General features: G+C 66.5%; 83 protein-coding genes and 3 tRNA genes. 77 read left to right on the top strand and 9 right to left on the bottom strand.

What is annotated here, in order from left to right:
- From J7346_RS12235 to J7346_RS12175, 13 genes are all read left to right on the top strand, one after another.
- Positions 1-105 (top strand): hypothetical protein (locus tag J7346_RS12235; protein ID WP_209120257.1); only part of this gene is annotated, 105 nt, incomplete at its 5' end.
- A 106-nt stretch (positions 106-211) separates the two neighbouring features.
- Entirely contained in the window at positions 212-769 is a 558-nt protein-coding gene (locus J7346_RS12230; protein ID WP_209120247.1) for a hypothetical protein, read from the top strand.
- Positions 770-892: 123 nt separating this feature from the next.
- A complete protein-coding gene (locus tag J7346_RS12225; protein WP_209120246.1) occupies positions 893-1,564 on the top strand; it encodes a hypothetical protein in 672 nt (223 codons plus the stop codon).
- A 128-nt stretch (positions 1,565-1,692) separates the two neighbouring features.
- Positions 1,693-1,833 (top strand): hypothetical protein, encoded by a 141-nt coding sequence (locus tag J7346_RS12220; RefSeq protein WP_209120244.1) that lies wholly within the window; start codon positions 1,693-1,695, stop codon positions 1,831-1,833.
- Between the two features lie 48 nt (positions 1,834-1,881).
- Positions 1,882-3,207, top strand: coding sequence for a hemolysin family protein (locus J7346_RS12215; protein ID WP_209120242.1), 1,326 nt, complete (start codon positions 1,882-1,884; stop codon positions 3,205-3,207).
- Positions 3,208-3,351: 144 nt separating this feature from the next.
- Positions 3,352-3,427, top strand: a tRNA-Trp gene (locus J7346_RS12210).
- A 73-nt stretch (positions 3,428-3,500) separates the two neighbouring features.
- The gene (gene secE, locus J7346_RS12205; RefSeq protein WP_209120241.1) at positions 3,501-3,788 is read left to right on the top strand and encodes a preprotein translocase subunit SecE; all 288 of its coding nucleotides are present in this window, start codon (positions 3,501-3,503) and stop codon (positions 3,786-3,788) included.
- Between the two features lie 10 nt (positions 3,789-3,798).
- A complete protein-coding gene (nusG, locus tag J7346_RS12200) occupies positions 3,799-4,377 on the top strand; it encodes a transcription termination/antitermination protein NusG (RefSeq protein ID WP_209120239.1) in 579 nt (192 codons plus the stop codon).
- Between the two features lie 149 nt (positions 4,378-4,526).
- The gene (gene rplK / locus J7346_RS12195; RefSeq protein ID WP_209120237.1) at positions 4,527-4,958 is read left to right on the top strand and encodes a 50S ribosomal protein L11; all 432 of its coding nucleotides are present in this window, start codon (positions 4,527-4,529) and stop codon (positions 4,956-4,958) included.
- Between the two features lie 3 nt (positions 4,959-4,961).
- Positions 4,962-5,651 (top strand): 50S ribosomal protein L1, encoded by a 690-nt coding sequence (gene rplA / locus J7346_RS12190; protein ID WP_209120235.1) that lies wholly within the window; start codon positions 4,962-4,964, stop codon positions 5,649-5,651.
- A 390-nt stretch (positions 5,652-6,041) separates the two neighbouring features.
- Complete coding sequence (rplJ, locus tag J7346_RS12185) at positions 6,042-6,557, top strand: 50S ribosomal protein L10 (RefSeq protein ID WP_209120233.1); 516 nt, start codon at positions 6,042-6,044, stop codon at positions 6,555-6,557.
- 63 nt (positions 6,558-6,620) lie between these two features.
- A complete protein-coding gene (rplL, locus tag J7346_RS12180; RefSeq protein WP_209120231.1) occupies positions 6,621-7,010 on the top strand; it encodes a 50S ribosomal protein L7/L12 in 390 nt (129 codons plus the stop codon).
- A gap of 146 nt (positions 7,011-7,156) precedes the next feature.
- Positions 7,157-7,555 (top strand): hypothetical protein, encoded by a 399-nt coding sequence (locus J7346_RS12175; RefSeq protein WP_209120230.1) that lies wholly within the window; start codon positions 7,157-7,159, stop codon positions 7,553-7,555.
- Between the two features lie 22 nt (positions 7,556-7,577).
- On the opposite strand, the gene J7346_RS12170 is transcribed toward J7346_RS12175, so the two are convergent.
- Positions 7,578-9,524, bottom strand: coding sequence for a M61 family metallopeptidase (locus J7346_RS12170; RefSeq protein ID WP_209120228.1), 1,947 nt, complete (start codon positions 9,522-9,524; stop codon positions 7,578-7,580).
- 179 nt (positions 9,525-9,703) lie between these two features.
- On the opposite strand from J7346_RS12170, the gene J7346_RS12165 reads away from it, so the two are divergent.
- From J7346_RS12165 to egtB, 3 genes are all read left to right on the top strand, one after another.
- Positions 9,704-10,009 carry an SCP2 sterol-binding domain-containing protein gene (locus J7346_RS12165; protein ID WP_209120227.1) on the top strand — a complete coding sequence of 102 codons (306 nt, stop codon included), beginning with the start codon at positions 9,704-9,706 and terminating at the stop codon, positions 10,007-10,009.
- Positions 10,010-10,173: 164 nt separating this feature from the next.
- Positions 10,174-11,385 (top strand): acyl-CoA dehydrogenase family protein, encoded by a 1,212-nt coding sequence (locus tag J7346_RS12160; protein WP_209120225.1) that lies wholly within the window; start codon positions 10,174-10,176, stop codon positions 11,383-11,385.
- A 103-nt stretch (positions 11,386-11,488) separates the two neighbouring features.
- The gene (gene egtB, locus J7346_RS12155; protein WP_209120224.1) at positions 11,489-13,651 is read left to right on the top strand and encodes an ergothioneine biosynthesis protein EgtB; all 2,163 of its coding nucleotides are present in this window, start codon (positions 11,489-11,491) and stop codon (positions 13,649-13,651) included.
- Positions 13,652-13,667: 16 nt separating this feature from the next.
- On the opposite strand, the gene J7346_RS12150 is transcribed toward egtB, so the two are convergent.
- Together J7346_RS12150 and J7346_RS12145 are read right to left on the bottom strand one after the other, a co-directional pair.
- A complete protein-coding gene (locus J7346_RS12150; protein WP_209120219.1) occupies positions 13,668-13,901 on the bottom strand; it encodes a general stress protein in 234 nt (77 codons plus the stop codon).
- Positions 13,902-13,968: 67 nt separating this feature from the next.
- Positions 13,969-14,682: an MBL fold metallo-hydrolase gene (locus J7346_RS12145; protein ID WP_209120218.1), complete on the bottom strand. Its 714-nt coding sequence runs from the start codon at positions 14,680-14,682 to the stop codon at positions 13,969-13,971.
- 189 nt (positions 14,683-14,871) lie between these two features.
- Here J7346_RS12145 and tig point away from each other — a divergent pair, with 189 nt between their 5' ends.
- The 6 genes from tig (at position 14,872) to J7346_RS12120 (ending at position 20,946) form a co-directional block, all read left to right on the top strand.
- The gene (tig, locus tag J7346_RS12140; protein ID WP_209120216.1) at positions 14,872-16,215 is read left to right on the top strand and encodes a trigger factor; all 1,344 of its coding nucleotides are present in this window, start codon (positions 14,872-14,874) and stop codon (positions 16,213-16,215) included.
- Between the two features lie 130 nt (positions 16,216-16,345).
- Positions 16,346-17,302, top strand: a complete 957-nt coding sequence (locus tag J7346_RS12135) for a hypothetical protein (protein ID WP_209120212.1) — start codon at positions 16,346-16,348, stop codon at positions 17,300-17,302.
- Positions 17,303-17,382: 80 nt separating this feature from the next.
- Positions 17,383-17,508, top strand: a complete 126-nt coding sequence (locus tag J7346_RS15150) for a hypothetical protein (RefSeq protein ID WP_280636517.1) — start codon at positions 17,383-17,385, stop codon at positions 17,506-17,508.
- A gap of 748 nt (positions 17,509-18,256) precedes the next feature.
- A complete protein-coding gene (locus J7346_RS12130; RefSeq protein ID WP_209120209.1) occupies positions 18,257-19,204 on the top strand; it encodes a hypothetical protein in 948 nt (315 codons plus the stop codon).
- Positions 19,205-19,298: 94 nt separating this feature from the next.
- Entirely contained in the window at positions 19,299-19,940 is a 642-nt protein-coding gene (locus J7346_RS12125) for an ATP-dependent Clp protease proteolytic subunit (RefSeq protein WP_209120207.1), read from the top strand.
- A gap of 55 nt (positions 19,941-19,995) precedes the next feature.
- Positions 19,996-20,946, top strand: coding sequence for a hypothetical protein (locus tag J7346_RS12120; protein ID WP_209120205.1), 951 nt, complete (start codon positions 19,996-19,998; stop codon positions 20,944-20,946).
- 3 nt (positions 20,947-20,949) lie between these two features.
- On the opposite strand, the gene J7346_RS12115 is transcribed toward J7346_RS12120, so the two are convergent.
- Entirely contained in the window at positions 20,950-21,570 is a 621-nt protein-coding gene (locus tag J7346_RS12115; protein ID WP_209120256.1) for an HAD-IB family hydrolase, read from the bottom strand.
- A gap of 237 nt (positions 21,571-21,807) precedes the next feature.
- On the opposite strand from J7346_RS12115, the gene clpX reads away from it, so the two are divergent.
- From clpX to J7346_RS12090, 5 genes are all read left to right on the top strand, one after another.
- A complete protein-coding gene (gene clpX, locus J7346_RS12110; protein ID WP_209120197.1) occupies positions 21,808-23,073 on the top strand; it encodes an ATP-dependent Clp protease ATP-binding subunit ClpX in 1,266 nt (421 codons plus the stop codon).
- Between the two features lie 7 nt (positions 23,074-23,080).
- Complete coding sequence (locus J7346_RS12105; RefSeq protein ID WP_209120195.1) at positions 23,081-24,616, top strand: cryptochrome/photolyase family protein; 1,536 nt, start codon at positions 23,081-23,083, stop codon at positions 24,614-24,616.
- A gap of 159 nt (positions 24,617-24,775) precedes the next feature.
- Positions 24,776-27,175 (top strand): endopeptidase La, encoded by a 2,400-nt coding sequence (gene lon, locus J7346_RS12100; protein WP_209120194.1) that lies wholly within the window; start codon positions 24,776-24,778, stop codon positions 27,173-27,175.
- Positions 27,176-27,181: 6 nt separating this feature from the next.
- Positions 27,182-27,457, top strand: coding sequence for an HU family DNA-binding protein (locus J7346_RS12095; protein WP_209120191.1), 276 nt, complete (start codon positions 27,182-27,184; stop codon positions 27,455-27,457).
- A 32-nt stretch (positions 27,458-27,489) separates the two neighbouring features.
- A tRNA-Val gene (locus tag J7346_RS12090) sits at positions 27,490-27,566 on the top strand.
- A 59-nt stretch (positions 27,567-27,625) separates the two neighbouring features.
- On the opposite strand, the gene J7346_RS12085 is transcribed toward J7346_RS12090, so the two are convergent.
- On the bottom strand, positions 27,626-30,805 hold the full coding sequence (locus J7346_RS12085; protein WP_209120190.1) for an autotransporter outer membrane beta-barrel domain-containing protein: 3,180 nt from the start codon (positions 30,803-30,805) through the stop codon (positions 27,626-27,628).
- A 199-nt stretch (positions 30,806-31,004) separates the two neighbouring features.
- Between J7346_RS12085 and J7346_RS12080 the strand changes: the two genes are divergently transcribed.
- The 5 genes from J7346_RS12080 (at position 31,005) to J7346_RS12060 (ending at position 35,023) form a co-directional block, all read left to right on the top strand.
- Positions 31,005-31,910 (top strand): SPFH domain-containing protein, encoded by a 906-nt coding sequence (locus J7346_RS12080; RefSeq protein WP_245157834.1) that lies wholly within the window; start codon positions 31,005-31,007, stop codon positions 31,908-31,910.
- 56 nt (positions 31,911-31,966) lie between these two features.
- Complete coding sequence (locus tag J7346_RS15145; RefSeq protein WP_280636514.1) at positions 31,967-32,101, top strand: hypothetical protein; 135 nt, start codon at positions 31,967-31,969, stop codon at positions 32,099-32,101.
- Between the two features lie 30 nt (positions 32,102-32,131).
- Positions 32,132-33,451 carry a glycosyltransferase gene (locus J7346_RS12070; RefSeq protein WP_209120188.1) on the top strand — a complete coding sequence of 440 codons (1,320 nt, stop codon included), beginning with the start codon at positions 32,132-32,134 and terminating at the stop codon, positions 33,449-33,451.
- Positions 33,448-33,969: a phosphoglycerate mutase family protein gene (locus J7346_RS12065; protein WP_209120187.1), complete on the top strand. Its 522-nt coding sequence runs from the start codon at positions 33,448-33,450 to the stop codon at positions 33,967-33,969. Before J7346_RS12070 ends, J7346_RS12065 begins: the two co-directional genes overlap by 4 nt.
- A 67-nt stretch (positions 33,970-34,036) precedes the next feature.
- Complete coding sequence (locus J7346_RS12060; RefSeq protein WP_209120186.1) at positions 34,037-35,023, top strand: SDR family oxidoreductase; 987 nt, start codon at positions 34,037-34,039, stop codon at positions 35,021-35,023.
- A gap of 40 nt (positions 35,024-35,063) precedes the next feature.
- Here the strand turns inward: J7346_RS12060 and J7346_RS12055 are convergent.
- Positions 35,064-35,140: transfer RNA gene (locus J7346_RS12055), tRNA-Asp, on the bottom strand.
- 255 nt (positions 35,141-35,395) lie between these two features.
- On the opposite strand from J7346_RS12055, the gene J7346_RS12050 reads away from it, so the two are divergent.
- The 27 genes from J7346_RS12050 (at position 35,396) to J7346_RS11920 (ending at position 59,237) form a co-directional block, all read left to right on the top strand.
- Complete coding sequence (locus tag J7346_RS12050; protein WP_209120185.1) at positions 35,396-35,773, top strand: NADH-quinone oxidoreductase subunit A; 378 nt, start codon at positions 35,396-35,398, stop codon at positions 35,771-35,773.
- Positions 35,743-36,351, top strand: a complete 609-nt coding sequence (locus tag J7346_RS12045) for an NADH-quinone oxidoreductase subunit B (protein ID WP_209120184.1) — start codon at positions 35,743-35,745, stop codon at positions 36,349-36,351. The genes J7346_RS12050 and J7346_RS12045 overlap by 31 nt, the downstream gene beginning before the upstream one ends.
- Complete coding sequence (locus J7346_RS12040; RefSeq protein ID WP_209120183.1) at positions 36,348-36,977, top strand: NADH-quinone oxidoreductase subunit C; 630 nt, start codon at positions 36,348-36,350, stop codon at positions 36,975-36,977. The genes J7346_RS12045 and J7346_RS12040 overlap by 4 nt, the downstream gene beginning before the upstream one ends.
- On the top strand, positions 36,974-38,248 hold the full coding sequence (locus tag J7346_RS12035; RefSeq protein ID WP_209120182.1) for an NADH-quinone oxidoreductase subunit D: 1,275 nt from the start codon (positions 36,974-36,976) through the stop codon (positions 38,246-38,248). The genes J7346_RS12040 and J7346_RS12035 overlap by 4 nt, the downstream gene beginning before the upstream one ends.
- A complete protein-coding gene (locus J7346_RS12030; RefSeq protein WP_209120181.1) occupies positions 38,248-38,649 on the top strand; it encodes a hypothetical protein in 402 nt (133 codons plus the stop codon). The genes J7346_RS12035 and J7346_RS12030 overlap by 1 nt, the downstream gene beginning before the upstream one ends.
- The gene (locus J7346_RS12025) at positions 38,646-38,834 is read left to right on the top strand and encodes a hypothetical protein (RefSeq protein WP_209120180.1); all 189 of its coding nucleotides are present in this window, start codon (positions 38,646-38,648) and stop codon (positions 38,832-38,834) included. Before J7346_RS12030 ends, J7346_RS12025 begins: the two co-directional genes overlap by 4 nt.
- Entirely contained in the window at positions 38,834-39,502 is a 669-nt protein-coding gene (gene nuoE, locus J7346_RS12020) for an NADH-quinone oxidoreductase subunit NuoE (protein WP_209120179.1), read from the top strand. The genes J7346_RS12025 and nuoE overlap by 1 nt, the downstream gene beginning before the upstream one ends.
- Positions 39,499-39,786, top strand: a complete 288-nt coding sequence (locus J7346_RS12015; RefSeq protein ID WP_245157832.1) for a hypothetical protein — start codon at positions 39,499-39,501, stop codon at positions 39,784-39,786. Before nuoE ends, J7346_RS12015 begins: the two co-directional genes overlap by 4 nt.
- Entirely contained in the window at positions 39,786-41,099 is a 1,314-nt protein-coding gene (nuoF, locus tag J7346_RS12010) for an NADH-quinone oxidoreductase subunit NuoF (RefSeq protein ID WP_209120178.1), read from the top strand. The genes J7346_RS12015 and nuoF overlap by 1 nt, the downstream gene beginning before the upstream one ends.
- Before the next feature lie 3 nt (positions 41,100-41,102).
- Positions 41,103-41,960: a hypothetical protein gene (locus J7346_RS12005; protein ID WP_209120177.1), complete on the top strand. Its 858-nt coding sequence runs from the start codon at positions 41,103-41,105 to the stop codon at positions 41,958-41,960.
- Positions 41,960-44,005, top strand: coding sequence for an NADH-quinone oxidoreductase subunit NuoG (gene nuoG / locus J7346_RS12000; protein WP_209120176.1), 2,046 nt, complete (start codon positions 41,960-41,962; stop codon positions 44,003-44,005). The genes J7346_RS12005 and nuoG overlap by 1 nt, the downstream gene beginning before the upstream one ends.
- A gap of 3 nt (positions 44,006-44,008) precedes the next feature.
- Positions 44,009-45,088 (top strand): NADH-quinone oxidoreductase subunit NuoH, encoded by a 1,080-nt coding sequence (gene nuoH, locus J7346_RS11995; protein ID WP_209120175.1) that lies wholly within the window; start codon positions 44,009-44,011, stop codon positions 45,086-45,088.
- The gene (locus J7346_RS11990; protein WP_209120174.1) at positions 45,088-45,309 is read left to right on the top strand and encodes a hypothetical protein; all 222 of its coding nucleotides are present in this window, start codon (positions 45,088-45,090) and stop codon (positions 45,307-45,309) included. Before nuoH ends, J7346_RS11990 begins: the two co-directional genes overlap by 1 nt.
- A 26-nt stretch (positions 45,310-45,335) precedes the next feature.
- Positions 45,336-45,827 (top strand): NADH-quinone oxidoreductase subunit NuoI, encoded by a 492-nt coding sequence (gene nuoI / locus J7346_RS11985; protein WP_209120173.1) that lies wholly within the window; start codon positions 45,336-45,338, stop codon positions 45,825-45,827.
- Between the two features lie 142 nt (positions 45,828-45,969).
- A complete protein-coding gene (locus J7346_RS11980) occupies positions 45,970-46,596 on the top strand; it encodes an NADH-quinone oxidoreductase subunit J (protein ID WP_209120172.1) in 627 nt (208 codons plus the stop codon).
- A complete protein-coding gene (gene nuoK, locus J7346_RS11975) occupies positions 46,596-46,904 on the top strand; it encodes an NADH-quinone oxidoreductase subunit NuoK (protein WP_123286749.1) in 309 nt (102 codons plus the stop codon). Before J7346_RS11980 ends, nuoK begins: the two co-directional genes overlap by 1 nt.
- A gap of 5 nt (positions 46,905-46,909) precedes the next feature.
- The gene (nuoL, locus tag J7346_RS11970) at positions 46,910-48,991 is read left to right on the top strand and encodes an NADH-quinone oxidoreductase subunit L (RefSeq protein WP_209120171.1); all 2,082 of its coding nucleotides are present in this window, start codon (positions 46,910-46,912) and stop codon (positions 48,989-48,991) included.
- 16 nt (positions 48,992-49,007) lie between these two features.
- A complete protein-coding gene (locus tag J7346_RS11965) occupies positions 49,008-50,492 on the top strand; it encodes an NADH-quinone oxidoreductase subunit M (RefSeq protein WP_209120253.1) in 1,485 nt (494 codons plus the stop codon).
- An 8-nt stretch (positions 50,493-50,500) separates the two neighbouring features.
- Positions 50,501-51,955, top strand: coding sequence for an NADH-quinone oxidoreductase subunit NuoN (gene nuoN, locus J7346_RS11960; RefSeq protein WP_209120170.1), 1,455 nt, complete (start codon positions 50,501-50,503; stop codon positions 51,953-51,955).
- 4 nt (positions 51,956-51,959) lie between these two features.
- Positions 51,960-52,709 carry a biotin--[acetyl-CoA-carboxylase] ligase gene (locus J7346_RS11955; RefSeq protein ID WP_209120169.1) on the top strand — a complete coding sequence of 250 codons (750 nt, stop codon included), beginning with the start codon at positions 51,960-51,962 and terminating at the stop codon, positions 52,707-52,709.
- Positions 52,706-53,485 carry a type III pantothenate kinase gene (locus J7346_RS11950; protein ID WP_209120252.1) on the top strand — a complete coding sequence of 260 codons (780 nt, stop codon included), beginning with the start codon at positions 52,706-52,708 and terminating at the stop codon, positions 53,483-53,485. The genes J7346_RS11955 and J7346_RS11950 overlap by 4 nt, the downstream gene beginning before the upstream one ends.
- Positions 53,482-55,155: a ribonuclease J gene (locus J7346_RS11945; protein ID WP_209120168.1), complete on the top strand. Its 1,674-nt coding sequence runs from the start codon at positions 53,482-53,484 to the stop codon at positions 55,153-55,155. Before J7346_RS11950 ends, J7346_RS11945 begins: the two co-directional genes overlap by 4 nt.
- Positions 55,155-55,580 (top strand): methylmalonyl-CoA epimerase, encoded by a 426-nt coding sequence (gene mce, locus J7346_RS11940; protein WP_209120167.1) that lies wholly within the window; start codon positions 55,155-55,157, stop codon positions 55,578-55,580. Before J7346_RS11945 ends, mce begins: the two co-directional genes overlap by 1 nt.
- Positions 55,580-55,837, top strand: a complete 258-nt coding sequence (locus J7346_RS11935; RefSeq protein ID WP_209120166.1) for a DUF1467 family protein — start codon at positions 55,580-55,582, stop codon at positions 55,835-55,837. Before mce ends, J7346_RS11935 begins: the two co-directional genes overlap by 1 nt.
- A gap of 85 nt (positions 55,838-55,922) precedes the next feature.
- Positions 55,923-57,239, top strand: a complete 1,317-nt coding sequence (gene proS, locus J7346_RS11930; protein WP_209120165.1) for a proline--tRNA ligase — start codon at positions 55,923-55,925, stop codon at positions 57,237-57,239.
- Positions 57,236-58,534, top strand: a complete 1,299-nt coding sequence (locus tag J7346_RS11925; protein ID WP_209120164.1) for a lipoprotein-releasing ABC transporter permease subunit — start codon at positions 57,236-57,238, stop codon at positions 58,532-58,534. The genes proS and J7346_RS11925 overlap by 4 nt, the downstream gene beginning before the upstream one ends.
- The gene (locus J7346_RS11920; protein ID WP_209120163.1) at positions 58,527-59,237 is read left to right on the top strand and encodes an ABC transporter ATP-binding protein; all 711 of its coding nucleotides are present in this window, start codon (positions 58,527-58,529) and stop codon (positions 59,235-59,237) included. The genes J7346_RS11925 and J7346_RS11920 overlap by 8 nt, the downstream gene beginning before the upstream one ends.
- A 9-nt stretch (positions 59,238-59,246) precedes the next feature.
- Here the strand turns inward: J7346_RS11920 and J7346_RS11915 are convergent, their stop codons facing one another.
- On the bottom strand, positions 59,247-60,077 hold the full coding sequence (locus J7346_RS11915; protein WP_209120162.1) for an enoyl-CoA hydratase-related protein: 831 nt from the start codon (positions 60,075-60,077) through the stop codon (positions 59,247-59,249).
- A 73-nt stretch (positions 60,078-60,150) separates the two neighbouring features.
- Between J7346_RS11915 and J7346_RS11910 the strand changes: the two genes are divergently transcribed.
- The gene (locus tag J7346_RS11910; RefSeq protein ID WP_209120161.1) at positions 60,151-61,008 is read left to right on the top strand and encodes an NAD(P)-dependent oxidoreductase; all 858 of its coding nucleotides are present in this window, start codon (positions 60,151-60,153) and stop codon (positions 61,006-61,008) included.
- Positions 61,009-61,012: 4 nt separating this feature from the next.
- Here the strand turns inward: J7346_RS11910 and msrA are convergent, their stop codons facing one another.
- The gene (gene msrA / locus J7346_RS11905; RefSeq protein WP_209120160.1) at positions 61,013-61,621 is read right to left on the bottom strand and encodes a peptide-methionine (S)-S-oxide reductase MsrA; all 609 of its coding nucleotides are present in this window, start codon (positions 61,619-61,621) and stop codon (positions 61,013-61,015) included.
- 307 nt (positions 61,622-61,928) lie between these two features.
- On the opposite strand from msrA, the gene dnaE reads away from it, so the two are divergent.
- The 17 genes from dnaE (at position 61,929) to lpxB (ending at position 80,676) form a co-directional block, all read left to right on the top strand.
- A complete protein-coding gene (dnaE, locus tag J7346_RS11900; protein ID WP_209120159.1) occupies positions 61,929-65,390 on the top strand; it encodes a DNA polymerase III subunit alpha in 3,462 nt (1,153 codons plus the stop codon).
- Positions 65,390-65,752 (top strand): GFA family protein, encoded by a 363-nt coding sequence (locus tag J7346_RS11895; RefSeq protein WP_209120158.1) that lies wholly within the window; start codon positions 65,390-65,392, stop codon positions 65,750-65,752. The genes dnaE and J7346_RS11895 overlap by 1 nt, the downstream gene beginning before the upstream one ends.
- Positions 65,753-65,931: 179 nt before the next feature.
- Positions 65,932-66,789, top strand: coding sequence for a 30S ribosomal protein S2 (gene rpsB, locus J7346_RS11890; RefSeq protein ID WP_209120157.1), 858 nt, complete (start codon positions 65,932-65,934; stop codon positions 66,787-66,789).
- A gap of 92 nt (positions 66,790-66,881) precedes the next feature.
- Entirely contained in the window at positions 66,882-67,820 is a 939-nt protein-coding gene (tsf, locus tag J7346_RS11885) for a translation elongation factor Ts (RefSeq protein WP_209120156.1), read from the top strand.
- Between the two features lie 132 nt (positions 67,821-67,952).
- The gene (gene pyrH, locus J7346_RS11880; RefSeq protein ID WP_209120155.1) at positions 67,953-68,699 is read left to right on the top strand and encodes a UMP kinase; all 747 of its coding nucleotides are present in this window, start codon (positions 67,953-67,955) and stop codon (positions 68,697-68,699) included.
- 26 nt (positions 68,700-68,725) lie between these two features.
- The gene (gene frr / locus J7346_RS11875; RefSeq protein WP_209120154.1) at positions 68,726-69,283 is read left to right on the top strand and encodes a ribosome recycling factor; all 558 of its coding nucleotides are present in this window, start codon (positions 68,726-68,728) and stop codon (positions 69,281-69,283) included.
- Positions 69,280-70,062: a polyprenyl diphosphate synthase gene (uppS, locus tag J7346_RS11870; RefSeq protein ID WP_348521506.1), complete on the top strand. Its 783-nt coding sequence runs from the start codon at positions 69,280-69,282 to the stop codon at positions 70,060-70,062. Before frr ends, uppS begins: the two co-directional genes overlap by 4 nt.
- Positions 70,062-70,880 carry a phosphatidate cytidylyltransferase gene (locus J7346_RS11865; RefSeq protein ID WP_209120153.1) on the top strand — a complete coding sequence of 273 codons (819 nt, stop codon included), beginning with the start codon at positions 70,062-70,064 and terminating at the stop codon, positions 70,878-70,880. The genes uppS and J7346_RS11865 overlap by 1 nt, the downstream gene beginning before the upstream one ends.
- On the top strand, positions 70,877-72,073 hold the full coding sequence (gene dxr / locus J7346_RS11860; protein ID WP_209120152.1) for a 1-deoxy-D-xylulose-5-phosphate reductoisomerase: 1,197 nt from the start codon (positions 70,877-70,879) through the stop codon (positions 72,071-72,073). Before J7346_RS11865 ends, dxr begins: the two co-directional genes overlap by 4 nt.
- A 38-nt stretch (positions 72,074-72,111) precedes the next feature.
- The gene (gene rseP / locus J7346_RS11855) at positions 72,112-73,326 is read left to right on the top strand and encodes an RIP metalloprotease RseP (protein ID WP_209120151.1); all 1,215 of its coding nucleotides are present in this window, start codon (positions 72,112-72,114) and stop codon (positions 73,324-73,326) included.
- 32 nt (positions 73,327-73,358) lie between these two features.
- Positions 73,359-75,764, top strand: coding sequence for an outer membrane protein assembly factor BamA (bamA, locus tag J7346_RS11850; RefSeq protein ID WP_209120150.1), 2,406 nt, complete (start codon positions 73,359-73,361; stop codon positions 75,762-75,764).
- A 37-nt stretch (positions 75,765-75,801) separates the two neighbouring features.
- Positions 75,802-76,389 carry an OmpH family outer membrane protein gene (locus J7346_RS11845; protein WP_209120149.1) on the top strand — a complete coding sequence of 196 codons (588 nt, stop codon included), beginning with the start codon at positions 75,802-75,804 and terminating at the stop codon, positions 76,387-76,389.
- Positions 76,390-76,405: 16 nt separating this feature from the next.
- The gene (gene lpxD / locus J7346_RS11840) at positions 76,406-77,407 is read left to right on the top strand and encodes a UDP-3-O-(3-hydroxymyristoyl)glucosamine N-acyltransferase (protein ID WP_209120148.1); all 1,002 of its coding nucleotides are present in this window, start codon (positions 76,406-76,408) and stop codon (positions 77,405-77,407) included.
- Between the two features lie 12 nt (positions 77,408-77,419).
- Positions 77,420-77,881, top strand: coding sequence for a 3-hydroxyacyl-ACP dehydratase FabZ (fabZ, locus tag J7346_RS11835; protein ID WP_209120147.1), 462 nt, complete (start codon positions 77,420-77,422; stop codon positions 77,879-77,881).
- Entirely contained in the window at positions 77,881-78,669 is a 789-nt protein-coding gene (gene lpxA / locus J7346_RS11830; protein ID WP_209120146.1) for an acyl-ACP--UDP-N-acetylglucosamine O-acyltransferase, read from the top strand. Before fabZ ends, lpxA begins: the two co-directional genes overlap by 1 nt.
- A gap of 1 nt (position 78,670) precedes the next feature.
- Positions 78,671-79,510: a UDP-2,3-diacylglucosamine diphosphatase LpxI gene (gene lpxI / locus J7346_RS11825; RefSeq protein ID WP_348521505.1), complete on the top strand. Its 840-nt coding sequence runs from the start codon at positions 78,671-78,673 to the stop codon at positions 79,508-79,510.
- Positions 79,507-80,676: a lipid-A-disaccharide synthase gene (gene lpxB / locus J7346_RS11820; protein ID WP_209120144.1), complete on the top strand. Its 1,170-nt coding sequence runs from the start codon at positions 79,507-79,509 to the stop codon at positions 80,674-80,676. Before lpxI ends, lpxB begins: the two co-directional genes overlap by 4 nt.
- Here the strand turns inward: lpxB and J7346_RS11815 are convergent.
- Positions 80,673-81,424, bottom strand: a 752-nt coding sequence (locus tag J7346_RS11815) for a hypothetical protein (RefSeq protein WP_209120143.1), incomplete at its 5' end; no start/stop codon positions are given. The two genes, lpxB and J7346_RS11815, sit on opposite strands and share 4 nt — an antisense overlap.

Here is an 81,424-nt window from a genome sequence, read left to right as displayed (position 1 = left end):
GTCGAGCTGATCACCCCGATCGCCATGGAAGAGAAGCTCCGCTTCGCCATCCGCGAAGGCGGCCGCACGGTTGGTGCCGGCGTCGTGTCGAAGATCACCGAGTAATCAGCCCCCACGGCTGAAAGACAGAACGGCCCCCGGAGCAATCCGGGGGCCGTTTTTTTTATCTCTCCTCCTGCCGACACTCGCGGACCCAGGATAGGCTGGGCTGATGCGGGCCACAGGCAGGATCATATCTGGACTTGGAACGGCTCTGGGGGCGGCCTCTGTTGTCGTCTTGCTGCATCGCGGGCGGCAACTGGGGCTGGCCGCTCCCCTCCAACTGATGGTCAACTGGTATGAAAGGGCTGTCAATTTTGCGTTCAGTCCCATCACGCCATTCGTCGAGCGGATCGCGGAATCGCTCGGGCGCGATTTCCCGGCCTGGGTGAGCCTGGATCCCGCTTGGCAGCACTCGATTCTACTGGGAGGCATCATGGCCGGCGCGATCGCTCGCGGCTCCGTGAGTATTGAAGGAAGGGTCCTGAGCGCGAGCGTGTTCCTGTGTGGCTTCGGGCAGGCGGTTCTCGGCCCGAGGGGGCAGATCGCCATGTGGCTTGTGTGGGCCGCAGTGCTGGTCGTTCTGGCGCTGGCTGTCCCATCAAGCTGGCGCGGGGCGAGACCCACGTCACGTGAACTTGTTTCGCAGCTTGGTCAGATCGCCAGCATCCTGCTCGCCGTGATCGTCTTCGTCGCCCTGAATGCGGGCTTGGGGGCGGCAGGGCTTTGATGCCGGGTTATCCTCTGATTGACTTCGCAAGGCTGTCGGGTACCGTTGATATTGCGCAGGGTGAGTGGGCGTCACACGGCGGGCCCCGGTTCGACCGGCGCCACCATCACGGCGGGGGACTCGGTGAAGCACGAACTGCTCAAGGCCTTGAACGACGCGCTCCTCAAGGCGTTTGAATCGTTCGGTTCCGACATCGACGAAGTTCGTGAACTCAGTCAACACCAAACCATGGACGGCTGGAAAAAGTCGCGAATGGTCAAGGCTGGCAGCCTCGCCGCGCCAGCGGTGGTCGGGGGACCGGTCGGACTGGCCTTGCTGATCCCGGAACTGATCCTGCTGATGCGGTTCTTGCGAAACTCGGCTCTGGGCGTGGGTTATATTCAGAGGGGCGCGGCAGCGGTCGAGGACTTTCCCGCGATCATGTTGTGGGCATCAGAGCAGCCGGCGGACCGCAAGGCCCTGATCGGCTCTGCGAGCGCCTCTGCAAAGGTCATGGCGGCCAAGCTCGGCGCAGTCACCGTGGGTCCGGCTGCCAGCGCGAAGCTGCTGGCGTCTGCAGTCACCACCCAGATTGCGGCAATGTCGCACACGACGATCAACACGCTGGCGGCCAAGAAGGGGTCGGCTTGGCTGGCCAAGATCTTGCTGGGGCCGACCCTGGGCCGGTTCGTGCCTTTCATCGGGGCCGCAGTCGGTGCCGGAGCGAATGCCTTCATCACGCACAAGATGGTCGAGGCGGCGGCGGCCTACTACCAGTTCCTGGACGAGGTCGCCCGGGAGGCTGATCTGGGCTGATCGCGCTGCCTGCTCGCCGGATAGGTGACGCAAGGCGGTTAACACCGCGCCTGACGGGGGCGATAGCTTGCGCGGAAGGGGCAACCGGTGCCTACGTTCGGATCAGGAACGTTAGGGATTTGGTAACATTGCGCCGCTCGCTTCATATCGGGATCTTCATCGGCACCCTGCTGGGGGCGGCGGCCTGTGCCGTGATTCCGGCGGATGCGCCCCAATCGGCAGCGGTGGCCAACAACCCCATGGCGGGAATGGTCAAAGCACCGTATTAGGGAAATGCGGATGCCCCTTGTCGCGCCGCGACGCACTGTCTCCCCTGAATGTTAGCCCTCTCTATCGTCGTCGTTCTGCTCCTCGTGGTGCTCAACGGCCTGTTCGCCATGACCGAGCTCGCGGTCGTCTCCTCGCGGAAGGCCAAGCTCCAGAGCCGGGCGGAGCGGGGCGATCGCGGGGCAAAGGCCGCCCTGAAACTGGCCGAGGACCCGACCCACTTCCTGTCGGCCGTCCAGGTGGGCATCACCCTGATCGGCATTCTGGCGGGTGCCTATGGTCAGGCGGCCATTGCGGGCGAGCTGAACCAGCTGCTCGAGGCCTCGATCCCGTCGCTGGCGGCGTATTCCGAGGTCTTCTCGACGGCCCTCGTCGTCATCTTCATCACCTATATCTCGGTGATCGTCGGCGAACTGGTGCCCAAGCGGCTGGCGCTGATCTTCCCCGAATCGATCGCTGCCCTGACCGCCGGCCCGATCTCGTCGCTGGCCATTGTGCTCAAGCCCTTCGTCGTCGTGCTGACGGCCTCGACCTCGGGCATTCTCAAGCTGATCGGGGTCAAGGACCGCGACGGCACCGATGTCACCCAGGAAGAGGTCGAGACCATCCTGGCCGAGGGCACCTCGGCCGGCCTGATCGAGCCTGAGGAACAGGTGATGATCGAGGAGATCCTGCGCCTCGGCGACCGTCCCATCCGCGTGGCCATGACGGCCCGCCACGAGGTCTTCTGGATCGCGCTGGACGAGGAGGAGGGGGCCCTGCGCGAAGAGGTTCGCACCTGTCCCTATTCCCGGATCGTGGTGGCCCGCGACAGCGACGTCGATAATCCGCTGGGCGTGGTCCACAAGAAGGACCTGCTGGACAGCCTGCTCGACAATGGCGAGTTCAATGTCGAGAAGCTGGTCCAGGTGCCGGCCTTCATCCCCCAGTCGACCTCGGTGCTGAAGGCGCTGGAGATCATGAAGGGCTCGCGCGTCCACATGGCCTTCATCGTCGATGAGTACGGCGCCTTCGAAGGGGTGGTGACGGCCACCGACCTGCTGGAAATGATCGCGGGCGACTTCAACGAAAGCCACGACGAGCCCAATGCCTATGTGACCCAGCGCGCTGACGGCAGCTGGCTGGTCGACGGCCGCACCGACCTGGACGAGCTGTCGGACCATCTGGGCGAGATGTTCGGCGAGAACGAGAGCTTCCACACGGTGGCCGGTCTGGTCCTGCACGAGCTGTCGCGCGTGCCCTCCGAGGGCGAGGTGCTGCAGTTGGGTCGGTTTGAGGTCGAGATCGTCGACATGGACGACCGCCGTATCGACAAGCTCATATTCCGGGCCGTGATTGCTGCCGAACAGGCCGTCGACGACTCGGATACCGACTAGGGCCGCGGGACGGGCAGGGGCCTTGCCGTCCGGCACGGCGAATGCCCGCTTGAAATGCATGGCGCGCTGGGGCATACGCCCCTTCTGGTCAAGACCGCGCGCCGATGGGTCCGCCCACGGCGCGTTGTTCATTGTCCGGGCCACAGGAGTGTAGCTCAGCTGGTAGAGCATCGGTCTCCAAAACCGAGGGCCGGGGGTTCGAGTCCCTCCACTCCTGCCACTTCCCCCCTGTTACCGCCGCCTGGCAATGCCCATGTGGGGGTGACAGACCCAGAGTTTTGAAGAGACAGCAGATGGCCAAGGCGAAAACACCGGGTGGACGCCGCACGGCGGGGGCAACCCCGGCCGGTGCGCAGACCGTGTCGGTCGATACCCCGGCGCCGAAGAAGCGGACCTCGCCGGTCCAGTTCTTCTCCCAGGTGCAGGCCGAGGGCCGCAAGATCGTGTGGCCCAGCCGCAAGGAGACCTGGATCACCTCGGTGATGGTCTTCATCATGGTGCTGCTGGCTGCTGCCTTCTTCTTCGTGGTCGATTTCGGCCTGAGCGCGATCTCCCAGCGCATTCTCGCCATCGGCTCCTGAGGATATCGATATGACCGACGCCGCACCGGCCGCCGCGCCCGCCAATCCCCGCCACAAGTGGTACATCGTCCACGCCTATTCGAACTTCGAAAAGAAGGTGGCCCAGCACCTGGAAGACCAGGCGCGCCAGCAGGGACTGAGCGACTATTTCTCGGAAATCCTCGTGCCGGCCGAAGAGGTCGTCGAGGTCCGTCGCGGCCGCAAGGTCAATTCGGAACGCAAATTCATGCCCGGCTATGTGCTGGTGAAGATGGAGCTGACCGACGAGGCCTATCACCTGGTCAAGAACACGCCCAAGGTCACCGGCTTCCTCGGCGCCCAGGGCGGCACCAAGCCGCTGCCGGTCTCGGAGCGTGAGATCCAGAACATCATCGGCACCTCGGAAGAGGGCGTCGAGCGGCCCAAGCCCAAGATCCACTTCGACATCGGCGAGACCGTGAAGGTCGTCGACGGCCCGTTCGCCAGCTTCGACGGCCAGGTCGAGAGCATCGACGAGGACAACGCCCGCCTGCGCGTCGCCGTGTCCATCTTCGGCCGCCCGACCCCGGTCGACCTGGAATACAACCAGGTGGAAAAGGTCGCGGGCTAGGGCTCACTGCCGGTTTGCCAATCGGTGCGCCGTCCGCTATAGGCGCGCCTCCCTCCGGCTTCGGGCGGGGGGTAAATCCGTGGGAGGTTGCCATACCGCACCACGGCTCATCCGCCGGGATTGATTTCCCCGCTTCATAGGAGAGACCAATGGCCAAGAAGATTCTCGGCTATATCAAGCTGCAGGTGCCCGCGGGCTCCGCCACGCCGTCGCCCCCGATCGGGCCGGCGCTCGGTCAGCGCGGCGTGAACATCATGGGCTTCTGCAAGGAGTTCAACGCGCGCACCGAGAAGGAAGCCAAGGGCACCCCGCTTCCGACCGTCATCACCGTCTATCAGGACAAGAGCTTCACCTTCGTCACCAAGACGCCGCCGGCGACCTGGTATCTGAAGGAAGCGGCCAAGCTGAAGTCGGGCGCCAAGGCGACCGGCCGCGAGACCGTCGGCAAGATCACCCGCACCCAGCTGCGCGAGATCGCCGAAAAGAAGATGAAGGACCTGAACGCCAACGACATCGAGGCCGCGGCCAAGATCATCGAAGGTTCTGCCCGCGCCATGGGCCTCAACGTGGTGGAGGCCTAAGCCATGACCAAGCAAACCAAGCGCATCAAGGCCTGGACCGGCGACCGCACGAACGCCCTGCCGTTCGATGAAGCCATCAAGATGGTCAAGGACAACGCCAAGGCCAAGTTCGACGAGTCGATCGAGATCGCCGTCAACCTGGGTGTCGATCCGCGTCACGCTGACCAGCAGGTCCGCGGCGTGGTCAACCTGCCGTCGGGCACGGGCCGTGACGTCCGCGTCGCCGTCTTCGCCAAGGACGCCAAGGCCGAGGAAGCCAGGGCCGCCGGTGCCGAGCACGTCGGTGCCGAGGACCTGTACGAGAAGATCAACGGCGGCTTCATGGACTTTGACCGCGTGATCGCCTCGCCGGACATGATGGCCCTCGTCGGCCGTCTGGGTAAGGTGCTGGGCCCGCGCGGCCTGATGCCGAACCCCAAGGTCGGCACCGTGACCCCGAACGTCGCCCAGGCCGTCAAGGACGCCAAGGGCGGTGCGGTCGAGTTCCGCGTCGAGAAGGCGGGCATCGTCCACGCCGGCATCGGCAAGGCCTCGTTCGCCCAGGACGCTCTGGAAGCTAACGTCAAGGCGATGGTCGACGCGCTCGTCCGTGCCAGGCCGTCGGGCGCCAAGGGCACCTACGTCAAGCAGATCAGCCTGTCCTCGACCATGGGACCGGGCGTCAAGGTGGACCCGGCCTCGCTGGGCGCCTGATCCGCACGGATCGCTGACGACAGAAACGGGGGCAGTGGGCGACCACTGCCCCTTTTTCGTGCGGCGCGCCCTGTCACGCGCCCGGGGCATTGATTTTTCCGACCGGACCTGTATGAAGCGCGCCTTGATCGGGCCTTCGGGTCTGATCTGCCTGTCCGAGAACTTCGGGGCGAGGGGGTCACCTTCGCCATAAACGTCAGAGAGCCCTCTGGCACCGTGGGGAGATGGGGATGCAGACGTCGCCCTCCGGCCTGCGCTCGCGCGGCTGGCATGGCCTCGGAACTTCCTTCGGACAATACGACCGGCCCCCACGTCTCGCGGCGACGCGATCGTATGGGCCATCCGTCGTCGGGAATAAGCCCGGCGGCGAACGACTGACTGGAGACCGCAATGGACCGCGCACAAAAGGCCGAGTCGATCGAGACGCTGAAGGGCGTGTTCGCCGACGCCGGCGCCGTGGTCGTGACCCACAACCTGGGTCTGACCGTTGCGGACATGGAAGACCTGCGTGGCCGCCTCCGCAAGGAAGGCGGCGCGTTCAAGGTGATCAAGAACCGTCTGGCGCTCAAGGCCCTCGAGGCCGAGGAAGGCAGCGACTACCACGGCCTGTTCAAGGGTCCGGTGGGCATTGCCTATGCCGACGACGCCGTCACGGCGGCCAAGGTCACCGCTGAATTCGCCAAGGGCAACGACAAGTTCGTCGTTCTGGGCGGCTTCATGGGCGACAAGGTTCTGGACGCGAAGGGCGTGGAGACTCTCTCCAAGCTGCCGTCGCTGGATCAGATCCGTGGCTCGCTGCTGGGACTGCTCAACGCGCCTGCGACCAAGATCGCCGGTGTCGTCCAGGCCCCGGCCGGCCAGCTGGCTCGCGTGTTCAACGCGTACGCGACCAAGGACGCCGCCTGAGCGCCTGCTCTTTCATCTCTGCAACCTCTCTACTGAACCCCTATCCTCCGAAGGAAAATCCAAATGGCCGATCTCGCCAAAATCGTTGAAGACCTGTCCGCCCTGACCGTTCTGGAAGCCGCCGAGCTGTCCAAGATGCTCGAAGAGAAGTGGGGCGTCTCGGCTGCCGCTCCGGTCGCCATGGCCATGCCCGCCGGCGGTGGTGCCGGTGGTGACGCCGCTCCGGCCGGCGAAGAGCAAACCGAGTTCACCGTCGTCCTGACCGACGGCGGCGACAAGAAGATCAACGTCATCAAGGAAGTCCGTGGCGTGCGTTCGGACCTGGGTCTGAAGGAAGCCAAGGACCTGGTCGAAGGCGCTCCGCAGAACGTCGTCGAAAACGTCTCGAAGCAACAAGCCGAAGAGATCAAGAAGAAGCTGGAAGAAGCCGGCGCCAAGGTCCAGATCAAGTAATCTGGCGCGTCAGCGACCTCTTCTCGAACGGCCCCGGTGGATCTCCGCCGGGGCCGTTTCCTTTTTGGTTGCCCCCTCAGGGATGGTCTGGACAATCCCGGCGCGAGCCCGCCAAATCCTCCTCTGACAAACAGGGGGAATCCATCATGTCGATCCGGTCCATGGCGCAGGCCACTGTCCTGGCCTCACTGCTGCTGGCGAGCTGCTCCGGACAGGAGGAGGCCAGCGGGTCCGCTACGCCGGCGCCTGAACCCGCGCCTGCGGTCGAAACGCCCGCCCTGCACGAAGGGCCGCTGACCCAGGACGCGGCCGTGGGTCTGTTCGACGGCCTGCCGATGGACTGCAAGCCGATCGCCTCGCTCAAATATGAAATGCACCAGTGCGACGTGAAGCGCGGCGTGGCCGAGGGCGACGCACCGCTGGTCGAGTCCCTGCGCAGCATGCATGCGGAACTGGCCGCCCTGTCCCCGGCGGATGCCCAGGCCCGATGCGGGGTCCTCTATGCCGAGTTGCAGGCGACACCCAAGCCCCGGGCCTGCTGGTAGCACGCCCGGGCTCCGGCCCGCCTCAGTCGCGCAGTGGCGTCAGGATGTCGCCCATCCGGTCGCGCGTACCGGGCACCCGCTCCAGCCGCGGATAGCGCAGCCCGCCGTGGTAATCGATCTCCAGGGTGCGGCTGCCCTGGGCATTGCGGACCTCCAGCACGAGGGGGTCCGGCGACGACTTGGCGGCCGTGATCGCATCCGACAGCACCTGGGCACTGGCGCGCTCGCCATTGACCGATACCAGGGTCCAGCCGGCGCCGATACCGGCCTCGAAGATCGGGCTGCCCCATTGCACGCCGACGATCCGGTTGCCGCCCGCCAGATAGAAGCCCAGCGAATAGAGGTAGTCGCCGGGCCCGCTGCCGTTGATGCGGGTTTCAACCTCGGTCGGGCTGTCGGTGTAGACGAGGCGGTATCCGCTGCGCTCGATGCCGTCCAGCGGCGCCCGCGCGTCCGGTCCCACGGCGTCCAGACGGTTGCGCAGGAAGGTCGCCCAGTCATAGGGCGCCACGGTGTTCAGCGCCGTCACGATGTCGTCGAAGGTGTAGGGCGTCGCCGTCCACGAGCCGTCGTCGATCCCGAAGAACAGGGCGGCGAAGTCGTTCAGCGACTTCTGCTCGCCGGTCATCTCGCGGATCAGGGTGTCGACATCCAGCCAGATCAGCGCCGACTCCCGATAGTAGTCACCCGTGCCCCGCATCCACGACGGCCAGGGGCTGGACGCGCGATAGCCCAGCAGATTGTTGTTGGTCGTGTCCTGCAGCGCGCGCCACTCGCGCCCGGCCTGGTTCTCGTAGAAGGCCGCGATGCCGGCGAACGAGGCCAGCACCTCCTCCTTGGTGCCCAGGCCCGACCGGGCGGTCAGCACATCGCCCCAGTACTCCGTCTGGCCCTCATAGACCCACAGCAGGGTGTTCTGCACCGGCACGTTGAAGTTGGGGGTCAGCTGGTCGCTGGGGCGCCGGAACTTGCCGTTCCAGGAGTGGACGAACTCGTGCGGCAGCAGGGCGCGGGTGCCGTAGTTGTCGTCCCACCCGGCGCCGAAGAAGTTGGGCGGGGCGGTGTTCTCGCTCGACCGGTGGTGCTCCAGCCCGATGCCGCCCATCTCGCGGGTCATGCCCAGCAGGAACTCATAGCGATCAAAGTGGCGCGAGCCGAACAGCAGCTCGGCCTCATCGACCAGCGCCTCATAGGCCGCCAGCTGCTCGGGCGTCGGGGCGATGTTCTCGGGCCGGTCAGCCACGATGTGCAGGGTGACCGGCGAGCGGCCGCCCGGATCCAGGTCATAGGACTTGTAGTTGGCACCGGCGAACATCGGGCTATCGGCCAGGGTCTCCAGGCTGACAGGGGCAAAGGTGGCCACCCCGTCCTCGAACGACACCGTGTCCATGGCCACGCCATACTGCCAGCCCTCCGGCAGGCGGATCGACGGCGCAAAGGTGATGCGGCTGTGGCGATAGCCCGCTGGATACATGAGGGCCTTTTCCCACTGCAGGTTCAGCATCGACGAGGCCATCACCACCCGCCAGTTGCTGCTGTCCGGCTGGGTCAGCCACTGGAACTCGACCACGATCTCGTCGACGCCCTCCGGCACCTCGATGTGGAAGGCATAGGGGTCGATGGTGTCGCGCAGCCATTCGATGCGCTCGCCGTCGCCTTGGATCGTCACCCCGGCAATCAGCTGGATGGGTCCGGTCGGGGCATGATTGCCCGGCAGGAATTTCGGATACAGCAGCGTCATCGGTCCGGCGCTGACGGGAATCGTCTGGCGCACGCTGACGATCTTGCGGTCGATGTCGGTGGCGTCGACCTCGTAACGGATCACTCCCGGATAGGCCTGATCGACCGGTGCCGGGATTTCCGGCAGGGCGCGGGGCAGGGCAGGGGTGCCCACCTGGGCGAGGGCCGGGGCCGCCAGACCCAGGCTGAGGGCAAGGGCCAGGGCGGAGGCGGTCAGACGAAGGCGCATGGGTCACTCGCAGATCAGGAAAGGGTCGGGTGCAGTTCGGACCACCGCGCGCGCCGGGTCAACCCCGTCACCGTCAAGGTGCGGGCATTCGCCTCGCATCATCTTTACCCAGGGTGATCTTGGCAGGGCCGGACAGGCGGGCTAGGCCATCAGCCAACACCTCTCAGGGAGAAAACGACATGGCTGATCTGGCTTCCGTCACCGAACACATCCGCGCCGCCGTCGGCGAGAACTCCGGCCTGGGCAAGACCGTCAAGCTGGACCTGATGGACAAGGGGACCATCTTCATCGACGGGGCCTCGGTGCCGAACACGGTGACCAATGAAGACAAGCCCGCCGACGCCACCGTCACCATGGCGTGGGACGACTTCATGGCCCTTTCGGAAGGCAAGCTCGACCCCATGATGGCCTTCATGCAGGGCAAGCTGAAGATCACCGGCGACATGATGATCGCCCAGAAGCTGGCTCCGCTGCTGAAGCGCTGATTGTTTGCGTTCTCCCTCCCCTTGATGGGGAGGGATGTCGGCGCGAAGCGACGACAGGGTGGGGAAAACCGGTTCCGCACCGCCGGCGCCCGGCTTCAGCGTCCCCCACCCGGTCGCTTCGCGACCACCCTCCCCACAAGGGGGAGGGAGAAGGAGACCTCTCCATGGAATTCCAGCACAGCGAAAAGGCCCTTCACTGGCAGGAGCGCGTCCGCCGCTTTCTCGATGACAAGGTGCTGCCGCGCGAGGCGGAATACTGGGCCCAGGTGCACGAGGATTCGAACCGCCAGCCCCCGGTCATGGATGAGCTGAAGGCTGCCGCCCGCGAGGCCGGCCTCTGGAACATGTTCCTGCCCGGCGAGCACGGCTCGGGCCTGACCAATCTGGAATACGCCCCGCTGGCCGAGATGATGGGCCGCCATCTGTGGACGGCCGAGGTGTTCAACTGCAACGCCCCCGACACCGGCAATATGGAAGTGCTCCATATGTACGGCGATGCAGCCCAGCAGGAGCGGTGGCTCAAGCCCCTGATGGCCGGCGAGATCCGCTCGGCCTTCCTGATGACCGAGCCGGCGGTGGCCTCGTCCGACGCCACCAATATCGAGACCCGCATCGAGCGCGACGGCGACCACTATGTGATCAACGGCCGCAAATGGTGGTCGACCAATATGGGCCATCCGAACGTCGCCGTGACCATCGTCATGGGCAAGACCGACCCCGACGCCGCCATCCACGCCCAGCAATCGCAGATCCTCGTGCCCGTCGACACGCCCGGTTTCCGCGTCGAGCGCATGCTGTCGGTGTTCGGCTATGACGAAAAGCCGATCGGCCACGCCGAGGTGGTGCTCGAAAACGTTCGCGTGCCGGTCGAGAACCTGATCGCGGGCGAGGGGCGCGGCTTCGAGATCGCCCAGGGCCGTCTGGGGCCGGGCCGTATCCACCACTGTATGCGCGTCATCGGCATGGCCGAGCGGGCGCTGGAGCTGATGTGCGAGCGTCTGCTGGCGCGGACGGCCTTCCGCAAGGCCATCGGCGAACATTCGGTCTGGGAACAGCGCGTCGCCGAGGCGCGGACCAATATCGAGATGTGCCGCCTGCTGGTGCTGAAGGCCGCCTGGATGATGGACAATGCGGGCAACAAGGCCGCGCGTTCCGAGATTGCCCAGATCAAGGTCGCCGCGCCGCGCATGGCGCTCAAGGTCATCGACGACGCCATCCAGGCCTTCGGCGGCGCGGGCGTCTCGTCCGACATGCCGCTGGCCGAGATGTACGCCATGGTGCGCACGCTGCGGATCGCGGACGGCCCGGACGAGGTCCACAACCGCACCATCGCCCGTCTGGAATATGCCAAACACGGCGGTCGCCCGGTTCGCTGAGAACACGGCGTTTTTGCGGCAACGTCTGCGGGGCTGATACGTTAGGCCGACTCGTGTCGGGCTGGTGGGGCTCGATCCCGCCCGCCCGGACCCGGAGATGCCCATGAACGCGCCCGCCCCCGTTCAGGACCAGAGCGCCCGCGACGTCGCGGCCTATCTGGCCTCGCGCCGCGTCATGCCCGAGCTGGCCAGGGGGTTGTCGGCCGAGGACCTCCAGGCCCAGTCCATGCCGGACTGCAGCCCGGGCAAATGGCATCTGGCGCACACGACCTGGTTCTATGAGGCCATGATCCTCGGCCGCGACCCGGACTATCGGCCCTACGATCCCGTCTGGTTCACCCTGTTCAACTCCTACTATGACGGCGTGGGTGAGCGGATCACCCGCGACGCCCGCAGCCGCATGACCCGCCCGTCGCTCGACGACGTGATGGACTACCGACGCGAGATCGACCGGCGGATGGTCGACCGCCTGCGTGCGGGGCTGACGGACGGGGAGGGGCGCTACCTTCTCGTGCTGGGTCGCCATCACGAGCAGCAGCATCAGGAGCTGTTCCTGATGGACATCCTGAACCTGATGGCCTGCTCGCCGATTGACCCGGCGGCCTATGAGACCGAGCCGGGCTGGCGCACGGCCGCGCCCCCGCGCGGCGGGTGGGAAGCGTTCGAGGGCGGCCTTGTCACGCTCGGCCACGACGACGCCGGCTTCGCCTTCGACAACGAGGGCCCGGCGCACGAGGTGAACCTCCAGCCTTATGAGCTCGCCCGCGATCTGGTCACCAACGGCCAGTGGCTGGAGTTCATGGCCGACGGCGGCTACCGCCGCCCCGAACTGTGGCTGTCGGACGGCTGGGCCACGGTCGGGGAAGAGAACTGGCAGGCGCCCCTCTACTGGCGCGAGGAGGGCGATGGTCGCTGGTCGGTCATGACCCTGACCGGCCGCCGCCCGGTGGATCCCGAGGCCCCGGTCTGTCACATCAGCCAGTATGAGGCCGACGCCTTTGCCCGCTGGGCCGGCGCCCGCCTGCCGACCGAGGCGGAATGGGAGCACGCCGCCCGCACGCGCCCCGAGGCCTTCTCAGGCCTCGACGGTCAGGTCTGGCAGCATACCGCCAGCGCCTACGCCCCCTATCCCGGTTTCCGCGCCACCCCCGGCACCGCGGGCGAGTACAACGGCAAGTTCATGGCCAATCAGGGCGTGCTGCGCGGCTCGTGCTTCGCCACCCCGCCCGACCATCGCCGCCTGACCTACCGCAACTTCTATTATCCGCATCAGCGCTGGGCCTTCGCGGGCCTCAGGCTGGCGCGCGACCCTGACCCCCAGACCGGAGCCCGGATGCCCCTGACCGAAGAGACCGCACAATTCAGGGCCGATCTGATCGAAGGTCTCTCGAAACCGCAAAAGTCGCTGTCGCCGAAATGGCTGTACGACGCCGCCGGCTCGGACCTGTTCGAGGACATCACCCGCGTCACCGAATACTATCCGACCCGTCAGGAGACGGCCCTGCTGCGCGCCATGGCGCCGGACATCGCCCGCTTCATGGGGGACAATGCCGTGCTGGTCGAGTTCGGCTCCGGCGCCAGCGAGAAGACCCGCATCGTGCTCGACCAGGCCCCGGGCGTCGCCACCTATATGCCCATCGACATCAGCACCGATGCGCTCGATGCCGCCACCGACCGCATCCGCGAGGCTTATCCTGATCTAGAGGTCAGCCCCGTGGCCGGTGACTTTCTCGATCTGCCGCCCCTGCCGGAGCTGGGACGCGGCCCGCGCACCGGCTTCTTCCCCGGTTCGACCATCGGCAATCTGACGCAGGATCAGGCGGTCCATTTCCTGACCTCGGCGCACGAGCGTCTGGCGCCCGGCTCGCGCTTCATTCTCGGCGTGGATCTGGTGAAGTCGCCCGAGGTTCTGGTCGCCGCCTATGACGATGCCGAAGGGGTGACGGCTGCCTTCAATCTCAATCTGCTGGAGCGCGCCAATCGCGATCTGGACGCGGATTTCGACCTCGACGCCTTCGCGCACCGGGCGGTGTGGAACGCCGACCGCTCACGGATGGAGATGCATCTGGTGTCGCTGGCGGATCAGACGGTCACCATCGACGGCACGCGTCATCGCTTTCTGGAGGGGGAGACCCTTCACACCGAAAGCTCGCGGAAATTCACGCGCGAGGCGGTGGTCGAACTGGTGGAGCAGGCGGGGTGGAAACTGGTCGACTGGCGTCAGTCGGACGAGCCCGCGGTGGCCCTCGCCCTGTTGCAGGGCTGAGGGCAGGGGCCGGCGCCTATTTGGGCGTGGCGGTCGCGGTTTCTTCGGTCCGGCGGCTGCCGTGAGAGGCTTCACCGCCCTTGCGGCCGGCCTGGGCGGCCAGCGCCCGGTCCTGGGAAAAGCTGCGTTTTTCGCTCGGCACGCTGGCGCCGCCCTTGCGAGCGATGGCGCGCTGGCGTTCCGGGTCCATCGACGCAAAGCCGCGCTTGGACACTCCGGAGGCGCGAACGGGGGGCTTGGCCTCGGCCATGGCATTGACCTTTCTGACAAATCGAAAACTGTGCAGAAAGAACCCCGTGGCCCCCGTCCGGTTCCCCCTAGGGTGGCGTGCGACGATCCGACTCAGCGGGCCGCGCGAGCCCCTGTCCGGAGAGCGCCCGGTCCGAGACAAAGGGGTTGCTGCGCCGCTCGGCGCCGAAGGTCGAATGCGGTCCGTGCCCGGGCACAAAGGTTACGTCATCCCCCAGCGGCCACAGCTTGGTGACGATGCTGTTAACCAGCGCCTGCGGGTCGCTTTTCGGAAAGTCGGTGCGTCCGACCGAGCCCTGGAACAATACATCGCCGACCTGGGCGAAGCGCGCCTGCTCGCAATAGAAGATGACATGGCCCGGCGTATGGCCCGGCGTCCGGAACACCGCCCAGCGGGTCTCGCCCAGCGTCAGTTCGTCGCCCTCGTCCAGCCAGCGATCGGGGGTGAAGCTGCGGGCCTCGGGCAGGCCATAGATACGGCCCTGGTCGGGGATGCCGTCGATCCAGAACTGGTCGTCCGGGTGCGGGCCGATGATCGGCGCTCCCGACAGTTCGTGCAGCTCGGCCGCCCCGCCGGCATGGTCCAGATGGCCGTGGGTGATCCAGATCTGCTCCAGCGTCAGGCCGCGCCGACGGATTTCGTCCATGATGATCGGCCCGGAGGCGCCCGGATCGATCACCGCCGCGATCTTCGTCGCCGTACACCAGACGACGGTACAGTTCTGCTGCAGGGGCGTGACCGGACAGATGAACAGGCCGAGGGGGGAGGAGGGGGTGCTCATCGCTCTGACATAGGCTGCCGCCCGCCGCCTGTGAACCATCGCCGGGTCGCAGCGCGCGTTGACCTTTGGCGGCGTTCTCGACATAAGGGCGGGCTTCGAGGTGCCGCTCCACAAAGGGCGGCCCTATTTGCTTGTCCCACCATGCGCGCGATCTCCTGACGGTCGCGCCCCCAGAACGTCAGATCGTCCATGCAAGTCGTTGAAAAGTCCGCCGCCGGCCTCAGCCGCGTGATCGAGGTCACCGTTCCCGCCGCCGAGCTGAACGAAAAGCTGGACGCGCGTATCAAGGAAGTGGCGCCCCAGATGAAGCTGAAGGGCTTCCGCCCCGGCAAGGTGCCCGCCTCCCACGTGCGCAAGGCCTATGGCCGCGACCTCATGGGCGAGATCGTCAACACCACCCTCAATGAGTCGAGCCAGAAGGCGCTGGAAGAGGCCAAGGTCCGTCCGGCCGCCCCGGCCGAAATGAAGCTGACCAGCGACATGGACAAGGTCGTCGCCGGTGAAGCCGACCTCGCCTATGAAATGTCGCTCGAGGTGATGCCCGAGTTCACCCCCGTCGACCCCAAGACGCTCAAGCTGGAGCGCCCGGTCTATGAAGCGACCGACGCCGACATCGACGAAACCCTCAAGGAACTGGCCTCGCAATCCAAGTCGTACGAGGACAAGACCGGCAAGACGGTCAAGGCTGCCGACGGCGACCAGCTGACCATCGACTTCGTCGGCAAGATCGACGGCGAGGCCTTCGAGGGCGGCTCCGCCACCGACGCCGATCTGGTGATCGGTTCGGGCCGCTTCATCCCCGGCTTCGAAGAGCAGCTGAAGGGCGCCAAGGTCGGCGACGAAAAGGTCGTCGAGGTCACCTTCCCGGAGGACTATCAGGCCGCTCACCTGGCCGGTAAGGCCGCGACCTTCGACGTGACCGTCAAGGCCATCAAGGCCGAGGCCGAAACGAAGATCGACGACGACTTCGCCAAGCGCCTGGGTCTGGAAGACCTCGAGAAGCTGAAGAGCATCCTCAAGGACAACCTGAACCAGCAGTACACCAACGCCGCCCGCTTCAAGCTGAAACGCGCCCTTCTGGACCAGCTGGACGAGGGTCACAGCTTCGACCTGCCGCCCAAGATGGTCGAGGCCGAGTTCGACGGCATCTGGCGTCAGGTCGAGGCCGACAAGGAAGCCGGCCGCCTGCCGGAAGAAGACGCCAGGAAGTCCGACAAGAAGCTCAAGGAAGAGTACCGCAAGATCGCCGAGCGCCGCGTGCGCCTGGGTCTGGTGCTCGCCGAGATCGGCCGCGCCAACAATGTCGGCGTCACCGATCAGGAGCTGAACAACGCCCTGATGGCCGAGGCCCGCAACTATCCGGGTCAGGAGCGTCAGGTGCTGGACTTCTACCGCCAGAACCCCGAGGCCGCCGCCCAGATGCGCGCTCCCATCTACGAGGAGAAGGTCTGCGAACTGATCTTCAACCAGGCGGAAATGACCGACAAGCCCATCAGCAAGGACGAGCTGATGAAGGAAGACGAAGAGGCCTGATCGCCTCTTCCCGACCGACCCTCAACGCCCGGCCGCAACTCCTGCGCCGGGCGTTTTGCTGTCCGCTCCCCGGGATTGCCGTTATCCGGGTTTCGGCTACAGTCGTCCCGACATACGGGAGGGGCTGTCCATGTCTGCCATCGTGCTTGCGCTGAGCGTCGCCTTGATGGCCCAGGATCCTGCGCCACAGGATCCGGCAAGGCAGGATCCCGTACGCCCCGTCACCGTCGAAGGGGTCACCGTCGAGGGCCGGCAGCAGAGCGCCCGCGAGCGCGCCATCCCCTTTGTGCGCGAGATCATTGCTCCGGCCCGCCGCAGCGAGCCGGCCCGGTGGGCCGAACCTGTCTGCGTGCAGGTCCTGAACCTGGAGGGAGAGGCGGCCCGCTACATGGCCGACCGGGTCGCCACCGTGGCGTCAGACGTCGGACTGCGGGTCGAGGAGGGGGGCTGCGAGCCCAACATCCTGATCGCGCTCACGGACGATAGCGACCGGATGGCCCATGACCTTGTCGATGCCCGCAGACGACAATTCGTTCTGGGCTCGGCCGGCACCGACCGGGGGCGCGAGGCCCTCGCGGCCTTCCAGGCCTCCGACGCGCCCGTGCGCTGGTGGCACGTCAGCCTGCCGGTCGACATCTATACCGGCCGCGCCACGGTGCGGCTCCCGGGGCAGCCGCCTTTCTCCTTCCCTCCGCAAGGCATCACCAAACCGTCGGACCTCGGCGAATACGGCCAGGTCGTTGCAGGATCGCGCCTCCTCAACCACAGCCAGAACAACCTCCAGCAGGTCATCATCATCGTGGATGTGGCGCGGGCCGAGGGCACGGGCCTGATCGAACTGACCGATTACGTGGCCATGGTGGCGCTGGCCCAGATCGATCCCGATGCAGAGATTGGCGGCTACGACACCATCCTCAACCTGTTCACCGACGGTGCGGTCCATCCGCCCTATATGACGGACTGGGACTGGGCCTTCCTCACGGGCCTGTATACCGACGAGGTGCTCAGCTCCCGCGGCGTCGGCACCATCGCAGACGGTATGGCCCGCGAGGTCGTGACCCCCGCTGCGCCCTCCGAACCGGAGTGACACGCAACGACCCGTCTCCTCCCCATCCGGGATAGGGAGGGGGACCCTGCGACCCGAAGGGCAGCGCGTAGCCTGAGGCCTTGGCGAAGCAGGGTGGAGGGGGCAGCACCGTCGCCGGCCCCTACACCGGCACCGACACCGACTTCGACCAGACCTGGGCCGAGGTGACGGCGACGGCCGCGGGGCGGGTGCGGATGCTGACGTAAGTCTCCTCCCTATCGAAGATGGGGAGGGGGACCGCCGAAGGCGGTGGAGGGGTTCTTCACCGCGCACGCCGCCCAGAACCCCTCCGTCACGTCGGCTTCGCCGCCGCGCCACCTCCCCAACTTCGTCAGGGAGGAGACGGGTGTTGCGATGACCGCCCCCGAATTCCCCCGCCCTTTCAACACCCTCGCCCTTTCCCGACCCGACTTCCTCGCCTCAGCCCGGGGCCGTGCAAACCTCTCCCCGTCTCCGCCGCAGGAGAGGCGCCTCGGGACCCAGGCACTGAAGCGGCGGCGGGGGCCGGTCGAGCGGGACTGCCCGGGGCGAAACCCCGGGGTCCGGGGCGTTTCTGGACGCTCCGCCCGTCGCGGGCCGAGAGACTGGGGCCTGCTGTCGAACCGGGACAGGCGAGGTCGGGACCGCAAGCTTTTCGGCGCCCCGACTCCCGGCTGAAGAGACAGTCCCCCCAGGCGCTCGCGTGAACCGACCGGGGCGGCGCCAGGCTTGGGGCCGAAAATCACACACGCTCCCTGCGGCGAAAGCACGGGAGCACACGGTTCCGGGCCCCCGGCCCACGCGCCGCCCGCCTCTCCATCTCCTCTGCCCACCGGGCGAGAGGCGCTTTCGGCTGCCTTGCTACGCATCGGCGACATTACGGCGTTGTAATGCCCGTTCCGGTGGCGACGGGATTATGGGCAAGGGACGTTTGACGACAGGGCCTGCGAGGCCTGATCCCGTACGGAGTCTTCCATGCTGGCCGCTACCGCCCTTGCCGCCCTGCTGGCTACGGCCACCCCCCAGGATCCGCCGGTTCAGGACCCCGCCGGTCAGGACCCGACCGGCACCCGGGTCGAGGATATCGTCGTCCTCGGTCGACCGCTGGACGAAGCGGCGCGCGACTTCGTCTACAGCCTCACCGTGCCCGCGCGGGGCCGGGGCCTCGCCCGCTGGCGTGACACCGTCTGCGTCGGCGTTGTCAATCTGCGGGGCGAGGCAGCACAGTATCTGGCCGACGTCATCTCGACCCGGGCCGAGGACCTGGGGCTGGAGATCGGCGCGCCCGGTTGTTCGCCCAATGTCATCATCACCTTTGCCGACGACGGCGCCGGGATGGCCCGGGCCATGGTCGAGGCCGAGCCTGCCGCTTTCCGCGTCGGCGGATCGGGCATGGACCTCGGGCGGACCGCGCTGGGCCGCTTTCAGGAAGGCGACGCCCCCGTGCGCTGGTGGCACATGGCCCTGCCGATCCACGCCGAGTCCGGGCGGATCGCCGTGCGTATTCCGGGCGAGGTCGACAATGAGGGCAATCCCTCGGCGCCGACACTCAGCACCTTCGGTTCCATGCTGACCACCAGCATCCGGGACGATCTGAACAAGGTCGTTGTCATCGTCGATGTGGACGGCGTTGCCCACCTGACAGGTCCCCAGCTGGCGGATTATCTGTCGATGGTCGCGCTGGCCCAGATCGACCCGCGCGGCGAGATCGAGGGCTTCCCGACCATTCTGAATGTTCTGGACGATCCGGCTGTCGCCGACAGCATGACCGACTGGGATCTGGCCTTCCTCAGGGCCCTGTACCGGGACGACCGCGCCCTGCGCCGCAATCCGGCGGTTCTGGCCTCGGGCATCGCCTCGGATCTGGCGCGGACGCTCAAGGCCGAGCCTGTTAACGACGATGCGGAACCGGCCGGCGATTGACGCGCCTTGCGCCGGGCCGTCCGGGTCGCGATATTCCGGGTCTCAAACGGGCTGGACCGCCGAGTCGGGCCCCCTCGCATCCAAGAAGGCCTTCATGCGCGATCCCATCGATTACATCCAAAGCAACCTCGTCCCCATGGTGGTCGAGCAGTCCAGCCGGGGTGAGCGCGCGTTCGACATCTTCTCGCGTCTGCTGCGCGAGCGCATCATCTTCCTGACCGGCCCGTTCGAGGACGGCATGGCCAGCCTGATCTGCGCCCAGCTGCTGTATCTGGAATCGGAAAACCCGAAGAAGGAAATCAGCATGTACATCAACAGCCCCGGCGGTCAGGTGACCTCGGCGCTCGCGATCTACGACACCATGCAGTACATCAAGTCGCCGGTCTCGACGGTGGTCATGGGCATGGCCGCCTCGGCCGGTTCGCTGATCCTGACGGCCGGTGAAGCGGGCCACCGCATCGCCCTGCCGAACGCCCGCATCATGGTGCACCAGCCCTCGGGCGGCTTCCGCGGCACGGCTTCGGACATCGAGCGCCACGCCGAGGACATCATCAAGACCAAGCGCCGGCTGAACGAAATCTACGTCCACCACACCGGCCGCACCTATGAGGAAGTCGAAAAGACCCTCGACCGCGACCACTTCATGAGCGCGGACGAGGCCAAGTCCTGGGGCATCGTCGATCACGTCTACGACCGGCGCCAGCAGGCTGATGACGACGGGATCAAGACCGTCTAGAGTTGAGCATCACAACCGCCGGGGTCCGTAGGGGGCCACCGGCATGGAGGGCGGCATGATCGGTTCCCTGTTTGCGGCAAGTCTGGCGCTGACCGCCCTCCAGGATCCCGTGACGCCGCCCCCGTCTGCGGCCCAGGACCCGACCGTCTATCGTCTCGAGGAGATCGTGGTCGAGGGCACCCGGCTCGAGGAACGCACGGCGGAATACGTCCGCGAGGTGGCCGCGCCGGCCCGCGGTCGCGGCCCCGCCCGTTGGCGTCAGGGCGTCTGCGTCGGGGCGGCCAACTTCGACCCCGAAGTTGCGCAGTATCTGGTCGATCGCGTCTCCGACGTCGCGCGCGATCTGGGGCTGAGCGCCGGCCAGCCGGGCTGCCAGCCCAGCATCCTGATCATCGGCACGACCGACGGCGCCAGCTTCACCCGCGACTTCGTCGAGATGCGCCCGCGGCTGTTCGTCGTCGGCGGCGGGGGCATGGACCGGGGCCGAAATGCGCTCGAGGACTTCATGTCCTCGGATCGCCCCGTCCGCTGGTGGCACGTCAGCATGCCGACCGACTCCGAAACGGGCGAACGTGCGGTGCGCCTCCCGGGGGACCATGTCGGCAGCTACGATCGGGCGATCGACGTGCTCGGCTACGCCCCCCAGGTCAGCGTGACTGTCGCCTCTCGTATCCAGTCCTCGATCGAGGACACGATGAAGCGCTCCTTCGTCATCATCGATGTCGACAAACTGGGCGGCGTCTCGCTGGAGCAACTGGGCGACTACGTGGCCATGGTCGCCCTCGTCCAGGTCAATCCCGACGCCGACACCAGCCGCTATGAGACCATCCTCAATCTGTTCGAGGCCCCGGACAGCATTGCCGGCCTGTCCGGCTGGGACCGCGCCTATATGGACGGCATGTACGCGGTGCGCCCCGGTCGGGTCAGCACCATGGTCCAGGTCCAGACCATCACCCAGGCCATTGTCGCCGCCTATCGCAATCAGCCGGAGGGGGCGGAGGACTAGACCTCAGGGCTTCTGCCGGAACCGGCGAAAGCCGGGGTGGGCGGCGCGCGCCAGCATCTCGGCATCGCCCGAGGTATCGCCATAGGCCGCTTCCAGCTCGGCCTCCGGGCCATAGGCACGGATCAGGCGCTCGACCTTTTCCTGCCCGCGGCAGTTCTCGCCGACGAAGGCCCCGGTGACCCGGCCCTCCGCGTCCAGCGCCAGCTCGGTCCCGATCAGGGCTTCGGCGCCCAGCCGCCGGGCAAAGGGCGCGACCGTCAGGGCGGGCGAGGCCGTCACAATCACCCGGTGCGCGCCCTTCCGGCCCCAGTCTTCCCAGCAGGCCAGGGCATCGGGTCGCATGAAGCGGTCCCAGATCGCGTCCGCAAACCGCTCGGCCTCGACGGACAGCTGGTCGGCCGGAACACCCTTCAGGAACCGTTCGACGGCAGCTGCCTTGATCCGCCCCCTGTCCCGGTCGACCAGATAGCGCGCCGTGGCGGGGGCAAGGCTCGCCAGTCCGGTCCACCAGCCGACCGCTCCCTCCCGCCAGCGCAGGAAGGCGGTGAAGCTGTCGGCCACGGTCAGGGTGCCGTCAAAGTCGAAGGCGACGAGCGGTCCGGCGGAAGGGGGGGCTGGGGGCAGGGGTCTGGTCCGGGGCTGGCGATGGGGGCAGGCGATGCCTATGTCAGAACTTCGCCTTGATAAAGGATCAGGCTCAATTCCGTGATCGTCCCCAATCTGTCTGGTCGGATGGGGTTGTCGCTTCGCCCCGGATAGGGGATTGTCAATTTTTGAAGACCTTCGGACCTAGGCTTTCGGAATCAGGTTCGCAGGAAGCGCGGACTCCGGATTTCGGGTTCGTGGGAGTGAGAAGGGTCGATGACCAAAGCCGCCGGTACAGACGCTAAAAGCACGCTCTATTGCTCGTTTTGCGGCAAGAGCCAGCACGAGGTCCGCAAGCTGATTGCCGGGCCGACCGTGTTCATCTGCGATGAATGCGTCGAACTGTGCATGGATATCATCCGCGAAGAGCACAAGATCGGCTTCGTGAAGGCCAAGGACGGCGTGCCCACGCCACGCGAAATCCGCGAGGTTCTGGACGACTACGTCATCGGTCAGTCGCACGCCAAGAAGGTGCTCTCGGTCGCGGTGCACAACCACTACAAGCGCCTGAACCACGCGACGAAGAACAACGACGTCGAACTGGCCAAGTCCAACATCATGCTGATCGGGCCGACCGGCTCAGGCAAGACGCTGCTGGCCCAGACGCTGGCGCGTATCATCGACGTGCCCTTCACCATGGCCGACGCCACGACCCTGACCGAAGCCGGTTATGTGGGCGAGGACGTCGAGAACATCATCCTGAAACTGCTCCAGGCCTCGGACTACAACGTCGAGCGGGCCCAGCGCGGCATCGTCTACATCGACGAGATCGACAAGATTTCGCGCAAGTCGGACAATCCCTCGATCACCCGCGACGTCTCGGGTGAGGGCGTCCAGCAGGCCCTGCTGAAGATCATGGAAGGCACCGTCGCCTCTGTGCCGCCGCAGGGGGGCCGCAAGCATCCGCAGCAGGAGTTCCTGCAGGTCGACACCGCCAATATCCTGTTCATCGTCGGCGGCGCCTTCGCCGGCCTGGAAAAGGTCATCTCGGCGCGCGGCGAGGGGGCCTCGATCGGCTTCGGCGCCAAGGTCAAGGAAATCGACGAGCGCCGCACCGGTGACATCCTCAAGGGGGTCGAGCCCGACGACCTGATGCGCTTTGGCCTGATCCCCGAGTTCATCGGCCGTCTGCCGGTTCTGGCGACCCTGGAGGATCTGGACGAGGAAGCGCTGGTCACCATCCTGACCCAGCCCAAGAACGCCCTGGTCAAGCAGTACAAGCGCCTGTTCGAGATGGAAAATGTCGAACTGACCTTCACCGATGACGCGCTCACCGCCGTCGCCGGCAAGGCCATCAAGCGCAAGACCGGCGCCCGGGGCCTGCGCTCCATCCTCGAAGGCATCCTGCTGGAGACCATGTTCGAACTGCCCACCTTCGAGGGCGTCGAGGAAGTGGTCGTCAACGCCGAGGTCATCGAGGGCAAGGCCCAGCCGCTGCTGATCTACGCCGACAAGAAGAAAAAGGCCGAGGGCGCCGCCTGACGCCGGCATGGGGGCGCTCCGTCTCGTTCTGGGCGACCAGCTCAGCGACGGCCTGAGCGCCCTTTCGGATATCCGGGACGGTGACGTCATCCTGATGGCCGAGGTTGCCGAAGAGGCGACCTATGTGCGGCATCACAAGCAGAAGATCGTGCTGGTGCTGGCGGCCATGCGGGCCTTTGCCGAGTGCCTGCGGACGTCCGGCCATACGGTGCGCTATGTCACCCTGGACGACGCGGCCAACAGCGGCTCGATCGCCGGTGAAGTCCGCCGGGCCGTCAAGGATCTTGAATCTGACCGCCTGATCCGCACCCGATGCGGCGAGTGGCGCCTCGAGGAAGCGCTCAACGCCCTCGCGAACACCCTGGACGTGCCCGTCGAGACCCGGGAGGACGACCGCTTCATCTGTTCAGCCGACCGCTTCCGGGACTGGGCCAGCGACCGTCGGCAGCTCCGCATGGAATATTTCTATCGCGAGATGCGTCGCGACACCGGCCTGCTCATGGACGGCGACCAGCCCGAGGGCGGCGCGTGGAACTATGACGTCGAGAACCGCAAGAAGCTGCCCGCCGAACAGGCCATTCCGCCGCGCAAACGCTTCCCGCCAGACGCCTCGACCAAGGAGGTGATGGCTCTGGTGGGCGACCGTTTCGCTGATCACTTCGGCGATCTGGACGGCTTCGACTGGCCGGTCACCCGGGAGCAGGCCGGGGAGGCCCTGGACCACTTCATCGACGACATCCTGCCCGGCTTCGGCGACTGGCAGGACGCCATGGCCAACGGCGAAGCCTTCCTCTGGCACAGCCTGGTCTCGACCTCGCTGAACCTTGGCCTGCTGGACCCGCTGGAAATCTGTCAGAGGGCCGAGCAGGCCTATCGCAACGGATCCGCGCCGCTGAACGCGGTGGAAGGCTTCATCCGCCAGATCCTGGGCTGGCGCGAGTTCGTGCGCGGCGTCTACTGGCTCAAGGTGCCGGAATATCGCAAGCGGAACGCCCTGGACGCCGATCGGAGCCTGCCGTGGTTCTACTGGTCCGGCGAGACCGACATGGCCTGTGTGGCCGATGTCGTCGAACAGACCCGGACGCATGCCTATGCCCACCATATCCAGCGGCTGATGGTCACCGGCAATCTGGCCATGCTGCTGGGCGTGCACCCGGACGAGGTGGACGACTGGTACATGGTGGTGTTCGCCGATGCCTATGAATGGGTCGAGATGCCGAACACGCGCGGCATGGCGACCTATGCCGACGGCGGGATCGTGGGGTCCAAGCCCTATGCCGCGTCCGGAGCCTACATCGACCGGATGAGCGACTATTGCGCCGGCTGTGCATATGACGTGAAGGAAAAGACGGGGGAAAAGGCCTGTCCGTTCAATCGCCTCTACTGGGGCTTTCTGGAACGGAACCGCAAGGTCCTGCGCGACAATCCGCGGCTCGCCATGCCCTATCGCACCCTGGACAAATGGCCGGAGGAGCGTCGGGCGGCCCTGGTCGACGAGGCCGAAGCCTGTCGTAAGGCCCTGGGCGCCACCGTCAGGGCCTGACGCGGGCTGTGGGTGGATGGCAATCGCGTCTTGAACAGGACGCGCGAAGCGCCACATAGTTTCTGCAATGTCCGCCGAATGTCGGGGACAAGGGAGTATTTTGCCGATTGCGGGAAATGCTCCGCAGGCCGGGCCCTGTTGGCCGGCCAGGAGAGTAGAATGTCCGAGACCAGAACCCTTCCCGTCCTGCCGCTGCGGGACATCGTTGTCTTTCCGCACATGGTCGTGCCGCTGTTCGTCGGGCGCGAAAAGTCCGTGCGTGCGCTGGACGAGATCATGAAGGGCGAGAAGCAGATCCTGCTGGCGACCCAGAAGAACTCCGTCGATGACGATCCGGGGCCTGACGCCATCTATCCGATCGGCGTGATCGCCAATGTGCTGCAACTGCTCAAACTGCCGGACGGCACCGTCAAGGTGCTGGTCGAGGGCAAGAGCCGCGCACGCCTGACGCGCTTCACCGACCAGACCGAATATTTCGAAGCCGAGGCCGAGGACATCGCGGATGAGTCAACCGACGCCTCGCGCGCCGAGGCCCTGTCGCGCGCGGTGGTCGAGCAGTTCGAAAGCTATGTGAAGCTCAACAAGAAGGTGCCGCCCGAGGCCCTGACCTCCATCCCGCAGATCACCGATGCGTCGAAGCTGGCCGACTCGGTCGCCGCCCATCTGTCGGTGAAGATCGCCGACAAGCAGGCGCTGCTGGAGACCGTCGATGTCGCCGCGCGCCTGGAGGGGGTCTATGCCCTGATGGAGGGCGAGATCAGCGTCCTGCAGGTGGAGAAGAAGATCCGCAGCCGCGTGAAGCGGCAGATGGAGAAGACCCAGCGCGAGTACTATCTGAACGAGCAGATGAAGGCGATCCAGCGCGAGCTGGGTGAGACCGACGACGCCCGTGACGAGGTCATGGAGCTGGAGAAGCGCATCCGCAAGACGCGCCTGTCCAAGGAGGCGCGCGCCAAGGCGGACGCCGAGGTCAAGAAGCTGCGCAACATGAGCCCCATGTCGGCCGAGTCGACCGTGGTGCGGAACTACCTCGACTGGCTGCTGGGTATCCCCTGGGGCAAGGCGCGGTCCAGGCCGATCAATCTCGACAAGGCCGAGTCCATCCTCGAGGAGGACCACTATGGGCTCGAGAAGGTCAAGGAACGCATCATTGAGTATCTGGCGGTTCAGGCCCGCACCGGCAGCCTGAAGGGCCCGATCCTTTGCCTGGTCGGCCCTCCGGGCGTCGGCAAGACCTCTCTGGCCGAGTCGATCGCCAAGGCGACGGGCCGCGAGTATGTGCGGATGTCGCTGGGCGGCGTGCGCGACGAGGCCGAGATCCGCGGCCACCGCCGGACCTATATCGGCTCTATGCCCGGCAAGATCATCCAGTCGATGAAGAAGGCCAAGACGACCAACGCCTTCATCCTGCTGGACGAGATCGACAAGCTGGGTGCCGACTGGCGCGGCGACCCCTCGTCGGCCCTGCTCGAGGTGCTGGATCCGGCCCAGAACTCGACCTTCGGCGACCACTATCTGGAGGTCGACTACGACCTGTCGAACGTGATGTTCGTCACCACGGCCAACAGCCTGAACATGCCCCAGCCGCTGCTGGACCGCATGGAGATCATCCGGGTCTCGGGCTACACCGAGGACGAGAAGGTCGAGATCGCCAAGCGCCACCTGCTGCCCAAGCTGGCCAAGGACCATGGCCTGAAGGACGGCGAATGGATAGTGCCGGACGACACCATCCGCGACCTGATCCGCTATTACACGCGCGAAGCCGGCGTTCGCTCGCTCGAGCGCGCGCTGGGCGGACTGGCCCGCAAGGCGGTCCGGGAAATGGCCCGCACCAAGGCCCTGTCCATCACGGTCGATACGGACAAGCTGCCCGACTATGCCGGCGTGCGGAAATTCCGTCATGGCGAGACGGACACCGAGGACCAGGTCGGCATCGTTACCGGTCTGGCCTGGACCGAGTTCGGCGGCGACATCCTGACCATCGAGGCGATCAAGATGCCGGGCCGCGGTCGCATGACCGTAACCGGCAACCTGAAGGATGTGATGAAGGAGTCGATCTCGGCGGCCGCCAGCTATGTGCGGGCCCGGGCCCTGACCTTCGGGGTCAAGCCGCCGGTGTTCGAGAAGACCGATATCCATGTGCACGTGCCCGACGGCGCGACGCCCAAGGATGGCCCCTCGGCCGGCGTGGCGATGACGGTGGCCATGGTTTCGGTGCTGACCGGCATCCCGGTGCGCAAGGATATCGCCATGACCGGCGAGATCACGCTGCGGGGTCGCGTCACCGCGATCGGCGGCCTGAAGGAGAAGCTGCTCGCCGCGCTCCGCTCTGGGGTCAAGACCGTGCTGATCCCGCAGGAGAACGAGAAGGACCTCGCCGACGTGCCGGATACGGTGAAGCAGGCGCTGGAGATCGTGCCGGTGTCGACGGCGGACGAGGCCCTCAAATGGGCCCTGGTCGGCACGCTGACGCCGGTCGAATGGGACGAGGTGGCTGAACCGCTGCCGTCGGCCATGCCCGGCAAGGATCCGGGCTCCGACGCCGTCATCAGCCACTAGAGCCTCATGTCCAGACCCGAACTGATCGGCCGCATCGCGCGTGCGGCCGGTCTCACCCCCGATCAGGCTCGCCTCGCTCTGGAAGCGACACTGGAGGGGATTTCCGAGGGTCTGGCCGCGGGCCGGACGGTTCGTCTCACGGGCTTCGGCGCCTTTGTGCCCGTGGACCGGGCCGAGCGGGCAGGGCGCCACCCGGCGACGGGTGAGCCGCTTCTGCAGCCCGCCACGCGCACGGTTCGCTTTCGCCCGGGCGAAGGGCTGAAAAGCGCCTTGAACGGCTGAGGCCGCGCAGGCATAGGCATAGGCACAGGGACGGGCGGCTAGCTCAGCTGGTCAGAGCACCTCGTTTACACCGAGGGGGTCGGGGGTTCGAACCCCTCGCCGCCCACCAGATACGACAAGGGCCGCCGGATCGCTCCGACGGCCCTTTCTCGTGGTCCGGTGCTGCCCCTAGAAGCGGAAGCTGGCCCGCAGCAGCAGCATGTAGCGCATGTAGTCGCCGATCATTTCGGCGTCGGCGCTGACGCTCAGCATGCCCAGTTCGTTACCCACGTTCAGGCGGAAGCCGATGATCGGTCCGCCGCCCTCGATGGAATCGGGGTCGAGGCTGAACGACGGGCCACCGCTGGCGAAACGGGCGATGGTGGCGCCCGGATCGACCGAGATGTTCTGGCGCCAGCCGATCCGGAATTCCGGCTTGAGCCAGCTGTTCTCGCCGAGGCTGTAGGCGATGTTCATGGCGGCCACAGCCGAGAACATGTGACCGTCGCGCTCGTCGATGATCAGGTCGAACGAGTCCCCGCCTCCCACCTCTTCACGGGCATCTTCGCTCAGCGAGAAGTACTCGGCATAGACCTCGGGGCGCAGGGTGAAGCGACCGTAGTCCCGCTCGTAGGACGCACCCCCGGCGGCGGCCAGGGTGAAGCCGTTCCAGCTCGAGGTGTTGTTCAGGTTCAGCCCGCCGCCCACGAACTGGCGGTCCGCGTCGAACGAGGCATAGCCCGCCGCCGCGCGGGCCCAGGTGGTCCAGTATTGGCCCTGGGCCCGCCAGTAGAGGCCGAGCTCGACCAGATTGGCGGTCAGGTTCTCCTGCGCCTCGGACTCGGGGTCCTCAAGGTCGGACGAGGTGAAGGCAATGCTGACACCCAGGGCGCCGTTGCCGGTCCCGTATTCCACGCCGCCCGCGACGCCGAAGCCTTCCGAACGGAAGCCGTAGCTGTCGGTCTTGTCCTTGTCCGCGTAGAAGGTGATTTCCTGCACCCAGGCGCTGGTCTCGCCCGGCGCTGCCGAGGCGTTGCGCCCGACGAGGGCGCGCGTCACGGCGTCCACGCCGCTGGCCAGCGACAGCAGCGGACCACCCGAGTGATCGGGCAGCATCTGCTCATACAGGTCGATGAAGCCATCGCGGTCGGTCTGGGTGATGAAGGCATTCAGAATGCCCGAATCGCGATCCAGCGCGTCGTAGATGGCGTCGTAGGCCGAGGCCTCGACGGAGATCAGACCGGCTTCCTCAGCCGTCCGGCGCCGGACGTCCACATAAACCTGGTTGTTCGGCAGGTCGGCGCCTGCATCCACGACGAAGAGGTAGGGCGAGTTCTCGGCCATGCCGGCCAGATCGAGCTCCCCGAAGTTCAGGGCACCGGCGTCGATCACCGTGAAGCGGCTGGGGCCGTCGATGAGCGAGGTGAAGCGGACACCCAGCTCAGCACCATCCGCGATATTGGCCGTTCCCGAGACGTTGAACCCCGAGTTGGTGCCGGCATCGCCGTCAATGGTGAAGACCAGACGGCCGTCGGCGCCGACATCAAGATTGGAGATGTCGACCGCGGAGGTGCTGCGATTGTCCAGGATGCCGTCGGCTACATCGATATCCAGCAGGGCGTCGCTGTCGCTGAGCGCGCCCACGACGCGAGCGCCTCCGGTGATGCTGAGCGTATCCAGCCCGTCTCCGAACGAAATGTCGCTGAGCACGACGCCGTTGCGGATGTCGACCGTGTCGGCCCCCGATCCGAGCAGGATCGCTCCGACCATGACCGGCTCGTCAGCGTCGGGCACGCCATCCCCATCGGCGTCGGGATTGTCTTCCGTCGCCGTGCCAGGAATGCCGTCCTGGATCAGGGTGACACCGGTGGTGTTGGCCTCGACATTGATAAGGGTGGCCGTCCCGGTCAGGGGGTCGCCATCCTGATTGGGGGAGAGATTGGCCTGCATCGATCCGGTATTGGTGATCGAGGTCAGGGTCCCGCTCAGGTCCAGAATGCCGGTCAGATTGGCCGTACCGCCAGCAGAGGAGGCCAGGAACTGGCCATTGTTGGTGAAGCTGGGCAGGTCGGCGCCCGCCTCGATCAATACAGTCGTGACATTGCCGCCTTCGGAGGAGGAGGAGGCTGCGGTCAGGGCACCGTTGTTGATGAGCTGGGGTGTGGTGGCACCGTTTGCCAGGCGGATGGCCGTCGAGTCGGCATCGTAGCTCAGGGCCGCTATCGTTCCGGAGTTGAGGATGCCGCCTTCGATGATGACTGCCTGCCCGCCGTCCACGCCGAACCGGATGGCGTTCGCGGTTACACCGTCATAGACGCCCTGGGCGGCAACCTGCCCCTGGTTGATGAAGCCATAGGCCAGATCTCCCGTGCCGGCCAGGCCCAGGGTAATGTCCTGGGTAGCCGAGCCGACCTGAATGGCCGGAGCCTCTCCGTAGACGTTGATCTGGGCAGCCCCCTCCTGGGCATCCGGAATGCCGTCGCCGTCCTCATCGGGATTGTCGGTGTCGGTATCGGTGGGGGCCCGGCCAAACGTCACGCCACCGGCGACATTGCCCGCGATAATGACAGCCGGCCCGCCCTGCAGCAGGTCGTCCGCATCGAGATTGGCGATGGCTTCCTCGGTCGGTCGGCTCGTATACCGGTAGCCGGTCGCCGATACGGAGCCCTGGATGTTCAGGCCGCCGCTGATATCGCCGAACATGCCAATGGCGGTCGAGCCCTCTCCGACCGCATTGATGCTGCCCGCAAGATAGACAATGCCGTCGATATCGCCGAGCGCCCGCACGGCTGTGCTGTTGTTTCCGACCACGCGAATCGTGCCGCGAGAAATCAGGTTCCCCACCAGGCCGGTCTCGAGCGACATCCCGTACGAGCTGTTCCCCTCGACGAACACCGTCGACCCGGTCAGCAGTTCGATATTGCCGGTTACGTCGCCGGCGCCCGTCAGGCGGATGCCATAGCGATCCGAACCGGTAGCGAAGGGGCCGTCCAGATCGCCGTCGCCGTCATCGTCCTTCGGATCCGTAAAGGTGTCGGTGATTGTGATGGAGCCGCCGATACGGAGTCCGGTCGTCGTGCCGCCCTCGACCAGAACGCCTGTCGAGCCGCTCCCGGACTCGATCATCGAAATGACCCCCTTGTCCTCAATCTCGAACGTGTTGTTCGAGTTGACGGTGACCGCCGTGCCCGACGTCAGGGTTATGGAACCGCCATTCCGGAGGAAGATATTGGCAGCCCCGCTGCCGGTCGCATTCGCCGTTGTAATCGGCGTCGTGCGGTTGGTGTCGATCACCAGGTCCTGCGCTTGCGCGCCACAGGCGAGAAGAAGGGGGGCGACAGCCGCTGCGGTCGCATAGAGATAACGCATTCGGAACAAACCCCTCGTGGAAACGCGCGAGCTTTCAGGTGCGCCCCCTCTAGCAGGAGCTAACCCGTTCTGCCCCAAGTTTCTCGAATTTGAGGCGAATGCAAGGCCGTTGGCCCTTTTTGGCCCCCTCAGCCGCCGGATGTGACTTGCGCAAATCAATATCGAAGTGATATCATTTCGATATATCTGGAGGGTGCAAATGACTGACGCTCAAACTCAATCCCGCAGTGGCTCGCATGCCCTGTCGCGGGAATATCCGGCCCGTACCGGCAACGGCATTCTGATGCTGCTGGTTTCGCTGGTCCTGATGGTTGCGGGGGGTGCCGCCGTGCTGATCAATCCCGATGCGGCGCTTAATGTGGTCGGCGGGATCCTGCTGGTTGTGGTCGGCTTCATCCTGATGTGCGGCCTCTATGCGCTGCAGCCGAACGAGGCGATGGCTATCCTGCTGTTCGGGGACTACCGGGGTACGGATCGCAAGACCGGCCTGCGCTGGGTCCTGCCGTGGTACTCGCGCAAGAAGATCAGCCTCCGGGTCCGTAACCTGACCAGCGACAAGCTGAAAGTGAACGACAAGCGCGGCAATCCGATCGAAATCGCGGCCAACGTCGTCTGGCGGGTCGAGGATTCGGCCCAGGCCCTGTTCGATGTCGACGACTTTCGGGCCTTCGTGAACATCCAGGTCGACACGGCCCTGCGAGACATGGCGGCCCACTATGCCTATGACCACGGCGAGGATCATGAACTGACCCTGCGCTCAGACGCCGAAGAGGTCGCGACCCGGCTGCGCGAGGAACTGGTCGGCCGCATCGCGGTCGCGGGCGTGGCGGTGGATGAAGCCCGTATCGCCCACCTGGCCTATGCGCCCGAGATCGCCGGTGCCATGCTCAAGCGTCAGCAGGCCGAAGCCGTGCTGGGTGCGCGTCGCCTGATCGTGCGCGGCGCGGTCGAAATGGTGGAGAATGCGCTGGAGGACCTGAACACCCGCGGCGTCGTCGACCTGGACGAGGACCGCAAGGCGGCCATGGTGTCGAATCTCCTGGTCGTGCTGTGCGCTGATCGTGAGGCCCAGCCCGTCGTCAATACGGGGACCCTGTACGGGTAGGGGAGCGGATGGCGAAGGACCGCAAAGCCTTTTTGTTCAGAGGTTCGCCCCAGGTCATGGCGGCCGTCGAAAGACTGGCCGCCGCTGACCTGCGCTCGGTCAATGCCCAGGTTGAAATTCTGCTGCGGGAGGCCCTGGCGCGACGCGGCCGTCGGGTCGAGGACGATACGCCGGGCACGGACGAGGCTTGAGATTGCCACCCGTCAGGGGTACGGGCGCTTATGGTCAAGCCGAAGTCTTCCAAACGCCGGAAAGCGCTCTCCGAAGGATCGGGCCGCGAAGGCGGTCTGAAACTGGCCCGCAGTCTCCGGGGGCAGGATGTCCAGGAAACCGAGCTCAGGCTGATCCCCGGGCTCGATGAAGAGGTCTCCGAAGCCTTTGAGGGCGTGCGCCGCGTGGCGACCGACCCGCGGCCCAGGCTGGTCGACACCACCATGCTGTATGCGCCCCGCTCGGGGGGGGTGAAGCGGTACCTCCTGTCCAAGAAGGCCTGGCTGGCCGAAAACCGCCCGGACGTCGCCCACAGCCTGGTCGTGCCGGGTGCGAAGCACCGTGTCGGGGCCGATGACATCGTTCGCCTGCATGCCGCCAAGCTGCCGTTCGGTGACGGCTATCGCTGGCCGTCGTCGGTACGCCGCTGGGGCGCCTGGGTGTCGGCGCTCAAACCCTCGGTGATCGAGGCGGGCGATCCCTATACGCCCGGGCAGGGGGCGCTTGAGGCCGGCCAGCGGGTCGGCTGTCCGGTGATCGGTTTCTGCCACTCGGATCCGGCGGGCCTCGCAGCCCTGCACTTCGGCGAATGGGCCAAGAAGCCGGTCGAGAAGCGCTGGGCCCGCCTGTTCTCGCAGTTCGACGCGGTGGTCTCGCCCAGCCGCTTCATTGCCCGCCGTCTCGAGGAAGCCGGTATCCAGAACATCGTCATCCGGCCGCTGGGGGTGGAGATCGACACCTTCCGCCCGGACCGTCGCGACCGTCAGTGGCTGCTGGACCAGCTGGGCCTGCCCGACAGTGCGCGCCTGCTGTGCTTCGCGGGGCGACCGGCCAAGGAAAAGAACATCGACGTCCTGATCGAGGCGGTCCAGCTGCTCGGTGAGCCCTATCATCTGGTGCTGGTCGGGGCCGGTACGGGCATGCCGCCCGAGGACCGGGTGATCGCCATGCCGTACGAGACCGATCCCAAGGCCGTGGCAAAGATCATCGCCAGTTGCGACGCCTTCGTGCATGCCAATGACAAGGAGCCCTTCGGCCTGATCGTGCTGGAGGCCATGGCGTGTGGCCGCCCTGTGGTGGGCGTCAACGCCGGCGGCGTGGCCGAGACGGTCGACACCGAGGTTGGTCAACTGGCGGATCGCGCCGAGCCGCGCGCCTATGCCGAGGCGGTCTCCGCCCTGTTCGAGCGCGATATCGAGGCCATCGGGCGGGCCGCCCGCATCAAGGCCGAGACGCGCTTCGCCTGGAACCGGGTGTTCGAGGACCTGTGCCGCGTCTATGGTGAGGCCAGCGGCCAGAGTGCCTTCATGCGCGGTGGAAACGACACATGAGAAGCCTGATCATCGGGATCGCCGCCGCCTGCGGCCTGACCCTCGCGGCGGGCGCGGCCTCGGCCCAGACCGTCTACATCGTCCGTCACGCCGAAAAGGCCAGCGACACCGAGCGCGACCCGGCTCTGTCGGACGCTGGAATGGCCCGGTCGACAGCGCTTGCGGCCCTGTTCGCAGAGGATGCCCCGGATCTGGTCGTCGTCAGCCCCATGCAGCGCACGCGTCTGACGGCGGCACCGACCATCGAGGCCTCGGGCGCCTTCGTCGCCATCAGCCCGCTGGACGCGGGTGTGGAGGGCCATGTCGAGACCATCCGACGGGGTGTGATGGCCCTGCCGGAAGATGCCGTGGTGCTGATTTCCGGGCACAGCAATACGGTCCCGCTGATTGCACGGGCGCTGGGCTATGAGACGCCCGACATGCCCGAGTGCGAATATGACCGGCTGATCCGGATCGAGCTTCGCAATGGCGAGGTGTCGGGCGAGACCCTCAGGTACGGCGCGCCGTCCAACTGCTGAAGCCTGACCATTCGGAACAGGCCGCCCGCATGGCGCATTGCCCTTCTGAACCCACAGGAGGCCAGCCATGGACGACCGCTTCGACGCGCGCGCCGAGAAAATTGCCGATCAGGAACGCGAGATCCAGGAACGGATCGACGACAAGGATGCCCGCTCGGGCGATTCGGAAGAGCAGGGGGCGGTGCAGGCCGGCGCCCGGCGCTATCCGGAGCCCCCATTCCCGAAACAGCACCAGACCAAGCCGGGTGACGAGGCCGCCCTGGATCCCCAGCCGATGTACGATGCGCCCTTCTGGAAGGGCTCGGGCAAGCTTGAGGGATCCGCGGCCCTGATCACCGGCAGCGATTCGGGAATCGGGCGGGCCGTAGCGGTCCTGTTTGCGCGCGAGGGCTGCGACATCGCCATCTGCCACCTTGATGAGGAAGGGGACGCCGAGGACACCCGCAAGGCGGTCGAGAAGGAAGGCCGGAAAGCGATCGTACTGAAGGGTGACGTCTCGGACCCGGCCTTTGCCAAGGCAGCAGTCAAAGCCACGCTGGACGCTTTCGGCCGGCTGGACGTGGTGGTGCCGAATGCCGCTTTCCAGGAGCATGTGCCGGCGTTCGAGGACCTGACCTTTGAGCATTTCGATCGCACGCTGAAGACCAACCTCTATGGCTATTTCAACATCTGCCAGGCGGCGGTCCCGCATCTGAAGAATGGCGGAGCGATCGTGATGACCGGGTCGGTGACCGGCATCATGGGCAACGACCAGCTGCTCGACTATTCGATGACCAAGGGCGGCATCCACGCCTTCGCGCGGTCACTGGGCACCCATCTGGCGCCGCGCGGCATCCGGGTGAATGTGGTGGCCCCGGGCCCGGTCTGGACCCCGCTCAACCCGGCGGACCGCGATGCAGAGGGTACGTCGAAATTCGGCTCGGGGACGGTGATGAAGCGCCCCGCCCAGCCGGAAGAGATCGCTCCGGCCTATGTCTTCCTCGCGTCACCCCAGTGCTCGAGCTACATCACCGGCGAGGTGCTGCCGATCATCGGGGGCTACAGCGGGGGGTAGGGGAGAGGGAACGCGGCGCCATTCCGAACCAGGTCAGGAATGGCGCGAGTGACGGGGCTCGAACCCGCGACCTCCGGCGTGACAGGCCGGCACTCTAACCAACTGAGCTACACCCGCGTTTCCCGTTCAGGCGTTGCCGCCCGAAGGAGGGCGTCGTTTAGGCGGGGCCTCGGCAGACGTCAAGCGGGTCAATGCTGCAAATTTCACAATCCGGCCCCGACGCGCTTCCGGGGCCGGATCGACTTGGCCCAAAGCGGGCGTTTGCGAACAATTCTCAAGAAAAACCTTTTGCCGCATGGGTTTGAACCGCGCGCGGCTTAGGTCTAGAAAGCGCCGATTCCGCCGTCTCCCCGGTGCGCGAGGCCCCCTCTTATGAATGCGTTTCTGCTTGAATATCTGCCGGTCGTGATTTTCCTCGCGATCGGAGCGGTGATCGGCATCCTGTTCATGGTCGCGGCCTGGGCGATGGCGCCGACCAATCCCGACAGCGAAAAGCTCTCGGCCTATGAGTGCGGGTTCAACGCCTTTGACGACGCGCGCATGAAGTTCGACGTGCGATTCTATCTGGTGTCGATCCTGTTCATCATCTTCGACCTCGAGGTCGCCTTCCTGTTCCCGTGGGCGGTGTCGATGTTCGACCTGTCGACGGGCGGCATGGTGTTCGCCTTCTGGTCGATGATGGTCTTCCTCGGCGTGCTGACCGTCGGCTTTATCTACGAGTGGAAACGAGGAGCCCTGGAATGGGAGTGATCGTCACCCCGGACGGCCGCCCGGCCAGCCCGGCCTTCGGTCAGGGCGCCCGCGCCACGGTTCAGGGCTATGACCCGAAGATCCACGACAAATTCTTCGAGGCGGTCAACACCGAGGTCGGCAAGGAAGGCTTCCTGACGGCTTCGCTGGACGACGTCATCACCTGGGCGCGTACCGGCTCGCTGATGTGGATGACCTTTGGTCTGGCGTGCTGCGCCGTCGAGATGATGCAGGCGTCGATGCCGCGCTTCGACATGGAGCGGTTCGGCATGGCGCCCCGCGCCAGCCCGCGCCAGTCGGACCTGATGATCGTGGCCGGCACCCTGACCAACAAGATGGCTCCGGCCCTGCGCAAGGTCTACGACCAGATGCCCGATCCGCGCTATGTCCTGTCGATGGGCAGCTGCGCCAATGGCGGCGGGTATTATCACTATAGTTACAGTGTTGTACGCGGTTGTGACCGGGTCGTGCCGGTGGACGTGTACGTGCCCGGGTGCCCGCCGACGGCCGAGGCCCTGCTGTACGGCCTGCTGCAGCTGCAGAAGAAGATTCGTCGCACGGGGACGATCGACCGATGAACGCGCTGGAAGCCCTGACCGCCCTCGAGACGGCGCTGACGCCCCTGGGTACCGAAATGGTCGCCGAGCTGGGCGTCGAGGCCTATGTGGCCCATGGCGAGTTGAACCTGGTCGCCGATCGCGAGTCGATCGTGACGGTTCTGACGACCCTGCGTGATCGCTTCGGCTTCCAGCAGCTGATCGATGTGTGCGGGGTCGACTATCCGGACCGCGAGGCGCGGTTCGAGGTGGTCTATCACCTGCTGTCGCTGACGCGGAACGCGCGGTTGCGCGTCAAGGTGTCGACCGACGAGACGACGCCGGTGCCCAGCGTGACGGCGGTCTATCCGGCGGCCGACTGGTTCGAGCGGGAGGCGTTCGACATGTACGGCATCCTGTTCTCGGACCACCCGGACCTGCGCCGCATCCTGACCGACTATGGCTTCCAGGGGCATCCGCTGCGCAAGGACTTCCCGATGACCGGCTATGTCGAGGTTCGTTACGACGAGGCCGAGAAGCGGGTCGTCTATGAGCCGGTCAAGCTGAACCAGGAGTTCCGCAATTTCGACTTCCTGTCCCCGTGGGAAGGGGCCGACTATCCGGCGCCGGTCCTGCCGGGCGACGAGAAGGCGGGGAGCAAGGCATGACGAACCTGACGCCGACGTCCGCGACGGGCGGAACGACCGTCTTCGACGACATGCCGATGGAGCATGACGGCCGGACCGCGCACGCGCGCGAGATGGACGAGCGCAAATTCACCATCAACTTCGGACCCCAGCACCCGGCCGCGCACGGCGTGCTGCGTCTTGTGCTGGAGCTGGACGGCGAGCTGGTGACGCGTGTCGATCCGCACATCGGTCTGCTGCACCGCGGCACCGAAAAGCTGATGGAAGCGCGCACCTACCTCCAGAACGTGCCCTATCTGGACCGGCTGGATTACGTCGCGCCGATGAACCAGGAGCACGCCTTCTGCCTGGCCATCGAAAAGCTGCTGATGCTGGACGTGCCGTACCGGGCCCAGCTGATCCGCGTGCTGTTCTCGGAAATCGGCCGGATTCTCTCGCACCTGCTGAACGTGACGACCCAGGCCATGGACGTCGGCGCCCTGACCCCGCCGCTGTGGGGCTTCGAGGAGCGCGAGAAGCTGATGGTGTTCTATGAGCGGGCCTGCGGCGCGCGCATGCACGCCAACTATTTCCGGCCGGGTGGCGTCCACCAGGACATCACGCCCCAGCTGATCGACGACATCGACCGCTGGTGCAAGGAGTTCCCGAAGGCGCTCAAGGACATCGACTCGCTCGTCACCGAGAACCGCATTTTCAAGCAACGCAACGTCGATATCGGCGTGGTGTCCAAGGAACAGGCGCTGGCCTGGGGCTTCACCGGCGTGATGATCCGCGGTTCGGACATCGCCTGGGACCTGCGCAAGTCGCAGCCCTATGAGTGCTACGCCGAGCTGGAGTTCGACGTGCCGGTCGGCAAGAACGGCGACTGCTGGGATCGCTACCTGTGCCGCATGGAAGAGATGCGCCAGTCGGTCCGCATCATGGAGCAGTGCATCCATCGGCTGCGCAACTGCCCCGGCGAGCCGGTCATGGTCGAGGACAACAAGATCGTCCCGCCGCGCCGCGCCGAGATGAAGCGGTCGATGGAAGCGCTGATCCACCACTTCAAACTCTACACCGAGGGTTTCCACACCCCCGAGGGTGAGGTCTATGCGGCCGTCGAGGCGCCCAAGGGCGAGTTCGGCATCTATCTGGTCTCGGACGGCACCAACAAGCCGTACCGGGTCAAGATCTCGGCGCCCGGCTTCCGCCACCTGCAGGCCATGGACTGGATGAATCGCGGCCACATGCTGGCGGACGTTTCGGCTATCCTGGGCTCGCTCGACATTGTGTTCGGCGAGGTGGATCGCTGATGCAGGGCTTTGCCGTCCAGCCGGTTTTCACGACGACGCAGGCGATCTGGTTCGCGGCGCTGCTGACGCTGGGCGTCGTGGTGCAACTGGCCTTTTCCCCGCGTCGGCGCGCGATCATGGGCGGCCTGTCCTTTGCCACGGCCTCGGCGCTGGTGGCCATGCCCGGCGCGGCCGGGGTGACCCTGGTGCGCGGCGCCTACCGGCTCGGCTATCTGGAAGAGGGCCGGGGCTTCATCGATGCGAACCTGCGCTCGCTGGTCTGGATGAGCGGGGCCATCATGGCCGGCCAGCTGGCCATGCGCTTTCTGCCGCCGTTCTCGCTGCTGACGGGGGCGCTGCGCGATGCCGGCCGCGACGTCTGGCGCGCGCGTCTGGGCCGCTGGATGGGAGGGGCACGATGAGCGACACCCCCCTGAGCGATCTGGTGCGTCAGGGCTGGCAGGTGGTCAGCTATTCGGTGACGGATTCCAGCGGTGAAACCTGGCACCACAATTTCCTTCTGGCCCGCAACAGCCAGCACAAGGTTCTGACTGTGCGCAAGAAAATGCTGGGCGACGGCTTGGTCGCCTCGGAAATGGAAGTCTGATGAGCGTTCGTCGTCTCGCCAAGGAACAGCCCGCCTCGTTCGCCTTCTCGAAGGCGACCAAGGCCAAGTGCGACTGGTGGATCCAGAAATATCCGGCCGACCGCAAGCAATCGGCTGTGATCCCGATCCTGTGGCTGGTCCAGAAGCAGGAGGGCTGGGTGTCCGAGCCCGCCATCCGCGCCATTGCCGAACTGCTCGACATGCCGACTATCCGGGTGCTTGAGGTCGCGACCTTCTACACCATGTTCATGCTGGAGCCGGTCGGCACCAGCGCCCTGATCCAGGTCTGCGGCACGACGCCCTGCATGCTGCGCGGCGCCGGCGACCTGATGGACGTCTGCAAGAAGAAGATCGGTCCCAAGGACCGCCTGTCGGCCGACGGCCGCTTCACCTGGCAGGAGGTTGAGTGCCTGGGCGCCTGCGCCAATGCGCCGATGGCCCAGATCAACGACTATTATTTCGAGGACCTGTCCGCCGACGACATGGCGCAGATCATCGACGACTTTGCGGCCGGCAAGGCGCCGAAGCCCGGCAGCCGCGTCGGGCGCGCCAGTTCCGAGCCCGAGGGCGGGGCGCTGACCCTGACCGATCCGAAGCTGTATGACGGCTCGGCCGCCAAGCCGATCAAGACGCTGCCAAACTCCGAACCCGAAAAGGCGCCGGCATGATCGACGCGCCCGATCTGGAAACCGAAGGAGGCCGGGCGGCCTATCGCCGGGAGCTGCGCGGTGTCGGACTGCCCGTGCGCGCCGCAGGCCTCGCCCTGATCCTTCTGGCGGCCGTCTTCGTGGTCCTGGCCTCGCGCGGCATGCTGGGCCTGAGCGAGGACGCGGTCGTCATCGGCTATGGCATGCTGGCGTTCGGCTGGGCGCTTGTGATCACCGCTGTCTTCATCCGCACCCGGCACCACCGGCAGCGCATGCAGACCCTGAACCGTGAGACGTCTCTCTGATGGTCGGTATTCTTCAAGACAAGGATCGCATCTTCACCAACCTGTACGGCCTCCAGGACTGGACGCTGGACGGGGCGAAGAAGCGCGGCGCGTGGAATGCCACGAAGGACATGCTGGACCTCGGGCGGGACTGGGTCATCACCAACGTCAAGAATTCGGGCCTGCGCGGCCGCGGCGGCGCCGGATTCCCGACCGGTCTGAAGTGGTCCTTCATGCCCAAGGAGGTGAAGGACCGGCCGCATTATCTGGTGGTCAACGCGGATGAGTCGGAGCCCGGCACCTGCAAGGACCGCGAGATCATGCGCCATGATCCGCACCTGCTGATCGAGGGTTGCCTGATCGCCAGCTTCGCGATGCAGGCGCACGCCTGCTACATCTATCTGCGCGGCGAATATGTGCTCGAGCGCGAGCGCATGGAGGCTGCGGTCAAGCAGGCCTATGACGCCAGGCTGATCGGCAAGAACAATGTCCACGGCTGGGACTTCGACGTCTACATCCACCACGGCGCCGGCGCCTATATCTGCGGCGAGGAGACGGCCCTGCTGGAGAGCCTTGAGGGCAAGAAGGGCCAGCCGCGGCTGAAGCCGCCGTTCCCGGCGGGCGCGGGCCTTTACGGCTGCCCGACCACGGTCAACAACGTCGAGTCGATCGCGGTGGTGGGCACCATCCTGCGGCGCGGTGCCGACTGGTTCGCGGGCTTTGGTCGCCCGAACAACACCGGCACCAAGGTGATGTCGATCTCGGGCCATGTGAACCGCCCGTGCAATGTCGAAGAGGCGATGTCGATCCCGCTGAAGCAGCTGCTGGAAGAGCACTGCGGCGGCGTGCGCGGTGGCTGGGACAATCTCAAGGCCGTGATCCCGGGTGGATCGTCGGTGCCGCTGATCACGCGGGACATGGCCGAGACGGCCCTGATGGATTTCGACAGCCTGCGCGAGATGCAGTCGGGCCTCGGCACCGCAGCCGTGATCGTCATGGACCAGTCGACCGATCTGGTGAAGGCGATCGCCCGCATCAGCTATTTCTACAAGCACGAGAGCTGCGGCCAGTGCACGCCGTGCCGCGAGGGCACGGGCTGGATGTGGCGCGTGCTGGAACGGATGGCTGTCGGTGAGGCCGATCCGACTGAGATCGACCTGCTGCTCGACGTCAGCAAACAGGTCGAGGGCCACACCATCTGTGCGCTCGGCGATGCTGCGGCCTGGCCGGTTCAGGGCCTGATCCGCCACTTCCGTCACGAGATCGAGGACCGCATCTCGCAATACCGCAGCAGCCGCGCGAACTTCGCCGGCCATGCGATCGCAGCGGAGTAGGGGATGAACGCGTGGTCGGGCATTACCTTCGCAATCCAGATGCTCGTCATCGCAGCAATGCTTTGGTGGGTATATGCACTGGGTATCGCGATGGCGGTGGCGGTGTTTTTCATCGCCAGGAATCGACGCCTGAAGCGGTGGGCTGTGGCGAGCCTTGCCGCGCAGTTCGCCCCGGTTGTCCTGTTCGTGCTCGTCTTTCCCATCGGTTTAATTGAAATTGCCGTCAATCGTGCGCTTCCCAACGATATCGTGGGCTGGGCCAGCGTGATTGCCATGGGCGTGGGACCGCTGCTGTCCGTGCTGCTTGTTGTCAGGCTGGCGATTGGCCTGCTGGCAAGCGTCCTGAGCCGGACATCGAAGCGTGAAGGCCCCGGGGTCCTTCACTCTGTGCCGTTTATTCTCGGCGCCTGCCTGGTTCTGGCCGCCTGCGGTGAGCCGGCGAGTGAGCCTGCGGAGGCGCCGGCCACGCCGGACGTACAGCCGACCGCTGTCGCCGAGCCGGCTGCGCTGGGCGAGGCCGCGCGCGCGACCGTGTGTCAGGCCGGCGTCGGTGCCGTCTATGGGCAGTCGGGCGCCGATGTCATGGTGCTGGACCGGGCCGGAAACATCGTCACAGTGGGCTGGCGCGCGCCGGTCGACGGCGGCCAGCTGACGGCGGAATGCCGGATCGAGGGTGATCGGGTACTGTGGCGCCCGCTGGATCGCCCGGTGGCCGGGGAGAACCGCTGGATGGACCAGCCGGAAGACCCCGTCGTCACCTATGCGCTCGACGGCTCGACCCTGACGGTCAGCCAGAGAATGCCTGATGGAACGACCACGACGACCGTTCAGGCCGTCACGACTGAAGAAGAGGCCCGCTGATGCCCGTCGCCAAGGTCAACGGCGTAGACGTCGAATTCGAGCCCGGCATGACCGTGCTGCAGGTGGCGGAGCGCGCCGGGGAAGAGATCCCGCGCTTCTGTTATCACGAGCGGCTGTCGATCGCCGGCAACTGTCGCATGTGCCTGGTCGAGGTGAAGCCCGGACCGCCCAAGCCGCAGGCGTCTTGCGCCCTGCCGGCCGCCGACGGCCAGGAGATCTTCACCGACACGCCGATGGTGAAGAAGGCCCGCGAAGGGGTGATGGAGTTCCTGCTCATCAACCACCCGCTGGACTGCCCGATCTGCGACCAGGGCGGCGAGTGCGACCTGCAGGACCAGGCCATGGGCTATGGCCGTGACGGCTCTCGCTATGCCGAGAACAAGCGCGCGGTCGAAGAAAAGCACATGGGTCCGACCATCAAGACCTATATGACGCGCTGCATCCAGTGCACGCGCTGTGTGCGCTTCATCACCGAAGTGGCGGGCGTGCCGGACATCGGCATGATCTCGCGCGGCGAAAGCGCCGAGATCACCACCTATCTGGAAAGCTCGGTGAACTCCGAGCTTTCGGGCAACGTCAATGATCTGTGCCCGGTCGGCGCCCTGACGCACCGTCCGTGGGCCTATCACTATCGTCCCTGGGAACTGAAGAAGACCGAGACCATCGACGTCATGGACGCGCTGGGCTCGAACATCCGCGCCGACTATCGCGGGTCCGAGGTGATGCGCATTCTTCCGCGCGTCCACGAGGGCATCAATGAGGAATGGCTGTCGGACAAGAGCCGCTATGTCGTCGACGGCCTGACAACCCGGCGCCTGGACCGCCCCTTCGTGCGCGAGAACGGCAAGCTGCGCGCCGCGACCTGGGACGAGGCCCTGGGCGTGGTTGCTGACAAGCTGAAATCTGCGGCTGCGGACCGGATCGGCGTCGTCGCCGGCGACCTGCAGGACGCCGAATCCATGAAGGCGGCGCTGGACCTGTTCCGCGCGCTGGGTTCGCCCCACACCGACTGCCGTCAGGACGGCGTGGCCCTGGGCGGTGACGCCCGCGAGGGCTGGCTGTTCAACTCGGGCCTGGCCGGGATCGAGGCGGCCGACGCCGTGCTGATCGTGGGCGCCGACCCGCGCGCCGAGGCGCCGCTGCTGAATACCCGCCTGCGCAAGAGCTGGCTGGCCGGCAATACGCAGATCGCCCTGATCGGCGAGCAGGTCGATCTCAGCTACGATTACAACTGGTTGGGCGCCGGGTCTAAGATCCTGTCGAAGCTGCCGAAGGCGGCCGCTGACATGCTGTCGAACGCCGAACGCCCGGCCATCATCGTCGGCGCGGGCGCGCTGGCGGGTGAAAACGGACCGGCGGTGCTGAATGCGCTGGGCGCGCTGGCGAAGAAGCATGGCGTGGTCAGCGACGGCTGGAACGGCTTCAACGTCCTGCACACGGCGGCCAGCCGGGTCGCCGGTCTGGACATGGGCTTTGTCCCGGGTGAGGGCGGTCTGTCGGCCGTCGACATGGTCAAGAAGGGCAAGCTGGACGTGCTGGTCCTGCTGGGGGCCGACGAGATCGACGCCTCGGCCTCGGGCGCCTTCACCGTCTATGTCGGCAGCCACGGGGACCGGGGTGCACACGGCGCCGATGTGATCCTGCCGGGCGCGGCCTATACCGAGAAGTCGGGCCTGTATGTGAACACCGAGGGTCGGGTGCAGATGGCCGAGCGGGTCGTGTTCCCCAAGGGACAGGCCAAGGAAGACTGGGCCATCCTGCGCGCCCTGTCGGAGCGCGTCGGCCAGACCCTGCCGTACGACACACTCGACCAGCTGCGCCTGCGGCTGATGACCGATCACGTCACCTTCGGACGGATCGACTATCTGGCACCGGCGGCATCCTTCGATCCGTCGAAGCTGGGCACCAGGGGCGACCTGGGCGACGTCGCTTTCGCCAGCCCGGTGCGTGACCCGTATCTTTCCAACCCGATCGCGCGGGCCAGCGCGACCATGGCCGAGCTGTCCGCCCAGCGGATCGCTCCGGTCGCGATGGCGGCGGAGTAAGCCATGGACACCGGTTTCTGGAATTCCCCTCTCGGCTGGACGCTGGCCTCGACCGGCGCGGCGCTGCTGATCAGCGTCTGCGTGCTGATCGCCGTCGCCTTCCTGCTGCTGGCCGACCGCAAGGTCTGGGCGGGCGTGCAGATGCGGAAGGGGCCGAACGTCGTGGGTCCCTTCGGCCTGCTGCAGTCGTTCGCCGACATGCTGAAGTTCGTGCTGAAGGAAATCGTCGTGCCCGCCGGGGCCGACAAGACGGTCTTCCTGCTGGCGCCGATCATCACCGTGATCCTGGCCTTCATGGCCTGGGCCGTCATTCCGTTCGCGCCCGGCTGGGTGATGTCGGACCTGAACGTCGGCATCCTCTACATCTTCGCGGTGTCGTCGCTGGGGGTGTACGGCATCATCATGGGAGGCTGGGCCTCCAACTCGAAATACCCGTTCCTGGGCGCCCTGCGCTCGGCGGCGCAGATGGTGTCCTACGAGGTCTCCATCGGTCTGGTGATCATCAATGTGATCCTGCTGGCCGGGACGATGAACCTGACGTCGATCGTGACCCAGCAGGACGGCTGGATCTGGAACTGGTTCGCCTTCGGCGGCGGGGCCGGGACCTGGCCGACCGCGCTGATCATGTTCCCGATGGCGATCATCTTCTTCATCTCGGCGCTGGCCGAGACCAACCGTCCACCGTTCGACCTGCCCGAGGCCGAGTCCGAGCTCGTGGCCGGCTATCAGGTGGAATACAGCTCGACCCCGTATCTGCTGTTCATGATGGGCGAGTACGTCAACATCGTCTTCATGTGCGCCATGATCAGCATCCTGTTCTTCGGCGGCTGGAACCCGGGCATCCCGAGTGAGTACCTGCCTGACGTGCCTGCGGGGTGGGAGGCCCTCAACAGCCTGGGCTACCTGCTGGTCCTGGGGGTGAAGATCGTCTTCTGGTTCTTCATGTTCGCCATGGTGAAGGCCTTTGTGCCGCGCTATCGCTATGACCAGCTGATGCGACTGGGCTGGAAGATCTTCCTGCCCACGTCGCTGGTGGCGGTGGTGGCTGTGTCGGCCTGGCGCGTCTTCGTGGTGGGGTCGTGATGCGCTCTGCTCCCCTGATCGCCGTGATGCTGCTTGCGACCGGCCTCGCCGGCTGCAGCTTCACCCGGCCGCTGGACGAGGTGCCGGCGCCCGGCTCCACCGCCGAGCGGATGGAGCGTCGCGAGCGTCAGGAACGCGCCGAGACCGCCCGTATCGTGCGGTGCCAGTCGCTGGATCGGGATGATCCGCGCTGGGACCGTGACTGCAAGAACCGCCGCTGACCCCCGTCAAGGACGATCATCAAGCCATGATTTCCCGTATCAAACAGACCGTGAAGGGGGCCCTGCTGGTTGACGCCGTGGGCGCCTTCTTCCTGACCTTCGGCTATCTGCTGAAGCCCAAGATGACGGTGAATTACCCGTTCGAGCGGAACCCGCAGTCGCCGCGCTTCCGGGGTGAGCACGCCCTGCGCCGCTATCCCAACGGCGAGGAACGCTGCATCGCGTGCAAGCTGTGCGAAGCCATCTGCCCGGCCCAGGCCATCACCATCGAGTCCGAGCCCCGCGCTGACGGCAGCCGCCGCACGACCCGCTACGACATCGACATGGTCAAGTGCATCTACTGTGGCCTTTGCCAGGAGGCTTGCCCCGTGGACGCCATCGTCGAGGGCCCGAACAGCGAGTTCGCCACCGAGACCCGCGAGGAGCTGTATTTCGACAAGGTGCGCCTGCTGGACAACGGCGACCGCTGGGAGCGCCAGATCGCCCGCAACCTCGAGATGGACGCGCCGTACCGCTGATGACCGCCCTGTCCCGCCATAGCGCGATCCGACCGGCCTGCGGCCTTGGCAAGGCCGGACGCACAGGTCTAGAAGGGCGCCGCGCGTTCGAGGGGGGCGACTCGGTCCCCCATACCGCTTTTGTTTCAGCCGGAGCCGTCGAGTGATTGCATCGATCGCCTTCTACCTGATGGCCACCGTCACCGTCGTCGCGGCCCTGCTGGTCGTCACGGCCCGCAACCCCGTGCACTCGGTGCTGTGGTTGATCCTGGCCTTCTTCTCGGCGGCCGGCCTGTTCGTGCTGATGGGCGCCGAATTCCTCGCCATGCTGCTGGTCGTGGTCTACGTCGGCGCCGTCGCCGTGCTGTTCCTGTTCGTCGTCATGATGCTGGACGTCGACTTTGTGCGTCTGCGCGAGGGCTATGCCCGCTACCTGCCGCTGGCGGCCATCGTGGCCGGGGTTCTGCTGGCGGAAATGATCATGATCACCCTGGCGGTGGTGCAGGGCGGCGTGGCGGCCAATGCCACCGGCCCGGCGGTCGCTACCGCTGACCAGACCAATATCGAGGCCATCGGCCGGGTGCTCTACACCGACTACGTCTACTTCTTCCAGGCGGCGGGCATTGTGCTGCTGGTCGCCATGATCGGGGCCATCACCCTGACGCTTCGACACAAGCCGGGCATCAAGCGCCAGAAGGTCGACAAACAGGTCGGTCGCGAGGCGGGCAAGGCCATGGAGATCAAGTCGATCCCGACCGGCCAGGGCGTTTCCTCCGAGGAGCTTTCCTGATGGACATCACCCTGTCCCACTATCTGGCCGTGGGGGCCATGCTGTTCACCATCGGCGTGTTCGGCATCTTCGTGAACCGCAAGAACGTCATCATCATCCTGATGTCGATCGAGCTGATCCTGCTGGCGGTGAACATCAATTTCGTCGCCTTCTCGACCCACCTGAACGATGTGGCCGGGCAGATCATGGCCATGTTCGTGCTGACCGTGGCGGCGGCGGAGGCGGCCGTGGGGCTGGCCATTCTGGTGACCTTCTTCCGTAACCGCGGCGACATCGCCGTGGACGATGCGTCCGTGATGAAGGGCTGATCGACGTGAGCTTCGAAACCCTGATCATTCTGGGCATCTTTGCGCCGCTGCTGGGCGCGGCCATCGCCGGTCTGACCGGACGGCGGATCGGCAACATCGCCTCCCAGGCGGTGACGACCGGCCTGCTGTTCTTCTCCTGCGCCGTGGCCTGGACGGTATTCGCCCGCCACACCTGGGGCGGGATGGAAGCCTTCACGCTCCAGCTCATGCCGTTCATCAACGTCGGCGACTTCCAGTCGGCCTGGTCGATCCGCATCGACGCCCTGTCCGCCGTGATGCTGATCGTGGTGACAACGGTGTCGTCGCTCGTTCACCTCTATTCCTGGGGCTATATGTCCGAGGATCCCGACCGGCCGCGGTTCTTCGCCTATCTGTCGCTGTTCACCTTTGCCATGCTGGCGCTGGTGACCGCCGCCGACTTCATGCAGCTGTTCTTCGGCTGGGAAGGGGTGGGGCTGGCGTCCTATCTGCTGATCGGATTCTGGTACAAGAAGCCCACGGCCAGCGCCGCCGCCATCAAGGCCTTCGTGGTGAACCGCGTCGGCGACTTCGGCTTTGCGCTGGGCATCATCACCGTCTTCTGGATGTTCGGCACGATCCAGTTCGCCGAACTGTTCCCCATGATCGCGTCGAAGGCCGGGACGGGCTGGGAGTTCCTGGGTCACACCTGGTCCGCGCTGGATCTGGCCGGTCTGCTGCTGTTCATCGGCGCCATGGGCAAGTCGGCCCAGTTCTTCCTGCACACCTGGCTGCCGGACGCCATGGAGGGCCCGACCCCTGTGTCGGCGCTGATCCACGCGGCCACCATGGTGACCGCCGGCGTCTATATGGTTTGCCTGCTCAGCCCGATCTACGAGTATGCGCCGGTCGCGGCCCAGATCATCGCCATCGTCGGTGCTGTCACGGCCCTGTTCGCGGCGACCGTCGGTCTGGCCCAGAACGATATCAAGCGGGTCATCGCCTACTCGACCTGTTCGCAGCTGGGCTACATGTTCTTTGCGGCCGGCATCGGCGCCTATCAGGCGGCCATGTTCCACCTGTTCACCCACGCCTTCTTCAAGGCCCTGCTGTTCCTGGGGGCCGGCTCGGTAATCCACGGCATGCATCACGAGCAGGACATGCGGAAGATGGGCGGTCTCGCCCGTCTGCTGCCCATCACCTATGGCGTGATGATGATCGGCACGATCGCCATCACCGGCCTCGGCATCCCGGGCCTGAAGTGGGGCTTTGCCGGCTTCTATTCCAAGGACTCGATCCTCGAGAGCGCCTTTGCCGCCGGCGCCGACAATCCGGTGGGCATGTTCGTCTTCTTCATCGGCCTGTTTGCGGCCGGTCTGACGGCCTACTACTCGTGGCGTCTGGTGTTCATGACCTTCCACAACAAGCCGGCCTGGAAGGACGAGGGCGCCCATCACGCGGACGATCACGCGACCGACGCCCAGCTGGAAACCCATTCCGAGCCGATCGCCGACGACCATGCCCATCATGCGCATGACGACCACCATCACCACGGCCCGCTGAAGCCGCACGAGAGCCCCTGGGTCATGATCGTGCCGCTGCTGGTGCTGTCGGTGGGCGCGGTGGCCGCAGGCTTTACATTCTACGACCAGTTCGTCGGCCATCACGAGCACGAGTTCTGGCGCGGGGCGATCTTCACCGGTCCGGCCAATCACGTGATCCACGACAGCCACTCGGTGCCCACCTGGGTGCTGTGGGCGCCGCTGGTCGTCTCGGGCCTCGGCACGCTGATCGCCGTCTATGTCTATGTGCTCAAGGAAGGCCTGGGCCGCCGGATGGCCGAGCGCGGTGGTCCGCTGCACACCTTCTTCTACAACAAATGGTTCTTCGACGAGCTGTACGACTTTGTCTTCGTGAAGGGGGCCAAGGCGGTCGGCGATCTGTTCTGGAAGATCGGCGACGTGAAGATCATCGACGGGCTGGGCCCGAACGGGGCCGCCTGGGCCTCGCTGAAATCCGCGGCGCGACTGTCGAGAATCCAGTCGGGCTACGTCTATCACTATGCGTTCGTGATGCTGCTGGGCGTGGCCGGTCTGCTCGCCTTCGCCATCGCCACATGGGGGGGCTGATCGCGTGTCCCTGTTGATGTCTCACATCCTGAGCCTCGTCACCTTCCTGCCGCTCGTGGGGGCAGCGGTGCTGCTGGCCGTCCGCATGGCGGGCAAGTCGGACGCCTCGGTGGCGCCGGCTGCGCGTCGCATCGCCTTCGTCACCACCCTGATTACCCTTGCGGTCTCGATCCTGCTGGTCGCGAAGTTTGACGCCTCGAACCCCGCCTATCAGTTCGTCGAGCACTATCAGTGGTTCGCGGGCGCCGCCTATCACATGGGCGTGGACGGGATCTCCATCCTGTTCGTGCTGCTGACGGCCTTCCTGCTGCCGCTGTGCATCCTCGCCAGCTGGACGACGATCAAGGAGCGGGTGGCGGACTATATGATCGCCTTCCTGGTGCTCGAGACGCTGGTGATCGGCGTCTTCACCTCGCTGGACCTGTTCCTGTTCTACATCTTCTTCGAGGGCACCCTGGTCCCGATGTTCCTGATCATCGGCATCTGGGGTGGACAGAACCGCATCTACGCGGCCTACAAATTCTTCCTCTACACCCTGCTGGGGTCGGTGCTGATGCTGCTGGCCATGCTGTGGATGGCGGCGGAAGCGGGCACGACCTCGATCCCGCTGCTCAAGGAGTATGCCTTCAGCCCGACGGTGCAGCCGCTGCTGTGGCTGGCCTTCTTCGCCTCATTCGCGGTCAAGATGCCGATGTGGCCGGTCCACACCTGGTTGCCCGACGCCCACGTGCAGGCGCCGACGGCCGGTTCGGTCATCCTGGCGGGCATCCTGCTGAAGCTGGGTGGCTACGGCTTCCTGCTGTTCAACCTGCCGATGTTCCCGCAGGCCTCGGAAATGTTCCGCCCGCTGGTGTTCGCCCTTTCGGCCATCGCCATCGTCTACACCTCGCTGGTCGCCTTCCGTCAGACCGACATCAAGAAGCTGATCGCCTATTCGTCGGTCGCCCACATGGGCTTCGTGACCATGGGCATCTTCGCCGGCAATGATCAGGGCGTGCAGGGCGCGGTCTTCCAGATGCTGAGCCACGGCCTGATCTCGGGCGCGCTCTTCCTCTGCGTCGGCGTGGTCTATGACCGGATGCACACCCGTGAGATCGCCTTCTACGGCGGGCTGACGTCGAAGATGCCGTGGTTCGCGGCCATCTTCCTGATGTTCACCATGGCCAACGTCGGCCTGCCGGGCACCTCGGGCTTCATCGGCGAAATCCTGTCGCTGACCGCCGTCTATGAGGTCTCGACATGGACCGCCCTGTTCGCCGCCTCGGGAGTGATCTTCTCGGCCGTCTATGCGCTGACGCTGTACCGCAACGTCATGTTCGGCGAGATCACCAACCCCGCGCTCAAGACCATCACCGATATCGACCGGCGCGAGCTGATCGTCTTCGTGCCCCTGATCGTGGGGACCCTGTGGCTGGGCGTCTATCCGGCGGCTGTGCTTGACCTGACCTCGACCTCCGTCGAGGCCCTGACTGCCGGCTTCCGTGCCGCGATCGGTGGATGAGATCCGAAATGCCTGACCTGTCCTCCGCCCTTCAGCTCGCCGCTTCCGAAGTGACCCTGGCCATCGGGGCCATGGTGCTGCTGATGCTGGGCGCCTTCATCGGCGAGAAGTCGACCCGTCTGATCTCGATCCTGTCGGTCGCCCTGCTGGTGGGCGCCGCGGCCCTCGCCATCAATGCCCCGCTGGGCCAGGCCTTCAACGGGGCCTTCGTCGCCGATCCGCTGGCGGCCTATGGCAAGGTCGCCATCTATCTGCTGAGCGCCGTGGCTGTGGTCATGGGCGACGGCTGGATGGCCCGGACCCGCATCGCCCGCTTTGAGTATCCGGTGCTGATCGTGCTGGCCTCGGTCGGCATGGCCATGATGGTGTCGTCGGGGGATCTGATCTCCCTCTATGTCGGTATCGAGCTGCACTCGCTGGCGCTCTATGTGCTGGCCGCCTTCCACCGCGACGACCTCAAGGCCTCCGAGGCCGGTCTGAAGTATTTCGTGCTGGGCGCCCTGTCGTCGGGTCTGCTGCTGTATGGCGCCAGCCTGATCTACGGCTTCTCGGGCTCGATGCGGTTCGAGGACATCGCCCTGTCGGCGCGTTCGGTGGCCGATGGCGGCGCCGCGGGCCTGATTTTCGGTCTGGTGTTCCTGCTGTGCGGTCTGGCCTTCAAGGTCTCGGCGGCGCCGTTCCACATGTGGACGCCCGACGTCTATGAGGGCGCGCCCACTCCGGTTGTCGCCCTGTTCGCCACGGCGCCCAAGATGGCGGCCATGGTGCTGGTCGCCCGCGTGTTGACCAACGGTTTCGGCGCCATCCACGACCAGTGGGCCCAGGTGCTGGTGCTGATCTGTCTGGCCTCGTTCGTCGTCGGTGCCATCGGCGGTCTGGCGCAGCGCGATCTGCAGCGGCTGCTGGCCTATTCCTCGATCGCCAACATCGGCTACGCCCTGCTGGGCATTGTTGCGGGCACCGAGGCGGGCCTGCAGGCCATGCTGATGTTCATGACCCTGTATGTGATCGACCAGATCGGCTTCTTCGCCGTGCTGCTGTCGCTGTCGCGCGGAGGCAAGCCGATCCGCCGGATCGCCGATCTGGCCGGGCTGAAGAAGACGCGTCCGCTGACGACCGTGGTCCTCACCATCCTGTCGCTGTCGGTGCTGGGCATGCCGCCGTTCTCGGGCTTCTGGGGCAAATACTATGTGTTCGGGGCGGCCGCCGATGCCGGCTACTGGATGGTGGCGGCGGCGGGGCTGGTGGCCTCGGTCGTGGCGGCCTTCTACTATCTGCGCATCATCAAGCTGATGTGGTTCGATCCGCCGCTCGACGAGCAGGCCGTGACCGATCCCCAGCCGATCGAGGCGCGCACCCTGGCCCTGGCCTCGGCAGCGTTCGCCTTCCCGGTTGTGATCATCGGTCTGACCTGGCTGGAGCCGCTGACCGCCATCGCCGCGTCCGGTTTCGGAGCCGGGTAGGGCGGTGTCGCCCGCCGAGCAGCTGGTTCTCGACGAGATCGACTCCACCAACGCCGAGGCCCGGCGACTGGCCGAGGCCGGGCACACCGGGCCGATCTGGATCGCCGCGCGGCGCCAGAATGCCGGTCGTGGCCGACGCGGGCGGGCCTGGTCGGACCATCAGGGCAATCTGGCCGCCACATATCTGTGCGTGACGCACGCGCCGCCGGCCGAGGCCGCCCAGACCAGTTTCATCGCCGCGCTCGCGGTCGCGGACCTTCTGGACCGCTACGTCCCGCCGGCCTGCGTGACGATCAAATGGCCGAATGATGTGATGATCGAAGGGATGAAGGCCTCGGGCATTCTGGTCGAGTCGGGGCCTGCTCCTGCGGGCGGGCTGTGGCTGGCGGTCGGCATCGGCGTCAATCTGGCCAGTGCCCCGCAGGATGTGGAGCGGCCGGCAACCGCAGCCGCGGCCCATCTGGCCGGGGGCGTGGCGCGGGCCCCGACACTGGACGAAGCCTTGCCCCCTCTGGCCGAGGCCTTTGCTGCCTGGACCAAGCGGCGCGAGGCGCTGGGCTTTGACGTCATCCGGGATGCCTGGACCCGGCGGGCCCATGGCCTCAATGCGCCGGCCGTCGCCCGACTGGGTCACGAGACAGTTGAGGGTGTGGCCGAAGGTCTCGCCGACGACGGGGCGCTGCGTCTCAGGCTGGCCGACGGCACCCTTCGGCTTATATCGGCAGGGGATGTCTTTTTCGGAGAGCGGGCCTGATGCTTCTGGCGATTGAACAGGGCAACACCAATACGCTGTTCGCCGTGCATGACGGCGAGGACTGGATCGTGCAGTGGCGCACGGCCACGGCCGCCAATCGCACGGCGGACGAATATGCGGTCTGGCTGACCCAACTGCTGACCATGCGCGGGCTGGAGCTCGGCACGCTGAAGGGCTGCATCATCTCCAGCGTGGTGCCCCAGTCGATCTTCAATCTCCGGAACCTCGCCCGGCGCTATCTGGGGGTAGAGCCGCTGGTGGTCGGCCAGAATGTCGATCTGGGCATGGAGGCCCGCATCGAAAAGCCGTCCGAGGCGGGCGCGGACCGCCTCGTCAACGCCATCGGCGCGCATCTGAAATACCCCGGCGACCTGATCGTCATCGACTCGGGAACGGCCACCACCTTCGACGTCATCGCCGCCGACGGAGCCTTTGAGGGTGGCGTGATCGCGCCCGGGATCAATCTGTCGCTGCAGGCCCTGCACGAGGCCGCCGCCATGCTGCCGCGCATCGCCATCCAGAAGCCGGACCGCGTGATCGGCAAGGATACGGTGTCGAACATGCAATCGGGCGTGTTCTGGGGCTATATTGCCCTGATCGAGGGACTGGTCGCGCGCATCAAGACCGAGTGGGGCCGTCCCATGACGGTCATCGGCACCGGCGGTGTCGCCAGTCTGTTCGAAGGTGCGACCGACAGCATCGACCATTTCGACCCCGACCTGACCCTTCGCGGCCTGCTGGACGTCTGGCGTCGCAACTCCGGAAAGACGCCATGACCAAATCCAAAACCGACGAACTGGTCTTCCTGCCGCTGGGCGGGTCGAACGAGATCGGCATGAACCTGAACGCCTATGGCTTTGGCCCGGCCAATGATCGCAAGTGGATCCTGGTCGATGTCGGGGTGACGTTCGGCGATCACACCACGCCGGGCGTCGATGTGATCGTGCCCGACCCGACCTTCCTTGAGGGCGAGAACATCCTCGGAATCGTGCTGACCCACGCCCACGAGGACCACATCGGGGCGCTGGGCTGGCTGTGGCCGCGCCTGAAGGCCCCGCTCTATGCCACACCGTTCACCGCCTATCTGATCCGCGAGAAGCTGCGCGACGCCGGCCTCGGCGACCGGGTGAAGCTGCACGAGGTGCCGCTGGGTGGCACCATCGACCTCGACCCCTTCCACATCGAGATGGTGACCATCACCCACTCGACGGCCGAGCCGAACGGCCTGGCCATCACCACGCCGCTGGGGCTGGTCCTGCATACCGGTGACTGGAAGATCGACAACGATCCGGTCGTCGGCGAGCGCACCGATGTCGAGACCATCCGCCGCCTCGGGGACGAGGGGGTGCTGGCCATGGTCTGCGATTCCACAAACGTCTTCGTCGAGGGCACTGCCGGTTCGGAAGGCGAGGTGCGCGAAGCCCTGACCGAACTGATCGGCGGCCTCAAGGGCCGGGTGGCGGTCGGCTGTTTTGCGTCGAACGTCGCGCGGCTGGACAGCATCATCCATGCGGCGGAACAGGCCGGGCGACGAGTCGCGCTGGCCGGGCGGTCGATGCACCGGATCACGGCGGCGGCCAGGTCGGTCGGCCTGCTGACCGACGCCAAACCCTTCCTGAGCGAGGAAGACGCCCGCCGCTGGCCCGCGGACGAACTGCTGTACCTGTGCACCGGCAGTCAGGGCGAGGCGCGCGCCGCCCTGTCGCGCGTGGCCGAGGGCAATCACCCCTTCATCAAGCTGGGCCAGGGCGACCACTGCATTTTCTCCTCGCGCATGATCCCGGGCAATGAGCTGGCCATTGGCCGTCTGCAGGACGCCCTGTCGGAGCGGGGGGTGCGCATCTACACCGACCGGGACCATCCGGGCATCCACGTCTCGGGCCACCCGTGCCGCGACGAACTGCGCCAGATGTATCAGTGGGCGCGGCCCCATATCGCCATCCCCACGCACGGCATGCGCCGCCACATCGCCGAGCACGCGATGCTGGCGAAGGAAATGCAGGTGCCGGAAACGGTCGCGCCCCGGAACGGCGACATGGTTCGTCTGGCGCCCGGGCCCGCGGCGATCATCGACGAAGTGCCTTCGGGCCGCCTGTTCGTTGATGGCGGCATGCTGGTCGAGGAAATGGGCGAGGCTCTGCGCGAGCGGCGCCATGCGGCCTCCAACGGCCTGATCCTGGTCAGCTTTGCGCTGGACCGGCGGGGCAAGCTGGCGTCCAGCATCGATGTGCGGGGCATTGGCCTGCCGGGTGACGAGGACCAGCCGCTGGGCGACCTTCTGGACGAATTGGCCGAGCGCGCCGAGGATGCGGTGCGCAAGCTCAAGGGCGAGGCGCTGGAGGACGAAATGGTCATCGAACAGGCCGTGGCCCGCACCCTGAAGAAGGCCAGCCAAGGTATCTGGGACCGCCGCCCCATCGTTGAAACCATTGTGCTGAGGGTCTGATGATCGGTCGTCTGAACCACGTCGGGGTCGCCACCCCCTCCATCGAAGCCAGCGTCGCCATGTACCGGGACCTGCTGGGCGCCACGCAGGCGCAGGCCCCGTTCGACCTGCCGGCGCAGGGCGTGCGGGTGTGCTTCATTGACCTGCCCAACAGCCAGATCGAACTGATCGAGCCGCTGGGCGACGACAGCCCCATCCATGGCTTTCTGGCCAAGAACCCCAAGGGCGGCCAGCACCATGTCTGCTTCGAGGTCGAGGACATCCTGGCCGCGCGCGATGCGCTGCGGGCCAGGGGGGCGACCATCCTCGGCACCGGCGAGCCGCGCATCGGGGCCCATGGGACGCCGATCCTGTTTGTGCACCCCAAGGATATGGGCGGTGTGCTGGTCGAGCTGATGGAAACCCCGAAGGAAGGAGCTCACTGATGCCGATCGGCCCGCTCACGATGTTCGCCATCTACATCATCTGCTGGTGGGTGGCGCTGTTCATGGTCCTGCCGATCGGCACGAACCGCCAGGATCAGCCGCCCCCGACCGACGGGTCGCAGTGGGGGGCACCCGACACGCCCAATCTGAAGAAGAAGTTCGTCACCACGACCTGGGTCGGCGCCATCCTCTGGCTTCTGATCGTCGGGGCCATCTTCACCGGCCTGGTGCCCATGCCGGAAATCGGCGCCGTATAAAGCTTGGCCACAGACTGGTCTAGCTTTTGGGCCAGCGTCCCGGCTAAAGCACAGCCAGACCCTGCTGCTTGATCCGGATGTGCCCATGCGCCTGTCGCGCTATTTCCTGCCCACGCTGAAAGAGGCGCCCGCCGACGCCCAGATCGTCTCGCATCAGCTGATGCTGAGGGCGGGCCTGATCCGTCAGGAAGCCGCCGGCATCTATGCCTGGTTGCCGCTGGGCCTGCGCGTCCTGCGGCGGATCGAGCAGATCGTGCGTGAAGAGCAGGTCCGCGCGGGCGCCGTCGAGCTGCTGATGCCGACCCTGCAGCTGGCCGATCTGTGGCGCGAGTCGGGCCGCTATGACGCCTATGGCCCCGAAATGCTACGCATCAAGGACCGGCACGAGCGCGAGCTGCTGTACGGCCCCACCAATGAGGAGATGATCACGGACATCTTCCGGGCCTATGTGAAGAGCTACAAATCGCTGCCGCTGAACCTGTTTCACATCCAGTGGAAGTTCCGCGACGAGCGCCGCCCGCGCTTTGGCGTGATGCGCGGCCGCGAGTTCCTGATGAAGGACGCCTATTCCTTCGATCTGGACGAGGCCTCGGCCCGCAAGGCCTACAACCGCATGTTCGTGGCCTATCTGAACACCTTTGCCCGCATGGGGCTGAAGGCGGTGCCGATGCGCGCCGACACCGGGCCGATCGGTGGCGACCTGAGCCACGAGTTCATCGTCCTGGCCGACACGGGCGAAAGCCAGGTGTTCTGCGACCGCAAGCTGGTCGAGATGCCGGCGCCGGGCGGCGATGTCGACTGGGACGACCTGCAGGCCATCGTCGACGCGCGGACCGCCCTTTACGCCGCGACCGAGGAAATGCACGAGGCAGACCGTTTCGAGGCCGAGACCGCCGAGAGCGACCGCCTGACCGCCCGCGGTATCGAGGTGGGGCACATCTTCTATTTCGGGACCAAATATTCGACGCCGATGAAGGCCCGGGTCCAGGGCCCCGACGGTCGCGACGCCGACGTCCACATGGGCAGCTATGGCGTGGGGGTCTCGCGCCTGCTGGGCGCCATCATCGAGGCCAGCCATGACAGTGCCGGCATCATCTGGCCCGACGCCGTGGCGCCCTTTGACGTGGCCGTCATCAACCTCCGGGCCAATGATGAGGCGGTCTGCACCGCCTGCGAAGAGGCCGTGTCGCGGCTGGAAGCGCTGGGCAAGGAGGTGCTGTATGACGACACCGACGAGCGTCCGGGCGGCAAGTTCGCGACCGCGGACCTGATCGGTATTCCCTGGCAGCTGACGATCGGGCCCAAGGGCCTGGCGGACGGCGTGGTCGAGCTGAAGCGCCGGGCGACGGGCGAGAAGCTGACCCTGTCGCTGGACGACGCCCTGACCCGGCTGACCGCATGACCGACACCGTGGGCAAGACACCGAAGCCCGCCGGTCCGTTCTCCCTGTGGGAGGTCGGTCTGGCCCTGCGCTATCTCCGCGCCAAGCGGAAAGAGGGCGGCATCGCCCTGATCGCCATCATCTCCTACGTCGCCGTGGCGCTGGCCGTCATGGCGCTGATTGTGGTGATGAGCATCATGGCCGGCTTCCGCGCCGAACTGCTCAGTCGGATGCTGTCGTTCAACGGGCATATGTATGTGCAGGGTCAGGTGCTGGTCGACCCGGACCGGGATGCCGCGCTGGAGCGGCTGCGCGAAGTGCCCGGTATCGTCAGCGTGACCCCCCTGGTCGAGTCCCCGGCCATGTTCCAGGCGGCAGGGCAGGCGACCGGGGGTCTGGTGCGGGGTATCCGCCCCGAGGACCTGACCTCCATGTCCTACGTCTATGAAAGCCTGTCCCAGACTGCGCGCGACATGTTCGGCAAGGGCGACTACGGCGGCGACTATGTGCTGATCGGCAAGTCCCTGGCCGAGCAGCTGGGCATCGGCGTCGGCTCGCCCATCACCCTCTATTCGCCGACCGGCGCCGACAGCGCCTTCGGCAATCTGGGGGGCCTGTCCAAGACCTATATCGTGGGGGGCATCTTCAGCTCGGGTACGGCGGATTACGATCGCGCCTTCGTCTTCATGCCGCTGGAGCAGGCCCAGCTGTTCTTCGGCAAGGAGGGGCTGTGGGACATCATCGAGATGAAGACGGCCGAGCCCGACCGGGTCGAGGCGCTGCGCGCGCCGGTGCGCGAAGCGGTGGGTGACGGCAATCTGGTCAGCGACTGGCGCGACCGGCTGGCGGCCTTCTGGGGCGCCCTGAAGGTCGAACGGGTGGCCATGAGCATCATCCTTGGCCTGGTCGTGGCGATCGCCGCGCTCAACATCATCTCGGGCATCGTCATGCTGGTGAAGAACAAGACGCGGGACATCGCCATCCTGCGGACCGTGGGTGCCAGCCAGTCGTCCATGCTGCGGGTGTTCTTCATGTCGGGTGCCGCCATCGGCATCGCCGGGACGGTCACCGGTCTGGTGCTGGGCCTGCTGTTCTGCCTGAACATCGGCGCCATCCAGCACTTCCTTGAGTGGGTTTTACAGGTCGAGCTGTTCAATGCCGACGTCTACATGCTGGACGCGGTCCCGGCGCTGGTCGATCCGGCCGATGTTTTCTGGGTGGCCATGTGGTCGTTCTTCATGAGCTGCGTGGCCGGCCTGATCCCGTCGTGGCAGGCGGCTCGCCTCGATCCGGTGGAGGCCCTCCGTTATGAATAGCCTCGCTCCGCCGGTCCTGTCGGTCCACGACCTGACCCGCACCTATGACACCGCCGCCGGCGACCTGACCGTCCTCAGGGGCGTGAACCTTGATGTCCGCCCCGGCGAGATCGTGGGCCTGATCGGGCCCTCAGGCTCGGGCAAGTCCAGCCTGCTGCACGCGGCGGGGCTGCTGGAGCACCCGACCTCGGGCGAGGTGAAGATTGACGGCGAGGCTGTCGGGGGTCTGCCCGAGCGAGCACGCACCCATATCCGTCTGGCGCGGATCGGTTTTGTCTATCAATTCCACCACCTGCTCCCGGAATTTGATGCGCGGGACAATGTCGCCCTGCCGCTTCGCATCGCGGGGCATGGCCTGTCGGCGGCACGCGAGCGGGCCGAGGAACTGCTGGTCGCCCTGGGTCTGGCGGACCGCCTGACCCACCAGCCGTCGCAGATGTCGGGGGGCGAGCGTCAGCGCGTGGCCGTGGCCCGGGCGCTGGCCAACAGGCCGCGCCTGTTGCTGGCCGACGAGCCGACCGGCAACCTGGATCCGGCGACCAGCCAGACGGTGTTCGAGGCCCTGCACGATCTGGCCAAGAAGTCCGGCGTGGCCGCCCTGATCGCCACGCACAATATGGAACTGGCCGGCCATATGGACCGCGTCTTCGCCCTCAAGGACGGCCACCTCGAGGAACGCCCGGCGGAGAGCCAGGCCTACTGAGCGGACGCCTCAGGGTTTCGGCAGGGGGTGCAGGTCCGCAAACTCCGGCGTGGACTTGGTCGCGCGGGCCTGAATGGCGCCCAGAATGTCGGCCGTGTTCCAGATCGACCCCTGCATGACGGCGGCCCATTCCAGGCCGTCGGCCACGGTGTGATCGCGGGCATAGGCGAAGGCAGCCTTCGAGCCCGAAATGGCCAGCGGCGCCTTGGCGGCGATCGCCTGCGCCATCTCCATGGCGGCCGCCTGCAGGGCCTCGGCATCGGGCAGGACGGCGTTGACGAAGCCAAGGCGCTCGGCGCGGTCCGCCGTCAGACTGGTGCCCAGATAGGCCAGTTCGCGGACCACGCCCTCGGGCAGTAGGCGGGGCAGGCGTTGCAGGCTGCCGACGTCGGCCATCATGCCGATGTTGATCTCCTCGACACGGAAATACGCGCCCTCGGTGGCCAGCCGCAGGTCGCAGGCGGCAACCATGTCCAGCCCCGCGCCGACGCAGGCCCCCTGGACGGCGGCGATCACCGGAAACCGCACCCGCTCCAGCATCGACAGGGCGTCCTGAAGGTCTCGCGCGGCCTGATGAAAGGCCTGCCGCTCGGCCGCCGTGTCAGTGCCGAGGATGGCGCCACCCGAGAACACCGAGATGTCCATGCCGGCGCAGAAATTCCGGCCTTCGCCCGACAGGACCAGCGCCCGCACATCGCCACCCGCGTCCAGATTCTTCAACGCCGGACCCAGCCCCCTCCAGAAGCGCATGTCGAGCGCATTGGACGCTTCCGGGCGCGACAGGGTCAGGCGGGCGACGGCGCCCTCGCGGGTGATCTGGAAGGGAAGGGTGTCAGTCATGTCCGGGCCATCGTGATTGCGGGTCGACCCATGCTATCGGTTTTCCATCGAAATGCACTGGAGGACCCTGCCGATGTCGCTGAACGGAAAAACCCTCTTCATCACGGGTGCCAGCCGGGGAATCGGGCTGGCCATAGGCCTGCGCGCGGCCCGCGACGGCGCCAATGTGGTGATCGCGGCCAAGACGGCCGAGCCGCACAAGCACCTGCCGGGCACCATCTATTCCGCCGCCGAGGAGATTGAGGCGGCCGGCGGCAAGGCCCTGCCGCTGGTTGTCGACGTCCGTAGCGAGGAGTCGGTCATGGCGGCGGTGGAGGCTACGGTGGAGCGGTTCGGCGGCATCGACATCTGCGTAAACAATGCCTCGGCCATCCAGCTGACCGGCACCCTGGCCACCGACATGAAGCGCTATGACCTGATGCATCAGGTCAACGGGCGGGGCACCTTCCTGGTGTCGAAGGCCTGTATTCCGCATCTGAAGAAGGCGGCCAATCCGCATGTGCTGGCGCTGTCGCCGCCGCTGGATCTGGCGCCGCACTGGTTCGGCCCGCACGTCGCCTATTCGATGGCCAAGTACAATATGAGCCTCGCCATGCTGGGCATGGCCGAAGAGTTCAAATCCGACGGCATTGCCTTCAACGCCCTGTGGCCGCGGACCGCGGTGGCCACGGCCGCCATCGAATTCGCCCTGACCGGCAAGGAGGGACTGGCCCACTGTCGCACGCCCGATATTCTGGCTGATGCGGCCCACGCCCTGTTCTGCCTGCCCGCCCGCGAGAATACGGGCCGGTTCCTGATCGACGACAGCTTCCTCTACGAGCAGGGAGTGCGGGACTTCGAGGTCTACCGGGTCGATCCCACCAAGCCGCTGATGCCGGACTTCTTCGTCCCGGCCGACAGCGTTCCGCCGCCCGGCGTCAAGATCGGCTGAGGCCCTAGTTGACCGCGGCGTCACCCCAGACGCGCTGGAGGGCCGGGGTGCGACGACAGCCGATGCGATAGGCCTCGTACCGGGCGGGATTGCGCTCGGCATAGTCCTGATGCTCCGGGCCCGCCGGCCAGAAGCGGGCCGAGGCCAGCACCGGCGTGACGAACTCCCGGCCCAGAGCCCTCTGGGCGGCGGCGCGCGACGCCTCGGCGACCGGGCGCTGCTCAGCCGTCGCAAACACGGCCGTGCGGTAGCTGGGCCCCTGGTCGCAGAACACGCCGTCTGGATCCGTCGGATCGATCGTGCGCCAGAACCGGTCGACCAGTGCGCGGTAGCTGACGACCCGGGGGTCGAAGGTGACCTGGATCGCCTCGCGGTGACCGGTGCCGCCCCGCACGACCTGGGCGTAGGTGGGGTTCGCGACATGGCCCCCCGCAAATCCCGAGACAACCGACGACACGCCGCGGACGTGCTCGAACGCCTTCTCCGAAGACCAGAAACAGCCCCCGGCGAAGGTCGCGGTCTGGCTGCCGGGCGGCGGCGGCTCTGCCGGGGCAGGGGGCGCCGGGCTGCAGGCGGCGATCAGGGCGAGGACGGCAATGATCAGACGGGTCATGACCCCACATACGAGATCAACGGTCGCCCGGTTTCAATCCGCCTCTTGACGCGGAACATACATGGAACATAGAACAAGACAGGAACATCACGCGGAGGGCCGTCATGGCACGTTGGGTTCGGGAAATGCTGTCGCTGGCGTCGTGCGGCGGCTTCGTCTGGATGGCCTGGCAGGCCGCCCTGCTGGCCTATTGATCCACCGGGGGCGTCGCGCGGCTGGGGATGGATTGGAACTGCCGGGGTGCCCGTCGGCAGAATCCTTCCATAGTCAGGGGCATGTGTGATCCGCAGGGCAGGGGAGACAGTCGGTGACGGAGGCCTTCGAAAACGGCTTTGTCCACCTGCGGGCCCGGTCGGCCTATTCCCTGCTCGAGGGGGCCATCAAGGCGTCGGCCTTGGGGAAGATGGCGGCGGATGCCGGCATGCCGGCGGTCGCCATCGCCGACCGCACCAATCTGTTCGGGGCTCTGGAATTCAGCCAGTCGACCAAGGGGGCGGGCGTGCAGCCGGTCGTCGGCTGTGCCCTGCCGGTCACCGGCATCGGCGGGCAAAAGTCCGAGCGCTGGGCGCGCCTGCCGACGGTGGTGCTGCTGGTCCAGAACGAGCTGGGCTGGAGAAATCTGTCGGCCCTGTCGTCGCTGGCCTATCTGGAAGCCGGCGATCTGGCCGAGCCGGGCGTGGCCTGGAGCCGGGTTCGTGAGCATGCCGAGGGTCTGATCCTTCTGTCGGGCGGTCCGGACGGTCCGGTCGATCCCCTGTTCGTGCAGAATCGGGACGGCGAGGCGCGAGAGGCCCTGGCCGAAATGGCGCGGGTGTTCGGCGACCGCTTCTATGTCGAGCTTCAGCGCCATAACCTGCCCGAAGAGCGTCAGGCCGAGGCTGGGCTGGTTGCCTGGGCCTATGAGACGGACGTTCCGCTGGTCGCCACTAATGACGTCTATTTCGCCCGTGCGGACCGGTCCCGGTCGCACGATGCCCTGCTGTGCATCGCCGACGGGGCCTTCACCGGTCAGGACGATCGGCGACGCGTCACCTCCCACCACTGGTTCAAGTCGGCGGCGGACATGCGGACCCTGTTCGCCGATCTGCCGGAGGCCTGTGACAATACGCTGGAGATCGCACGGCGGTGCGCCTTCCTCGTGCCCACCCGCGCGCCGATCCTGCCCCGGTTCGACACGGGCGAGGGCCGGGACGAGGCCGACGAACTGGCGTTTCAGGCGCGTGAAGGGCTCAAGGCCCGGCTGGCCTCGGTCGAGGCGGCCGCACCGGAGCAGGCCTACTGGGACCGGCTGGAGTTCGAGGTCGGCATCATCCAGCAGATGGGCTTCCCCGGCTACTTCCTGATCGTGTCGGACTTCATCAAATGGGCCAAGCTGCACGGCATTCCGGTGGGGCCGGGCCGGGGCTCCGGCGCCGGTTCGCTGGTCGCCTGGGCACTGACCATTACCGACCTCGATCCGCTGCGGTTCGGCCTGCTGTTCGAGCGCTTCCTGAATCCCGAACGGGTGTCCATGCCCGACTTCGATATCGACTTCTGTCAGGAGCGCCGGGAAGAGGTGATCGCCTATGTGCAGAAGCACTATGGCGAGGATCGCGTCGCCCAGATCATCACCTTCGGCACCCTGCAGGCGCGGGCCGTGCTGCGCGATGTGGGCCGGGTGCTGCAGATGCCGCTCGGCCAGGTCGACCGGCTGGCCAAGATGGTGCCCGCCAACCCCGCCAATCCGGTCACCCTGGCCCAGGCCATCGAGCTTGAGCCGCGCCTGAAGGAGGCCCGCGACGCCGAGCCTGCGGTCGCAACCCTGCTGGCCACGGCGCTGGAGCTGGAGGGCCTGTACCGCAACGCCTCGACCCACGCCGCCGGCATCGTCATCGGCGACCGGCCGCTGGTTGAACTGACCCCGCTTTACAAGGATCCGCGCTCCGACATTCCGGCCACCCAGTTCAACATGAAGTGGGTCGAGCCTGCCGGTCTGGTGAAGTTCGACTTCCTTGGCCTGAAGACCCTGACAGTGCTGGACCGCGCGCACGGCTATCTGGCCCGGCGCGGCGCGGCGGTCGACTTCTCGCTTCTGCCGCTCGACGACAAGGCCACCTATGAGCTGATGGCCTCGGGCCAGACGGTCGGCGTGTTCCAGCTGGAATCGCAGGGGATGCGCGACACCCTGCGCAAGATGCGCTGCGAGTCGATCGAGGAGATCACCGCCCTGATCTCGCTCTACCGGCCCGGGCCGATGGAGAACATCGACGTCTATATCGACCGCAAATTCGGGCGGGCCGAGGTCGATACGCTCCATCCCTCGCTGGCCGATGTGCTGAAGGAGACCTACGGCGTCATCATCTACCAGGAGCAGGTGATGCAGATCGCCCAGATCCTGGCCGGATACAGCCTGGGCGAAGCCGACCTTCTGCGCCGCGCCATGGGCAAGAAGAAGAAGGAGGAGATGGACTTCCAGCGGGCGCGCTTCGTTGCGGGCGCCTCGGAGCGTGGCGTGCCGGAAGCCCAGTCGGGCGGTATCTTCGATCTGGTGGCCAAGTTCGCGGGCTACGGCTTCAACAAGTCGCACGCCGCCGCCTATGCGATGATCAGCTATCAGACGGGCTGGCTGAAGGCGAACCACCCGGTCGAGTTCTTCGCCGCCTCCATGTCGCTGGATATCTCCAACACCGACAAGCTGGCGATCTTCTATCAGGATGCGCGCAAGGCCGGGGTGACGGTGCTGGCGCCCGACATCAACCGCTCGGCTGCCGACTTTGACGTGGCCTACGATGACGAGGGCAAGGGCGCGGTGCTGTATGCCCTCGGCGCCATCCGCAACGTCGGGCTGGAGGCCATGCGCCATGTGGTCGAGGTGCGCGAGACCGGTGGCCGCTTCGCCGACCTGTTCGACTTCCTTGAGCGGGTCGACCCGCGGGCGGTGAACAAGCGCGCGCTGGAAGGGCTGGCGAAGGCCGGCGCGCTGGACAGCCTGCACCCCAACCGGCACCAGATCCTCGACCAGGCCGACACCCTGATGGCCTATTGCCAGAGCGTGGCCGCCGAGCGGGCCTCGTCGCAGGTCAGCCTGTTCGGGGCCGATCAGGCCCATGCCGCGCGACCACGCCTCAAGTCGGTCGAGCCCTGGGTCGGGCCCGAGCGGCTGGACCAGGAACTGTCGGCGGTCGGCTTCTATCTGTCGGGCCACCCGCTGGAGGACATGGAAGCCGCGCTGCGCCGCAAGCGGGTGACCTTCGCGGCCGAGGCCCTGTCGCTGGCGGAGGGGGGGCATGAGGCCTTCCTGATGGCCGGGGTCGTGCGTCGCCGGCAGGAGCGGACCAGCGCCCGCAGCGGCGAGAAGTTCGCCTTCGTCAACTTCTCGGACCCGACGGGCGAGTTCGAATGCCTGTTCACGCCCGAGTCCCTGCGGCGTTATCGCGACGTGCTGGAGGTCGGCGCCGCCCTGATGGTCAAGGTGCGGGCCAAGGCCAGCGACGGCGAGGTGCGCTTCTTCGGCGACGAGGCCAGCCGCATGGATGCGGCCATCGAACAGTCCGACGTCAACCTGAGGGTCCATGTGTCCGGCCGCGCGGCGGACCCGGAGGCGCTGAAGGCGCGGCTGGACCGGTCAAGGGCCCAGGGGCCGGGGCGGGGCGGGGAGGTCAGCCTGATCGCCACCCTGGAGGGCCGGCGCGAGGTCGAGGTGAAATTGCCCGGGCGATACCGGCTGGATGCAGCCCTGCGGGGGGCGCTCAAGACCGTGCCGGGCGTGGTTCTGCTGGAGGAGGCGTGATGGGCGAGACGGCGACACACAAGGGGTCCTGTCACTGCGGGGCCGTGGCCTTCGAGGCCGACCTGGACCTGTCCGGGGTGATCGAGTGCAACTGCACCCACTGCTACCGCAAGGGCCTGATGCTGGGCTTCGTTACGCCCGAGGCCTTCCGCCTGATCCGGGGCGAGGACCGGCTGAGCGAGTATCTGTTCAATCGCCATGTCATCAGCCATCGCTTCTGCCGCGTGTGTGGCGTTGAGCCTTTTGGCGCCGGCAAGTCTCCGGACGGGCGTGACATGATCGCAGTCAATGTCCGCACGCTTGACGATGTCGAGCCGTGGACGGTCGAAACCACGCGCTTCGACGGCCTGCACAAGCTCTGACCGTCCGGGGACCTGCGACCCAGGCCTTGCCTTTTCCGTCGATGTCGCCTAGATGCCCGCGCACTTCACACGCAGGCGTGGCGCGTCCGGGGAGACATCCCGGTCGAGCCGTTCCGAGGGACCCGGCGGTCCTTTTCACCGTCTGCGGCGGATTGAATCGGAAAAAGGACTTTACGATCATGGCTCTGCCTGAATTCTCGATGCGCACCCTGCTGGAAGCGGGCGCCCACTTCGGCCACCAGACCCACCGCTGGAACCCGAAGATGGAGCGCTACATCTTTGGCTCGCGCTCCAACATCCACATCATCGACCTGTCGCAGTCGATCCCGCTGCTGCACCAGGCGCTGGTCGCCGTGCGCGATGTGGCGGCCAAGGGCGGCCGCGTGCTGTTCGTCGGCACCAAGCGTCAGGCGTCGGATCCGGTGGCCGAAGCCGCCAAGCGCTGCGCCCAATATTACATGAACAACCGCTGGCTCGGCGGCACCCTGACCAACTGGAAGACGGTCTCGGGCTCGATTCAGCGCCTGCGTGAACTGGACGCCCTTCTGGAAACCGGTGGCGAAGGCCGCCAGAAGAAGGAACTGCTGACCCTGACCCGCGAGCGCGACAAGCTGGAGCTGTCGCTGGGTGGCATCAAGGACATGGGCGGGCTGCCGGACATCATGTTCGTGATCGACACCAACAAGGAGTCGATCGCCATCCTGGAAGCGCGCAAGTTGAACATTCCGGTGATCGCCATCCTCGACACCAACTGCGATCCGGACGGCATCACCTATCCGATCCCGGGCAACGATGACGCCGCGCGTGCCATCCAGACCTACTGCGATCTGATCGCCGACGCGGTTCTGGACGGTCTGGCCGCCGGCCAGTCGGCCTCGGGTGTCGATATCGGCGCCTCGGAAGCCCCTCCGTCCGAGCCGGCCCTGAGCACCAAGGCCGCTCCGGCTGAAGCCGAGCCCGAAGCCGCCGCTGAGGCCGCTCCGGCCTCCGAGGAGGCGGCTCCGGAAGCTGCCGAGACGGACAAGGCCGAGGCCTGACGCCAGGCGGTTCTCCGCGACCGCCAAACTGTTACGCGGCCGGGCTAAACCAGCCCGGCCGTTCCCGCATTCAGAATATCAGGAGACTGAACATGGCCGAGATCACCGCCGCCCTCGTCAAGGAACTGCGCGAGCGTTCGGGCGTGGGCATGATGGACTGCAAGAAGGCCCTGCAGGAAACCAATGGCGACATCACTGCCGCCATCGACTGGCTGCGCGCCAAGGGCCTGTCCAAGGCCGCCAAGAAGGCTGACCGCGTCGCCGCCGAAGGTCTGGTCGCCGTCGCCACCCGTGAAGACGGCAAGGGCGAAATCGGTGCCGCCATCGAGTTCAACGCCGAAACCGACTTCGTGGCCCGCAACGACCTGTTCCAGGAAGCGGCCAAGTCGTTCGCCCAACTGGGCCTCGAGCACCACAGCGTCGAGGCCATCCACGGCGCCCAGCTCGAAAACGGCACCACCGTCCAGGACGAGGTGACCCGCCTGATCGCCACCATCGGCGAGAACATGCAGCTGCGTCGCGCCGCGCGCCTGTCGGTCGAGGAAGGCGTCGTCGCCTCCTACGTCCACAACGCCGTGTCGCCGGGCGTCGGCCGCATCGGCGTGCTGGTCGCGCTGGAAGGCGCGGGTGACAAGGCTGCGCTGCGCGAGCTGGGCCGCAAGATCGCCATGCACGTCGCCGCCACGGCGCCGCTGTCGCTGAACACTGACGATCTGGACCCCGCCGCCATCGAGAAGGAACGCGCTGTCCTGACCGAAAAGGCCAAGGAAGAAGGTCGCCCCGAGAACATGATCGACAAGATCGTCTCGGGCCAGATCGCCAAGTTCCAGAAGGACGTGGTGCTGTCCAAGCAGCCGTTCGTCATGAACCCCGACGTCACGGTCGAGCAACTGGTCGCCGACACGGCCAAGGAACTCGGCTCGTCGAACCTGAAGCTGGCCGGCTTTGTCCGTCTGGCGCTGGGTGAGGGCGTTGAAAAGGTCGAAGGCCCGGACTTCGCCGCCGAAGTGGCGTCGATGACCGCCGGCTAAGGCCCGATTGGTCGAATACCGTTCCGATCTGTGATCGGAGCGTTGCATACGGGGGCGCGTTGGGCTTTGAAGGCCCACGCGCCCCTTGTTTATGGCCGCCGGTTCGCGCGGCTTCCTGTTGACGGATAGATCATGCCCTCACCCTCGTCCGGATATCGATACAAGCGCGTCCTGCTGAAGGTGTCGGGCGAGGTCCTGATGGGAGACCAGGGATTCGGCATCGATATCGGCACGGTCGAATCGGTGGCCGAGGCCGTGGCCCGGGTCGCGCGGCAGGGCGTCGAAATCTGTCTGGTGATCGGTGGCGGCAACATCTTCCGCGGCGTGTCCAAGGCAGCGGCTGGCATGGAACGGACGACCGCTGACTATATGGGCATGCTGGCGACTGTCATGAATGCCCTGGCTATGCAGGGGGCGCTTGAGAAAATCGGCGTCCAGACCCGCGTGCAGAGCGCCCTGACCATGAATGCGGTGGCCGAGCCCTACATCCGTCGCCGCGCCCTGCGTCACCTCGAAAAGGGCCGGGTGGTGATCTTCGCCGCCGGCGTGGGCGCGCCCTTCTTCACCACCGATTCGGGGGCGGCGCTGCGCGCGGCCGAAATGGGCTGCGATGCCCTGCTGAAGGGTACCAGCGTGGACGGCGTCTACAGCGCCGATCCCAAGAAGGACGCCTCGGCCACCCGCTACGACACCCTGACCTATCACGATGTGTTGGCGCGCGACCTTCGGGTCATGGACGCCTCGGCCGTGGCGCTGATGCGCGACAGCGGCATCCCCATCGTCGTCTTCTCGATCCGCGAGGACGACTCGCTCGACAAGGTGCTTCGCGGCGAGGGCGCCTTCACCGTCATCCAGTCGGGCGCTAGAAGCGACCGCTGAACGAACAGACCTGCAACGAGGATAAAATGGCCAAACCCGATCTGAAATCCTACCGCGATCGCATGGACAAGGCTGTGGCCGCGCTGAAGGACGAGTTCGCCGGCCTGCGCACCGGCCGGGCCAACGCGGGCCTGCTCGACCCGGTCCAGGTCGAGGCCTATGGCTCGACTTCGCCCCTGAATGCTGTCGCCGCCATCAGCGTGCCCGAGCCGCGCATGATCACCGTCAGTGTCTGGGACAAGGGCATGGTGGTGTCGGTCGAAAAGGCGATTCGCTCGGCCGGCCTGGGCCTGAACCCCGTCGTCGACGGCCAGACCCTGCGCATTCCGATCCCGCCGCTGACCGAGGAGCGCCGTCGCGACCTGGTCAAGTTGGCCGGCAAATACGCCGAGCAGCAGAAGATCGCCGTGCGCAACGTGCGCCGCGACGCCAACGACGACCTCAAGAAGGCGGAAAAGGCCAGCGACATCAGTCAGGATGAGCAGAAGAAGATGGAAGCCGAGGTCCAGAAGGACACCGACGCGGCCATCAAGCGCATCGACGAGATGATGAAGGTCAAGGAAGCCGAGATCATGCAGGTGTGACGACCTCGGGGCCCCCTCACGCGTCAGAGTCCTCCTCCGCCCGGGCCGACACGGTCACGGGACCGGCCCACGTCGCCCTGATCATGGACGGCAACGGACGCTGGGCGGCGGCGCGGGGTCTGCCCCGGGCGATGGGCCACCGCGAGGGTGTGCAGGCCCTGAAGCGCACCGTGCGGGCGGCGGCCGACCTCGGCATCCAGTGCCTGACGGTGTTCGGCTTCTCGACCGAGAACTGGAAGCGCTCGGCCGAGGAGGTCTCGGACCTGATGGGGCTGGTGCGCGCCTATGTCGGCAGCGATCTCGACCGACTGAAGCGGGAAGGGGTGCGGATCCATATCCTGGGCCGCCGCGAGGGCCTGCCGGAAGATATCGCTGCCATTGTCGATCGTGCCGAGCGTGAGACCGCGCATAACGACCGTTTCCTGCTGCAGGTGGCGTTCAACTATGGCGGCCGCGCCGACATCGTGGACGCCATGAACCGCCTGGTCCGCCGCGCGGCGGAGAGCGGCGAGGCGAGCCCCACCTTCACCGAGGCTGACATCGACGGGGCCCTGTCGACCCATCGGGGGCCGCCGGTCGATCTGATCATCCGCACCTCGGGCGAGCAGCGGCTGTCGAACTTCCTGCTGTGGGAAGCGGCCTATGCCGAAATGGTCTTCCAGGACATCCTCTGGCCGGACTATGGCGCCGAGGCCCTGAACGCCGCGGTCGGCGAATACCGTCGTCGGGACCGGCGTTTCGGTGGACGCGCGCCCGAACCCTCGGCGGTGGCGTCCTGATGGCCATTCCGTTCGGCAATCTGGGCATGCGGGTGGTGTCGGCGCTGGTGCTGGCGCCTCTGGCCGTGCTCGCGATCTGGGCCGGTAATCTATGGTTCCTCGCCATCATGCTGGCGGCCTGTGTGCTGCTGGCCCGCGAATGGGCCGAGATGAGCGTCCCCGGGCGCCCCACGCCGATCTTCTGGGCGGTGGCCCTGTCGCTGGTCGCCGTCACCGCCATTGCCGACACGGGGGCCATGTCGCCCGCCCTCGTCACCCTGGTGCTGGCCGCCGCCGCCGCCGGCCTGTTCGCCAGACGGATCGGGCAGGAGGGTCTGGATGCGGCCTATGGCGTCCTCTACCTCGGCTGGCCCGCCATACTGCTGATCTGGCTGCGCGACGGCCAGTCGATGGTCGGTCTCAGCTGGACCATTCTGGTCTTTGTGGTCGCCTGGTCATCGGACGTGGCCGCCTTCATCGTCGGCAGCCTGCTGAAGGGGCCCAAGCTGTGGCCCCGCTATTCCCCCAACAAGACCTGGTCCGGCTTCGTCGGCGGCATGGTCGCCGGTGCGGCGGCCGGAGGGTTGATCGCCTGGGTCCTGCCTCTGGACGTGCCGCATCCCTTCTGGGGTCTGGTTCTGGGCCTGGCCGCAGCCCTTGCGACCATGGCCGGAGACCTGTGGGAGTCGGCCATCAAGCGCCGGTTCGGCGTCAAGGACGCCGGGGGCCTGATCCCGGGGCACGGCGGTCTGCTGGATCGTGTCGACGGCCTGATGTTCGCCGCTGTGGTCATGGCGGCCGCCCGGCTGATCTTCATCCTGATGGACGCCACCGCGTGACCCCCCGCCGCATTACCGTTCTGGGCGCGACCGGCTCGGTCGGCAGCTCGACGCTCGCCCTGATGGACGAGGCCGAGCGGGCGGGCACGGAACGCTTCCACGTGGTGGCCCTGACGGGCGGGCGCAACATTGCCCGGCTGGTCAAGGCGGCGCGCCGATGGCGGCCCGAGGTCGTCGTCACCGCCCACGAGGGCCTGCGCCCCGAGCTTGAGCAGGCGCTTGCCGGGACCGGGATCGCGGTCAGCGCCGGGGCCGACGCCCTGGTCGAGGCTGCCCTGCGCCCGGCCGACTGGATCATGGCGGCCATCGTCGGCGCCGCCGGCCTTCGCTCGGCCTGGGCGGCGGCAGGGACGGGGGCGGTCCTCGGCCTGGCCAACAAGGAGAGTCTGGTGTGCTGCGGGCCGGCCCTCATGGCCCGGGCCCTGGCGGCCGGAGGACGGGTGGTGCCGGTCGATTCCGAGCACTCGGCCATCTATCAGGTGTTTCCCCATGACCGGCCGCAGGACGTCCACCGTCTGGTCCTGACGGCCTCGGGCGGTCCCTTCCGCAAGACGCCGCTCAACGAGCTGGCGCAGGTCACGCCCGAGCGGGCCGTGGCCCATCCCAACTGGAGCATGGGCGCCAAGATTTCCGTCGACAGCGCCACCCTGGCCAACAAGGGGCTCGAGATGATCGAGGCCGCCTGGTTGTTTGCCATGCCCGAGGCGAAGATCGATGTGGTGGTCCACCCGGAGTCGATCATCCACAGCCTTGTGGAATGTGTGGATGGATCCACACTCGCCCAGATGGGCCCGCCCGACATGCGCACGCCGATTGCCTATGCCCTGGCCTGGCCCCGGCGCATGGCATGGGAGGCCCCGCCGCTCGATCTGGTCGCTTTGGGCAGCCTGACCTTCGAGGCCCCGGACATCGAGCGATTCCCGGCCCTGGACCTGGCCCGGCAGGCGCTGAAGGCCGGCGGCAATGCCCCGGCGGTGTTCAACGCCGCCAATGAAGTGGCAGCCCTGGCCTTCCTTGACCGTCGTCTGGGCTTTCTCAATATTGCCGCAGTCATAGCCGACACGCTGGAAGCGGCGTCGGCCTCTGGCCTTGCCGACGCGACCGGGGACGCCTGCGAGGTGGCCCTGGCTGTGGACCAACAGGCCCGGCGTCTGGCCCGGACCTGTCTGGACCGACGAGGACAGGCGGCGTGATCCGATTCCGGATCGACCAGGGGGAGTAGGGCGACCGAATGTTGGAGTTTCTGGCGCAGGTGCCGCTCTATGTCCTGCCGTTTCTGCTGGTCCTGACCGTCGTGGTCACGGTCCACGAACTGGGCCATTTCCTTGTCGCGCGGGCCTTTGGCGTCAAGATCGACCGTTTTGCCATCGGCTTTGGCCGTGCCCTGCTCAGCCGTACCGATAAACACGGCACCGAATGGCGCCTCGGCTGGATCCCGGCGGGGGGCTACGTCAAATTCTCGGGCGATCTCGATCCCTCCAGCGTGCCGGACGAGGCCGGCCTCGCCGAACTGAAGGGCCGCATCGTCGCCGAGCAGGGTCCGGCGGCGCTCCGGGACTACTATCATTTCAAACCCGTGTGGCAGCGCGCCCTCGTTGTGGCCGCCGGGCCGCTGGCCAATTTCGTGCTGGCCATCTTCATCTTCACCCTGCTGTTCTCGCTGATCGGCGTGCAGATCCTGCCGGCTCGCGTGGCCCAGGTCAGTGAGGGCAGCCCCGCTGCAGCTGCCGGTTTCCGTGAAGGGGACCTGATCACCGGCATCAACGGCCGTCGCGTGGACGACTCTCGCGATGTGACCCGGATCGTGTCGCTGAGCAGCGGCGACCAGCTGCGCTTCCTCGTCGAGCGCGACGGGGCCGAAGTGACCCTGACCGCCACGCCCGAGCGCGAGGTGGTGGTTGATCCTGTCGGGGGCCGTATTTCGGTCGGGCGCATCGGTTTGGGGCTGTTGCCGGCCGTCGATGAGATCCGCCACGTCCGCTATGGCCCGCTGGCGGCCGTGGGCGAGGGCGTCTCCCAGACGGCGGACGTGCTGGGGACCAGCCTGCGCTACATCGGGCGAATCTTCACCGGTCGCGAGAGCGGCGACCAGCTGAGCGGACCGATCGGCATCGCCAAGGCTTCAGGCGCGCTCACCAATGCGGCGGTTGAGGCCAATCCGGACCCGGGCGCCACCGTTTTCAACCTGGTTCTGACCATGGCCAGCTTTGCTGCCATACTTTCGATCGGAATTGGCTTTCTAAACCTGTTGCCCATCCCGATCCTGGATGGGGGTCACCTGGTTTTTTATGGCTATGAAGCTGTTGCCAAGAAGCCTGTCGCGGCACGTTATCAGGAGGCCGGATTCAGGGTCGGTCTTGCTTTGCTGGCCTGTTTGATGTTGTTCGCCACCTGGAACGATCTACAAAAGCTGAACCTGTTCAAATTCCTCGGCGGGCTCGCTTGATGAGCCGGCGCCAGCCCCCGATGGGACCCGTGATGCACCACACTTCCTCTTCCCGCTCCTTTGCCTTTACCGGTCGTGCAAGTGCCGTGGCGCTCGTGCTCGCCGCCGGCCTGGCCGGGCCTGCCCTGGCCCAGGAGGCCCCGCCTCCGACCACTGATGTCCAGCAGACCGCCCAGGACCCCGCCGGCGACGACCGGGTACTGGTCACCGCCATCGAGGTGCGCGGCAGCAACCTGCGGATCGAGGACGCGACGGTGCTGTCCTACCTGCCCATCCGTCCGGGCGACACGGTCGATCCGGTCGTACTGGACGTGGCCGTGCGGACCCTGTCACGCACCGGCCTGTTCGCCGATGTCCAGATGGGTGTCCAGAACGGCGTGCTGATCGTCGAGGTGGTCGAGAACCCGATCATCAACCAGGTGATCTTCGAGGGGAACGGCGCCCTGGGCGACGACAAGCTCAGCGAGGAAGTCACCATCCGCCCGCGTGGCATCTACACCCGCGCCCGCGTTCAGGAAGATGTCGGCAAGATCGTCGAGCTGTACCGCCTGTCCGGTCGTATCTCGGCCAGCGTGACGCCCAAGATCGTCCAGCTGGAGCAGAACCGCGTCGACGTCATCTTCGAGATTGACGAGGGCCCCGAGACCGGCCTGCAGGCCATCACCTTTATCGGCAACCAGGCCTTCTCCGACGGCGAACTGCGCGAGGTCATGGTTTCGAAACAGTCTCGCTGGTGGCGCCTGTTCACCAGCAACGACAACTACGATCCCAATCGTCTGGACTACGACCGCGAGCAGCTGCGCGAATTCTACACCAACCGGGGCTACTACGACTTCCGCGTTGTGTCGGCGGTTGCGGAGCTGGTGCCGGACGGCAGCGCCTTCTCGATCAGCCTGACGGTCGACGAGGGGGATCGCTACAATTTCGGCACCGTGGATGTGGTTACCGAAAACGACCGCCTGAATGCCGACTTCCTCAAGCTGATCATCCCGATCCACGAAGGGGATCTGTACGAGAGCGCCAAGATCGAGGAGGCGGTCGATACCCTGACCTATGCTGCCGGTTCGGCCGGCTATGCCTTCGTCGAGATCACGCCCAGCTATCGTCCGAACCCCGAAACCGATACTGTTGATGTGACCTTCAACGTCCGCGAGGGTCAGCGCGTCTACGTGGAGCGCATCAATGTGATCGGCAATACCCGCACCATTGACCCGGTCATTCGTCGCGAACTGGCGCTGACCGAAGGGGACGCCTTCAACCGCACTCTGGTCGAGCGGTCGCGCAACAACCTGCGTGGCCTCGGCTTCTTCAAGGAGGTGACGGTCGAAGAGGTCCGCGGATCGGCGCCGGATCGTTCGGTCGTCAATGTGACCGTCGAGGAACAGCCGACCGGCGAGCTCTCGGTGGGCGCCGGCTTCAGCTCGGTCGACTCCTTCGTGGTGAACCTGGGCATTTCAGAGCGCAATTTCCGCGGCCGCGGCCAGTCGGTGGTCGCGCGCATCGAATGGGGCTCGCTGCGCCAGAACCTAGACTTCCGCTTCACCGAGCCGAAGTTCATGGGCCGTGACCTCCGGGCCGGTTTCGACCTGTTCCACTCGCGCTATGATCTGAGCGAGTTCTCGTCCTACGATTACCGCTCGACCGGGGCCGGGCTGCGTCTGTCCTATCCGCTGAACGGCTACACCCTGCTCAGCACCCGCTACTTCCTGAAGGCGGACGAAGTGATCGTCCCGAGCAGCTTCTGCAGCTCGGGGCAGGGTTCGTCGGCCCTCTGCGACCAGGTCGGTTCGTTCGTGAACTCCTCGGCGGGCTACACCATTCTGGTCGACCGCCGGAACGATCCGGTGCGGCCGACCCGCGGCTGGGTCGGCACCCTGCGTCAGGACCTTGCAGGCCTGGGCGGCGACGTGAACTATCTGCGTACCGAGGCCGAAGCGTCCGCCTACTGGGGCGTCCGTCCCGAGTGGGTTGTCACCGCCCAGTTCCAGACCGGGTACGTCTCGGGTTGGGGGGGCGACCCGGTCCGGATCAATGACCGCTTCTTCAAGGGCGGCAACAGCTTCCGGGGCTTCGAGACCGCCGGCCTCGGCCCGCGTGACACGCTCACGACTGACGCCCTCGGCGGCAATTTCTACGTGATCGGTACGCTGGAGATGACCGTCCCCAACGGCCTGCCGGAGGAATACGGCATCCGCACCTCGGTGTTCACCGACGTGGGCACGGTCGGCGTGCTGGACGACCGGTATCTGTTCGATCCCGTCACAGGCCTGCGGAATGCCCGTATCGTTGACGATCTCGCCATTCGCGGGTCGGCCGGCATCAGCATTCACTGGCGCGCGCCGGTCGGACCGATCCGGTTCGATATCTCCAAGATCTTCGCCCACGAGGATTACGACAAGACCGAGGGCTTCCGCTTCTCGACTTCCACCCAGTTCTAGAAGGCGTCACTTCCGACGCCGCTGAATGAGTAAAACCATGAAACTGTTCGCAATCGCCGCTGTTGCCCTGGCCACCCTGACGGCGTCGCCGGTCCTGGCCCAGGCTGCCGGTCCGCAGAACCCCGGTCCGGTCATCCCTGGCCTGTGCGTCTACAGCAATGCCCGTCTGATGGTGCAGTCCACTGTCGGACAGTCTGTGCAACAAGGCATGCGCCGTCTGACCGACGAGGTCATCAACGAGCTGGCCCCCTATGGCCAGGCCATCAGCACCGAGATCCAGGCGCTGCAGCAAGGCCGCGGCACCATCCCCCAGGAAGAGTTCGCCCAGCGCAGCCAGGCCGTGCAGCAGCGCATTGCCGAGGCCGAGCAACTGGAACAGACCCGCGGCCAGGAACTGGAATACACCCTGTCGCAGCAGCGTGCCGCGATCGCCCGCGCCATCGACCCCATCCTCGTCGCTGTCTACCAGGAGCGTGGCTGTGGCATCCTGATCAGCGGCGAGACCGTCTATCAGGCCAATCCGCAGATGGACATCACCGACATGGTGATCCAGCGCCTGAACGCGCAGCTGCCGTCGCTGTCCTTCAACCGCATGCCGGTGCCGGTCCAGCAGCCCCAGCAATAATAGCCGAAGGGCAGGGATGCCGGACGCCCGCTTCTTTCAGACCCTCCCCCAGCGGACGGTCGACGATCTGGCCGCCGCCATTGGTGGCCGGGTCGTGCGGGGCGGTGATGTGCCAATCGCCGGCGTCGCGCCCCTCAACCGAGCGGGGCCGTCGGACCTGAGCTTCCTGTCCGACCGTCGACACAAGACGGCCCTGGCCGAGACCCGCGCCGGGGCCGTTGTGCTGTCCGAAGCCCTCGTGGATGAAGCCCCTGCGGGCGCTGCGGTCATCGTGTCGCCCGAGGTCCAGGCGGCCTGGGCGCGGGCGGCGGACCTGCTGCATCGTCCCCATGCGCTGGACCCGCAGGCCGGCCCTCCGGCCTGGCTGGAAGACGACGGTGTCGTCATCGAACCCGGTGTGGTGCTGGGACCCGGTGTCAGTATCGGCCGGGGCACCCGGATCGGGGCCAATACCGTGGTCGGTGCCGGAGTGCAGATCGGCCGCAACTGCCAGATCGGCCCGCTGGTCAGCCTGTCCCATGCCTTGATCGGCGACCGGGTCCGCATTCTGGCGGGCGCGCGGATCGGCGAGGCCGGGTTCGGGGCGGCGCCCTCACGGTCCGGCCCCGTCGACATTCCCCAGCTGGGACGGGTTATCCTTCAGGATGGCGTGACCGTCGGCGCCAACAGCTGCATCGATCGCGGCGCCTTTGATGACACGGTCATCGGCGAGAATTCCAAGATCGATAATCTGGTCCAGATCGCCCACAACGTTACCATCGGCCGCAATGGTCTTCTGGCCGCGCACACCGGAATCTCGGGCTCCGTGACGGTCGGTGACAACGTCATGTTCGGCGGACGGGCCGGGATTGGCGACCACATCACCATCGGGGAAGGGGCCCGTGTGGCCGGCGGCGCCGGCGTGCTGGCCGACATCCCGCCGGGCGAGACCTGGTCCGGTTATCCCGCCAAACCCCTGCGTCAATCCTTGCGTGAAGCCGTCTGGTTGGCCAAACAGGTCAGCAAGACGAAGGGCTGACACGAGGATTCCATGGCCGACGACCGGATCGACTATGCCGAGGTGATGCGGCGGCTGCCCCATCGCTACCCCTTCCTGCTGGTCGATCGCGCCGAGGACTTTGTGGCCGGTACCTCGATCACCGGCATCAAGAACGTCACCCATAACGAGCCCTTCTTCCCCGGCCACTTCCCGATCGACCCGGTCATGCCGGGCGTGCTGATCGTCGAGGCCATGGCCCAGACCGGGGCCCTGCTGATGTCCAAGTCGCTGGAAATTTCTGTCGAGGGCAAGGTCATCCTCTTCATGTCGATCGACGGCGTGCGCTTCCGCAAGCCCGCCCGTCCGGGCGACCAGCTGCACATGAAGGTGGTGGTCACCAAACAGCGCGGGGACATCTTCAAATTCCGGGGCGAGACCTTCATCGACGGCAAGCTGGCGGCCGAAGCCGACTTCGCCGCCATGGCGTCCACCGTCGAACAGCCGATCCGCTGATGTCCATCCATGCCACAGCCCTGGTCGACGCCGGTGCCGTGATTGCGGACGACGTCGAGGTCGGCCCCTGGTGCACGGTGGGTCCCGGCGTCACGCTGGAGGCCGGGGTGCGCCTGGTCAGCCATGTGGTGATCCCGCGCGACACGACCGTCGGAACCGGCACGGTCATCCACCCCTTCGCCGTGATCGGCGGCGACCCGCAGCACACCGGCTACAAGGGCGAGCGGGTCACCCTGAAGATCGGCGCGCGCAACACCATCCGCGAGCACTCCACTTTCAACCGCGGCACGCCCCAGGGCAGCGGCGAGACGATCATCGGCTCGGACAATCTGTTCATGACCGGGGCCCACGTCGGCCACGACTGTATCGTCGGCAGCAACATCACCTTCGCCAACAACGCCACCCTGGGCGGCCATGCCGAGATCGGCGACCGGGTCTTCCTGGGTGGCCTGTCGGCGGTGCACCAGTTCGGCCGGGTGGGGCAGGGCGCCATTGTCGGCGGTCTGGCGGCGGTCACGCGGGACGTCATTCCCTATGGCTCGGCCTGGGGCAATCATGCCCGTCTGCGTGGCCTTAATCTGATCGGGCTGAAGCGCAAGGGCTATGACAAGGCCGCCGTCCGGCGCCTGCTGGCGGCCTATCGCGACCTGTTCGAGCGTAAGGACCAGCCCTTCGCCCAACGCATCGACGCGGCCGCACAGACCTATGCCGACCTGCCCGAGATCGTCGAGATCATCACCTTCATCCGGCGCGATACGCGGCGGCCCCTCTGCCTGCCCGAGGACTGAGGTGGCACCGCGGGGCAAGCTGGGCCTGATCGCCGGGGGCGGGGCCCTGCCACTGGCCGTCGCGGCGCGCTGCGAGGCCGAAGGTCGTGCGGTACACGTCATCCGCCTGGCCGGCTTCGCCGATGCCCATCTGGCGCGCTATCCCGGCATCGAGGCCGGCATGGCCGAGATCGGTCGTATCCTGTCGGAAATGAAGGGCGCCTGCTGTCAGGCGGTCTGTCTGGCCGGCACGGTCAACCGGCCCGACTTCAAGACCCTGCGCCCCGACTTCAAGGGCGCGACCCTGCTGCCCGGCATCGTTGCGGCGGCCACCAAAGGCGACGACGCCCTGCTGCGCAAGATCCTGTCGATCTTCGAGGCCGAGGGATTCGCGGTCGAGGGGGCGGACGACATTCTGGGCGGCGAGACCCTGCCGGCCGGTGCGCTGGGGCGCATCCAGCCGACCGAAGACCAGCTTTCCGACCTCAGGAAGGCGCTGCATGTCGCGGAAAAGTCGGGGGAACTGGATATCGGCCAGGGCGCGGTCGTCTGTGACGGACTGGTGCTCGCCGTGGAGGCCCAGGAGGGCACCGACGCCATGCTGCGGCGGGTCGCAGGCCTCCCGGCCGATCTCCGGGGTAATCCGTCCCTGCCGAAGGGCGCGCTCGGGAAGGCGCCCAAGCCCATCCAGGACCTGCGGGTCGACATGCCGGTCATGGGCGCCCGCACGCTCGAGCTGGCGGCGGAAGCGGGCCTCGCTGGCGTGGGCGGACAGGCCAGACGCCTGATCCTGATCGACCGGGCCGCCATGATCGAGACAGCCGACCGGCTGGGCCTGTTCATCTGGGGGGAAGGGCAGTGACGCGCCCGCTGAAGGTCATGCTGGTGGCCGCCGAGGCTTCGGGCGATGCGCTGGGGGCAGGTCTGGCCAAGGCCCTGAAGCGACGGCTGGGCGATGATCTGACCCTTGTTGGTGTGGGTGGGCCCCGGATGGCAGCCGAGGGCATCGTCAGCCCGTTCGACATCGCCGACCTGTCGATCCACGGCTGGCTCGAGGGCCTCAAGGCCTATGGGCTGGTCAAGCAGCGGGTGGCCGATACGGCGGCGTTGGCCGACCGCGAGCGGCCTGACGCCGTGATCCTGATCGACAGCTGGGGCTTCACTATCCGGGTGGCCAAGGCGGTGCGCGCGCTGATGCCGGATGTGCCCCTGATCAAATATGTCGGGCCCCAGGTCTGGGCCTCGCGCCCCGGTCGGGCCAGGACGCTCGCCGCGGCGGTCGACCACCTCCTGGCGCTCTATGCCTTCGATGCGCCGTGGTTCGAGCGCGAGGGCCTTCCCACTACGGTGGTCGGCTCGCAGGCCCTGCACGTCGACATGTCCGGTGCCGACCCGGCCGCCTTCCGGGCCGCGCGCGGGATGGCGCCGGACGCCCCTCTGCTGCTGGTCCTGCCCGGCAGCCGCCCGTCGGAAATCCGCCTGATGACGCCGGTCTACGCCGAGACCATCGGGCGGCTCAAGGCGCTCCACCCCGATCTGGAGGTCGCCGCCGTGGTGGCTGGCACCGTGGCCGCCGACGTCCGTGAGCGCCTGAACGCCATGCCCGACAAGGTGCATCTGGTCGAGGAAGACGACAAATACGCGGCCATGAAGGCGGCGAGCGTCGCGCTGGCCACCAGCGGCACGGTCTCGACCGAACTGGCGCTGGCGGGGGCGCCCATGATCATCGCCTACCGCTTCCAGCCGCTCAGCTATGCGATCATGCGGCCCTTCTTCACCGGGAAGTACGCGACCCTGTTCAATCACGCCGCCGACGAGGAGATCGCCCCGGAGTACATCCAGAACGACGCCACCCCCGACAAGCTGGTCGCGGCGGTCGAGCGTTTGCTGCAGGACCCGGCGGCCCGTGCCGACCAGGCCCGCCGCCAGACCGCCGCCCTCGACCTCATGGGCCGCGAAGGGCGCGACCCGTCCGAGATTGCTGCGGAGGCGGTGCTGGATGTGATCGAAGGACGCGGTCGGCCCTAACCCTCGCCCCGCATGGCGCGGCGGGACAGGATCATGGCGCCGACGACGCAGGGGCCGAACAGCAGGCCCTCGAGGCCGCCCGTGACGCTCTGGGCGATCGGACCAAAGCCGGCCTCGCCGAACCAGCTTCCGATCATGCCCAGTTGCAGCTGCGATTCGGGGAAGGTCTTCGCCAGCAGGTCCAGACTGCCACCCATCAGCCGGCCCCCGAACAGGGGGATGGCCATCCCGGCCACGGCCGCCGTGACACCGGCCGTGATCATGCAGCGCCGCAGGGGGACCGGCTGACGCCCCCGCGCCCCCAGCCATAGGCCGAGCCCGATGGCGCCGCCCAGGAGGAAGCCCTCCATCCCTCCGGTGATGTCTCCCGGCGAGCGACCCACCAGCAGGTTGAAGGCGTCGATGCCCAGCAGCTTGACCGCTCCGCCGACGACCATGCCGCCCAGCGCGCCGCCGAAGATGATCCAGGGGCTGGGCTCGCGCCGTCCGAGGCCGGTCGCGGCCATGCCGAGGCCCACCGCCGCCCCGCCCATAAGGGCGACGACCGTCGTCAGCCACACCAGCACCAGCAGGATCGAGCCCGACCCCATGCCGGGCTGCAGGGGATGGGCGACCGCGATCAGGCCGTAGATCAGCCCTCCGACTACCCCCGCCAGTCCGCCCCCCAGCACACCGGCCCCGCCCAGCAAAAGAGTGCGCTTCGCGTCCCACGCATCATCGGCGGGGCCGGTGTGCTGGGGGGCGGACT

Origin of the sequence: Brevundimonas sp. A19_0, from assembly GCF_017744255.1 — a bacterium.
Classification (GTDB): Bacteria; Pseudomonadota; Alphaproteobacteria; order Caulobacterales; family Caulobacteraceae; genus Brevundimonas.
This window is presented reverse-complemented; position numbering and strand designations above follow the sequence as displayed.

Excerpts from the sequence above, each read along its gene's own strand:
- nuoE (WP_209120179.1), top strand. The coding sequence starts at position 38,834 with ATGAGCGTTCGTCGTCTCGCCAAGGAACAGCCCGCCTCGTTCGCCTTC.
- J7346_RS12080 (WP_245157834.1), top strand. The coding sequence starts at position 31,005 with ATGACTGACGCTCAAACTCAATCCCGCAGTGGCTCGCATGCCCTGTCG.
- clpX (WP_209120197.1), top strand. The coding sequence starts at position 21,808 with ATGACCAAAGCCGCCGGTACAGACGCTAAAAGCACGCTCTATTGCTCG.
- rplK (WP_209120237.1), top strand. The coding sequence starts at position 4,527 with ATGGCCAAGAAGATTCTCGGCTATATCAAGCTGCAGGTGCCCGCGGGC.
- bamA (WP_209120150.1), top strand. The coding sequence starts at position 73,359 with ATGCACCACACTTCCTCTTCCCGCTCCTTTGCCTTTACCGGTCGTGCA.
- J7346_RS12005 (WP_209120177.1), top strand. The coding sequence starts at position 41,103 with ATGAACGCGTGGTCGGGCATTACCTTCGCAATCCAGATGCTCGTCATC.
- J7346_RS11945 (WP_209120168.1), top strand. The coding sequence starts at position 53,482 with ATGACCAAATCCAAAACCGACGAACTGGTCTTCCTGCCGCTGGGCGGG.
- J7346_RS12120 (WP_209120205.1), top strand. The coding sequence starts at position 19,996 with ATGATCGGTTCCCTGTTTGCGGCAAGTCTGGCGCTGACCGCCCTCCAG.
- J7346_RS12230 (WP_209120247.1), top strand. The coding sequence starts at position 212 with ATGCGGGCCACAGGCAGGATCATATCTGGACTTGGAACGGCTCTGGGG.
- J7346_RS12060 (WP_209120186.1), top strand. The coding sequence starts at position 34,037 with ATGGACGACCGCTTCGACGCGCGCGCCGAGAAAATTGCCGATCAGGAA.
- J7346_RS12015 (WP_245157832.1), top strand. The coding sequence starts at position 39,499 with ATGATCGACGCGCCCGATCTGGAAACCGAAGGAGGCCGGGCGGCCTAT.
- J7346_RS11845 (WP_209120149.1), top strand. The coding sequence starts at position 75,802 with ATGAAACTGTTCGCAATCGCCGCTGTTGCCCTGGCCACCCTGACGGCG.
- J7346_RS12095 (WP_209120191.1), top strand. The coding sequence starts at position 27,182 with ATGTCCAGACCCGAACTGATCGGCCGCATCGCGCGTGCGGCCGGTCTC.
- msrA (WP_209120160.1), bottom strand. The coding sequence starts at position 61,621 with ATGACCCGTCTGATCATTGCCGTCCTCGCCCTGATCGCCGCCTGCAGC.
- nuoG (WP_209120176.1), top strand. The coding sequence starts at position 41,960 with ATGCCCGTCGCCAAGGTCAACGGCGTAGACGTCGAATTCGAGCCCGGC.
- J7346_RS11965 (WP_209120253.1), top strand. The coding sequence starts at position 49,008 with ATGTCTCACATCCTGAGCCTCGTCACCTTCCTGCCGCTCGTGGGGGCA.
- J7346_RS11935 (WP_209120166.1), top strand. The coding sequence starts at position 55,580 with ATGCCGATCGGCCCGCTCACGATGTTCGCCATCTACATCATCTGCTGG.
- J7346_RS11910 (WP_209120161.1), top strand. The coding sequence starts at position 60,151 with ATGTCGCTGAACGGAAAAACCCTCTTCATCACGGGTGCCAGCCGGGGA.
- nuoI (WP_209120173.1), top strand. The coding sequence starts at position 45,336 with ATGATTTCCCGTATCAAACAGACCGTGAAGGGGGCCCTGCTGGTTGAC.
- nuoN (WP_209120170.1), top strand. The coding sequence starts at position 50,501 with ATGCCTGACCTGTCCTCCGCCCTTCAGCTCGCCGCTTCCGAAGTGACC.
- J7346_RS11925 (WP_209120164.1), top strand. The coding sequence starts at position 57,236 with ATGACCGACACCGTGGGCAAGACACCGAAGCCCGCCGGTCCGTTCTCC.
- rseP (WP_209120151.1), top strand. The coding sequence starts at position 72,112 with ATGTTGGAGTTTCTGGCGCAGGTGCCGCTCTATGTCCTGCCGTTTCTG.
- J7346_RS12160 (WP_209120225.1), top strand. The coding sequence starts at position 10,174 with ATGGAATTCCAGCACAGCGAAAAGGCCCTTCACTGGCAGGAGCGCGTC.
- rplA (WP_209120235.1), top strand. The coding sequence starts at position 4,962 with ATGACCAAGCAAACCAAGCGCATCAAGGCCTGGACCGGCGACCGCACG.
- tig (WP_209120216.1), top strand. The coding sequence starts at position 14,872 with ATGCAAGTCGTTGAAAAGTCCGCCGCCGGCCTCAGCCGCGTGATCGAG.
- lpxA (WP_209120146.1), top strand. The coding sequence starts at position 77,881 with ATGTCCATCCATGCCACAGCCCTGGTCGACGCCGGTGCCGTGATTGCG.
- J7346_RS12105 (WP_209120195.1), top strand. The coding sequence starts at position 23,081 with ATGGGGGCGCTCCGTCTCGTTCTGGGCGACCAGCTCAGCGACGGCCTG.
- J7346_RS12170 (WP_209120228.1), bottom strand. The coding sequence starts at position 9,524 with ATGCGCCTTCGTCTGACCGCCTCCGCCCTGGCCCTTGCCCTCAGCCTG.
- J7346_RS11990 (WP_209120174.1), top strand. The coding sequence starts at position 45,088 with ATGCGCTCTGCTCCCCTGATCGCCGTGATGCTGCTTGCGACCGGCCTC.
- J7346_RS12050 (WP_209120185.1), top strand. The coding sequence starts at position 35,396 with ATGAATGCGTTTCTGCTTGAATATCTGCCGGTCGTGATTTTCCTCGCG.
- frr (WP_209120154.1), top strand. The coding sequence starts at position 68,726 with ATGGCCAAACCCGATCTGAAATCCTACCGCGATCGCATGGACAAGGCT.
- pyrH (WP_209120155.1), top strand. The coding sequence starts at position 67,953 with ATGCCCTCACCCTCGTCCGGATATCGATACAAGCGCGTCCTGCTGAAG.
- J7346_RS12085 (WP_209120190.1), bottom strand. The coding sequence starts at position 30,805 with ATGCGTTATCTCTATGCGACCGCAGCGGCTGTCGCCCCCCTTCTTCTC.
- J7346_RS12165 (WP_209120227.1), top strand. The coding sequence starts at position 9,704 with ATGGCTGATCTGGCTTCCGTCACCGAACACATCCGCGCCGCCGTCGGC.
- J7346_RS12070 (WP_209120188.1), top strand. The coding sequence starts at position 32,132 with ATGGTCAAGCCGAAGTCTTCCAAACGCCGGAAAGCGCTCTCCGAAGGA.
- secE (WP_209120241.1), top strand. The coding sequence starts at position 3,501 with ATGGCCAAGGCGAAAACACCGGGTGGACGCCGCACGGCGGGGGCAACC.
- J7346_RS11865 (WP_209120153.1), top strand. The coding sequence starts at position 70,062 with ATGGCCATTCCGTTCGGCAATCTGGGCATGCGGGTGGTGTCGGCGCTG.
- J7346_RS12145 (WP_209120218.1), bottom strand. The coding sequence starts at position 14,682 with ATGAGCACCCCCTCCTCCCCCCTCGGCCTGTTCATCTGTCCGGTCACG.
- rpsB (WP_209120157.1), top strand. The coding sequence starts at position 65,932 with ATGGCTCTGCCTGAATTCTCGATGCGCACCCTGCTGGAAGCGGGCGCC.
- J7346_RS12135 (WP_209120212.1), top strand. The coding sequence starts at position 16,346 with ATGTCTGCCATCGTGCTTGCGCTGAGCGTCGCCTTGATGGCCCAGGAT.
- J7346_RS11895 (WP_209120158.1), top strand. The coding sequence starts at position 65,390 with ATGGGCGAGACGGCGACACACAAGGGGTCCTGTCACTGCGGGGCCGTG.
- lon (WP_209120194.1), top strand. The coding sequence starts at position 24,776 with ATGTCCGAGACCAGAACCCTTCCCGTCCTGCCGCTGCGGGACATCGTT.
- J7346_RS12025 (WP_209120180.1), top strand. The coding sequence starts at position 38,646 with ATGAGCGACACCCCCCTGAGCGATCTGGTGCGTCAGGGCTGGCAGGTG.
- rplL (WP_209120231.1), top strand. The coding sequence starts at position 6,621 with ATGGCCGATCTCGCCAAAATCGTTGAAGACCTGTCCGCCCTGACCGTT.
- fabZ (WP_209120147.1), top strand. The coding sequence starts at position 77,420 with ATGGCCGACGACCGGATCGACTATGCCGAGGTGATGCGGCGGCTGCCC.
- J7346_RS11915 (WP_209120162.1), bottom strand. The coding sequence starts at position 60,077 with ATGACTGACACCCTTCCCTTCCAGATCACCCGCGAGGGCGCCGTCGCC.
- J7346_RS12125 (WP_209120207.1), top strand. The coding sequence starts at position 19,299 with ATGCGCGATCCCATCGATTACATCCAAAGCAACCTCGTCCCCATGGTG.
- nusG (WP_209120239.1), top strand. The coding sequence starts at position 3,799 with ATGACCGACGCCGCACCGGCCGCCGCGCCCGCCAATCCCCGCCACAAG.
- nuoK (WP_123286749.1), top strand. The coding sequence starts at position 46,596 with ATGGACATCACCCTGTCCCACTATCTGGCCGTGGGGGCCATGCTGTTC.
- J7346_RS12175 (WP_209120230.1), top strand. The coding sequence starts at position 7,157 with ATGTCGATCCGGTCCATGGCGCAGGCCACTGTCCTGGCCTCACTGCTG.
- nuoH (WP_209120175.1), top strand. The coding sequence starts at position 44,009 with ATGGACACCGGTTTCTGGAATTCCCCTCTCGGCTGGACGCTGGCCTCG.
- J7346_RS15145 (WP_280636514.1), top strand. The coding sequence starts at position 31,967 with ATGGCGGCCGTCGAAAGACTGGCCGCCGCTGACCTGCGCTCGGTCAAT.
- rplJ (WP_209120233.1), top strand. The coding sequence starts at position 6,042 with ATGGACCGCGCACAAAAGGCCGAGTCGATCGAGACGCTGAAGGGCGTG.
- mce (WP_209120167.1), top strand. The coding sequence starts at position 55,155 with ATGATCGGTCGTCTGAACCACGTCGGGGTCGCCACCCCCTCCATCGAA.
- J7346_RS12150 (WP_209120219.1), bottom strand. The coding sequence starts at position 13,901 with ATGGCCGAGGCCAAGCCCCCCGTTCGCGCCTCCGGAGTGTCCAAGCGC.
- J7346_RS12035 (WP_209120182.1), top strand. The coding sequence starts at position 36,974 with ATGACGAACCTGACGCCGACGTCCGCGACGGGCGGAACGACCGTCTTC.
- J7346_RS12030 (WP_209120181.1), top strand. The coding sequence starts at position 38,248 with ATGCAGGGCTTTGCCGTCCAGCCGGTTTTCACGACGACGCAGGCGATC.
- egtB (WP_209120224.1), top strand. The coding sequence starts at position 11,489 with ATGAACGCGCCCGCCCCCGTTCAGGACCAGAGCGCCCGCGACGTCGCG.
- J7346_RS12215 (WP_209120242.1), top strand. The coding sequence starts at position 1,882 with ATGTTAGCCCTCTCTATCGTCGTCGTTCTGCTCCTCGTGGTGCTCAAC.
- J7346_RS11920 (WP_209120163.1), top strand. The coding sequence starts at position 58,527 with ATGAATAGCCTCGCTCCGCCGGTCCTGTCGGTCCACGACCTGACCCGC.
- proS (WP_209120165.1), top strand. The coding sequence starts at position 55,923 with ATGCGCCTGTCGCGCTATTTCCTGCCCACGCTGAAAGAGGCGCCCGCC.
- J7346_RS12130 (WP_209120209.1), top strand. The coding sequence starts at position 18,257 with ATGCTGGCCGCTACCGCCCTTGCCGCCCTGCTGGCTACGGCCACCCCC.
- lpxD (WP_209120148.1), top strand. The coding sequence starts at position 76,406 with ATGCCGGACGCCCGCTTCTTTCAGACCCTCCCCCAGCGGACGGTCGAC.
- nuoF (WP_209120178.1), top strand. The coding sequence starts at position 39,786 with ATGGTCGGTATTCTTCAAGACAAGGATCGCATCTTCACCAACCTGTAC.
- J7346_RS12040 (WP_209120183.1), top strand. The coding sequence starts at position 36,348 with ATGAACGCGCTGGAAGCCCTGACCGCCCTCGAGACGGCGCTGACGCCC.
- J7346_RS12065 (WP_209120187.1), top strand. The coding sequence starts at position 33,448 with ATGAGAAGCCTGATCATCGGGATCGCCGCCGCCTGCGGCCTGACCCTC.
- tsf (WP_209120156.1), top strand. The coding sequence starts at position 66,882 with ATGGCCGAGATCACCGCCGCCCTCGTCAAGGAACTGCGCGAGCGTTCG.